This is a genomic window from Streptomyces sp. NBC_01546, from assembly GCF_045208355.1.
GTDB lineage: Bacteria > Actinomycetota > Actinomycetes > Streptomycetales > Streptomycetaceae > Streptomyces.
The window spans coordinates 4,866,781-4,982,123 of sequence record NZ_CP109379.1; the positions used below are offsets into that span (position 1 = coordinate 4,866,781).

The 115,343-nt window shown below is 71.5% G+C and carries 82 protein-coding genes, 2 tRNA genes, 1 pseudogene and 1 riboswitch (1 of these 86 running past the window's edge); of the genes and pseudogenes, 54 read left to right on the top strand and 31 right to left on the bottom strand.

The features are described from left to right. Positions 1 to 16: 16 nt before the first annotated feature. Positions 17 to 88, bottom strand: a tRNA-Gln gene (locus tag OHA89_RS22350). A gap of 159 nt (positions 89 to 247) precedes the next feature. Here OHA89_RS22350 and OHA89_RS22355 point away from each other — a divergent pair. Next, the gene (locus OHA89_RS22355; RefSeq protein WP_406366932.1) at positions 248 to 1,522 is read left to right on the top strand and encodes a sensor histidine kinase; all 1,275 of its coding nucleotides are present in this window, start codon (positions 248 to 250) and stop codon (positions 1,520 to 1,522) included. Between the two features lie 19 nt (positions 1,523 to 1,541). On the opposite strand, the gene OHA89_RS22360 is transcribed toward OHA89_RS22355, so the two are convergent. Together OHA89_RS22360 and OHA89_RS22365 are read right to left on the bottom strand one after the other, a co-directional pair. Next, positions 1,542 to 2,051 carry an SUKH-3 domain-containing protein gene (locus OHA89_RS22360; RefSeq protein ID WP_215144746.1) on the bottom strand — a complete coding sequence of 170 codons (510 nt, stop codon included), beginning with the start codon at positions 2,049 to 2,051 and terminating at the stop codon, positions 1,542 to 1,544. 2 nt (positions 2,052 to 2,053) lie between these two features. Then, entirely contained in the window at positions 2,054 to 2,650 is a 597-nt protein-coding gene (locus tag OHA89_RS22365) for a YwqJ-related putative deaminase (RefSeq protein ID WP_257555986.1), read from the bottom strand. Positions 2,651 to 2,880: 230 nt separating this feature from the next. Here OHA89_RS22365 and OHA89_RS22370 point away from each other — a divergent pair, with 230 nt between their 5' ends. From OHA89_RS22370 to OHA89_RS22380, 3 genes and pseudogenes are all read left to right on the top strand, one after another. After that, positions 2,881 to 3,891: an SMI1/KNR4 family protein gene (locus OHA89_RS22370; RefSeq protein ID WP_266609484.1), complete on the top strand. Its 1,011-nt coding sequence runs from the start codon at positions 2,881 to 2,883 to the stop codon at positions 3,889 to 3,891. Between the two features lie 7 nt (positions 3,892 to 3,898). Continuing rightward, a pseudogene (locus OHA89_RS22375) lies at positions 3,899 to 6,284 on the top strand (SUKH-4 family immunity protein). A 123-nt stretch (positions 6,285 to 6,407) separates the two neighbouring features. Beyond that, positions 6,408 to 7,280 carry a cellulose-binding protein gene (locus tag OHA89_RS22380; RefSeq protein ID WP_266609486.1) on the top strand — a complete coding sequence of 291 codons (873 nt, stop codon included), beginning with the start codon at positions 6,408 to 6,410 and terminating at the stop codon, positions 7,278 to 7,280. 18 nt (positions 7,281 to 7,298) lie between these two features. Here the strand turns inward: OHA89_RS22380 and OHA89_RS22385 are convergent, their stop codons facing one another. Beyond that, positions 7,299 to 8,159 carry an alpha/beta fold hydrolase gene (locus OHA89_RS22385; RefSeq protein WP_266609487.1) on the bottom strand — a complete coding sequence of 287 codons (861 nt, stop codon included), beginning with the start codon at positions 8,157 to 8,159 and terminating at the stop codon, positions 7,299 to 7,301. An 82-nt stretch (positions 8,160 to 8,241) separates the two neighbouring features. Here OHA89_RS22385 and OHA89_RS22390 point away from each other — a divergent pair, with 82 nt between their 5' ends. Further along, positions 8,242 to 8,814 (top strand): ABATE domain-containing protein, encoded by a 573-nt coding sequence (locus OHA89_RS22390; protein ID WP_266609488.1) that lies wholly within the window; start codon positions 8,242 to 8,244, stop codon positions 8,812 to 8,814. Here the strand turns inward: OHA89_RS22390 and OHA89_RS22395 are convergent. Both OHA89_RS22395 and OHA89_RS22400 read right to left on the bottom strand, forming a co-directional pair. After that, positions 8,811 to 9,632, bottom strand: a complete 822-nt coding sequence (locus OHA89_RS22395; RefSeq protein ID WP_406366935.1) for a hypothetical protein — start codon at positions 9,630 to 9,632, stop codon at positions 8,811 to 8,813. The two genes, OHA89_RS22390 and OHA89_RS22395, sit on opposite strands and share 4 nt — an antisense overlap. Before the next feature lie 73 nt (positions 9,633 to 9,705). Further along, positions 9,706 to 11,289 (bottom strand): MFS transporter, encoded by a 1,584-nt coding sequence (locus OHA89_RS22400; protein WP_406366937.1) that lies wholly within the window; start codon positions 11,287 to 11,289, stop codon positions 9,706 to 9,708. Positions 11,290 to 11,631: 342 nt separating this feature from the next. On the opposite strand from OHA89_RS22400, the gene OHA89_RS22405 reads away from it, so the two are divergent. Then, positions 11,632 to 12,408: an ABC transporter ATP-binding protein gene (locus OHA89_RS22405; protein ID WP_251063796.1), complete on the top strand. Its 777-nt coding sequence runs from the start codon at positions 11,632 to 11,634 to the stop codon at positions 12,406 to 12,408. Then, a complete protein-coding gene (locus tag OHA89_RS22410) occupies positions 12,405 to 14,987 on the top strand; it encodes an ABC transporter permease (RefSeq protein ID WP_406366939.1) in 2,583 nt (860 codons plus the stop codon). The genes OHA89_RS22405 and OHA89_RS22410 overlap by 4 nt, the downstream gene beginning before the upstream one ends. A 115-nt stretch (positions 14,988 to 15,102) precedes the next feature. On the opposite strand, the gene OHA89_RS22415 is transcribed toward OHA89_RS22410, so the two are convergent. Next, a complete protein-coding gene (locus OHA89_RS22415; protein ID WP_406368558.1) occupies positions 15,103 to 16,365 on the bottom strand; it encodes a DUF2079 domain-containing protein in 1,263 nt (420 codons plus the stop codon). Positions 16,366 to 16,759: 394 nt separating this feature from the next. Here OHA89_RS22415 and mfd point away from each other — a divergent pair, with 394 nt between their 5' ends. Beyond that, a complete protein-coding gene (gene mfd / locus OHA89_RS22420; protein ID WP_257559418.1) occupies positions 16,760 to 20,299 on the top strand; it encodes a transcription-repair coupling factor in 3,540 nt (1,179 codons plus the stop codon). A 60-nt stretch (positions 20,300 to 20,359) separates the two neighbouring features. On the opposite strand, the gene OHA89_RS22425 is transcribed toward mfd, so the two are convergent. Further along, positions 20,360 to 20,542: an antitoxin gene (locus tag OHA89_RS22425; RefSeq protein ID WP_406366941.1), complete on the bottom strand. Its 183-nt coding sequence runs from the start codon at positions 20,540 to 20,542 to the stop codon at positions 20,360 to 20,362. 173 nt (positions 20,543 to 20,715) lie between these two features. Here OHA89_RS22425 and OHA89_RS22430 point away from each other — a divergent pair, with 173 nt between their 5' ends. The 7 genes from OHA89_RS22430 (at position 20,716) to OHA89_RS22460 (ending at position 37,859) form a co-directional block, all read left to right on the top strand. Further along, a complete protein-coding gene (locus OHA89_RS22430; protein ID WP_266609492.1) occupies positions 20,716 to 21,306 on the top strand; it encodes a hypothetical protein in 591 nt (196 codons plus the stop codon). After that, entirely contained in the window at positions 21,303 to 22,811 is a 1,509-nt protein-coding gene (locus OHA89_RS22435) for a serine/threonine-protein kinase (protein WP_257556006.1), read from the top strand. Before OHA89_RS22430 ends, OHA89_RS22435 begins: the two co-directional genes overlap by 4 nt. Positions 22,812 to 22,926: 115 nt before the next feature. Further along, positions 22,927 to 23,286: a hypothetical protein gene (locus OHA89_RS22440; RefSeq protein WP_266609493.1), complete on the top strand. Its 360-nt coding sequence runs from the start codon at positions 22,927 to 22,929 to the stop codon at positions 23,284 to 23,286. Then, positions 23,283 to 23,888 (top strand): BMP family ABC transporter substrate-binding protein, encoded by a 606-nt coding sequence (locus tag OHA89_RS22445; protein ID WP_266609494.1) that lies wholly within the window; start codon positions 23,283 to 23,285, stop codon positions 23,886 to 23,888. The genes OHA89_RS22440 and OHA89_RS22445 overlap by 4 nt, the downstream gene beginning before the upstream one ends. A 234-nt stretch (positions 23,889 to 24,122) precedes the next feature. After that, positions 24,123 to 34,766 (top strand): LamG-like jellyroll fold domain-containing protein, encoded by a 10,644-nt coding sequence (locus OHA89_RS22450; protein ID WP_406366944.1) that lies wholly within the window; start codon positions 24,123 to 24,125, stop codon positions 34,764 to 34,766. A 9-nt stretch (positions 34,767 to 34,775) separates the two neighbouring features. Beyond that, positions 34,776 to 35,093 (top strand): hypothetical protein, encoded by a 318-nt coding sequence (locus OHA89_RS22455; RefSeq protein ID WP_266609496.1) that lies wholly within the window; start codon positions 34,776 to 34,778, stop codon positions 35,091 to 35,093. 993 nt (positions 35,094 to 36,086) lie between these two features. Beyond that, entirely contained in the window at positions 36,087 to 37,859 is a 1,773-nt protein-coding gene (locus OHA89_RS22460) for an NlpC/P60 family protein (protein ID WP_406366945.1), read from the top strand. Here OHA89_RS22460 and OHA89_RS22465 read toward each other — a convergent pair. Beyond that, positions 37,800 to 40,217: a YfhO family protein gene (locus OHA89_RS22465; protein WP_266609498.1), complete on the bottom strand. Its 2,418-nt coding sequence runs from the start codon at positions 40,215 to 40,217 to the stop codon at positions 37,800 to 37,802. The genes OHA89_RS22460 and OHA89_RS22465 overlap by 60 nt on opposite strands. Before the next feature lie 175 nt (positions 40,218 to 40,392). Here OHA89_RS22465 and OHA89_RS22470 point away from each other — a divergent pair, with 175 nt between their 5' ends. Then, a complete protein-coding gene (locus OHA89_RS22470; RefSeq protein WP_215139456.1) occupies positions 40,393 to 41,016 on the top strand; it encodes a SurA N-terminal domain-containing protein in 624 nt (207 codons plus the stop codon). Positions 41,017 to 41,044: 28 nt separating this feature from the next. Next, complete coding sequence (locus tag OHA89_RS22475; RefSeq protein ID WP_406366946.1) at positions 41,045 to 42,043, top strand: nucleoside triphosphate pyrophosphohydrolase; 999 nt, start codon at positions 41,045 to 41,047, stop codon at positions 42,041 to 42,043. A gap of 20 nt (positions 42,044 to 42,063) precedes the next feature. On the opposite strand, the gene OHA89_RS22480 is transcribed toward OHA89_RS22475, so the two are convergent. Then, positions 42,064 to 43,248, bottom strand: a complete 1,185-nt coding sequence (locus OHA89_RS22480) for a globin domain-containing protein (protein ID WP_406366947.1) — start codon at positions 43,246 to 43,248, stop codon at positions 42,064 to 42,066. A gap of 148 nt (positions 43,249 to 43,396) precedes the next feature. Between OHA89_RS22480 and OHA89_RS22485 the strand changes: the two genes are divergently transcribed. The 9 genes from OHA89_RS22485 (at position 43,397) to OHA89_RS22525 (ending at position 53,936) form a co-directional block, all read left to right on the top strand. After that, entirely contained in the window at positions 43,397 to 44,683 is a 1,287-nt protein-coding gene (locus OHA89_RS22485; protein WP_266609499.1) for a cytochrome P450, read from the top strand. A 103-nt stretch (positions 44,684 to 44,786) separates the two neighbouring features. After that, the gene (locus OHA89_RS22490; RefSeq protein ID WP_266609500.1) at positions 44,787 to 45,821 is read left to right on the top strand and encodes a transglycosylase family protein; all 1,035 of its coding nucleotides are present in this window, start codon (positions 44,787 to 44,789) and stop codon (positions 45,819 to 45,821) included. Between the two features lie 279 nt (positions 45,822 to 46,100). Beyond that, a riboswitch (cyclic di-AMP (ydaO/yuaA leader) is annotated at positions 46,101 to 46,273 on the top strand. Positions 46,274 to 46,276: 3 nt separating this feature from the next. After that, positions 46,277 to 46,966: a transglycosylase family protein gene (locus tag OHA89_RS22495; protein WP_266609501.1), complete on the top strand. Its 690-nt coding sequence runs from the start codon at positions 46,277 to 46,279 to the stop codon at positions 46,964 to 46,966. 271 nt (positions 46,967 to 47,237) lie between these two features. After that, the gene (gene eno / locus OHA89_RS22500; RefSeq protein WP_073919099.1) at positions 47,238 to 48,524 is read left to right on the top strand and encodes a phosphopyruvate hydratase; all 1,287 of its coding nucleotides are present in this window, start codon (positions 47,238 to 47,240) and stop codon (positions 48,522 to 48,524) included. 90 nt (positions 48,525 to 48,614) lie between these two features. Further along, positions 48,615 to 49,106 carry a septum formation initiator family protein gene (locus tag OHA89_RS22505; RefSeq protein ID WP_266609502.1) on the top strand — a complete coding sequence of 164 codons (492 nt, stop codon included), beginning with the start codon at positions 48,615 to 48,617 and terminating at the stop codon, positions 49,104 to 49,106. A 49-nt stretch (positions 49,107 to 49,155) separates the two neighbouring features. Further along, positions 49,156 to 49,704, top strand: coding sequence for a DUF501 domain-containing protein (locus tag OHA89_RS22510; RefSeq protein WP_215139447.1), 549 nt, complete (start codon positions 49,156 to 49,158; stop codon positions 49,702 to 49,704). Beyond that, entirely contained in the window at positions 49,701 to 50,642 is a 942-nt protein-coding gene (locus OHA89_RS22515; RefSeq protein WP_266609503.1) for a Ppx/GppA phosphatase family protein, read from the top strand. The genes OHA89_RS22510 and OHA89_RS22515 overlap by 4 nt, the downstream gene beginning before the upstream one ends. 437 nt (positions 50,643 to 51,079) lie before the next feature. Continuing rightward, a complete protein-coding gene (locus OHA89_RS22520) occupies positions 51,080 to 52,465 on the top strand; it encodes an NAD(P)/FAD-dependent oxidoreductase (RefSeq protein ID WP_257556029.1) in 1,386 nt (461 codons plus the stop codon). A 136-nt stretch (positions 52,466 to 52,601) separates the two neighbouring features. Then, the gene (locus OHA89_RS22525; protein ID WP_266609504.1) at positions 52,602 to 53,936 is read left to right on the top strand and encodes a cyclopropane-fatty-acyl-phospholipid synthase family protein; all 1,335 of its coding nucleotides are present in this window, start codon (positions 52,602 to 52,604) and stop codon (positions 53,934 to 53,936) included. Positions 53,937 to 54,006: 70 nt separating this feature from the next. On the opposite strand, the gene OHA89_RS22530 is transcribed toward OHA89_RS22525, so the two are convergent. Both OHA89_RS22530 and OHA89_RS22535 read right to left on the bottom strand, forming a co-directional pair. Further along, positions 54,007 to 56,559, bottom strand: a complete 2,553-nt coding sequence (locus OHA89_RS22530) for an ABC transporter permease (protein WP_406366948.1) — start codon at positions 56,557 to 56,559, stop codon at positions 54,007 to 54,009. Positions 56,560 to 56,635: 76 nt separating this feature from the next. Continuing rightward, entirely contained in the window at positions 56,636 to 57,409 is a 774-nt protein-coding gene (locus OHA89_RS22535) for an ABC transporter ATP-binding protein (RefSeq protein ID WP_257556036.1), read from the bottom strand. 453 nt (positions 57,410 to 57,862) lie between these two features. Between OHA89_RS22535 and OHA89_RS22540 the strand changes: the two genes are divergently transcribed. Both OHA89_RS22540 and OHA89_RS22545 read left to right on the top strand, forming a co-directional pair. Then, positions 57,863 to 57,944, top strand: a tRNA-Leu gene (locus OHA89_RS22540). Positions 57,945 to 58,088: 144 nt separating this feature from the next. Beyond that, positions 58,089 to 58,946 (top strand): Bax inhibitor-1/YccA family protein, encoded by an 858-nt coding sequence (locus tag OHA89_RS22545; RefSeq protein ID WP_257556038.1) that lies wholly within the window; start codon positions 58,089 to 58,091, stop codon positions 58,944 to 58,946. A gap of 108 nt (positions 58,947 to 59,054) precedes the next feature. Here OHA89_RS22545 and OHA89_RS22550 read toward each other — a convergent pair whose 3' ends face one another. Beyond that, entirely contained in the window at positions 59,055 to 59,285 is a 231-nt protein-coding gene (locus OHA89_RS22550) for a DUF4287 domain-containing protein (RefSeq protein ID WP_215139438.1), read from the bottom strand. A gap of 101 nt (positions 59,286 to 59,386) precedes the next feature. Here OHA89_RS22550 and OHA89_RS22555 point away from each other — a divergent pair, with 101 nt between their 5' ends. Beyond that, positions 59,387 to 59,722 (top strand): hypothetical protein, encoded by a 336-nt coding sequence (locus tag OHA89_RS22555; protein WP_257556040.1) that lies wholly within the window; start codon positions 59,387 to 59,389, stop codon positions 59,720 to 59,722. Here the strand turns inward: OHA89_RS22555 and OHA89_RS22560 are convergent. From OHA89_RS22560 to OHA89_RS22570, 3 genes are all read right to left on the bottom strand, one after another. Further along, positions 59,706 to 60,536, bottom strand: a complete 831-nt coding sequence (locus OHA89_RS22560) for a hypothetical protein (protein ID WP_215139472.1) — start codon at positions 60,534 to 60,536, stop codon at positions 59,706 to 59,708. The two genes, OHA89_RS22555 and OHA89_RS22560, sit on opposite strands and share 17 nt — an antisense overlap. Positions 60,537 to 61,024: 488 nt before the next feature. Beyond that, positions 61,025 to 62,245, bottom strand: coding sequence for an acetyl-CoA C-acetyltransferase (locus OHA89_RS22565; RefSeq protein ID WP_215139436.1), 1,221 nt, complete (start codon positions 62,243 to 62,245; stop codon positions 61,025 to 61,027). Positions 62,246 to 62,419: 174 nt separating this feature from the next. Continuing rightward, positions 62,420 to 63,454: an SGNH/GDSL hydrolase family protein gene (locus tag OHA89_RS22570; protein WP_266609507.1), complete on the bottom strand. Its 1,035-nt coding sequence runs from the start codon at positions 63,452 to 63,454 to the stop codon at positions 62,420 to 62,422. Between the two features lie 135 nt (positions 63,455 to 63,589). Here OHA89_RS22570 and OHA89_RS22575 point away from each other — a divergent pair, with 135 nt between their 5' ends. Beyond that, a complete protein-coding gene (locus tag OHA89_RS22575) occupies positions 63,590 to 64,972 on the top strand; it encodes a cystathionine beta-synthase (protein ID WP_257559420.1) in 1,383 nt (460 codons plus the stop codon). Between the two features lie 279 nt (positions 64,973 to 65,251). Here OHA89_RS22575 and OHA89_RS22580 read toward each other — a convergent pair whose 3' ends face one another. Continuing rightward, the gene (locus OHA89_RS22580; protein WP_266609508.1) at positions 65,252 to 65,623 is read right to left on the bottom strand and encodes a hypothetical protein; all 372 of its coding nucleotides are present in this window, start codon (positions 65,621 to 65,623) and stop codon (positions 65,252 to 65,254) included. A gap of 142 nt (positions 65,624 to 65,765) precedes the next feature. Here OHA89_RS22580 and OHA89_RS22585 point away from each other — a divergent pair, with 142 nt between their 5' ends. Next, the gene (locus OHA89_RS22585; protein WP_266609509.1) at positions 65,766 to 66,608 is read left to right on the top strand and encodes a MurR/RpiR family transcriptional regulator; all 843 of its coding nucleotides are present in this window, start codon (positions 65,766 to 65,768) and stop codon (positions 66,606 to 66,608) included. A gap of 243 nt (positions 66,609 to 66,851) precedes the next feature. Here OHA89_RS22585 and OHA89_RS22590 read toward each other — a convergent pair whose 3' ends face one another. Further along, the gene (locus tag OHA89_RS22590) at positions 66,852 to 68,204 is read right to left on the bottom strand and encodes a diaminopimelate decarboxylase (RefSeq protein ID WP_266609510.1); all 1,353 of its coding nucleotides are present in this window, start codon (positions 68,202 to 68,204) and stop codon (positions 66,852 to 66,854) included. 104 nt (positions 68,205 to 68,308) lie between these two features. Between OHA89_RS22590 and hutU the strand changes: the two genes are divergently transcribed. The 8 genes from hutU (at position 68,309) to OHA89_RS22630 (ending at position 78,033) form a co-directional block, all read left to right on the top strand. Continuing rightward, positions 68,309 to 69,973: a urocanate hydratase gene (gene hutU / locus OHA89_RS22595; RefSeq protein ID WP_257556049.1), complete on the top strand. Its 1,665-nt coding sequence runs from the start codon at positions 68,309 to 68,311 to the stop codon at positions 69,971 to 69,973. Positions 69,974 to 69,984: 11 nt separating this feature from the next. Continuing rightward, complete coding sequence (locus tag OHA89_RS22600; protein ID WP_406368561.1) at positions 69,985 to 71,175, top strand: allantoate amidohydrolase; 1,191 nt, start codon at positions 69,985 to 69,987, stop codon at positions 71,173 to 71,175. After that, positions 71,166 to 72,503, top strand: coding sequence for a formimidoylglutamate deiminase (locus OHA89_RS22605; protein WP_406366949.1), 1,338 nt, complete (start codon positions 71,166 to 71,168; stop codon positions 72,501 to 72,503). The genes OHA89_RS22600 and OHA89_RS22605 overlap by 10 nt, the downstream gene beginning before the upstream one ends. 101 nt (positions 72,504 to 72,604) lie before the next feature. Then, complete coding sequence (gene hutI, locus OHA89_RS22610; protein WP_266609513.1) at positions 72,605 to 73,783, top strand: imidazolonepropionase; 1,179 nt, start codon at positions 72,605 to 72,607, stop codon at positions 73,781 to 73,783. Between the two features lie 113 nt (positions 73,784 to 73,896). Continuing rightward, the gene (locus OHA89_RS22615) at positions 73,897 to 74,574 is read left to right on the top strand and encodes an LPXTG cell wall anchor domain-containing protein (RefSeq protein WP_215139428.1); all 678 of its coding nucleotides are present in this window, start codon (positions 73,897 to 73,899) and stop codon (positions 74,572 to 74,574) included. A 17-nt stretch (positions 74,575 to 74,591) separates the two neighbouring features. Then, positions 74,592 to 75,629 (top strand): hypothetical protein, encoded by a 1,038-nt coding sequence (locus OHA89_RS22620; protein ID WP_406366950.1) that lies wholly within the window; start codon positions 74,592 to 74,594, stop codon positions 75,627 to 75,629. Further along, on the top strand, positions 75,626 to 76,729 hold the full coding sequence (locus OHA89_RS22625; protein WP_406366951.1) for a hypothetical protein: 1,104 nt from the start codon (positions 75,626 to 75,628) through the stop codon (positions 76,727 to 76,729). The genes OHA89_RS22620 and OHA89_RS22625 overlap by 4 nt, the downstream gene beginning before the upstream one ends. Continuing rightward, a complete protein-coding gene (locus OHA89_RS22630; RefSeq protein WP_266609516.1) occupies positions 76,726 to 78,033 on the top strand; it encodes a hypothetical protein in 1,308 nt (435 codons plus the stop codon). The genes OHA89_RS22625 and OHA89_RS22630 overlap by 4 nt, the downstream gene beginning before the upstream one ends. 68 nt (positions 78,034 to 78,101) lie before the next feature. On the opposite strand, the gene OHA89_RS22635 is transcribed toward OHA89_RS22630, so the two are convergent. Continuing rightward, on the bottom strand, positions 78,102 to 79,619 hold the full coding sequence (locus tag OHA89_RS22635) for a peptide MFS transporter (protein ID WP_266609517.1): 1,518 nt from the start codon (positions 79,617 to 79,619) through the stop codon (positions 78,102 to 78,104). Between the two features lie 494 nt (positions 79,620 to 80,113). Here OHA89_RS22635 and OHA89_RS22640 point away from each other — a divergent pair, with 494 nt between their 5' ends. Further along, positions 80,114 to 80,791 (top strand): response regulator transcription factor, encoded by a 678-nt coding sequence (locus OHA89_RS22640; RefSeq protein ID WP_215139424.1) that lies wholly within the window; start codon positions 80,114 to 80,116, stop codon positions 80,789 to 80,791. A gap of 14 nt (positions 80,792 to 80,805) precedes the next feature. Continuing rightward, positions 80,806 to 82,071, top strand: coding sequence for an ATP-binding protein (locus OHA89_RS22645; protein WP_406366952.1), 1,266 nt, complete (start codon positions 80,806 to 80,808; stop codon positions 82,069 to 82,071). 23 nt (positions 82,072 to 82,094) lie between these two features. Here OHA89_RS22645 and OHA89_RS22650 read toward each other — a convergent pair whose 3' ends face one another. Next, positions 82,095 to 82,631: a GtrA family protein gene (locus OHA89_RS22650; RefSeq protein ID WP_257556058.1), complete on the bottom strand. Its 537-nt coding sequence runs from the start codon at positions 82,629 to 82,631 to the stop codon at positions 82,095 to 82,097. A 209-nt stretch (positions 82,632 to 82,840) separates the two neighbouring features. Here OHA89_RS22650 and OHA89_RS22655 point away from each other — a divergent pair, with 209 nt between their 5' ends. The 4 genes from OHA89_RS22655 to OHA89_RS22670 all read left to right on the top strand — a co-directional run bounded on the left by OHA89_RS22655 (position 82,841) and on the right by OHA89_RS22670 (position 86,862). Continuing rightward, entirely contained in the window at positions 82,841 to 83,959 is a 1,119-nt protein-coding gene (locus OHA89_RS22655) for a 5-(carboxyamino)imidazole ribonucleotide synthase (RefSeq protein ID WP_257559422.1), read from the top strand. After that, positions 83,956 to 84,492 (top strand): 5-(carboxyamino)imidazole ribonucleotide mutase, encoded by a 537-nt coding sequence (purE, locus tag OHA89_RS22660; protein ID WP_266609519.1) that lies wholly within the window; start codon positions 83,956 to 83,958, stop codon positions 84,490 to 84,492. The genes OHA89_RS22655 and purE overlap by 4 nt, the downstream gene beginning before the upstream one ends. Further along, entirely contained in the window at positions 84,489 to 85,667 is a 1,179-nt protein-coding gene (locus OHA89_RS22665; RefSeq protein ID WP_215139418.1) for a dipeptidase, read from the top strand. The genes purE and OHA89_RS22665 overlap by 4 nt, the downstream gene beginning before the upstream one ends. 136 nt (positions 85,668 to 85,803) lie before the next feature. Next, positions 85,804 to 86,862, top strand: coding sequence for a dipeptidase (locus OHA89_RS22670; RefSeq protein ID WP_266609520.1), 1,059 nt, complete (start codon positions 85,804 to 85,806; stop codon positions 86,860 to 86,862). A gap of 46 nt (positions 86,863 to 86,908) precedes the next feature. On the opposite strand, the gene OHA89_RS22675 is transcribed toward OHA89_RS22670, so the two are convergent. After that, complete coding sequence (locus tag OHA89_RS22675) at positions 86,909 to 88,252, bottom strand: UDP-glucose/GDP-mannose dehydrogenase family protein (RefSeq protein WP_215139416.1); 1,344 nt, start codon at positions 88,250 to 88,252, stop codon at positions 86,909 to 86,911. A 197-nt stretch (positions 88,253 to 88,449) separates the two neighbouring features. Here OHA89_RS22675 and OHA89_RS22680 point away from each other — a divergent pair, with 197 nt between their 5' ends. Continuing rightward, a complete protein-coding gene (locus OHA89_RS22680) occupies positions 88,450 to 89,622 on the top strand; it encodes an acyl-CoA dehydrogenase family protein (protein ID WP_215139415.1) in 1,173 nt (390 codons plus the stop codon). 73 nt (positions 89,623 to 89,695) lie between these two features. Here the strand turns inward: OHA89_RS22680 and OHA89_RS22685 are convergent, their stop codons facing one another. Then, positions 89,696 to 91,747, bottom strand: coding sequence for a calcium-binding protein (locus tag OHA89_RS22685; protein WP_406366954.1), 2,052 nt, complete (start codon positions 91,745 to 91,747; stop codon positions 89,696 to 89,698). Between the two features lie 250 nt (positions 91,748 to 91,997). Here OHA89_RS22685 and OHA89_RS22690 point away from each other — a divergent pair, with 250 nt between their 5' ends. Then, positions 91,998 to 93,080, top strand: a complete 1,083-nt coding sequence (locus OHA89_RS22690) for a sugar phosphate nucleotidyltransferase (RefSeq protein ID WP_406366955.1) — start codon at positions 91,998 to 92,000, stop codon at positions 93,078 to 93,080. Between the two features lie 63 nt (positions 93,081 to 93,143). On the opposite strand, the gene OHA89_RS22695 is transcribed toward OHA89_RS22690, so the two are convergent. Then, entirely contained in the window at positions 93,144 to 94,445 is a 1,302-nt protein-coding gene (locus tag OHA89_RS22695; RefSeq protein WP_215139412.1) for an LCP family protein, read from the bottom strand. 106 nt (positions 94,446 to 94,551) lie between these two features. On the opposite strand from OHA89_RS22695, the gene OHA89_RS22700 reads away from it, so the two are divergent. After that, on the top strand, positions 94,552 to 95,088 hold the full coding sequence (locus OHA89_RS22700) for an acyl-CoA thioesterase (RefSeq protein ID WP_215139411.1): 537 nt from the start codon (positions 94,552 to 94,554) through the stop codon (positions 95,086 to 95,088). A 45-nt stretch (positions 95,089 to 95,133) separates the two neighbouring features. Here the strand turns inward: OHA89_RS22700 and OHA89_RS22705 are convergent, their stop codons facing one another. Continuing rightward, complete coding sequence (locus OHA89_RS22705; protein WP_406368563.1) at positions 95,134 to 96,513, bottom strand: LCP family protein; 1,380 nt, start codon at positions 96,511 to 96,513, stop codon at positions 95,134 to 95,136. Positions 96,514 to 96,794: 281 nt separating this feature from the next. Between OHA89_RS22705 and OHA89_RS22710 the strand changes: the two genes are divergently transcribed. Continuing rightward, complete coding sequence (locus OHA89_RS22710; protein WP_215139409.1) at positions 96,795 to 97,820, top strand: glycosyltransferase family 2 protein; 1,026 nt, start codon at positions 96,795 to 96,797, stop codon at positions 97,818 to 97,820. A gap of 82 nt (positions 97,821 to 97,902) precedes the next feature. Here OHA89_RS22710 and OHA89_RS22715 read toward each other — a convergent pair whose 3' ends face one another. From OHA89_RS22715 to OHA89_RS22730, 4 genes are all read right to left on the bottom strand, one after another. After that, positions 97,903 to 99,600, bottom strand: coding sequence for an LCP family protein (locus OHA89_RS22715; protein ID WP_257556064.1), 1,698 nt, complete (start codon positions 99,598 to 99,600; stop codon positions 97,903 to 97,905). Between the two features lie 60 nt (positions 99,601 to 99,660). Next, complete coding sequence (locus OHA89_RS22720; protein WP_266609524.1) at positions 99,661 to 101,379, bottom strand: LCP family protein; 1,719 nt, start codon at positions 101,377 to 101,379, stop codon at positions 99,661 to 99,663. Between the two features lie 222 nt (positions 101,380 to 101,601). Next, a complete protein-coding gene (locus OHA89_RS22725; protein WP_266609525.1) occupies positions 101,602 to 102,825 on the bottom strand; it encodes an LCP family protein in 1,224 nt (407 codons plus the stop codon). 186 nt (positions 102,826 to 103,011) lie between these two features. Then, positions 103,012 to 103,761: a TIGR03089 family protein gene (locus OHA89_RS22730; RefSeq protein ID WP_257556067.1), complete on the bottom strand. Its 750-nt coding sequence runs from the start codon at positions 103,759 to 103,761 to the stop codon at positions 103,012 to 103,014. Between the two features lie 140 nt (positions 103,762 to 103,901). On the opposite strand from OHA89_RS22730, the gene OHA89_RS22735 reads away from it, so the two are divergent. Both OHA89_RS22735 and OHA89_RS22740 read left to right on the top strand, forming a co-directional pair. Next, positions 103,902 to 105,293: a peptidoglycan recognition protein gene (locus OHA89_RS22735; RefSeq protein ID WP_257556068.1), complete on the top strand. Its 1,392-nt coding sequence runs from the start codon at positions 103,902 to 103,904 to the stop codon at positions 105,291 to 105,293. Positions 105,294 to 105,350: 57 nt separating this feature from the next. Continuing rightward, positions 105,351 to 106,349 (top strand): DNA-3-methyladenine glycosylase, encoded by a 999-nt coding sequence (locus tag OHA89_RS22740; RefSeq protein ID WP_266609526.1) that lies wholly within the window; start codon positions 105,351 to 105,353, stop codon positions 106,347 to 106,349. A 24-nt stretch (positions 106,350 to 106,373) separates the two neighbouring features. Here OHA89_RS22740 and OHA89_RS22745 read toward each other — a convergent pair whose 3' ends face one another. From OHA89_RS22745 to OHA89_RS22755, 3 genes are read right to left on the bottom strand one after another with little or no spacing between them, the layout of a single operon-like run. Continuing rightward, positions 106,374 to 107,687 carry a coenzyme F420-0:L-glutamate ligase gene (locus OHA89_RS22745; protein ID WP_266609527.1) on the bottom strand — a complete coding sequence of 438 codons (1,314 nt, stop codon included), beginning with the start codon at positions 107,685 to 107,687 and terminating at the stop codon, positions 106,374 to 106,376. Between the two features lie 5 nt (positions 107,688 to 107,692). Then, positions 107,693 to 108,652 carry a 2-phospho-L-lactate transferase gene (cofD, locus tag OHA89_RS22750; protein WP_266609528.1) on the bottom strand — a complete coding sequence of 320 codons (960 nt, stop codon included), beginning with the start codon at positions 108,650 to 108,652 and terminating at the stop codon, positions 107,693 to 107,695. 27 nt (positions 108,653 to 108,679) lie between these two features. After that, the gene (locus OHA89_RS22755) at positions 108,680 to 109,189 is read right to left on the bottom strand and encodes a cysteine dioxygenase family protein (protein ID WP_266609529.1); all 510 of its coding nucleotides are present in this window, start codon (positions 109,187 to 109,189) and stop codon (positions 108,680 to 108,682) included. A 629-nt stretch (positions 109,190 to 109,818) separates the two neighbouring features. Between OHA89_RS22755 and OHA89_RS22760 the strand changes: the two genes are divergently transcribed. From OHA89_RS22760 to OHA89_RS22770, 3 genes are all read left to right on the top strand, one after another. After that, positions 109,819 to 110,082, top strand: a complete 264-nt coding sequence (locus OHA89_RS22760) for a WhiB family transcriptional regulator (protein ID WP_003983763.1) — start codon at positions 109,819 to 109,821, stop codon at positions 110,080 to 110,082. A gap of 294 nt (positions 110,083 to 110,376) precedes the next feature. Continuing rightward, on the top strand, positions 110,377 to 113,955 hold the full coding sequence (locus OHA89_RS22765; protein ID WP_406366957.1) for a glycosyltransferase: 3,579 nt from the start codon (positions 110,377 to 110,379) through the stop codon (positions 113,953 to 113,955). Continuing rightward, positions 113,952 to 115,343: the 5' portion of a DUF5719 family protein gene (locus tag OHA89_RS22770; RefSeq protein ID WP_266609531.1), read on the top strand. It continues 99 nt past the right edge of the window; 1,392 of the gene's 1,491 nt are visible here — the first part of the coding sequence; its start codon is at positions 113,952 to 113,954; its stop codon lies beyond the right edge, outside the window. The genes OHA89_RS22765 and OHA89_RS22770 overlap by 4 nt, the downstream gene beginning before the upstream one ends.

Sequence of the window (115,343 nt, forward strand, 5' to 3'; positions counted from 1 at the left end):
CCGAATGTCTGCGAAGCTCCCCTGTCAGGACTCGAACCCGAACATAAGGCACCAAAAGCCTCAGTGCTGCCAATTACACCACAGGGGATAGCAAGTCAGGCTCAATCGGACATTTCGCGATGCCGATCAAGCTGGCCGTCCCTACTATGCCGTACCACCTGCCCTCACCGCGACGGTACTCGTCCCCGCCGTTTCGGCGTCGGGAATTCACGGGGCGGCCGAGAGGGCCGCCCGTACGCTGGACGGCATGACCAGTACGGGGGATGTGGAAGGCCGCGCTGGGCCGCCGTTGTGGTGGGGGCGCAGGCGGGACTTCGTGGGGGATGTGGTGCTCGGCGGGCTGTCCGCCGTCGAGTGTGCGTGGGAGGGCGTGGCCTTCGCGCGCGAGGCCGGGGTGCCCGTTGCGGCCGGGGTGCTGTTCGGGTTCCTGGTGGGGGCCGTGCTCCTGGTGCGGCGGCGCTGGCCGATCGCCGTGGTGCTGGTCGGGATCGCCGTGGCGCCCGCCGCGATGGGGTTCCTGCTCGGGGTGGTGGGCCTGTACACGCTGGCCTCCTCGGAGGTGCCCCGGCGGATCACCGGCACGCTGGCCTCGATGTCGCTGGTCGCGACCTTCGTCGTGATGTACCTGCGCACCCGGGGGGACGCGGACGAGCAGACGCTGGTGATCTCGCTGTCCGTCTTCGTGGCGGTGGCGCTGACCGTGCCGCCGGTGCTGTTCGGGCTGTACATCGGGGCCCGGCGACGGCTGATGGAGAGCCTCCAGGAACGGGCGGACTCGCTGGAGCGGGAGCTGTCGCTGCTGGCGGACCGGGCCGAGGAGCGGGCCGAGTGGGCCCGTAAGGAGGAGCGCACCCGGATCGCGCGGGAGATGCACGACGTCGTGGCGCACCGGGTGTCCCTGATGGTGGTGCACGCGGCCGCGCTGGAGGCGATCGCGGCCAAGGACCCGGCGCGGGCCGCGAAGAACGCCGCCCTGGTGGGGGACATGGGCCGGCAGGCGCTGACGGAGCTGCGGGAGATGCTCGGCGTGCTCAGGGCCGCCGAGAAGCCGGCGAGGCCCGCCGCGCTGGCCGCCGCACTGGTGGCTCCCGCGGCTACCGCTGGGTACCCCCACGTGGGGAGCTTCGACGACGGGCCCTCGCTCGAGGAGCTGGAGGCGCTGGTCGGGCAGTCGAGGGCGGCCGGGATGGCCGTGGAGATGCTGGTGCACGGCGAGGGGGCGGCGTACGCGGCGGAGGTGGAGCAGACCGCGTACCGGGTGGTGCAGGAGGCGCTCACCAACTGCCACAAGCACGCTCCCGGCGCGCGGGTGACGGTACGGCTCGCGCACCGGGACGGGGAGGTGGCCATGCAGGTGGAGAACGGGCCCTGCGACGGGAAGGCCGCCGAGCCCGGCCTGCCGAGCGGGGGCAACGGGCTGGTCGGGATGCGGGAGCGCGTGCTGGGGCTGGGCGGGGTGTTCGTGTCCGGGCCGACCGACGGGGGCGGCTTCAAGGTGTCGGCGGTGCTCCCCGCCGGTTAGCCGCCCGGCCGCCCGGCCCTCAGCCGGTGGTCAGGCGGGTCGGCTGGAGGCCGGTGAGGAGCAGGGTCAGGGCCTCGTCGATGCCCGCGCCGAGGTACCAGTCGCCCGTGTGGTCGATGCCGTACACGCGGCCTTCGCGGTCGAGGGCCAGGTGCGAGCCTCCGTCGGCCTCGACGCCGAGGGGGCAGAGCTGCGTGGACAGGGCGCGGCCCAGGTCGGCGAAGGTGCGGGCCAGGTGCAGGCCGGTCAGCGGGTCGAGCCGGACCGTGACGGGCGCTATCTGCCGGCCGGGGCCGGGCGCGCCGACCGTGAGGCCGCCGAATTCGGCCCAGGCCTCCACGGCGGCGGGGAACACGGTGTGCCGGTGCCCGGCGGGAGTGGTGTGGTCGCGGAGCGCGTCGGCCCAGAACTCGGCCTGCTTGATGTCCCAGCGGCCGGGCTCCCAGCCGGCGGTGCGCAGGGCGGAGTCCACGGCGACGGGGAAGCGGGTCGCCGAGGAGCGGTCGTAGGAGGCTGAGGCGGTGGTCATGGCTACTCGGAGGGGGTGAGGTCGACGGGGCGTACGCCGAAGTGGGCGAGGAGTGCGTCGCAGGACCGGCAGGGGGGTGCGTAGCTGCCGTGGAGGGGGTCGCCGTCCTCGCGGATGCGCCGGGCGGTGATCTTCGCGTGCTTGAGGGAGCGGCGGGCTTCGCTCGGGGAGAGGGGCTTGCGGGAGGCGCGCCGGGAGCGGGCGCCCTCCACGGCGGCCAGGTGACGGGAGAGCAGGATCGCCTCCGGACATCGGCCGGTGAAACGTTCGCGCTGGCCGCTGGTCAGCGTGTCGAGGAAGTCCTGTACGAGAGGGTGGAGCACGGGCGGCTGGTCGGCCTTGCCGGCGGTGCCGGTCAGGGTTTCGCCGCGTACGGAGAGGGCGGCGGCGACGGTGGGGAGGATGCCGTCGCGGCGGAAGCGCAGGACGGGCACGGCCGGGCGGCCGTCGGTGCTGCTCCAGCGCAGGCGGGGGTCGCCTGCCGGGCCGCCCGCTTCGGGAGCGGTTCCTGACGGTCCGGAGGTTTCCGGGCTTGCCGGGCCCGCCTGGCCTCCCGGGGTGGCATCGCCCGGATCTGTGCGTGTTGCCGTGTTCTGCATGGTCGTGCTTTCCCTCCCGTGGCGGCGGTGGTGGCCGCTGTCGGGCACGCCCCCGTGCCGCGGGGACAGCCTGTCAAATGTCACCTGTCATGCGGAAGCGGGGTCGAATATTCGTATCAATTCGGATGTTCCCGGCCACCGGCCGGGCGTGCGGGTCGTGCGCGGCTGAGCCTCTTGCCCCAGCGCATAGGCTGTGGTGAACCAGCCAGATCCAGCAGGGGGCTACCGCCATGACGACAGGTCGGCTCGGGCAGCAGGCCGCGCCACCCAACGCCGCTTATTCGGGGCAGGTCGTGCATTTCCCGGACCCGGTCCGGGCCGCTCGGCATCCCCACGGAGTGCGGATGGACGGCAACGGGCATCCGGACTTCTCCGCGTACGCGCGTGCGGCGGTGGAGATCGCAGAGCCGCCGGAGGGCTTCGGCGTGGACGAGCTGCGGCTGACGGACTGCGTCTCCGCGAACGCGGCGATGCAGGCGGCCGGGCACGAACTGTGGGACACGGTCGGCCCGGTGGCGACCCCGCACGGCTGGACCTGGCACCACGTCGCGGGTTCGCGGCGCATGGAGCTGGTCCCGGTCGAGGTGAAGGCGCTGCTGAGGCACCACGCGGGGCTGGCGACGGCGCCGGTGGACCACGGGAAGCGCGGGACGCGGCCGTTGCAGGAGGTGCGCCCGGCGCACCTGGGGCTGCCGAAGTCCGTGGTGTCGGTCTCCGAGGAACAGGTGCAGGGGGTCGAGGAGGACCTCGGCTACCGGCTGCCGGAGGCGTACCGCTCGTTCCTCAAGGCCGCTGGCGGCTGCGCGCCGGTCGGCGCGGGGCTGGACGTGGACCTCGGCCTGCTCGTGGACCAGCCGTTCTTCACGGTGCGTGAGGAGGCGGCGGTCAACGACCTCGTCTACGTCAACAAGTGTCTGCGGGATCACCTGACGAAGGACTACCTGTGCGTGGCCTTCGTACAGGGCGGACTGCTCGCCCTGAAGGTCAAGGGAGAGGGCATCGGTTCGATGTGGTTCTCCCCGTACGACGATGCGCGCGACCAGGACGGCTGGTCGGTGCAGGAGCGCGTGGAGCGGCTGTTGCTGCCGTGCGGCGGTGATTTCGACGCCTTTCTGGAGCGGTTGGCGGGCAACCCGCCGGAGCTGGAGACGGTGGCCGGTCTGATGGTGGACGGCGGATTCGCACGCTCGGTTCCCGTGGCGGGGACGGTTCCGCCACATGCCGGTTCGGTTGAGGGGTGATGGCGCGGTGGTGACATTTGCGCAGGCGCAGGAGCGCGCCGAGGAATGGATCAACGGCGACGTCCCCGCGTACCAGCACCGGGAGGTGCGGGTACGGGAGTTCGGGCTCGGGTTCGTGGTGTGGGCGGAGGACCGCGCGGCCGGTCCGGTCTCCGGTGGCGGCCGGCAGCGGCTGGTCATCGCGCGGGACAGCGGGGAGGTGACGCTGTGGCCGGGGCTGCCGGTGGGTGAGGTGATCCGCCGGTACGAGGAGGAGTACGGGGCCGCGGCTGCCTCGACGGCTTCGGAAGCTTCGGTTCCGCCGCCGCGGATCGACTCGGAGCAGACCTCGTTCATGCTGAGCCCGCCGGAGTGGCTGCAGGAGGCCGCGGACCGGGCGGGGATCCCGCCCGCCGCGGCTCCGGCTGCCCCGGCTCCGGCTCCTGCTCAGGTTGCGGCTCCCGCTCCGGTGGAGCCGGCCGACGCCGCGCCCGCTCCGGCTGCTGCTCCGGCCCCGGCGCCCGTGGACGCGGTGCCGCTGCGGCGCGGGGGCGAGATCCCGTACGAGCCGACCGCCAACGACGGGGTGCCGGCCGGGTCCACGCCGTGGGCCGGGACCGATGTGAACTCCGGTACGGACGACGCGTCCGTACCGCTGCCCGCGACCGTGTTCGCGCCGCCGCTGTCCGGGTCGGACCTGGAGGAGGCGCCGCCGTCCGCGGTGGCTCCGGAGGCGAAGACCACGCTGATGCCGGGCGGCAGCCAGCTGCCGCGGACCGCGGTCGTACCGGCGCTGGCTCCGGATGCGGGCTCCATCGCCGACGCGCCGACGAGCAAGGCCCAGGTCTCCCGGCCGGCCGGGCAGACGCCCGGTGCGGGCCAACCGCCGGGTCCGCCCGGGGCTCCCGGGTCGCTCGGGCGTGGGCTCGACCATGCCGCGACGATGCTGGCGGGTCCGGCCGTGACCGGTCAGCCGCCGGCGCCTCCCGGTCCGCCCGGTGCTCCGGGTGCCGGGGCGCCGCAGCCTCCCGGTCCGCCGGGTCCGCCCGGGGCTCCCGGGTCGCTCGGGCGTGGGCTGGACCATGCCGCGACGATGCTGGCGGGTCCGGCCGTGACGGGTCAGCCGCCGGCGCCTCCCGGTCCGCCCGGTGCTCCGGGTGCCGGGGCGCCGCAGCCTCCCGGTCCGCCGGGTCCGCCCGGTGCTCCAGGCGCTCCCGGTGGTGGGCTCGACCACGCCGCCACCATGCTGGCCGGTCCCGCCGTGACCGGTCAGCCCCGGCGCCGCCCGGTCCGCCGGGGCTCCCGGTGGCGGAGCGCACCACGCCGCGACGATGCTGGCCGGTCCGGCCGTGACGGGCCAGCCGCCCGCGCCCCCCGGCCCGCCGGGCGCACCGGTCGCTCCGGCGCCGCAGCCGCAGCCTCCGGCGCCCACCGGCGTGCCCACGGTCGGCCCCGGCTACCAGGCCGTGCTCCGCTACCGCGCTCACGACGGCTCCGAGCAGCAGCTCATCCGCCGTTCCGCGCCCGGTACCCCGCACCCCGAGTGGCAGATCCTGCACGAGCTGCGCGCCATGAACGTGCCGCCGCAGCAGGTGCTGGAGCTGCACACCGAGCTGGAGTCCTGTGAACTGCCCGGCGGTTACTGCGCCCGGATGATCCGGGAGACCTGGCCGCAGGTGCGGATCACCAGCGTGGCTCCGTACGGCAAGGACCACGCGGGCCGTCAGCAGGGCATGCGCCATCTGCTCACCCATCAGGGCGAGCTGCACCAGGTGGCGGACGGCCCGGCGCGCCCCGCGCCGGTACGGGCGCCCCTGCCGCAGGTCCCGCTGCAGCCCGCGATCCCGCTGGACGCGATCGCGCAGGAGCTGGCGGGGGCGTTCGGCCCGCAGGGCGTGTTCCGCTTCGACCAGCGGGCGGTGTCCCGCCAGGGCGTGCCGGAGATCGTGGCGCAGACGCTGATGTGGTCGGGCCTGCCCGTCGACTTCGGGCCGTTCTTCTGGGCGCAGGCGGTGCCGGGCCAGCCGGTGCCGACGCTGGCCGAGCTGGCCGCGCAGCGGCAGGTGCAGCCGGCGTCGGACGCGGGGTCGTACCTCGTCGTCGGCAGCGACTTCGGCAAGGCGCTGTGCGTGCAGTACGGCACCGCGAACATCGTGGCCGTGCCGGTGGAGGGCGGTCCGGGCGGTGCTCCGGTACCCCCGCAGTTCGTGAACTCGAGCCTGCCGCAGTTCGTACGGTCCCTCGCGATGCTGGGTCACATGTGGCGGCTGCGACAGCACCTGACGCCGGAACAGGCGGGGCGCTGGACCGTCGATTTCCAGGCGAATCTGGCCGGGCTCGACAGCGCGGCACTGGCCTCGCCGGAGAGCTGGTGGTCGGTGCTGCTGGAGCAGATGTGGGACGGACTGCTCTGATCGGATGATCGGTTGAATGGCCGGGCCGAGACCCTCGAACGGGGTCTCGGCCCGGCCATTCCGGCTTCTGGGGCCAAATGACGCATCCTTGACAGGAATCCCCGCGAGAGAGGCGCTTCCAGGATGAGTGCACCCATTGCGACTGTGCGCGGCCGCGGCTACCGCACGGACGAGGTCGACCGGTATCTCGCCCGGCTGTCCGGCAGCCGTGACGAGGCCTGGGAGCGGGTGGCACGGCTGACCGTCCTGGGGAAGCAGATGGAGGGGGAGGCGGCGCGGCTGCGCGAGGCCGTGTCCGCGCTGGCACCGCAGACCTACGAGGACCTGAGCGAGCGCGCCCGCCGGATCCTGCTGCTGGCGCAGGAGGAGGCGGACGTCCTGCGGGCCGACGCGCGGGTGGACGCGGCCGAGGCGATCGGCGCGGCCGAGGCGCACGCGGAGCGGGTGGCGGAGCTGGCGCGCCTGGACGCGGAGGCGGTGCGCGAACAGACCGACGTCCGGGCCCGGCAGGGGCTGTTGCGGGCGCAGCGGGAGGCGGACGACGCGCGGGCGGAGGCGCGGGACGACGCGCAGGGGTGGCGGTCGGAGGCGCAGGCGAGGCTGGCGGAGACGCGGCGGCGGTCGGAGGCGCTGCTGGCGGAGCGCGAGCAGGAGCAGCTGGAGCGGTGGGAGGCGGCCGAGCGGGAGCTGCAGGCGCGGGAGGCTGAACTGGAGGCGCGCCACGCGGAGCTGGAACGGTACGCCGAGGCCCGCCTGGCCGAGGCCCGCCGGGGCTTCGCGGAGGCGGAGGAGGCGGCGCGGCACGGCCAGGAGGACGCGGAGGCGCTGGCCGCCGAGCTGGTCGCGGAGGCGCGGGTGGCGGAGGAGCGGGCGGGGCGGGAGACGGAGCGGATCCTGCGGGAGCACGCGGAGGCGGAGGAGGAGATGCGGGCGCACATGAACCACGTCCGCTCGAGCCTGGCCGCCCTGACCGGTCGTGCGCCCGCCGAGGGCTGACCTGGCTCCGCCGGCGTTTTACGGGAGTTCGGCGAGGAACGTCGCGATCAGGGGGGCGATGGCCGGGAGGTGGGACTCCAGGGCGAAGTGGCCCGCGCCGTCGAAGACGTGGACGGCGGCCTCCGGGACGTCCTGGAGGTAGGCCTTCGCACCCGCCGGGGTGAAGAAGGGATCGCCGGCGCCCCAGACGACCAGGACCGGCGGCCGCGCCGTGCGCAGCCAGGCCTGCCAGGCCGGGTAGTGGCCGAAGTTCGAGGCGTAGTCGAAGGCGAGATCGGCCTGGGCGTCCGCACGCCCGGGCAGCCCGAGGTAGTGGACGTCGAGCGTCCAGCCGTCCGGGGAGATCAGGGAGGGGTCCGCGACCCCGGTCTCGTACTGGAAGCGGGTCCCCTCCACGGTGAACAGGCCCCGGATCCGGTCCTCGTCGCCCGGCACCTCGCGCCGCAGCCCGGCGAACTCGCGGGCCGCCTCCGAGAGGCCCTCCTCGTACGCGTTGCCGTTCTGGACGATCAGGCCGGTCACGCGGTCCGGCCGCCGGGTGGCGAGCCGCAGCCCGACCGGGGCGCCGAAGTCGAAGACGTACAGGGCGTAGCGGTCCAGGCGGAGGGCGTCGGTGAAGCCCTCCACGATGTCGGCGAGCCGGTCGAAGGTGTACGTGAACCCTTCCGGGGCCTCGGTGCGGCCGAAACCGGGGTAGTCGGGGGCGATCAGGCGGTACCGCGTGTCCCCGAGCGCGTCCATCAGACGGGCGAACTGGTGCGAGGCGGTGGGGAAGCCGTGGAGGAGCAGCAGGACGGGGCCGTCGGCGGGGCCGCTCTCGCGGTAGGCGACGCGTACACCGTCCACGTCGACGGTGCGGTGCTGAACGGACGTGATCATCACATGCCTCCTGGTGGCTTGGTGGCATTAGTTTCGCTCCAAGATCCCTAATGGGTCAAGTGTTTCAGGTAGCATTAGTCGCATGACTTTTCCGCTGACCGGCGAGCCCCTCGCCCTGGATCTCCTGAACACCGTGACCGCCGAGGGCGACCTCGTCGCCGCGCCGGCGGATCTCGCGCGGTGGCTGGCCGAGCAGGCCGGGCGGCTGACCCCGGTCGCGGAGCCGGGTGCGGCCGAGGTGGCCGCCGTACGGGCCGTGCGGGAGGCCGTGCGTGCGGCGCTCGCGGCCGTACGGGACGGGGAGCGGCCGCCGCGCGAGGCGCTGCGCGCGTTGAACGAGGCCCTGGCCGCGGCGCCCGCCCGCCTGGAGCTGGCCTGGAGCGCGGAGGCGGGGCTCACCGCCGCCCCGCAGCGCGCGGCGGCCCCGGCGCGGCGGCTCGCGGCCGAACTGGCCGAGGCGGTCGCGGAGTTCCTGACGGACCCCCGGGTCACCTCGGTCCGCGCCTGCGAGGCGGAGGACTGCGTCCTGATGTTCCTTCCGGCGCACCCGCGGCGCCGCTGGTGCGTGGCGGCGGTCTGCGGCAACCGGGCCCGGGTGGCCCGGTACTACGCCCGCCACAAGGCGGACACGGCCCAGGAGGCCCAGGAGGTCTAGGAAGCCTGGGAGGCCTCGTACCGGTACGGGTCGCTGCGCAGGCCGCGGGCCGTGACGACCACCGTGAACGGGGGAGTGACCGAGGCCGGGAGCGGGGCCGTCAGGGCGCCGGTCAGGGGATCGGGTTCCGCCGGGACGGGGGAGTCGTTCACGGTGAGGACGGGCGTGGTGAAGCCGCCCCCCTCCACCGTGAGCCGGCCGTCGGAGACGGTGACGTCCGTGATCACCGGGTTCGGGCGGACGGCCATCTTGTTCACCAGGTACGCCCCCGCCGGGGCGCCCGTCAGCGCCCAGATCTCGGAGGGCAGGTCGGGGAGCCCGGCGCCGACGTCCGAGAGGAAGAACAGGACGACGTAGAGCATCGTGACCGCGCTCAGCGCGACGTACTGGAGGTCGACCAGGTCCGTGCGCCCGCCGTCGTTCGCGATGAGCTCCCGCAGCGGCCGCCGTCCCGACGCCGCAGGCTTCGCGGCCGGTTTGGCCATGCTGCCGTTCTCGACGCGCATGCCGACCACCGTCTTCGCCGCGATCATGGCCACGTACGGGCCCCCGAGCAGCGGCAGGTACACGGTCGTCAGCGAGGACAGCGGGCCGTGCTCGCCCCGGAACCAGCCGACGCCCCCGCCCGCGGCGAGTCCGTAGCCGAGGGTGGTGAGCAGCAGCCAGACCAGGATCACGGTCCAGGCCAGGGCCAGTGCCGTGGAGGTGGAGAGCCTGCCGTCGCGGCCGGTGATGAAGGCCGGGTGGTGGTGGAGCCGCCGGGCGGGCGGCCCGGCCAGTGCGGCGAGTAACAGCAGTGCGAGAAATGCGGAAGCCATGCGTCGTCCCCCCGGAAACGGTTGTGGGTCCGACTTAACCCGTTGACCCGGAGCATGACAAGTCGCGGCCCGGTCAGGCCTGTTGCTCCTCCACGTGCTCCGGCAGCACCGGGAACCTGCGCGGCGCCATCAGCAGCAGCACCAGCAGGGAGGCCACGGCCGCGCCCGTCGCGCCGAGGAAGATGTGGTCCACGGCGGCGGCCACGGCCTCGCGCAGGTAGTCGGCGGCCGCCTGGGAGAGCAGGCCCGGCTGGTCCAGGGCCTTCGTCACGTCGTCCAGGGCGGTCGGCAGTCCGGACACGGGGGCGTCGATCAGGCGGGCGGCGATGGTGGCGTTGGCGACGGCGGCCAGCAGGGCCGCGCCGATGCTCTGGCCGACCTGGCGGGAGAACAGCACCGAGGCGGTCGCCGTTCCCCGCTCCGCCCAGCCGACGGTGGACTGGACCCCGACGATCAGCGGGAGCTGGAAGAGGCCGAGGGCGCCGCCCAGCAGCAGCATGATCAGCGCGGGCTGCCAGGGCCGGGCGGGATACGGGAGCAGGGTGAAGGAGTACAGGATCACCGCGGCCAGGCCCATGCCGACGGCCGCGGTCCTCCTGAATCCGATCCGCCGGTAGACGTGCTGGCTGAGGGCGGCGGTGATGGGCCAGCTCAGGGTCATCACGGACATGACCAGCCCGGCGCCGACGGGCCCGAGGCCGAGCACGGACTGGGCGTACGTCGGCATGAACACCATCGGGGCGACCATCAGCAGGCCGAGCGCCCCCATGGCGAGGTTGACGGCGGCGATGGTGCGCCGGCGCCACACCCAGCCCGGCAGGATCGGTTCCTCGGCCCGGCGTTCCACCCGGACCACCACCGCGGCCAGCACCGCGCTCGCGCCGAGCAGTCCCAGCGAGGGCGCGGACAGCCAGGGCCAGGCGACCCCGCCCTGGACGAGCGCGAAGAGCAGCAGCCCGCCGCAGGCGAAGATCGACAGTGCCCCCGCCCAGTCGACCGGGCCGCGGCGCGCGGGGGACCGTACGGGCTCCTTCAGGTGACGGCTGATCATCCACAGGGCGAGGGCGCCCAGCGGCAGGTTGATCAGGAAGATCCAGCGCCAGTGGGCGTACGAGGCGAGCAGCCCGCCGAGCGCCGGGCCGGCCACGGCCGAGGTGGCCCACACGGTGGACATCCGGGCCTGGATCCTCGGGCGGTCCTTGAGCGGATACAGATCGGCGGCCAGGGTCTGGACCGTGCCCTGGAGGGCGCCGCCGCCCAGGCCCTGGACGATCCGGAAGGCGATCAGGGCGGCCATGTTCCAGGCGAGCGCGCACAGCAGCGAGCCGACGACGAACAGGCCGATGCCGAAGAGCAGCACGGGCTTGCGGCCGAAGGTGTCGGACAGCTTCCCGTAGACGGGCAGGGTGACCGTGACGGCGAGCAGATAGCCGGAGAAGAGCCAGGAGAAAACGGCGAACCCGCCGATGTCGCCCACGATCTGGGGGACGGCGGTGGAGACGATGGTGCCCTCGAGGGCGGCGAGCGCCATGCCCAGCATCAGCGAGGCCACCACGGCGGCGGGTGGCCGGCCCGGTTTCGGCGCGGGCCCCGTGCCCGACGCGGTGCCCGCGGGTATGCCGTCCGGACTTCCTTCCGTGCTCTCCGCTGTCCCCACCGAGATTCCTTCCCCCTGCACGTACTCGCGGGGAACACCTTCTCACCGCTGCCGCATGCGCCGGTATCCCCCATGTCAGGTCCGCCGAAGGGTGGAGAACCCCTAGGGGAGGCTCCGCACAACGGCCCAGGGGTCATTCGTCCCGGCGGAGGAGGAGGAAGGTTCCGGCGGGTCCTTAACTGGTTCACATGGGGCCGCAAGCCCCGGGGGTGGGGTTAACCCCCGGGTGGATACGGCGATGGGCACCAGCGCGCCGGAGCCCGGTCCGCAACAGACTTCGAACGCGGCGACGAACGCACACCGCCCGGCAGACCGAGAAGGAGAAAGACCGTGACAACGGCTATGACCGAAACCAGGCACGGGGGTACTGGAGGGCATGCAGCCGTCGCGGCCCGGGCGCGGAAGGTCGTCAAGGCCTACGGCTCCGGTGAGACGCGGGTCGTCGCCCTGGATGACGTGGACGTGGACATCCACCGCGGCCAGTTCACCGCGATCATGGGCCCCTCGGGCTCCGGCAAGTCCACGCTGATGCACTGCCTCGCCGGTCTCGACACCGTGACCAGCGGGCAGATCCACCTCGACGACACCGAGATCACCGGGCTGAAGGACAAGAAGCTCACGCAGCTGCGCCGCGACCGGATCGGCTTCATCTTCCAGGCCTTCAACCTGCTGCCCACGCTCAACGCCCTGGAGAACATCACGCTCCCCATGGACATCGCGGGCCGCAAGCCCGACGCCGAGTGGCTGAACCGGGTCGTGGAGACCGTCGGCCTCGCCGGCCGCCTCAAGCACCGCCCCACCGAGCTCTCCGGCGGTCAGCAGCAGCGCGTGGCGGTCGCCCGCGCCCTCGCCGCCCGCCCGCAGATCATCTTCGGCGACGAGCCCACCGGAAACCTGGACTCCCGGGCCGGCGCCGAGGTCCTGGGCTTTCTGCGCCGCTCCGTGGACGAACTCGGCCAGACCATCGTCATGGTCACCCACGACCCGGTCGCCGCCTCCTACGCGGACCGCGTCATCTTCCTCGCCGACGGCCGGATCGTCGACGAGATGTACGGGCCCACCGCCGAGCAGGTCCTGGACCGGATGAAGGACTTCGACGCGCGCGGGCGGACGTCATGAGCAACACCGTCCTGAAGACCTCCCGGCGCAACTTCGTCGCGCACAAGGGACGGATGGCGCTCTCCGCCGTCGCGGTCATGCTCTCCGTCGCCTTCGTCTGCGGGACCCTGGTGTTCACCGACACCATGAACACCACCTTCGACAAGCTGTTCGCCGTCACCAGTTCCGACGTGACCGTCAGCCCGAAGGCCGCGAAGGGCGGGGAGGAGACCCCGGACCGCGGGAAGCCCGAGATGCTCGACGGCTCGGCCGTAGAGCAGGTCAAGAAGGCCGAGGGCGTGGCGGGCGCCGAGGGCGCGGTCATGTCGATGTCCGTCACGGTCGTCAACTCCAAGAACGAGAACATGGGCTCGACCACCGGTGCCCCGACCATCGCGGGCAACTGGAACGACAACGAGCTCAAGTCCATGAAGATCACCTCGGGTCAGGCCCCGCGCGGCCCCACCGAGGTGATGGTCGACGCCGACACCGCGGACAAGCACCACCTGGGGCTCGGTGACGAACTGCGCACCATCGCCGTCACCGGCGACTTCCGCGCGAAGATCAGCGGTATCGCCACCTTCACCGTCACCAACCCGGGTGCGGCGATCGTCTACTTCGACACCCCCACCGCGCAGCGGCAGCTGCTCGGCGCCCCCGGTGCCTTCACGCACATCAACGTCACCGCCAAGGACGGGGTGAGCGACGAGCAGCTCAAGCGGAACGTCGCCACCGCCGTCGGCGCGGACACCTACAAGCTCCAGACCTCCAAGGAAGCCGCGGACGCCAACCGCAAGGACGTCGGCTCCTTCCTCGACGTCATGAAGTACGTGATGCTCGGCTTCGCCGGGATCGCCTTCCTCGTCGGCATCTTCCTGATCTTCAACACGTTCTCCATGCTGGTCGCCCAGCGCACCCGTGAGATCGGCCTGATGCGCGCCATCGGCGCCGACAGCGGACAGGTGCTCAAGTCCGTCGTCGTCGAGGCCTTCCTCCTCGGAGTCGTCGGCTCGGTCCTGGGCGTCGGCGCGGGCGTCGGCCTGGCCGTCGGACTCATGGAGCTCATGGGCCAGATGGGCATGCACCTGTCCACCGACGACCTCACCGTCGCCTGGACCACCCCGGTCGTCGGCGTCTTCCTCGGCGTCGTCGTCACCGTCATCGCCGCCTACGTCCCGGCCCGCCGGGCCGGCAAGGTCTCCCCGATGGCAGCCCTGCGCGAGTCGGGCACCCCCGGCGACAAGAAGGCCGGCGTCGTCCGCGCCGTCCTCGGCCTGGTCCTCACCGGCATCGGCGGCGCGGGCCTCTTCCTCGCCGCCGCCGCCGACGAGGCCGGACCCGGATCGCTCTGGCTGGGCCTGGGCGTGGTCTTCACCCTCATCGGCTTCATCGTGATCGGCCCGCTGCTCGCCGCGGGCGTGGTGCGGGTGCTCTCCGGGGTGGTGCTGCGGCCCTTCGGCTCCGTGGGCCGGCTCGCCGAGCGCAACGCGCTGCGCAACCCGCGGCGCACCGGCGCCACCGCCGCCGCGCTGATGATCGGCCTGGCGCTGGTCGCCTGCCTGTCCGTGGTCGGCTCCTCGATGGTGGCCTCCGCCACCGACGAGCTCGACCAGTCGGTCGGAGCGGACTACATGATCGCCTCGCAGACCCAGCAGCCGGTCATGCCGCAGGCCGAGCAGGCGCTGAAGTCCGTCCGGGACCTCGACCACGTCACCACCTACCGCACGGTGGAGGCGAAGCTCACCGCCCCCGACGGCTCCACCGAGACGGACGAACTCGGCGCCACCGACCCGACGTACGCCAAGGACATCCGACGCAAGATGATCGCCGGCGAGCACGCGGCGGCGTACGGCAAGGACTCCATGTCGGTCGGCTCGGAGTACGCCACCAAGCACGGCATCAAGATGGGAGACGAGCTGGCGGTCGCCTTCACCGGCGGCAACACCGTCAAGCTCAAGGTCGCGGCGATCACCAGCGACGAGGGCAACCTCGACAAGGGCATGAAGTACATCAGCACCGCGGTCGCCGAGGCGAACGTCCCGGCCGACCGGATGCCGCGCCCCTTCATGCTGCTGGCCGGTGCGAAGGACGGGCAGTCCGACACCGCGTACACGGCGGTCAAGGCGGCGCTGGCGGAGTATCCGCAGTACCAGGTGCTCAACCGGGCCGACTACAAGCAGTCCCTGAAGGACCAGGTCGGCCAGCTCCTGAACATGGTCTACGGGCTGCTCGCCCTCGCCATCATCGTCGCGGTCCTGGGCGTCGTGAACACCCTGGCGCTGTCGGTGGTCGAGCGGACCCGCGAGATCGGCCTGATGCGCGCCATCGGCCTCTCCCGCCGCCAGCTGCGCCGCATGATCCGCCTGGAGTCGGTGGTCATCGCCCTGTTCGGCGCCCTGCTCGGCCTCGGGCTGGGCATGGGCTGGGGAGCCACCGCGCAGCAGCTCCTCGCCCTCCAGGGCCTGAAGGTGCTGGAGATCCCGTGGCCGACGATCCTCGGGGTGTTCGCCGCCTCGGCCTTCGTGGGCCTGTTCGCCGCGCTGGTCCCGGCCTTCCGGGCGGGGCGGATGAACGTCCTGAACGCGATCGCGAGCGAGTAGGAAGGCCCGCGTCCGTACGGGGGTACGCCGGTCCGGGACCTTGGGGGGTTCCGGACCGGCGTGTTTTTCGTGTCCGGGTCCGGGTCCGCGGCCTGGGCCTGGGCGGTCGGGGCCGTCAGACGCGCTGCATCAGGACGACGCCCTCCGCCTCGCCCACCAGGGTGAACCGCGCGCCGGGATGCAGCTGGTGCGCGTAGGCGGTCGGGTCCTCGCCGACCCACTTGGAGGTGTTGTCGAGGGTGATCCAGTCCGGGACCACGCCCTTGCTGCCGCCGATCCAGAGCACCCGGCAGCGGGAGGTCAGCCGGGTCAGCGGCCCGGTGTCGGCCTCCACCGTCGCCCCGTCGGGGATCCGGTCGAGGAGCTCCTCGACGGCGGTGACGCGGGCCGGCTTCTCGTACGTACGGGCCTGCGAGAGCTTCTCGGTCGGCAGGCTGGTCGCGCTGAGGGCGAGGCCCGCGGCGAGGACGGCGGTGGGCAGCTGGAGGGCGTACGAGCGCAGCCAGGGCCGCTCGCTGCGCCGGACGGTGTCGATGGCGTCGACGAGGGCGAGGAAGACGACCGGCATGAGCACCGCGCTGTAGTGCCAGTCGGTGGACCAGTAGTGGTCGTCCCCGGACAGGAACCGCCAGCCGAGGGTGGGGGCGGCGACCAGCAGCAGCGGCGAGCGCAGGGCGAGCAGCCCGGAGGTGGGGATCAGCACCCAGGCCAGGGTGGTGAGCTTGATGTCGATGCCGGCGAAGGGGCCCGCGCCGTCGATCTTGTCCCAGTAGCCGTAGCCCGCGGTGGCGAAGGCCGGTATGAACACGGTGAACACGAGGACGGCGAAGACCGCGGCCCCGGCGGCGACGCCGAGGGCGGTCCAGCCGGCCCGCCGGTCGGTGGGCATGGCCCGCCAGGCGACGGCCACGGCCAGCGCGGCGAGCGTGAAGCCCAGGTCCTCCTTGACGAAGATCAGGGGCAGCCCCCACAGCAGGGCGGCCCGCCAGCGCCGGTCGAGCAGCGCCTCCAGGGCGAAGGCGAGCAGGGGCACGGCGAAGGCGATCTCGTGGAAGTCGAACTCCACGGCCCGCTGGATCCCCCAGGACAGCCCGTACGCGATCCCGACGGCGAGCCCGCGGGGCCGGCCGAGGAGCCGTCCGGCCGCCCGGGTGACGGGCACCGCGGAGAGCGCGAACAGCGCGGCCTGTGCGACCAGCAGGGTGAGGGGGCCGGGGAAGAGCCGGTAGACGGGGGCGATGAGCGCGATGATCGGGGAGAAGTGGTCCCCGAGGATGTTGGCCCCGGGCCCCTTCAGATCGGCGACGGGTGCCTGGAGGTGCGCGTAGGCGCGGATGGCCTGCTCGAAGATCCCCAGGTCCCAGGAGGCCCACTCCATCCGCCGGAACCGCCCGACGGACAGCACAAGGTAGACGAGGAACAGCCCGCCGGCCACCGCCCACGGCCCGGCCCACCGGCCCCGAATCGGCGTGCCCCGCACCTGTTCGGCCGCGGCCTCGGGGCGGGCTATCGCATCGCTCGTCACGGCCTCGTGCTCCCTCGGCGAGCTCAGACGGTCAGTACGTCGACATCGTAGAGGGGGATGTGCTCGTCCCGGGTGACGAGCGTGAGCGCTCGGCTCGGCGGGCGCCGGCTCCGTCACCCCCGTGGGTGACCCGAATCCCCCGCGCGTGGCGGCGGAGGCCGTCGTAGGGTGGAACCCCCGGCCCGTGCGACGTGTCGGGTCCTTCGCGTTGCCCGTTCACGACCTTCACCGGATGGAAAGTCTCTACATGAGCCTGCACGGACTGCTCGACGCCGTCACCCGGGACCCCGCCCTCGCCGAGGCGGTCACCGCGGCCGGGGACGGCAACCGGATGCATGTGGACCTGGTCGGCCCCGCCGCCGCGCGGCCCTTCGCGATCGCCGCGCTGGCCCGGCAGACCGAGCGGACCATCCTCGCGGTCACCGCCACCGGGCGCGAGGCCGAGGACCTGGCCGCCGCACTGCGGTCGCTGCTGCCCTCGCCCGACGAGGTGGTGGACTACCCGTCCTGGGAGACGCTCCCGCACGAACGGCTCAGCCCGCGCAGCGACACCGTCGGCCGCCGGATCGCCGTGCTGCGCCGCCTCGCGCACCCGAGCAAGGACGACCCGGCCGCCGGGCCCGTCTCGGTGGTCGTCGCGCCGATCCGCTCCGTGCTCCAGCCGCAGGTCAAGGGGCTCGGGGACCTGGTGCCCGTGGCCCTGCGGCAGGGCCAGAGCGTCGACCTCGGCGAGGTGACCCAGGCGCTGGCGGCCGCCGCGTACCAGCGCGTGGAGCTCGTCGAGAAGCGCGGCGAGTTCGCCGTGCGCGGCGGCATCCTCGACGTGTTCCCGCCCACCGAGGAACACCCCCTGCGCATCGAGTTCTGGGGCGACGAGGTCGAGGAGATCCGTTACTTCAAGGTCGCCGACCAGCGGTCGCTGGAGGTCGCCGAGCACGGACTGTGGGCCCCGCCCTGCCGCGAGCTGCTGCTGACCGACCAGGTACGGGAGCGGGCCGCGGCCCTCGCCGAGGCCCACCCCGAGCTCGGCGAGCTGCTGCACAAGATCGCCGAGGGGATCGCCGTCGAGGGCATGGAGTCCCTGGCCCCGGTCCTGGTCGACGACATGGAACTGCTGATCGACGTCCTGCCCGCCGGGGCGATGGCCGTCGTCTGCGACCCCGAGCGGGTCCGGACCCGGGCCGCCGATCTGGTCGCGACCAGCCAGGAGTTCCTGATGGCCTCCTGGGCGGCCACCGCGGGCGGCGGCGACGCCCCCATCGACGTCGGCGCCGCCTCCCTGCGCGGCATCGCCGACGTACGCGACCACGCCCGCGAGCTCGGCATGATGTGGTGGTCCGTCTCCCCCTTCGCCGCCGACGAGGCGGACCTGGCCGGCGGGGACACCTTGAAGCTCGGCATGCACGCCCCCGAGGCCTACCGCGGCGACACCGCCCGCGCGCTCGCCGACACCAAGGGCTGGATCGCCGACGGCTGGCACACCGTCTACCTCACCGAGGGCCACGGTCCGGCCGCCCGCACCGTCGAGGTGCTCGGCGGCGAGGGCATCCCGGCCCGGCTGGAAGCGGACCTGCGCGCCCTCGAGCCGAGCCTCGTGCACGTCGCGTGCGGCACGATCGACAACGGGTTCGTCGACCCGGCACTGAAGATCGCGGTACTGACCGAGACGGACCTCACCGGGCAGCGCACCGCCAGCAAGGACCTCGGCCGGATGCCGACCCGGCGGCGCAAGACGATCGACCCGCTGACCCTGGAGACCGGCGACTACATCGTCCACGAACAGCACGGCGTCGGCCGCTACATCGAGATGGTGCAGCGCACCGTCCAGGGCGCGACCCGCGAGTACCTCCTCGTCGAGTACGCCCCCGCCAAGCGAGGCCAGCCCGGCGACCGCCTCTACATCCCCACCGACCAGCTGGAGCAGGTCACCAAGTACGTCGGCGGCGAGGCCCCGACCCTGCACCGGCTCGGCGGCGCCGACTGGACCAAGACCAAGGCGCGCGCGAAGAAGGCGGTCAAGGAGATCGCCGCCGACCTCATCAAGCTCTACAGCGCCCGCATGGCCGCCCCCGGCCACACCTTCGGCCCCGACACCCCCTGGCAGCGCGAACTGGAGGACGCCTTCCCGTACGCGGAGACGCCCGACCAGCTCACCACCATCGCCGAGGTCAAGGAGGACATGGAGAAGTCGGTCCCGATGGACCGGCTGGTTTGCGGCGACGTCGGCTACGGCAAGACCGAGATCGCGGTCCGCGCGGCCTTCAAGGCGGTGCAGGACGGCAAGCAGGTCGCCGTCCTCGTCCCCACGACCCTCCTCGTGCAGCAGCACTTCGGCACCTTCTCCGAGCGGTACGCACAGTTCCCGGTCGTCACGAAGGCGCTGTCCCGCTTCCAGAGCGACAGCGAGGCCAAGGCAACCCTGGAAGGACTGCGCGAGGGCTCGGTCGACGTGGTCATCGGCACCCACCGGCTCTTCTCGCAGGAGACCAAGTTCAAGGACCTGGGCCTGGTCATCGTCGACGAGGAACAGCGGTTCGGCGTCGAGCACAAGGAGCAGCTGAAGAAGCTGCGCGCCAACGTGGACGTCCTGACCATGTCCGCGACCCCGATCCCGCGCACCCTGGAGATGGCGGTGACCGGCATCCGCGAGATGTCGACCATCACCACCCCGCCGGAGGAGCGGCACCCGGTGCTCACCTTCGTCGGCCCGTACGAGGAGAAGCAGATCGGCGCGGCCATCCGCCGTGAACTGCTGCGCGAGGGCCAGTGCTTCTACATCCACAACCGGGTCGAGTCCATCGACCGGGCCGCCGCCAAGCTCCGTGAGATCGTGCCCGAGGCGCGGATCGCGACCGCGCACGGCCAGATGTCGGAGCAGGCCCTGGAGCAGGTCGTGGTGGACTTCTGGGAGAAGAAGTTCGACGTGCTCGTCTCGACGACGATCGTCGAGTCCGGCATCGACATCTCCAACGCCAACACCCTGATCGTGGAGCGCGGCGACAACTTCGGCCTCTCACAGCTGCACCAGCTGCGCGGCCGCGTCGGCCGCAGCCGCGAGCGCGGGTACGCCTACTTCCTCTACCCGCCGGAGAAGCCGCTCACGGAGACCGCGCACGAGCGCCTGGCCACCATCGCCCAGCACACCGAGATGGGCGCCGGCATGTACGTGGCCATGAAGGACCTGGAGATCCGCGGCGCGGGCAACCTGCTCGGAGGCGAGCAGTCCGGCCACATCGCGGGCGTCGGCTTCGACCTCTACATCCGCATGGTCGGAGAGGCCGTCGCCGACTACCGGGCCGCGGTCGAAGGCGGGGTGGAGGAGGAGCCGCCGCTCGAGGTCAAGATCGAGCTGCCGGTGGACGCGCACGTCCCGCACGACTACGCGCCCGGCGAGCGGCTGCGCCTCCAGGCGTACCGGTCCATCGCGTCGGCCAACTCCGAGGCGGACGTCAAGGCCGTACGGGAGGAACTCACCGACCGCTACGGCAAGCTGCCCGAGCCGGTGGAGAACCTGCTGCTGGTGGCGGGGCTGCGGATGCTCGCGCGGGCCTGCGGGGTCGGTGACATCACCCTCCAGGGCCCCAACATCCGCTTCGGCCCGGTGGAGTTGCGCGAGTCGCAGGAGCTGCGCCTCAAGCGTCTCTACCCGGGCGCGGTGCTCAAGCCGGCCACCTCGCAGGTGCTGATCCCGCGGCCGAAGACCGCCAAGGTCGGCGGGAAGCCGCTGGTCGGGCGGGAGTTGCTGGCCTGGACCGGGGAGTTCCTGACCACGATCCTCGGGTCGTAAGCGTCTTCATAGGGCCAGGCGCGCGGCCGGTGACCTGCGGGTCTCCGGCCGCGCCGCGGGCTACCTGTTCGGGTCGTCGTCGATGCCCAGCTGCTTCTCGACCTGCTGCTGGCCCTGGTCGACCTGCCCGGTGTACTTGCCGCCGGTGCGCTGGTTGATCTGCTGCTCGGCGGCGTCGGACCCCTGCTTCGCCTGCTTGCTGTGGCCGTGCAGCAGTTCCTTGGCCTTGTCCAAGATCCGCATGCGAGGGCTCCCTTCCGTATTCCTTTTGCGACGCTACGCGCGTTTTTGGGGATCCGCCCGCCGGAGGTCTGCGGCGACCCTGCAACGGTTGCGCGCATCCCCTCACTGGCGGCCGGAAACGCTGTATACGCTCAGACCCGACACTTCGTCGACACGGTCCGTCAGGAGCAGCGATGCACGGCCCCGGCCTCCCGCCGCAGCAAGGCCCCCAGCCCAGTTCCGGGGGCGTGGTGGCGCTGCGCGTGCTGTTCACGCTGCTGTCCGTTCTGAGTTGCGGGTTCCTCGCGTGGGCCACGATGCTGCGGCTCGCGATCGTCACCCGCAAGCCCCGGGACTGGAAGCTGCTGGTCGCGACCGGCGTGGCCGAAATGGTGTGGCTGGCGCTGACCGCCGTCGACCCGACGCCGGACAACAGCGGATGGCAGGGCACCTCGGGGGCCATCGGCACGATCGGTACGGGTGTCGCGGTCGGCGTGTACTTCCTCGTCACCGACATCCGGCACGGGGAGGCGGCCCGACCGGCGCCGCCCGCGCACTGGTACCCGGCGCCGCCCGCCCCGTATGCGCCGCCGCCCCAGGACCGGCAGACCCGGCCCTCCTTCGGGTACCCGAACGCTCCGCAGGTCCCGCAGCAGGCCCCCGCACCCGCGCCCCCGGCGCCCCCGCGCATCGGGCAGGTCCGCGCCGAACTCGACGAGCTGAGCGAGCTGTTGCGCAAGCAGCCGCCGCCGACGCCGCCCCACCACGAGGGCACCGGCCGGTGACGGACCGCCTCATCGGAGACCGGTACCAGCTCGCCACGATCCTGGGTCAGGGCGGCATGGGCCAGGTCTGGACGGCGTACGACAAGCGCCTGGACCGCCGCGTCGCCGTCAAACTGCTGCGCCCCGACAAGGTGGCCGGCCCCGGTTCGGTGGCCGAGGAGTTGCGCCTCCGCTTCGTGCGCGAATGCCGGGTCACGGCGCAGGTGGACCACCCCGGGCTGGTCACCGTGCACGACGCGGGCAACGACGGGGACGAGTTGTACCTCGTCATGCAGTACGTCGAGGGCTCCGACCTCGCCGACCACCTCGCCGCGCACGACCCGTACCCGTGGCCGTGGGCGGTCTCGGTGATCGCCCAACTGTGCGCGGTGCTCTCCGCCGTTCACGCGGTGCCGATCGTGCACCGCGACCTCAAGCCGCGCAATGTGATGGTCCGGCCCGACGGGACCGTGCTCGTCCTGGACCTCGGTGTCGCCTCGGTGATGGAGACCGACACCACCCGCCTCACCAGCACCGGTTCGCCGATCGGCAGCCCCGCGTACATGGCGCCCGAGCAAGCCATGGGCGGGGCCGTCGGCCCGCACACCGACCTCTACGCGCTCGGCGTGGTGCTCTACGAGCTGCTGTCCGGCAACGTCCCCTTCGCCGGATCCACCGCGCTCGGGGTGCTCCACCGCCACCTGTATGAACCGCCGGTCCCCGTTCGTCAGTTGCGTCCCGACGTTCCCCGGCAGCTGGAAGCCGTACTCCTGCACCTCCTGGCCAAGGACCCGCAGGACCGGCCCGCCTCCGCGCAGGAGGTGTACGCGGCCCTCGTGCCGCTGCTGCCGCACGCCGGCTCGGGAGCCCCCACCGGCCCGCTCGACCCGACCCGCCCTTTCCTGCGCCCGCAGGCCCCCTGGCCCGACCGCGCCGCCGCGATCCCGCCGATGCCGGCCACTCCGCCCGCACCGGCGCGGCCGGACGTCCCGGCGGCCGTGGAGGAGGCGAAGAAGCTCCTGGACCAGGGCATGCTCACCCGAGCCGTGGACATCCTCGGCGGCATCCTCCCGGCGGCGGCCGAGCAGCACGGCGAACACTCGACGGTGGTCCACTCGCTGCGCAAGCAGTACGCGGCCACGCTGATGGACGACGGCCAGTACCGCCGCGCCATGCCTGAACTGCGGCGATTGTCCGACAAGTTCCCCGCCGGGGACCCGCGGTCCCTGCGCTTCCGATACGACGCGGCCCAGTGCCTGGAACAGCTCGGCGAACCCGCCGCAGCCCTCGCCGAATACCGCTCGCTGCTGCCCCTCTTCGAGAACCATTACGCGAACCCGGACCCGGGCCTCCCCCTGGAGGTCCGTCGCCGCATGGCGCACCTGCTGCTCTCCCTCGGTGACCGCCCGGCGGCCCACGACACCCTGGCCCGCCTCCTTTTCGACGCGGAACGCCTGCACGGTCCCGGCCATCCGTTCCCGGTGGAGGTCCGGCGCACCCTCCATTGGCTGGGCCAGGTGCGCTGACGCCGTCGGCAGTGGCGATCAAGCCCCCGGAATGGTTGCGTCCGCCGTGCGGTGTACCGTACGGCGTCCTGTCTGCATCCGTATTCGTCAACGCGTTCCCGAGAGGTAGCCGATCGTGAAGGACACCGTCGCCATAGAGAGTGCGGCCCAGCCGGTGGGAGGGACCGTTCGGGGAGGGGCCGTTCCCGGACTGCTTCCCCGGGTCCTGCTGGCGGCCGTGCCGGTGCTGAGTCTTGGAGTGCTGGGCGCGGTGCCTTCGCTGGTCATCGCGTGGCGCCGGGGTGCGCGCGCCGACTGGCTGGCCGCTCTCGTCTTCACCTCCGTGACGGTCGGCTGGTGGTTCCAGATCGCGCTCGCGCCGGAGGAGACCCACGGGTTGCAGTTCGGTCTCGATGCCCTGCTGCTTTTCCTCTCCACGGTCGGGGCCGCACTGCACTGCCTGTTCGTCAAGCAGCCGGTGGGGGAGTCCAGATGAAGACCCGGCGGACATGGCGGAATCAGGCCAATCACCCCGAATCCGGCAATGGGGCGCTTCTCGGTCGGGTGCTGGCCGGGGTGGCTCGTGCGCTGCGCGGCCGTGCGGGATGGGCGGCGGGCGCCTCCGCCGTGCTGGTGCTCGGCCTGGTGGGCGTCTGGCTGTTCGTCGGGAGTGGGCAAGACGGGCCGCCCGACCCGAGGGCGCGCCAGTACAAGGAGTTCGACGCCTGCCTGCTGACGGACGAGAAGGGCATCGTCGCCGGTGCGGCCGCCGCTCCGGTGTGGGAAGGGATGCAGAAGGCCTCGCTGGAGACCCGGGCCCGGGTTACGTACGTCCCGGTCATCGGGGAGCCGTCGGCCGCGAACGCCCGTCCGTTCTTCAACAGCCTGATGCAGCGCAAGTGCGACGTGGTGCTGGCGGTCGGAGCCCCCCAGGTGGAGGTCACGGAAGAGGGGGCGAGGCAGCACAAACAGGCACGCTTCGTCGTGGTCGACGGTTCGGCATCTGCCGGGAATGTCACCGTTGCGAAGTCCGGTGACAGGCTTGAGGAGACCGTGGCGGAAGCGATCAGGCAGGCCGTCAAAGCCTCGGGTGCGTAACGGTCAAGCATCGGTTCCGCGCGTCGGGTAAAGATCACGTAAAACAGCTGATCCTGACTAGCAGTTATGTTCGTCAGTCGGGCAGTCTCGCGAGGCTTTTGTTGGCATCGTGTAAGTAAAGGCTGACCCATGCGTGTTCGTTGGGTCCGTCGCCCTCGCCTCTTCCCCCCGGGTCGTACCGGCAGGCGAAGAGCGAGGGCCACGGCTCTCTCTGTCCTGATTTCCTTCTCCTGCATGCTCACGACCGAGACGGCGGCGGCCAACGGCGCCACGCTGCCGGCGCTGAGCATGCCCGAACTGTCCTTCACCGGCCTGATGGGCTGGGTCAACAAGTCCCCGCTGGACACCCCCGACCAGCAGGGCGGAACCGCCCGCGGCAAGGGCCACCAGGCCTCGGCCGACGCCACCAGCGCCAAGGGCGGCAACGGTCGCAAGCCCGGCAAGGGCAAGGGCGAACTCGAGCCGTACGAGCGGTACACCGATCCGTCCAAAACGGTCACGACCGGAGCAGCCCAGGGCAACGCCCAGAGCTTCGACGCCCGGACCAGCAAGCGGGACGCCAAGAAGTCCACGGCGACGTCGGACCACTACGTCAACGCCGACGGTTCCACCACCGTCCGTCACTTCCCCGGCCGAACCAATTTCAAGGCCGGCGACGGCACCTGGAAGCAGATCGACACCGGGCTGGTCGCGGACACGGACGGCAGGCTCCAGGAGCGGTCCAACTCGCTCGACGTCGAGTTCGCCCCGAACGCCGCCGACCAGCAGCTCGCCTCCGTCGACTTCGGCTCCGGCCGCTCCCTCGCGTACGCGCTGAGCGGTGCCGCGCAGACCCAGCCCACCGTGGCGGCCAACGGCACCGTGACCTACACGGGCGCGCTGCCCGACACCGATGTGCAGCTGGTGCCGCTCGCCGAGGGCTTCAAGGAGAACCTCGTCCTGCGCTCCGCGAAGGCGACGAACTCCTGGACCTTCCTCCTGGACAGCAAGGGACTGACGCCGCGGATCGCGGCCGACGGCGACGTGGAGTTCACCGACGCCGACGGCAAGGTGACCGCCACCATCCCGCACGCGTTCATGGAGGACTCCAAGATCGATCCGCGCTCCGGCGACGCCGCGCAGTCCCGGGCCGTCGGCTACGAGCTGACCAGCGTGGACGGCAAGCCGGCGCTGCGGATGACCGCGGACCGCACCTGGCTGGACGCCCCCGAGCGGGTCTACCCGGTGACCGTCGATCCGACCGTCACCGCCAGCAACTCCACGTACACCCAGAACACGATCGGGGGTGACCACTCCACCGAGAACCAGATCAAGGTCGGTTCGTACGACTCCGGCACCAACAAGACGAACTCCTTCCTGCAGTTCTCCTCGCTGGGCACCACGCTCCAGGGGCAGCGGGTCACCGCCGCCACCCTGAACGTGTACGCGCTCTGGTCCTCGACCTGCACCCCGGAGTCGTTCTCGGTCCACCACGTCACGCAGTCCTGGACCCCCTCCGGCGTCACCAGCTACCCGGGTCCGAGCTTCGGCACGGCCATCGGTTCGGCCACGCCCGCGCCGGGCGCGTCCTGCACCAACACCGCCGGCAGCACCGGCGTCGGCGTGAAGATGCCGGTGGCGCTCCAGACCGCCTGGTTCGACCAGGTGGCCCTCGGCGGCGCCAACTACGGCCTCGCCCTGAGCGCGCCGACCAACGACGCGCTGCACTGGAAGAAGTTCCACTCCGACAACTCGGCGACCTCCGCCTGGCGTCCCGCCCTGGACCTGACCTACACGGCCAACACCAAGCCGCAGGTCGACGCCCAGTACCCGCCGGAGAACTTCCAGTCGAACTCGCTGCAGCCCGAGCTGCTCGTCTACGCGAGCGACGCCGACAACTGGCCCGGGGCGCTGTCGTACTCCTTCGAGGTGTACGACGCCGACAGCGGGAGCCAGACCCCCGTCGCCACCTCCGGCCTCACGGCCGAGCGCGCCTGGAAGGTTCCCGCGGGCAAGCTCAGCTGGAGCAAGAACTACGCCTGGTACGTGAGCGTCACCGACGGCTACGACTCGGTGCTGTACTCGGCGAGCCGTTTCTCCACCACGGTGCCGCAGCCACCCGTCACCTCGGGTCTGGCCCAGAACACCAACGGCCATGAGTTCGACCCGTCCGACGGCAACTACACCACCGAGGACACCGACGCCGACGTACCCGTCGTCGGCCCGTCGCTGGAGATCGACCGCTCGTACAACAGCATCGACCCGCGGATCGACAGCGCCTTCGGCGCCGGATGGTCCACGGTCGCCGACATGAAGGCGGCCGAGACCAAGGACGGCGCCGGTACCGTCACCAGCGTCGTGATCACCTACCCGGGTGGCGAGCAGGTCGGCTTCGGCCGCAACAGCGACGGGACCTTCGTGCCCCCGCTGGGCCGCTACGCCCGGCTGGAGACGGTGAGCGGCGGATACAAGCTGACCGACAAGGACTTCACGGCATACTCCTTCACGCAGGCGACCGGGAAGACCGGCGTCTACGGGATATCCGGCATCGTGGACTTCGCGGGCCGGGCCGAGACGTTCACCTACAACGCGTCCAAGCAGCTGACGAAGATCACCAACACCACGTCCAGCCGTTCGCTGGGACTGACCTGGGCCACCCCGGCCGGTGCCACCGTCCCGCACGTGGCGACCGTGTTCACCGACCCGTCCACGGCCGGAGACTCGAACACGGCCCAGACCTGGCAGTACAACTACACGGGCGACCAGCTCGCCAAGGTGTGCCCGCCCGCCGACTGGTCCAAGTGCCAGGTCTACACGTACGCCACCGGCAACCACCACCGCACGACGGTGATGGACGCCGACCCGTACGCGTACTGGCGGCTCGGCGAGGCCTCGGGTGCGACGGTCACCAAGGACGCCGTCGACACCAACCAGGGCCAGTACAACGGTCTCTACCGCAACGTGGCCCTGGGCGGCACCAGTCTGCTGGCCGGCTCCACCCAGAAGACGGCCACCTTCAACGGCACCACGTCGTACGTCGAGATGCCGAACGCCCCGGGCGCCACGCCGTCGTACACGACGATCTCGCTGTGGTTCAAGACCACGCAGGCGGGCGGTGTCCTCTTCTACTACGGTGACAAGCCGCTGAGCGTCGCCGACCCGGTCGGCACGACCCAGTTCAACACCCCGGCGCTGTACGTCGGCACCGACGGCAAGCTGCGCGGCTGCCTGGCCACCGGTGTCTGCACCACCACGATCACCTCCGCCGCCTCCGTCAACGACGGCCAGTGGCACCAGGCGACCCTCACCGGTGCGGGCAACACCCAGACCCTCTACCTGGACGGTGCCTCGCAGGGCAGCAAGACCGGTCAGATCAAGGACTGGAACACCCCGTACATCACGCTCGGCGCGGGCGTGAACACCCGTAACTGGCCCGCGATGAACGCGGGCGACCAGCTCGGCCACTTCTCCGGCCAGCTGGCCGAGGCCGCGGTCTACACCGAGCCGCTCACCGCGGACGTCATCGGCGCGCAGTACCAGGCCGCCAAGCGGTCCGCCGGTCTGCTGGAGAAGATCACCACGCCGACCGGCAAGACCCAGGCGTCGGTCTCCTACGGCACCACCGACGATCTGGTCCTGCAGGCCACCGACGGCAACGGCGGCACCTGGAAGCTCAACCCGGCCACCGTCACCGGCTCCTCGCAGGTCTACCGCTCGTCCGTGATGGGCTCCGCCCCCTCCGGCTACTGGCGCCTGGACGACACGCAGGGCGCGGCGCAGGCGGCCAACGAGCTGCACACCGGCTTCGGCACGTACAACACCGTCACGCAGGGTGTGGCGGGACCGTTCGGCACCGGTGACGCCACGGCCGCGCAGTTCAACGGCACCAGCTCCTTCGTGGAGGTCCCGTACGGGCCCCTGCACACGAAGGCGGACCGCTCGGTCGAGCTGTGGTTCAAGACCACCAAGCCCGGCGTGCTCATGAGCGACCAGTCCCGGGCACCGAACGACCCGGCGGGCGTGGGCGGCTCCTGGAGCGACCTGCTCTACGTCGGAGCGGACGGCAAGCTGCGCGGCCACTGGTGGAGCAGCACCTGCAACGGCAACGCGAACGTCGCCTCCACGGCGTCCGTCACCGACGACGCCTGGCACCACGCGGTCCTCTCGGCCGCAGGCACCACGCAGACGCTCTACCTCGACGGCGCCAAGCAGGGCACCTGCACCGGCGCGCCGGACGACCAGACGACGTCACGGACGTTCGTCGGCGCCGGCTTCAGCAACTGGTACAGCTCGCCGGGTGGCGTCAGCTTCTTCACCGGCTCCATCGCCGAGGTCGCTGTCCACTCCAAGGGCCTGAGCGAGACCGAGGTCGGACAGCACTGGTCCGCCTACAAGGCGTCCTCCGGTGTCGCACCGGTGCGTACGGTCACGCTCACCGACCCCAGCAACAAGACGCTGACCTACGTGTACGACGCGGAGCTGGGCAACCGCCTGCTCGCAGCGATCGACACCGAGGGCAAGCGGACGACGTACGGCTACGACACGGGGGGCTTCCTGCACACCGTGACCGACGCCAACGGCAACCGCAGCGTCACCGGCCATGACATCCGCGGCAACGCGGTCTCCCAGACCAGCTGCCAGGACACGGCCGCCAACAAGTGCTCGACCGCGTACTACACCTACTATCCGGACGCGACCACGGCGTTCCCGCCGATGGACCTGCGCAACGACCTCCTGCTCACCGAGCGCGACGGCCGTTCCTCGGGCCCGACGGACAACACCTACCTGACCAGCCACACCTATGACACGGGCGGCAAGCTCACCGCGGTGACGACGCCACCGGTGCCCGGTTTCCCGAACGGCCGCACCGCCACCACCACCTACACCACGGCCACCACCCCGGCGGCCGAGGGCGGCACTGCCGTGACTCCGGCCGGCCTGGTGAACCAGGTGACGACGGCAGGAGGCAAGAAGACCTCGTACAGCTACTTCGCCAACGGTGACCTCGCGGAGATCACCGACGCCAACGGCGCCAAGGCGAAGGTCACGTACGACAACCTCGGCCGGCAGCTGACCCGGACCGAGATATCCGACGCGAACCCGGCCGGTCTGGTCACGTCCCAGACGTACGACAAGAACGACCAGGTCGTCACCGAGACGGGCCCCGCGGTCACCAACCGCGTCACCGGCGCGGTGCACCAGGCCAGGACGACCACCGGGTTCGACGCGGACGGCAACATCCTGTCCCAGACGGTCTCCGACGTGACCGGCGGCGACGCGGCGCGTACGACGACCATGACGTACGACCCGTACAACCGGCTGGCCGGCAGGACGGACCCGGGCGGCGACACCACGTCGTTCGAGTACGACGGCTACGGCAACAAGGTGAAGGAGACGGACCCCGCGGGCAACGTCAACACCTACGCCTTCGACGGTGAGAACCGCCCGCTCACCACCAGCCTGCTGAACCACACAGGCGACCCGAACAACCCGTCGGCACCGGCCACCCTGGTCCAGGAGTCGCGGGCGTACGACCCTGCCGGCCGCCTCGCGTCGATCACCGACTCGATGGGCTGGATGACGGCGTACACCTATACCGACGACGGCCTGTCGGCCACCGTGGTCCGCAAGGACCCGCAGTCCGGCAAGTCCTTCACGCAGCAGGCCAACACCTACGACGCGGCCGGGAACCTGATTCAGCAGGTGACCAACGACGGCCGGACCACGACCACCTTCGCGGTGGACGCGGCCGACCGCACGACGTCGTCGGTACTCGACCCGGCCGGGCTCGCCCGGACGACGAAGGTCTCCTACGACCCGGACGACAACGTCGTGTCGGAGACGGAGACGGACCCGGCAACGGGTGACGTCAGCATGAAGGACACCCGGCACGACCAGCTCGGCAACGTCACGGGGACCACGGTCCACGACGGGACGACGGCTCCGGTGGCCCGGTACAAGCTGGACGAGACGACGGGCTTCTCCGTCGGTGACTCCTCGGGCGGCAACAACACCGGTACCCACGGCACCGGTGTGCACTGGAACACCGACAGGGGCGGCAGCGCGGTCTTCGACGGCGACGCCAACTCCTACGCGCAGATGTCCGGGCCGGCCGTCAATTCGAGCGGCAGCTTCACCGTCTCCGCCTGGGCCAAGCTGGACGACCTCACCACCGGTCGGACCGTGCTGTCCCAGGACGGCAAGAACATGTACGGCTACGTGCTGTACTACGCGGCCGGCACTGGCTGGGCCTTCGCCCTGCCCAAGGCCGACGCGACGCCGCTGGCGTACGACCGGGCGGTGTCCGCACCGTCCGCGGCGGTCGCCGGAGCCTGGACCCACCTCGTCGGCGTGTACGACGCCCAGGACGCGAAGCTGCGCCTGTACGTCAACGGCACGCTCGCCCAGGAAGTGGCGCACAGCTCCCCGTGGGAGGCGAGCGGTCCCCTGCAGATCGGCCGTCACAAGTACGCGTCGACTTACGACTACCCGTTCAAGGGCGGTATCGACGACGTTCAGGTCTACGGCGAGGCACTGACCGCGACGCAGGTCTCCGCGGTCAAGGGCGGCACGCTCCCGGCCGCGGGCAGCTCCGTCCGTTCCACATCCTGGAGGCTGGACCAGCGCGGTCTGCCGCTGTCGGTGACCGATGCCAATGGCAGCACCACCGACTACGGCTACGACGAGGCGGGCCAGCAGACCACGGTCACCGAGCCGGCCGTCGACGCGGAGCAGAACGGCGGGACCCCGGTCTCCGTCCGGCCCGTGTCGATGACCGGCTACAACACCTTCGGTGAGTCGACCGAGTCCTCCGACCCGCTCGGCAACGTCGTGGTCACCGCGTACGACGCCGAGGGCCAGGAGTCCTCGACGACGTCGCCGAACTACACCGCACCGGGGGCCCCGACCCCGATCACGGCCACGAGCTGGAACGAGTACAACAAGCTCGGCCAGGTCACGGCGGAGGTCAACCCGCTGGGCGCCCGTACCACCTACACGTACACGCAGCTCGGCGACCTGGCCTCGGTCACGGACCCGGGCGGCGGTACGACGAAGTACGTCTACGACACCAACGGCGACCAGCTCTCGGCCACCCGGCCGAACGGCGCCCGTGAGGAGACCACCTGGGACTACATGGAACGTCCGGTCACCAGCACGGACATCGTGCGCCAGCCGACGCAGCGCGCGTTCACGGCGATCAACGAGTACGACGCTCCGGGCGGCAATCTGTCCCGGACCGTGAGCCCGACCGGTGTCGCGCAGTCCTACAAGTACAACAACGTGGGCGAGGTCACCGAGGTCACGGACGCCGCCGGCGGCAAGTCCTCGTTCACCTACGACATGGACGGCCAGGTCCTCACCTCGACGGATCCGGACGGCACCAGCACCAAGAACACGTACGACGGGTTCGGCCAGCTGACCGCCACGAGCGACCTGGACGCGACCGGAACGGTACTGCGCACCAGCAGCTCGGCGTACGACCGTGCGGGTCGTCCGGTGTCGATCACCGACTACCGCGGTCACACCAGCACGTTCACGAACGATGCGAGCGGCCTGATCACCAAGGTGGTCCAGCCGGTCTCCGCGACCGAGTCGATCACCACGACCTTCGGCTACGACGCGGCGGGCAACCGGACGCGTTTCACCGACGGGCGGGGCAATCCGTTCCTGACGACGTACAACACGTGGGGCATGCCGGAATCGGTCATCGAGCCGTCGACCCCGGCCCACCCGAACGCGGCGGACCGCACCTTCACCACGGTGTACGACGGCGCGGGACGGCCCAAGGAGCAGCGCTCCCCGGGTGGTGTGGTCCTCACCAATGAGTTCGACGTCAAGGGCCGGCTGACCACACAGTCCGGTACGGGTGCGGAAGCCGCCACGGTCTCCCACACCTACGACTACGACGCCGACGACCGGGTCACGGCCGTCGCGGGCTCCGGCGAGGACAAGAACACCTTCGCCTACGACGACCGCGGTCTGCTTCTGTCCACGTCCGGGCCCTCGGGTGCCTCGTCCTTCGCCTGGAACGGCGACGGGGCGATGACCTCCAGGACGGACGCGTCCGGCACGTCGGCCTTCGGGTACGACACCGCGGGCCGGCTGAAGACGGTCAACGACGCTGTCACCGGCAGCACGCTGACCTACGGCTACAACATCAACAGCAACGTCACGTCGGTCGACTACGGCGCCGGCAAGGCGAAGCGCTCGTACACGTACGACGCCCTGCAGCGGGTCACGAACGACAAGCTGACCTCGCCCTCGGGCGCGCAGCTGTCGTCCATCACCTACGGCTGGGACGAGAACGGCAACGAGACGTCGAAGACGACGGCCGGTCTCGCGGGTTCGTCCACGAACACGTACGCGTACGACTGGGCGAACCGTCTGTCGTCCTGGAACAACGGGACCACGACGGAGGCCTACGGCTACGACGCGTCGGGCAACCGGACGCGCGTCGGCGGCGACACGTACACGTACGACGCCCGCAACCGGCTCACGTCGGACGGGCACAGTTCGTACGCGTACACGGCGCGCGGCACCATGAATTCGGTCACGGCCGAGGGCGGCCAGACGACCTCGATCAAGGCCGACGCCTTCAACCGTGTGATCAACGAGGGCAACCGTACGTACGCGTACGACGGCCTCGACCGTGTGCTGAGTGCGAGCGACCCGAACTCGGGTCCGCTGTTCTCGTTCCAGTACAGCGGTGCCGGCAACGACGTGGCCTCGGACGGCATGACGTCGTACAGCCGTGACGCGGACGGCTCGCTGCTCGGCGTGAAGACCGGCGTGTCGGCAGTGCTGGCACTGACGGATCTGCACGACGACGTGGTGGGGCAGTTCACCGCCGCGGGCGAGGCACTGACCGGTTCGACGGCGTACTCGCCGTTCGGAAAGGTCGTGGCGTCTCAGGGCATGGTCGGCCAGCTGGGCTACCAGTCGGGCTGGACCGACCCGGAGACGGACAAGGTCAACATGGCCGCGCGCTGGTACTCGCCGCAGACGGGCCAGTTCAACAGCCGTGACACGGTCGCCCAGAGCCCGCTGCCGGCCTCGGTGAACGCGAACCGTTACGCGTACGCGAACGGCAACCCGATGACGGGTGTCGACCCGACGGGCCACTGGTTCGAGTGGGCGAAGAAGGCCGTCAAGAAGGTCGCGGCGAAGGTCACCCAGACCGTCTCGACGGCCTGGCACGCGACCGTCGCGACGGTGCAGAAGGCCGCCACGGTGGTCAAGCAGGCCGCGAAGCAGGTCAAGCAGGCCGTCAAGAGGGTCGTGTACAGGACGTACCGGGCGGTCAAGAAGACCGTGCGATATGTCCATGACAGCGTCAAGAAGGTCAAGAGATACGTCAAACGCACCTATAAGCGGGTCAAACACTACGCCCACAAGGTCGTCAAGCACGTAAAGAAGCAGGTCCGGAAGGTCGCCAAGGCCGTCAAGCACGTGGCGAAGAAGGTGGTGAAGGCAGCCAAGAAGGTCGGCACAGCCGTCAAGAAGGCGGCCAAGGCCACGGCCAACTTCGTCAAGCAGCACGCCTCGACCATCGCTTCGGTGGCGGTCGGTGTCGCGGTCTTCGCGGGCTGCACCGCGATCACGGCAGGCGTCGGCGCGATCGGCTGCGCGGCCCTGGCGGGCGCGGCGGCCAACGGCGTCGGCTACATGATGAGCGACGGCCCGAAGACGCTGGGCGGGTTCGCCATGGCGGTCGGCGTGGGCGCTCTGACCGGTGCCCTCGGCGGCGCGGCCGGCGGTCTCGCTTCCGGCGCGGTGGGCCGTCTGCTCGCCGGTGTCGGCGGCAAGGCGCTCCAGGGCGCTGCGATGGGCGCCGCGGGCGGCGCCGCGGAAGGCGCGGTCGGCTACGGAATCTCCTGCGTCAACAGCAAGGAGGGCTGCAGCGTCGGCGGCGCGGCCACGGCCACGGCCCTGGGCGCGGCGACCGGTGGTGTCTTCGGTGCGGCGGCCGGCAGGTTCGGCCCGAAGTCGAAGCAGCAGCGGAGCTCTGACGGCCCGTCCAGCTGCGCTGTTCCTGGCACTCCGCACAGCTTCACCGGCATGACGGGTGTCCTGCTGGCCAACGGCACGTCCAAGCCGATCTCAGAGGTGAAGGTAGGGGACTACGTCCTGACGGCCGAGCCCGGCAAGAAGGAGAAGGAGAAGCACCGGGTCAAGGAAGTGATCGTCACCAAGACCGACCGTGACTACGTCGATGTCGTCGTTGCCACGAAGGACGGTCCGAAGACGATCCAGACCACCAAGCACCACCAGTTCTACGAGACCACTCAGAACGCCTGGACCCAGGCCGGCGACCTCAAGGCGGGCCAGAAGCTCCAGAACGGCGATGGTGCACCGACGGCCATCGTCGAGGTCAAGTCGTACACGGCCGAGCACATCACCTACGACCTGAGCGTCGAAGACCTGCACACCTACCATGTGCTGGCAGGCGCCACACCGGTCCTCGTTCACAACTGTGGTGGATCAATTGGTACCCACGCCGATTCCTGCCGTTGCGCTAACGGCGCACGCGTGAGGTCGGCTGTCCAGGAGCATGAAGTAGGTCGTTTTGGAGATCTTGATGGTAGGGCTCGGGTGGGAGACGATCTCACACCCAATCACATTCCGCAGGCTGCCTCGGGTCGCATTCCAAATTATCGAGATTTCGCGGCGCACATGATGACAGACGCCGACCATAGAATGACCCGTACGTATGGTCCTGCGGGAAGAAAGACTAAGCGTCTCGATGCTGGACTTAGTTTTCGAGAGGTTCTCGCAGCTGACTTCTGGAATCTTCGGGCTATCGGCCAGGCGAACCATGGAGACCCTGGATACTTCAATGGCGCAATATCAGGCATGATGCAGTACTATAGAACCAACCATCCAAATCTGCTGCAGTGAGGGGCTTTGGTGATCAGCGATCAGGTTCGGGAATTCTTGCGGCTGGGTCATCCGCTCCCCTCGGAGGAAGATGACTCCGAGGAGGGTGACGAGGCATTTGAGGAGATGACTCAGGCGCTACATGCGATCGAGAAGCCTGTCACTAACGAAGAGGCCATGCTCCTCATCGAGTGTTTTGGTGATGACGAATGCTTCGGATTGGCTTGGACGCTGCTGCATCTAGTGGAATCTGCTCCATCGCCACCGGTTACCTCCCAGCCGCCGGATGGTTCGAACGTTTGGATCTCTAGGCTATGGATGCGCTATCAGAATTCAATGAGTGACTAGCTCGCAGATCTGCGAGTGCACTCGAATGGACTGAGTCGCATCGCGTCAAATTTAAAAAGGTAAAGTCTCTGCTCTCGTCAGAGGACGATTATTGAAGCCCCGCCGGGTTCCTCTTCCGGCGGGGCTTCTAGCGGTTGACGGCAGTAGTTGATGGCAACGTCAGTGGACAGGTGTTGCGCAGGGCGCCGGGATATCGCCGTCATCGGCTTCCGTGCGTGGTGAGGATACGCCGCGTCCCTGGCCGGGGTTGTGGCGAGTTCTGGGAAATAGTGAAATCTCCTCCTAAATTCCGCGGAAGAGACGGCGACGCCGAAGCTGCAGAAGTCATTCTCTCCCGTGGTCATCGAAACGGCCCTCCGTGGGTTGCACGGTTTCGCCCTGTGGCGCGCGGCTTTCGACGAGCTGGCGATCTGAGCCAACCGGAATTTCACCTTCAATGGAACGCCCCGTTAGCTGCGGCGGAGCGTTTCGCCCCGGGAGAGGGGGGCGCCCGAACGTCCTCGGCCGGTTGTGGGAGGACGCCCCTCGCTGTGCGCAGCTGCCAGTCGGATTCCCACGGAGAGTGACGCTGGAGCAGACAGCCCTGCGGCTCAGGCGGCGCGGGCCAGCACCGGCTTGGGGGCGAGTTCGCAACAGAGGGTTTTGCCGCTGCGGCCGAAGAGGTTGTCGCCGAGTGGGTAGCGTGGATCACCGGGTTGGTGTCGCACACGCTGTTCCGGAGCCAGCCGCCTTCCATGTGGCGGAGTCGAAGTGTCGCCCGGCCGTCGAGTACGGCCCGCAGGGTCTTGCGCGCCACCCGCGGTGCGCGGGGGTCGTGCGCCTCGGCGGCGACGGCCGGGGAAGACAGCCAAGGCCGCAGCTCGTGAAGATCGCTATCTGCAGCTTGATACGGTCATTTGCGGATATTCAGGCTTACTAGCCTCATGGTTCGCGATATAGCACACTGATGGGGGCGAAGTCCGCTGCGACATGCACCCATCGGATGATGGCTGCATGTCACATACTTCCCGTCGCAATGTCCTTGCCGTTTTCGCCTCTGCGGCCGCCACGGTCCCACTCGGCGCCATGACCGCCTCGGCCTCGCCCAGATCCTCGGCGCCCGCCGTCGCCACCCGCGCGGCGTCCGTGCTGGCCGCCGCCGCGGTCCCCGCGTCTCTCACGTCGCCGCGGTCCTCCGTCACCATCGGCACGCTGGACCCCGCCTACTTCATGCAGGTCTCCCTCGGCTCCCTCACCACGAGCGTGGTGCCGGGTACGCCGGAGCGACTGACGGTCAGCTCCGGCACCAAGCAGGTGGCGGTCCTGACCAAGGGTGCGCGCACCGTTGTTCTGACCGGTCCCGAGCGCACCTTCACCGAGAACAAGAAGTCCTTCGTGGACGACTTCCAGCGCACCCTCCCGGACCTGGCGCTGCCGGTCGCGGACCGGAAGTACTGGGGGACTTCCCCGGGCGGCGGCAGCTGGTCCACGCTGGGGCCCGCCGACACCGACTACTCGGTGGTGCCGGGCAGCGCGACCCTCGCGCTCACCACCGACTACGCGAGCCGCCACGCCACCCTCCGGGACGACGAGATCAGCGACGTCGACGTCCGCGCAGTGGCGAAGTTCGACAAGGTGCCCACCGGCCAGGCCTGCTCGTACGCGCTGTCCTTCGGCTACCAGGACACCCACAACAACTACCGGGCCAGGCTGTCCTTCCTGACCTCGGGCACGGTCGAGCTGCGCGTGGAGAAGGAGGTCGCCGACACGGTCACCCAGCTGACCACGTCCACCACTCTCGCCACCGGGGTTCCGGCCGGCACCAACTGGACGATCCGCGTGCTCCGCGAGGGCGCCCGGATCCGGGTCAAGGCCTGGCGTACGGACACCACCGAGCCGTCGGCCTGGGCCGTGGACGTGTCGGACTCCACCTTCGCCAAGGGGCGGGTCGGCCTGCGCGCACTGGCCAACCAGGGCTGCACCAACCTGCCGGTCAAGCTGGTGGTGAGCCGCTTCCAGGTGGACGCCGCGACCTGGCAGCAGCCGCCGGCCGTCACCCACGACACCTGGGTACGGGTCCTGCCCGAGCCGTTCGACGGGACCTGGACCTCGGCCCTGGAACAGACCATCCGCGGCTGGGCCGGATCCCCGGCCCCCGACGTCCTGGCCCACGCGGCCACGTTCCTCGCGGGGGCGCCGGCCGTGACGACCGTGGCGGCCCCGGCCGCGGGCAAGCAGGTCATGGGCGAGGCCGGATACGGCTATCTGGACCCGCAGGGCTACCGCTACGAGGGCGCGGACTTCCACGAGTACATGAACCTCGGCTGGACCTTCCCCGACGGCACCTACACCGGCCCGTCCAGCAAGCAGGTCGGCAACCTCGACTGCTCCGGCTACACGCGCATGGTCTACGGCTACCACATGGGGATCCCCGTCGCCGCCGGCGAGGACACCTCCAAGACCCGCATCCCGCGCAAGTCCCGCGACATGGTGGACTACGCCCCCGGCACCCGGATCGACCAGACGGACGGGACGAACCCGCCCGCCGCACAGCAGCTCCAGCCCGGCGACCTGGTCCTGTTCAACGCAGACTCGGGCGACGACACGGTGACCGTCACCGTCGACCACGTCGGCATCTACCTCGGCCTGGACGCCGCCGGCAAGCGCCGCTTCCTCTCCAGCCGCAAGACCGGCAACGGACCGACCATGTCCGACCTGGGCGGCGCCTCACTCCTCGACGGCACCGGCACCTACGCGAAGAAGCTGCACACCGTGCACCGCATCTGATGTCCGACGGGTTCGCAAGCGCCGGATCCGGATTCGGATAGGGACAGCCAGAAGCACCAGGAGGGCCGCTCCCGCGACCGCCAGGCCCGGCAGCAGGCCCGGCGGCCGGAAGGTGCAGGTCACCGTGCGGGTGCGGCCGTCCAGGGGGAGTGCCACCAGGCCCAGGTGGGCCGAGGCGGGGCGGTCGTTGCAGGTCCAGCCGGCGATGGCGGGCACCGAGACGACCGCCGTGCCGGTGCTGCCCGGCGGAAGCACCGCGCGGAGCTCCGAGGAGCCGACCGCGACCGAGGTGGCGGCCGTGGCCCGCAGCCGGGCAACGGCCGTGTCCAGGCGGCCGCGGTCCAGACAGGACAGCGTCCACCGGGCGGGCGCGGCCTGGTCGAAGACCAGCGGGGAGGAGTCGCCCCGGGAGACGCCCATCGGCTGGACGGCCGCCCGGTTGCGCGGGGCGTTGCCGTTCAGCCGGAAGGCCGGGCCGTCGGCCAGGCGGGCCGTCGCGTTGTACTCCGGCGCCCACAGGTAGGCCTCCGTGCCCGCGCGGCAGACTCCCGGCGCGAGCGGGTCCTCGTACACCCGTGCGCCCAGCAGCAGTTCCTGGTTGGCGAAGGGCGAATCGCCGTACGAGACGGGCGCGCCCGGCGGGCGGGTCGTCACCAGCGGGGGGACCTCGGCGCGGCGGACCGTGCCGTCCGGCTGGAGGCGCGCGCCGACCGCGAAGACCGCGTCCGTCACCGGGCTGTCGATGCTCTGGACGTTGCGCCCGCGCGAGGTCCAGCCGGCCCCGAGGGCGACCATCGTGCGCGTGAACACGTCCGGGGTGTGGCTGCTGTAGTACGAGCCGCCCTCCCCGCCCAGCAGCAGCGGGTCGTTGCCCGTCAGGGCCGGCCGGCTCGGGTCGGTGCGGTAGGCCGGCCAGCCCTCGGCGCCCGCCACCGCCCCGGCGCGCGCGGTGTGCGCACGCCCCCAGGACGGGTAGTCGTCGAGGCCGCCCAGCTTGCCCTTGTGGCCGTACGCGGTCGTGGCGGCCGCCTGCCCGACGAGGACGGCCGCCAGCAGCGCGGCCGCCGGGAACGCCAGACGGCGGTGGCGCAGCGCCCACCAGGCCGCGGCCGCCAGCGCCAGCCCGCCGCAGAAGAGCACGTACCCCCAGGTCGTCACCAGCGTGCTCCCGCTCGCCCACAGGGCCGCGGCCGCCAGCAGGCCCGCCCCCGCCGCCAGCGCGCGCGGCCCCGGAAGCCCCGCCGACAGCCCCGCCCAGGCGGCGATCACGGCGATCCCGGCCAGTACGAAGGTCTGCCGGTACGGGCTTCCGTTCGGGGTCGCGAACAGATGCCAGGCCAGGTGGGTCGGAGCCCACTGGAGGGAGAGCACCACGGCCGCCGTCAGCCCCGCCCACGCCAGCCGGGTGCGCACGGGCACCGCCCGGTGGAAGGGCAGCGCGGCCACCAGCAGCAGCGTCCCGGTGCCCACGAAGACGGCGGGGGAGGAGAAGGAGTACGTCGCCGGAAACAGCCGCGCGAAGAGGTCCGCCCAGGACACCGGCCGGAACTCCTTGACCCAGCCCGGGTACGCCTGCCCGGAGCTGAGGAAGAGGGGCGCCAGGACCGGAGCCGCGAGCGCGATCCCCAGCACGGTCGTCCCGGCCGCCCGGCCGATCACGGCCAGCCCGGCCCGCGCGCCCTCCCGGGCCAGCACCACCCGTACCAGCAGCACCAGCGCCGCGCCGAGGGTCGCCATGTAGGCGGTGTAGAAGTTCGCCGTCCAGCAGACGGCCACGATCAGCGCGGCGGCCGCGAGCCGGCGCCCGCGCAGCGCCCATTCACCGGTCAGGCACAGCAGGGGGAAGGCGATCAGCCCGTCCAGCCACATCGGGTTGTAGGAGGCCTCGATCACCGACCAGCCGCACAGCGCGTACGAGGCCCCGAGCAGCCCCGCCGCCCACCAGGCCCCCCGGCGCTGCGTGCGCAGCAGCCAGGTCATGGCCGCCGCGGCGGCCGCCGTCTTGAGCACCGTGACCACGTACACCGCGAGGTCTATGTCCGCGCGCGGGAACAGCCCGACCAGCACCGCGAAGGGGCTGGCCAGATAGGTGCCCAGGTCCGGCAGGAAGCTCGTGCCGTATCCGGACTGCCAGTTGAACAGCAGCCCGCCCTCCGCACGGCCGTGCAGGAGGTCCCACAGGTGCGCGTGGAAGGGGACGAACTGGTTGCCGAGGTCGTTGATGCTGCGGTGGCGCGGGCCGTACGGGAAGACGCGGGCGACGGCGTCCCCGGCACACACGGCCACCACCGTGAGCAGGGCGGCGAACGCGGAGCCGGCCAGGCTCAGGCGTCGCGGCGAGCGGTGCGGTGTCGACATGGTGCGCCGACCTTGGCACCACCGGGGGACGGCAGGATGGCCACGGAGTGAACGCACACCTCAACACCACGGGAATCGTTGGTCGAACCGGTGGCTCGGACCACCCTGACTGCATAACATCGATCACCGCAAGGCTTGTGCACCGACGCACAATCTCCCGGCCCTGGAGGCTCCTTTGCACCGTCGCACTGCGCTCTCCGTCTCCACCGCCCTGCTCCTGGCGGCCCCCCTGCTGTCCGCCTGCTCGGGGCAGGCGCGCCCCGGCACCGCAGCCGTCGTCGGCGGTGAACGGATCACCACCTCCGCCCTCCAGGCCGAGGTGAACGATGTGCGCGCCGCCCAGAACCGCACCGGGCAGGCCGCGGCCGAGCTCATCGCGAGCACCCCCAACCTGGAGCGCCAGAAGCTCGACTCGATGCTCCAGAGCCACATCATCGACAAGATGGCCAAGACCGCCGGGATCTCCGTATCCGCCAAGGAGATCGAGGACGAGCGCCAGGCGTACGTCGAGGAGAACAAGGGGGCCGAGCAGTTCGAGGCACTGCTGCTGCAGAAGGGCGCCATGGCTCCCGGCCAGGTCGACCGCTTCCTCCGGGACCGGGTGCTGCTGACCAAGCTGACCGCCAAGTACGGCAACGGGAAGCTGGAGGAGCCCGCCAGGACCGCCGCGAAGGCCCTGCACATCGAGGTCAATCCGCGCTACGGCTCCTTCGACGTCCAGCAGATCAAGCTCGGCGTCGGGGAGACCCCCTGGATCGTCCAGCGGACCCGGCCCGAGCAGGCACCCGCCGGAGCCTGACCGACCCGACCGGAGGTAGGTTCGGAGGGTGACCGACCACGACCCCTCCGAATCCACCACGGCCGAGCCCACCGGCCGCATCGTCCTGCTGACCACCAGCCACCGGGTCGCCCCCGGCGTGCTGTCCTGGCCCGCCTGGCAGACCCTGCACGCCGCGGACCGGGTGCTCTGCGCCGACCCGGGCCACCCGCAGCTCCCGTACCTGCGGGAGGCGGGCGTCGAGGTCGTTCACGAGAGTCCGGACGCGCAGGCGCTGGTCGAGGCCTGCGCCGGGGGCGGCACGGCCGTGGTGCTCCTGAGCGGCGAGGGCGATCAGCGGCTCACCGACGGGCTGGCCCGCCTCGCCGGCTCGGGCCGGGTCGCGATGCCCGACCTGGAACTGCTGCCCGGCTCGTACGACCTGCCGGGCGCCCGCCTGCTCGACCTGGTCCAGGTGATGGACCGGGTCCGGCGCGAGTGCCCGTGGACCTCCCGGCAGACCCACCGGGGCCTGGCCAAGTACGCGATCGAGGAAGCGTACGAACTGGTCGAGGCCATCGAGGACGGGAACCGGGAAGAGCTGCGCGAGGAGCTCGGGGACGTCCTGCTCCAGGTGGTGTTCCACGCCCGGATCGCGGAGGACTTCGAAGAGCCGGACGAGGCGTTCTCCATCGACGACGTGGCCGGGACCCTCGTGGAGAAGCTGATCCACCGGCACCCGCACGTCTTCGGCGAGGAGAAGGCCGAGACCCCGGAGGACGTCAGCGCGCACTGGCAGCGCACGAAGGCGGCCGAGAAGCGCCGGGAGTCCGTCACGGAGGGGATTCCGCTGGGCCAGCCGGGGCTCGCGCTCGCGGCCAAGCTCGCCGGGCGGGTCCGTTCGGGCGGTCTGGCCGTGGAGCTGCCCCGCGGCGAGGGCATCGGGTACGAGCTGCTGGAGCTGGCGGCGCGCGCCGAGGCGGCGGGGATCGACCCCGAGACCGCACTGCGCGCGGCGGCCCGCGCCTACCGGGACGCGATCCGGGCCGCCGAGGGCGTCGGCGAGTAGCCCCCGGCAACTAGCCGTATCTAGAAGTCCCTCGGCGAGCGGCCGGAGGGGTTGTGCCAGTGCGGTGACGGGCGGTTCAGGAACCACTCCCCGAAGCCGAGCGGACGGCCGTTCACGCCGTGGTCCTCGGCGGCGGCGGGTATGGAGTCGTAGAAGATCCGGCCGGGGCGGGCGCCCAGCTCCTCCAGGAGGAACGCGGTCCGCTCGATGAAATGCGGCGGTCCGCTGAGGTAGACGTCCTGGTCGGGCCACAGGCCCCGGTTGCTGAGCGCGGTGGCCAGCCGGTCGGTGGCCTGGTTGCGGTGCTGCCCGGGCGCGGGCGTGATGTAGGTGACACCGAGCCAGCCGCAGGCGGCGGCGTACTCGTCGATGAGCGGGCGGTCGTAGAGGTACGAGGCGTCCCGCGCGACCACGAAGAGCCGTACGTCCTGATCGGGAGGGTGCTCGGCGAGGTCCTCCAGCATGGCCCGGACCGGCGCCCAGCCGGTCCCGGCGGCGATCAGGCTGGCCGGGCGGTCCGCGCGGCGGAAGGTCAGCTGCCCGCCCGCGGCGCCGAGCCGCAGCGTGTCGCCCGGCTGTACGTCGCGCACGAGGGCGGTGCTGAGCCGCCCCCGCTCGATCCGGCTGACGTGCAGGTCCAGGGTGCCGTCGGGGCGGGGGGCGTTGCCGATGGAGTACGTGCGCCAGGTCGTCGGGACCCGCTCGCTGCTCACGCTCGTGTACTGGCCGGGCAGATAGGGGAAGGGGGCGTGCGGCTTCAGGGTCAGAACGCCGATGTCCTCCCCGTACTGGAGGTGGCGCACGACCTCCGCGTCCCACCACGGCGGGTCGTCACTCGCGGCGGCGCCGGCCGTCATCGCGTCGGCGATCACCTGGTACGCCTCGGCCCAGGCCTTCTCCACCTGCGGGGTCCAGGCCTCGCCGGAGGTCTCGGCGAGGGCGGCGAGCAGGCTGGCGCCCACGGCCGCGTAGTGCTCGGGCCCGGCCCGGAACTTGCGGTGGTCGCGGCCCAGGTCGCGGAGATAGGGGACGAGGCTCTCGTTCTCCAGATGGGCGATCACATGGGTGAGCGCGGCGAAGAGCCGGTCCCGCTGCCGTTCCATGTCCTCGAAGGAGGCCGGGAAGAGCTCACGGACTCCGGGGTTGTGCCAAAAGAGGTGGGAGTAGAAGAACTTGACCGCGTGCTCGGCCCGTCTCTCCACCACCGCGAAGCTGCTTTTCAAGATCCTCACATCCACAGAACCGAAGGTAGGAGTGCCGGGCGAGGTGAGGTCAAGCGTCGGCGGATCTGCGGACAGCCGCGACGAAGCACCCATATGGGATCGGGGCCGCGAGCCGGGATACGGTCATCGGGTGCACGAGCAGACCCCCGCAACCCCCGCCGACACCCCTTCGGCCTCCCCTTCCCGACAGGGGCCGACCCTGTTCGACTGGGAGTTCGCGACCGATCCCTATCCGGCCTACGCCTGGCTGCGCGAGCACTCCCCGGTGCACCGCACCAAGCTCCCCAGCGGGGTCGAGGCCTGGCTGGTCACCCGGTACGCCGACGCCCGCCAGGCCCTTGCCGACCAGCGGCTCAGCAAGAATCCGGCGCACCACGCGGAGCCCGCGCACGCCAAGGGCAAGACCGGGATCCCGGGGGAGCGCAAGGCGGAGCTGATGACGCACCTGCTCAACATCGACCCGCCGGACCACACCCGGCTGCGGCGGCTGGTGTCGAAGGCGTTCACCCCGCGCAGGGTCGCCGAGTTCACCCCGCGCGTGCAGGAGCTCACCGACCACCTCATCGACCGGTTCGCTGAGAAGGGGGAGGCGGACCTCATCCACGAGTTCGCCTTCCCGCTCCCCATCTACGCCATCTGCGAGATGCTCGGGGTACCGCGCGAGGACCAGGACGACTTCCGGGACTGGGCCGGGATGATGATCCGCCACGGCGGCGGTCCGCGCGGCGGGGTCGCCCGGTCGGTGAAGCAGATGCGCACCTATCTCGGTGAACTCATCCACCGCAAAAGGGATGATCTGGGCAATGACCTCATCTCTGACCTGATCCGGGCGAGCGACCACGGTGACCACCTGACGGAGGCCGAGGCCACCGCCATGGCTTTCATCCTGCTTTTCGCCGGTTTCGAAACCACCGTGAACCTCATCGGCAACGGGGTCCACTCCCTCTTCATGAACCCCGGCGAGCGCGAGCGACTCCAGTCCTCCCTCGCGGCCGGCGAGCGCGGCCTGCTGGAGACCGGCGTCGAGGAACTGCTGCGCTACGACGGCCCCGTGGAGCTGGCCACCTGGCGGTTCGCCACCGAGCCGCTGACCCTCGGCGGGCAGTCGGTCGCGGCCGGGGACCCGGTCCTGGTCGTCCTCGCCGCCGCCGACCGCGACCCCGCGCGGTTCGCCGAGCCGGACACCCTCGACCTCTCCCGCACCGACAACCAGCACCTCGGATACGGGCACGGCATCCACTACTGCCTGGGTGCTCCGCTCGCACGACTTGAAGGACAGACGGCGCTTGCGACTTTGCTCACGCGTCTGCCAGATCTGGAACTCGCCGTTCCGCCCGAGGAGCTGCGCTGGCGCGGCGGACTGATCATGCGTGGCCTGCGCACCCTTCCCGTGCGCTTTACTCCCCGAAACATCTGAAGGGCAACTGACCCGAAGTCAGTTGTCGACCGGAGTTGTGACAATCGTTCGAAGGCCGCTAGGTTCTGCCGTTACCCAGCCGTTATGCGAAAGGTGCAGCCTCATGCGTTCCGGGAACGGCCGTCACAGACGTCCCCGTCAGGTGCCCGCGATAGTCGTCACCGCCGGAGTCACTGGCTCCGCGCTGGCCCTGCCGCTTCTTGCCGCCACCAGTGCCTCCGCGGCCGACACCGCCACGTGGGACAAGGTCGCCGAATGCGAGAGCGGCGGCAGCTGGAGTGCCAACTTCGGCAGCGGCCAGTACGGCGGCCTGCAGTTCACGCAGGAGGAGTGGAAGAACTCCGGCGGTCTCGACTTCGCCAAGCGGGCCGACCTGGCGAGCCGTTCCCAGCAGATCGCCGTGGCCGAGCGCGTGCTGGCCTCCCAGGGCCCGCAGGCGTGGCCGCTGTGCGCGGCTTCGGCCGGGCTGGACGGCCAGAGCCCCGCCGCCGAGGTCGACCCCGGCCTGCCCGGCGGCTCCGGGACCGCCACCGCGCCGTCCCGCCCGGACGACAAGGTGCCCACCACCGGTCGCGGCAAGCCGTCCACGGACTTCGGCGCTCCGACCGATCCCGCGCCGAGCCCGTCCGGCAGCCCCTCGTTCGAGCTCCCCGACAGCCCGCTCTCGCCGTCCCTCGGACTGCCCGTCATGCCCTCGCCGGACGACCCCACCACGGCCCCGGCCCCGGTGGACCCGACCGCGCCGACCGGCCCCACGGACCCGGGCGCGCCCACCACGCCGCCGACCACCCCGGGCCAGCCCCCGGTGACCCCGGAGGCCCCCGTGACCCCGGCCGACCCGACGGCACCGGCCACTCCGGGCGCCCCGGGCGCCTCGGCCGACCCGACCGCACCTCCCGTGACGACCCCCGAGGGCGGCGGCAAGCACCGCGGCGCGCCGGCCGCCGAGACACCGGCCGGATCTGATGCCGCGTCGGCGCCCGTCTACACCGTCAAGGCGGGCGACAGCCTGACGGGCATCGCGGACGCCAAGGGACTCAAGGGCGGCTGGAACGCGCTCTACGAGGCCAATGAGCAGGTCATCGGCGGGGACGCCAATCTGATCAAGCCCGGTCAGAACCTGGATCTAAGCCTGTAATAGGGGCACTTCGGGCGGGCAGAAAGAGTTGATTGTCCGTTTTCTGTAAGTGAGACATGTGTCTCTTCCGGTCAACTGGCGTGTCCCGCCCGGGGGCTTCCGCAAACCCCGCCCTCACCTGCGCAAACACCCGTGCGAAGGACGCAAGTAGGGGTCGTTTCTCCCCGATGGTGCTCGTTGAACATCGGGGAGGGACCTGTCTACCTTCTGAATCGCTCGCCACCGCGGGCTCCTTCGACCGCATCGCCGAATCCTGCCGGCGGACGGAGGAAACAGTCGTCGCGTCAAGCGCCGAAGGCAGGAGCGGGGGAACCAAGGTAGGTGCCGGGAGCGGCCGTTGAGAGACGGTCACGCCACCGGCTAGGGGTTAAGACGTGCGCTAGGTCGCACGGCCGGGCAACTCACTCGCCCGAACCCGACAGCTCACCTCGTAGGCGTCGGTGAGGAGAAACTCCATGCTGCTTTCCGGCAAGGGCAAGCACCGCCGCGGTTCCAAGGCCGTCCGCATCGTCACGCTCGCCGGTGTCGCCGGTGTGGCCGTCGCCGCCCCCCTGATGGCCGCCGGTACCGCCAGCGCCGCCACCGCGTCCGAGTGGGACAAGGTCGCGCAGTGTGAGTCCGGTGGCAACTGGTCCATCAACACGGGCAACGGCTACTACGGCGGCCTGCAGTTCTCGTCCTCCACGTGGGCCGCGTACGGCGGCAAGTCGTACGCCGCGCAGGCCAACCAGGCCTCGAAGAGCCAGCAGATAGCCATCGCGGAGAAGGTCCTCAAGGGCCAGGGCAAGGGCGCCTGGCCGTCCTGCGGCGTGGGCCTGTCGAACTCCTCCTACGCCGGCGGGGGCTCGACCGAGACCCCGAAGCAGGAGAAGAAGACCGAGCCCAAGAAGACTCAGCCGAAGAAGACCGAGCCGAAGAAGGAGACCAAGCGCTCCGAGGCCCCGACCACCCGTTCCGAGCGCTCCGAGGCCCCGGCCCCGAAGACCGGCAACGGCTCGTACGAGGTCAAGTCCGGCGACACCCTGGGCCTCATCGCCGAGGCCAACGGCGTTCAGGGCGGCTGGGAGAAGCTCTTCGAGCTGAACAAGGACATCGTCTCGGACGCCGACCTGATCTTCCCGGGTCAGAAGCTGAAGCTCAGCTGAACACTGCGGCAATAGCCGCGGCGTCTTCGAGCAACACGCACCATCCCGCCGCCCGGCGCGTCTCCCCCACGCGCCGGGCGGCGGCGTTTGTGCGGGCAGAACCCCGATGATCAAGAGTCCTATGTCCCGGAAGAGGGGTATTCGGACCCTTTTTCGTCCCAGGACCCGGGCGGTCGGCCGGTCGAGTGCCCGGAGCCGGTTAGGCTCTAGGCGGCAAGGCCATCCCACGGCCTGACGCCACCGCACATCCAGCGTCACATCCCAGAAGGAGATGCTCGTGCCGTCCATCGACGTCGTCGTAGCCCGGGAAATCCTGGACTCCCGAGGCAACCCCACGGTCGAGGTCGAGGTGGGCCTCGACGATGGCAGCACCGGCCGTGCTGCAGTTCCGTCCGGCGCCTCCACCGGTGCATTCGAGGCCATCGAGCTCCGTGACGGTGACCCCAACCGTTACTTCGGCAAGGGTGTCGAGAAGGCCGTCCTCGCCGTCATCGAGCAGATCGGCCCGGAGCTCGTCGGCTACGACGCCACCGAGCAGCGACTGATCGACCAGGCCATGTTCGACCTGGACGCCACCGACAACAAGGGCTCGCTCGGCGCCAACGCCATCCTCGGCGTGTCCCTCGCCGTCGCGCACGCCGCGTCCGAGGCCTCGGACCTTCCGCTCTTCCGCTACCTCGGCGGCCCGAACGCGCACCTGCTGCCCGTTCCGATGATGAACATCCTCAACGGTGGGTCGCACGCCGACTCCAACGTGGACATCCAGGAGTTCATGATCGCCCCGATCGGCGCGGAGTCCTTCTCCGAGGCGCTGCGCTGGGGTGCCGAGGTCTACCACACCCTCAAGAAGGTCCTGCACACCAAGGGCCTCTCCACCGGTCTCGGTGACGAGGGCGGCTTCGCCCCGAACCTGGAGTCCAACCGCGCCGCGCTCGACCTCATCGTCGAGGCCATCAAGCAGGCCGGCTACACCCCGGGCAAGGACATCGCGCTCGCGCTCGACGTCGCCGCGTCCGAGTTCTACAAGGACGGCAAGTACGAGTTCGAGGGCCAGTCCCGCTCGGCCGCCGAGATGACCGAGTACTACGAGGAGCTCGTCTCCGCGTACCCGATGGTCTCCATCGAGGACCCGCTGTACGAGGACGACTGGGCCGGCTGGAAGACCCTCACCGACAAGCTGGGCTCCAAGGTCCAGATCGTCGGCGACGACCTCTTCGTCACCAACCCGGAGCGTCTGGCCCGCGGCATCGAGGAGGGCTCCGCGAACGCCCTGCTCGTGAAGGTGAACCAGATCGGTTCGCTGACCGAGACCCTCGACGCCGTCGAGATGGCCCAGCGCAACGGCTTCAAGTGCATGATGTCGCACCGCTCCGGTGAGACCGAGGACGTCACCATCGCCGACCTCGCCGTCGCCGTGAACTGCGGTCAGATCAAGACCGGCGCCCCGGCCCGCTCGGACCGCGTCGCCAAGTACAACCAGCTGCTGCGCATCGAGGAGATCCTCGACGACGCCGCGGTGTACGCGGGCCGCAGCGCCTTCCCGCGCTTCAAGGGCTAATCACGCCCCGGCTTCCGTACGTCCCCGCACTCGGTCCCGTACCGTGTGCGGGGACGTATTGCGTAGTGCGCACACAGGGGAGGCGGGACCATGGCCGGGAACCGGGATCGGTTCTCCACCTTCTCCACCGCGACCAGACTCAAGCAGCTCGGCGAGCGGACCGCCGCCCATGTCTACCGCTCGCAGTCGCGCCGCCAGGTCCGCCGCAGCCGGCTCACCGGCCGGGCCGCGCTCCTGGTGCTCGTCCTCTGTACGCTGGTCGTCGCCCTCGCGTATCCGATGCGCCAGTACGTCTCCCAGCGCTCGGAGATCGCGGAGCAGCAGCGGGCCGCCGCCGCCGCGCGGGACCGCCTGGAGCGGCTCCGTGACGAGAAGGCCCGCTGGCAGGACAACGCCTACGCGGAGCAGCAGGCGCGCAGGCACCTGCACTTCCTGCGCCCGGGGGAGGTCGGCTACATCATGACCGACCCCGGGGCCCAGGCGGCGGCCGAGCGGCACCGGACCGGCCAGGCCGGGTCCGACCGCCCCTGGTACTCCAACGTCTGGGACGGCGTCGACAAGGCCGACCGCCCCGGCGACTGAATCCGTACCGCAGTACCCATCCACGAGAACGAAGAGACTTCCTCCAGGCATGCAGACGCCCCCGCCCCAGACCGACCGGACCGAGCCGACCGACGCGGACATCGAGGCGTTCGAGCAGCAGCTCGGCCGCCCGCCGCGCGGGCTGCGCGCCATCGCCCACCGCTGCCCCTGCGGCCAGCCGGACGTGGTGGAGACCGCCCCGCGGCTCCCCGACGGCACCCCCTTCCCGACGACGTACTACCTGACGTGCCCGCGCGCGGCCTCCGCGATCGGCACACTCGAGGCCAACGGCGTGATGAAGGAGATGCAGGCCCGGCTCGCCGAGGACCCCGAGCTCGCCGCGGCCTACCAGGCCGCCCACGAGGACTACATCCGGCGCCGCGACGCCATCGAGGTGCTCCAGGGCTTCCCCAGCGCCGGCGGGATGCCGGACCGGGTCAAGTGCCTGCACGTGCTGGTCGGCCACTCGCTGGCCGCGGGCCCGGGCGTGAACCCGTTCGGCGACGAGGCCCTCGCCATGCTGCCGGAGTGGTGGGCCAAGGGCGCCTGCGTCACCCCGTGCGCGGAGAAGGCGGAGAAGAAGGAAGAGTCGCGGTGACGCGGGTCGCCGGCATCGACTGCGGTACGAACTCCATCCGCCTGCTCGTCGCCGACTGCGATCCGAGCACCGGCGAGCTGGTCGAGCTGGACCGGCGGATGACCATCGTCCGGCTGGGCCAGGGCGTGGACAAGACCGGGCGGCTCGCTCCGGAGGCGCTGGAGCGCACCTTCGCGGCCTGCCGCGAGTACGCGGCGGTGATCAAGGAGCTGGGCGCGGAGAAGGTCCGCTTCGTGGCCACCTCGGCCTCGCGCGACGCCGAGAACCGGGACGATTTCGTCCGGGGGGTCCTGGACATCCTGGGCGTCGAGCCCGAGGTGATCTCCGGGGACCAGGAGGCGGAGTTCTCCTTCTCCGGCGCCACCAAGGAGCTCGTGGCACACGAACACCTGGAGCGGCCGTTCCTGGTGGTGGACATCGGCGGCGGCTCGACGGAGTTCGTGGTCGGCGAGGAGCACGTGCGGGCGGCCCGTTCCGTGGACGTGGGCTGCGTCCGGATGACCGAGCGCCACCTGGTCGTGGACGGGGTCGTCACCGACCCGCCGACCGAGGCGCAGGTGGCCGCCATCCGGGCCGACATCGAGGCGGCGCTGGACCTGGCCGCCGAGACGGTCCCGCTGGCCGAGGCCCGCACGCTGGTGGGCCTGGCCGGCTCGGTGACCACGGTCGCCGCGATCGCGCTCGGGCTGCCCGAGTACCGCTCGGAGGTCATCCACCACTCCCGGATCTCCTACGAGCAGGTCCGCGAGATCACCGGCCGCATGCTGACGTCGACCCACGCCGAGCGCGCGGCCGTCCCCGTGATGCACCCGGGCCGGGTGGACGTGATCGGAGCCGGCGCCCTGGTCCTCCTGGCGATCATGGAGCGCATCGGCGCCTCGGAGGTCATCGTCTCGGAGCACGACATCCTCGACGGGATCGCCTGGTCCGCTGCCTGAACGGCGGGCGGACGAGGGGCTGTAGAGGCCTCGGGAGGGCCCTGAAGGGGTCCCCTGAGGGGCCTCGCAGGGGTCCTGGGTGCCGTGATCCACACGAAGTTCGTGAAGTTCTTCACAAGGAAAAGAGGCCTGCTGGGCCAACGGAAGGGCCTTTCGGGCCCTTCCCGAGGCCCTCGGGCCCTTTTTCGTGGCCGTTCGTGCGATCGGCGGACGCGACGGGTTCCGTATCGGAGGTATGGACGAGCCCCTCTGGTCCAGTCCGTTTGAGAGGCTGGAGGCCAGTTCAGGACGGGTGAACAACGACTCCCGTTACACCGTGGTTCCCGTTGTGCGCCATGACCTCGGTCACGTGGGCGGCGGAGTGTAGCAGAGGCCCTCCGACACCTTGTGAAGGGGCTCACGAGCGACACCCCTTTGGGTGCTGGATACTCGTTCTCATGAGCACCACGGAGCGTCCCAGGATCCTCGTTGTAGGAGGTGGGTACGTAGGCCTGTACGCGGCCAAGCGGATCATGAAGAAGATGCGCTATGGCGAGGCGACCGTCACGGTCGTCGACCCGCGGTCGTACATGACCTACCAGCCCTTCCTCCCCGAAGTGGCCGCAGGCAGCATCTCGCCTCGGCACGTCGTCGTCCCGCTGCGACGCGTGCTGCCCAAGGCAGAGGTTCTCACCGGCCGGGTCACCAGCATCGACCAGGACCGCAAGGTCGCCGTCGTCACGCCGCTGGTCGGCGAGGCGTACGAGCTGCCCTTCGACTACCTGGTGATCGCGCTCGGCGCCGTCTCCCGCACCTTCCCGATCCCCGGCCTCGCCGAACAGGGCATCGGTATGAAGGGCGTCGAAGAGGGCATCGGCCTGCGCAACCACGTCCTCGAGCAGCTCGACAAGGCCGAGTCCACGACGGACGAGGACGTCCGCCGCAAGGCCCTCACCTTCGTCTTCGTGGGCGGCGGCTTCGCCGGCGCGGAGACCATCGGCGAGGTCGAGGACATGGCCCGCGACGCCGCGAAGTACTACGCCACGATCAAGCGCGAGGACATGCGCTTCATCCTGGTCGACGCGGCCGACAAGATCCTTCCCGAGGTCGGGCCCAAGCTCGGCACCTGGGGCAAGGAGCACCTCGAGTCCCGCGGCATCGAGATCTACCTCAACACCTCCATGGACTCCTGCGTGGACGGCCACGTGGTGCTGAAGAACGGCCTCGAGGTCGACTCCAACACCATCGTGTGGACCGCGGGCGTCAAGCCCAACCCGGCGCTGGTCCGCTACGGCCTGCCGCTGGGCCCGCGCGGCCACGTCGACGCCGAGCCCACCCTCCAGGTCAAGGGCACGGACTACATCTGGACCGCCGGCGACAACGCCCAGGTTCCCGACATGGCCGCCCGCAAGGCCGGCGTCGAGAACGCCTGGTGCCCGCCGAACGCCCAGCACGCGCTGCGCCAGGCCAAGGTCCTCGGCGACAACGTCATCTCGGGCATGCGGGGCTTCCCGCAGACCGAGTACTCGCACTCCAACAAGGGTGCGGTGGCGGGCCTCGGCCTCCACAAGGGCGTCGCGATGATCGTCATGGGCAAGATGAAGATCAAGCTCAAGGGTCGGCTCGCCTGGTACATGCACCGTGGCTACCACGGCATGGCCATGCCGACCTGGAACCGCAAGATCCGCGTCTTCGCCGACTGGACCCTCGGCATGTTCCTCAAGCGCGAGGTCGTCTCGCTGGGTGCGCTGGAGACCCCGCGCGAGGAGTTCTACGAGGCCGCCAAGCCGGCCCCGGCTCCGGCCGCCTCCTCGGCACCCGCCCAGAAGGCCAAGGCCTCCTGACCCGGGCCTGACCGGAACACCCCCAGCACGTCCCCGAAGGGGCCGCCCGCCATCCGTGGTGCGGGCGGCCCCTTCGGCATGTCCCGGACCGGGAATGGGTAGGCCGTTTCGTCGGAGCTTTCTGGAGGTGCCTACGATGACCGACGCCGCGCCGCGGCTGGCCGCACTCGCCGAGACCTTGCTGGGCGCCCCCCTGCCCGTCCGCATACGGGCCTGGGACGGCAGCGAGGCCGGTCCGCCCACCGGCCCCACCCTGGTGCTCACCCACCGGCGCGCCCTTCGCCGCATGCTGTGGAAGCCGGGCGAGATGGGCCTGGCGCGCGCCTGGGTCGCCGGGGACCTGATCGTCGAGGGCGACCTCTTCGAACTGCTGGACCGGGTGGCCGGGCTGCTCTGGGAGCGGGACGCCGCCGCCCCGCCCGCCGGGCCGCCCAAGCACGCCCGCGTCGCCCAGGCCGGCAGCACCCTGGCGCTGCTGCGCGACCCGGCCGCGCGGGCCGCCGTACGGGACCTCGCCGCGCTGGCCCGGCCGTGGCCCGCGCCCGCCCCGCCGCCCGAGGAGGCCGCCCGCCGCAGCGGGCCCGTCCACACCAAGGGCCGCGACCGCGCGGCCATCAGCCACCACTACGACGTCGGCAACGAGTTCTACGGTCATGTGCTCGGCCCGTCCATGGTGTACTCCTGCGCCTACTGGAACCCCGGGGCCACCCTGGAGGAGGCCCAGCGCGACAAGCTCGACCTGGTCTGCCGCAAGCTCGCCCTCACGTCCGGCGCCCGGCTCCTCGACGTCGGCTGCGGCTGGGGCTCCATGGCCCTGCACGCCGCCCGGGAGTACGGGGTCCAGGCCGTCGGCATCACGCTCTCGCGCGAGCAGGCCGCGTACGCCCGCAAGCGGGTCGCCGAGGAGGGCCTGGCCGACCGGATCGAGATCCGCGTCCAGGACTACCGGGACGTCAAGGACGGCCCGTACGACGCCATTTCCTCCATCGGCATGGCCGAGCACGTCGGCGGCGACCGCTACCGCGAGTACGCCCGCACCCTGCACGCCCTGCTGCGCCCCGGCGGCCGCCTGCTGAACCACCAGATCGCCCGGCCCCCGGAGCCCGACGAAGCGGCCTACCGGGTCGACGAGTTCATCGACGCCTACGTCTTCCCCGACGGGGAGCTCTCACCGCTCGGCAGCACCGTCGGCGAACTGGAGCGGGCCGGCTTCGAGGTCCGGGACGTGGAGGCGCTGCGCGAGCACTACGCGCTGACCCTGCGGGCCTGGGTGGCGCGCCTGCAGGCCCACTGGGACGAGGCCGTACGCCTCACCTCGCCCGGCAGGGCCCGGGTGTGGCTGCTGTACATGGCGGCCTCCGCGCTCGGCTTCGAGCACGGCCGGCTCGGGGTCAACCAGGTCCTCGCGGTACGGCCGGGGGCGGGCGGCGACTCCGGGCTGCCGCTGCGGCTGCGCACCTGGGGCGCGTGAAACGGACGACGGGAAGGGCCCCGGGGCATGCGCCCCGGGGCCCTTCCGTACGTCCTGAACCGCCGGTCCGCTACTCCGTCTTGATGGCGGTGAGCATGTTCAGCCGGGCGGCGCTGCGGGCCGGCCACATGGCGGCCAGGACACCGACCACGGCGGCCAGCAGGAGGAAGACGCCGATCCGGTCGTACGGGAGGACCAGCTCGTAGTTCGGCATGGACTTCGCCAGCGTGCTGCCGACGGCCCAGGCGAGGAAGATGCCGATGGCGACGCCCAGGACCGCGCCGAACAGCGAGATCACCACGGCCTCGAGGCGGATCATGTTCTTGACCCGGCTCCGGTCGAGGCCGATCGCCCGCAGCATGCCGATCTCCTGGGTCCGCTCGAAGACGGACATCGCCAGGGTGTTGACCACGCCGAGCACCGAGATGATCAGCGCCATGCCGAGCAGGCCGTACATGATGTTCAGCATCGTGTTGATCATGCCGCCCATCTCGTTGCGCATGTCCTGCTGGGTGGCGACGGTGATCGCCGGGTTCTTGCCGAGGGCGTCGACGACCTTCTGCTGGCCGGCCTTGGAGGCCCCGCCGTCGACGTTGACGTACACCTCGGGGATGTACTGGTCCTCGCTGTGCTCGCTGAGGATCTTGTTGTCGAGGACGTACGGGGAGAGCAGGCCCTCCATGTCCTTGTAGACGGCGCCGACCTTCAGGGAGCCCTTCTGGCCGTCGTCGAACATGACCTGGAGGGTGGAGCCGACGGCGAGGTTCTGCTTCTTCGCCGCCTTCTCGGCGACCGCGACCTCGCCCTTGCCGAGGCTGTCCAGCGAACCGCTGGTGACCTCCATGTTCAGCATCTGGCCGATGGTGGAGGGGGTGACGCCGGAAGCCGAGCGGAAGTCCTCGCCGACCTTGAAGTAGCCCGCCGCCTGCGGGGAGACCGCCTTGATCCCGGGGGTCTTCGCCAGGGTCTCGGCGACCGACTTGTCCAGGCTGCCCATGTCGTCCGACATGGAGACCTTGTAGTCGGCCCGGAGCTTCTCGGTGCTCATGCGGTCGACGACCTTGCCGACGGTGATGCCGAGCACCGACAGGGTGGTGACCAGGGTCAGGCCGATCGCCAGGGAGGCGGCGGTGACGGCGGTGCGGCGCGGGTTGCGTACGGCGTTCTGCGCGGCCAGCTTGCCGGGGACCCCGAACACCTTCTGCAGCAGGGGGCGGACGGCCCCGATGACCGGCCGGGAGAGCAGCGGCAGCAGCACGATCATGCCGATGAGCATGAAGAACGCGCCCGCGCCGATGAGCATGCGGCCTTCGTCCCCGCCCTGGGAGACGCCGAGCAGGACCAGGCCGACGGCGAGGAGCCCGAGGACGGAGCCGATGACGTTGCGCAGGACCAGGGACTTCGAGCTGGCCGGCAGGTGGGCGCTGCCCATGGCGGCGACCGGGGCGATCCGGCCGGTGCGCCACGCGGGCAGGACCGCGGCGACCGTGGTGACCAGGACGCCGACGACCAGGGCCGCGACGATGGTGCCCGGCGCGATCACGAGGCCGCCGCCCGGCAGCTTGGCGCCGAAGGAGCCGATCAGGGAGCGGATGCCGATCGCCAGGCCGATGCCGCCGAGCAGGCCGACGACGGCGGACAGGATGCCGACGACCAGGGCCTCGGCGAGGACCGAGCGCATGACCTGGCCGCGGTTGGCGCCGACGGCGCGGAGCAGGGCCAGCTCCTTGGTGCGCTGGGTGACCAGCATGGTGAAGGTGTTGTAGATGAGGAAGATGCCGACGAAGAGCGAGATGCCGGCGAAGACGAGCAGCATGGTGCTCATCTGGCTGAGGCCCTTCTCGATGTCCTTCGCCTGTTCGGCGGCGAGCGCCGCGCCGGTCTGCGCCTTGGTGTTCTTGCTGTCGAGCAGCGGCTTGATCTCGGCGAGCAGCTGGTCGGCGGAGGCACCGGACTTGGCGGCCACCGACAGCTCGCTGAAGTAGCCGGGCTTGAGGTAGAGCTCCTGGGCGACCTTGGTGTCGAAGAGCACCAGGCTGCCGCCGGCCTGGACCGCGCCGTCCTCCGTGGTGAAGACGCCGGCGAGGGCGTACTCCTTGACCGGGCCGTTGGTGGCGACGCGGACCTTGTCGCCGACCTGGTACTTGCCCTTGTCCGCGGTCGCCTTGTCGAGCGCGACCTCGTCGGCCTTGACCGGGCCGGCGCCCTGGGCGAAGGCGTAGCGCGGGTCCTTGCCGTCCTTGACGGGCGTGTAGTTGGAGCCCTTGTTGGACCAGCCGGCGCCGATCAGCTTGCCGTTCTCGTCGCCCACGCCGGCGAAGCCGGAGACGCGGCCGGAGACGGAGTCGACGCCGTTCAGGGCCTTGACCTTGTCGAGGGTCGCCTGGCTGAGGCCCGGCTCACCCTCCTTCTCGCCGTTGTCGCCGCGGGTCTGGCCGTAGGCGGTGACGGAGACGGCCACGCCGTCGTAGCTCTTGGCGGACTGGCTGGAGAGGGACTTCTTGAGGGTGTCGGTGAAGACGAGGGTGCCGGACACGAAGGCGACGCCGAGGGTGACGGCGAGCACCGTCATCAGCAGCCTGGCCTTGTGCGCGAGCACGTTGCGCAGGGCGGTACGGAACATGGGGTCTCAGTCCTGGGGCTGGAAGTCTGGAGGAGGGCTGGGGGGTGACCGGACACCCCCTGAGGGTGACCCCGGGTCAGCTGGTGCGGCCCTTGGCGTCGAACGCCTTCATGCGGTCCAGCACGCTGTCGGCGGTGGGGCTGATCATCTCGTCGACGATCGAGCCGTCGGCGAGGAAGATGACGCGGTCCGCGTAGGAGGCGGCGACCGGGTCGTGCGTGACCATCACGACGGTCTGGCCGAGCTCGCGGACGGAGTTGCGCAGGAAGCCGAGGACCTCGGCGCCGGAGCGGGAGTCGAGGTTTCCGGTGGGCTCGTCGCCGAAGATGATCTCGGGGCGGGAGGCCAGGGCGCGGGCGACGGCCACGCGCTGCTGCTGGCCACCGGAGAGCTGGGTGGGGCGGTGGGAGAGGCGGTCGGAGAGGCCGACCATGCTGATCACCGCGTCCAGCCACTGCTTGTCGGGCTTGCGGCCGGCGATGTCCATGGGGAGCGTGATGTTCTCCAGGGCCGTCAGGGTCGGCAGCAGGTTGAAGGCCTGGAAGATGAAGCCGATCTTGTCCCGGCGCAGCTGGGTGAGCTGCTTGTCCTTGAGGGAGCCAAGCTCGGTCTCGCCGATGCGCACCGATCCGGCGGAGAAGGTGTCCAGGCCGGCGACGCAGTGCATCAGCGTGGACTTGCCGGAGCCCGAGGGGCCCATGATCGCGGTGAACTGGCCCTGCGCGAAGTCCACGGAGACGTTGTTGAGGGCGACCACCTGGGTCTCGCCCTGGCCGTACACCTTGGAGAGGCCGGTGGCGCGGGCGGCCACGGCCTGGGTGGTGTGCGGGGCGTAGTTCGTGGTGGTCACGGAAGCGACTCCTGTCGGGGCGGGGGCTGCGGACCGGCGTCGGTCTGCTCATCTGCGGGACGCTTCCATCGTCGCCGTGCCCACCCCCGCTCCGGATCAGCCGCGGTGCCCGTTCCCAGGGCCACTCGAGTCTGACCGCGGGCGCGTCCGCCTCCTCCTCTGGTATGACAGGGCCCTGACGACCGGGCGGAGCCGCGGGGGTGGCGGGGAGGGTGGCGCGCGGGGTGGCGCGGGCCCGGCGCCGAACCTGGACAGGCCATCGAAATCCCGTCATTCCCAGGTCGGGCGTGATCGTCGCCGAGAAGCAGCCGACCGTGTGTTCTCGCGTCTGACGACCCCTCAAGCGCCAATAAAATCAGACAACATCGGATAGACGGCCCGTTGGTGACAAGACCGTTCCGGATAGGCTCGGCGCAGCGTTCAAGGCTTTTTCCACGGGGGCCGCCACGCCCTGCCCGGATGGTGGAATGCAGACACGGCGAGCTTAAACCTCGCTGGCCTTCGGGCCGTGCCGGTTCAAGTCCGGCTCCGGGCACTCCGTAGGCGCGAGGGTCGGACGGTTTATCCCCTGCGCTTCGCCCTGCCTTCTCCTAAGATCCTCCTTCAGCAGTAGGGTGCTTTCTTTGCGAGCGCATTACTCTTGTTGCAAGGCCGCGCTCGGTGGCCACGGAGGAGTGAGATGAGGAGCAGTAACCCGGTCTTCTCGCGACGGGGGTTCAGCCGCGACAACGGTGGCTACGCGGGGTTCGACGCGCGCCAGCACCAGCAGGCCGGGACCGCGACCAACCCGTACGCGACCAACCCGTATGCGACCGACCCGGCCACGGGCATGCCGCAGGCACCGGTGCGCGCCAACGCGATGACCATGGACGACGTCGTGAGCCGCACGGGCATGACGCTCGGTGTGCTCATCCTGACGGCGACCCTGTCCTGGATCCTGCTGCCGGTCGACCCGGCCAACCTGGGCAAGTCGTACGGCATCGCCATCGGCGCGGCCCTCGTGGCGTTCGTCCTGGCCATGGTCCAGTCCTTCAAGCGCAAGCCGGTCCCTGCCCTGATCCTGGGATACGCGGCGCTGGAGGGTGTCTTCCTCGGCGTCATCAGCGCGGCGACCAGCACCTACCTCAGCGCGGGTGTCGTCATCCAGGCCGTGATGGGCACGATGTGCGTCTTCGCCGCCGTGCTCCTCGCCTACAAGATGGGCTGGATCCGGGTCAACCGGCGCTTCACCGGCTTCGTGATGGCCGCCGCCATGGGCTTCATCCTGCTCATGGTCGCGAACTCGCTGTTCGCGCTCTTCGGCGGCGGTGACGGCCTCGGCTTCCGCAGCGGCGGCCTCGGCCTGCTGTTCGGCGCCATCGGCGTCATCCTCGGCGCGTGCTTCCTCGCCCTCGACTTCAAGCAGGTCGAGGACGCCCTGACGTACGGAGCCCCGCGCGAGGAGGCCTGGCTGGCCGCCTTCGGCCTGACGCTGACCCTGGTGTGGATCTACCTGGAGATGCTCCGCATCTTCCAGATCCTCTCGGGCAACGACTAGCAGGACCCGCACGCCGTACGGCCTGCGCACAGCTTGGGGAAGGCCCCGCGAGCAATCCGCTCGCGGGGCCTTCCCGCATCTAGGGGGTACGGGAGTCGGGGGGAGGGCTCAGCCGAACCGGCGGGCGGCTCTGCGCAGGTCGTACTCGTGGATGATCGCTTTGGCCTGGCCGTAGGACAGTTCGTGCGCGCCGCGCAGCCAGCTGACCTTCTCCTCGAACCGGACGAGGGAGGGGCCTTCGTCGACGGTACGGAGCCAGTCGGAGAGCTCACGACCGGTGCACTGGGGGATTCTGTCGATCATGTTGCGGTGTGTCTGCTCGGAGAACTCTACGGACATGGGCGCCTCCGGAGGTATCGCCGTGCTGTTCTCTTCACGCCACCGTGCCGGAGAGTTCGCCCGTTGGCAATGGTGCCGGGACGGCGCGTAAGGTCGGCCGGGTGCTTGATACTTCGCCCCTGACCGCCGTCGTGGAACGTTTCGCCGACCGGCTGCGGGCCGCGCCGCAGAGCCGCCTCCAGCAAGGAGCCGCCGCCGCGGCGCTGGAGCTGGCCCGGGATCTCGCCGCGCGGGCGCGGAACCTGGAGGACCTCCCGCCGCACGAGATGCCGGACGCGGGGATCTTCGTCGTCGGGGACCAGGTGGCGGTGGCCGGGCAGGACCTCGCCCAGGCGCTGCGCGCCGCAGGCGAGGGGGGCAGCGCGAAGGCCCCGTCCGAGATGCTGGACGAGGCCGTGCGACGGGTGGAGCAGGCGGAAGTCAGAGCGATGCGATGACGCGGTCCGCGAGGATGTAGACGTTGCTGTCCGGGTCCTCGGCGTCACCGCAGGAGAAGGTGAGCGCGTAGGCGCCGGAGATGCCCGAGCCGCCCAGCAGCACCGGCGCGGTGCCCGAACGCAGGGCCTCGGCGAGCCGCTCCGCGGTCTCCCGGTGTCCCGGGGTCATGCAGAGCGTGGTGCCGTCCGTGAAGACGTACACGTCCAGGGTGCCCAGGGGGCCCGGCCGGACGTCCGCGAGGGCCGTACGGGCCTCCGCGAGCTCCTCGAGGCGGCTGACGGTGCGCTCGTGGTCCGCGCCGGGGTGCGACTGGACCGGCACGAAGTCGGGGTGCGAGGGGTGGCGCCGGCGGGCTGCGGCCAGCTCGGCCGAGTCCTCGGGGTACTCCTCGAGGGATTCCTCGCCCAGCGCCGGCTCCAGACCCACCAGGTCGGCCTGGCGGGGCAGGAAGACGGGGCTGTCCTCGCCGAGGCCGGGCAGGCCGCCCAGCAGCGCTCCGGGGGTCTCCCCGGCGAAGCGGGGGGACGCGTCGGCGGCGTCGCGGGCCTCCTGAGCGGCCCAGAAGGCACGCGCCTCGGCCAGCTCGCGCTCGCGCTCCTCGGCGAGGGCTTCGGCCACGGCGGCTCGTATCTCGGCGGCGGGGGACTCCACGGCGCTGCGGGCGTGCGGCACGGTCGCACCGCGCGACTGGACCGGCAGGGCCAGCTCACCGCGCAGGGCCGTGACCTGCTTACGCAGACCGTGGACGGCGTGCAGCGCAGCAGCGCCCACGGCCGTGGCAGCGGCCGTGGTCAGCAGCAGGGCAAGAGACATGGCGCTCACTGACTAACTCCTGATTGATTCGATCCCCCGACTTCCTACATCAGCTTGACCCGACCTGGGAATGGCATGCAGTGCATTACGTCATGAATTGGACAGGTCTTTCGTCCCAAAAGGCCTGTCCGCATATCGTCTGACCTGCAGAAATGCCGATCCCCCAGGAGATAGGTCACATCCTGGGGGAGATTCGGTCACAGGTCGGCCGCGACGGGGTTAGATTCGGCGTCAGTACGCCAGAAGGGATCAAGGCGGATCCCTTGCGGCGTCTGGGGGCCGAACTAGCTCAGGCGCTCGATCTCTTGATCGCGCTGAGCCTCGCCACCGCTGCGGGCAGGTGCCGCCCCTCGTCCCTCGGGGCAGCCCCTACCCTCCGCTACGGCTCAGCTCAGCCGCTCGATCTCTTGATCGCGCTGAGCCTCGCCACCGCTGCGGGCAGGTGCCGCCCCTCGTCCCTCGGGGCAGCCCCTACCCTCCGCTACGGCTCAGCTCAGCCGCTCGATGACCATGGCCATGCCCTGGCCGCCGCCCACGCACATGGTTTCGAGGCCGAACTGCTTGTCGTGGAACTGCAGGCTGTTGATCAGAGTGCCGGTGATGCGGGCACCGGTCATCCCGAACGGGTGACCGACGGCGATGGCCCCGCCGTTGACGTTCAGCTTGTCCAGCGGGATCTCCAGGTCCCGGTAGGACGGGATGACCTGCGCCGCGAAGGCCTCGTTGATCTCGAACAGGTCGATGTCGCCGACCGTCAGGCCGGCCCGCTTCAGGGCCTGCTTCGACGCCTCGACCGGGCCCAGGCCCATGATCTCGGGGGAGAGGCCGGTGACGCCGGTGGAGACGATCCGGGCCAGCGGGGTCAGGCCCAGCTCGCGCGCCTTGGTGTCGCTCATGATGACCAGCGCCGCGGCGCCGTCGTTGAGCGGGCAGCAGTTGGCGGCCGTGACCAGGCCGTCGGGGCGGAAGACGGGCTTGAGGCCCGAGACGCCCTCCAGGGTCACGCCGGCGCGCGGGCCGTCGTCGGTGGAGACGACCGTGCCGTCCGGGGTGGTGACCGGGGTGATCTCCCGCTCCCAGAAGCCGTTCTTGATCGCGGCCTCGGCCAGGTTCTGCGAGCGGACGCCGAACTCGTCCATGTCCTGGCGGGTCACGCCCTTGAGGCGGGCCAGGTTCTCGGCGGTCTGGCCCATCGCGATGTAGGCGTCCGGGATCAGGCCGTCCTCGCGCGGGTCGTGCCAGGCCGCGCCCTCGCTCTGCGCGACGGAGGCGGTACGGGCCTCCGCGTCGCCGAAGAGCGGGTTGTGGGTGTCCGGCAGGCCGTCGGAGGAGCCCTTCACGGACCGGGAGACCATCTCGACGCCCGCGGAGATGAAGACGTCGCCCTCGCCCGCCTTGATGGCGTGCAGGGCCATCCGCGAGGTCTGGAGCGAGGAGGAGCAGTAGCGGGTGATGGTGGCGCCCGGCAGGTAGTCCATGCCCATCTGCACCGCGACGATGCGGGCGAGGTTGTGGCCCTGCTCGCCGCCGGGGAGACCACAGCCGAGCATCAGGTCGTCTATCTGGCGCGGGTCCAGCTCGGGGACCTTGGCGAGCGCGGCCTGGATGATCGTGGCGGTCAGGTCGTCCGGTCGGACGTCCTTGAGGGACCCCTTGAAGGCGCGCCCGATGGGCGAGCGGGCGGTGGAAACGATGACGGCTTCGGGCATCGGGGCTCCAAGGGTGTGTTGCGGCTCTAACCGGGACCGCAAGCGAAGTTACCGCCCCGTACGGTCGAGGTCACCGGCCTTGCGGTGTGATGCCGGTCGCTCCGGGGCGGCGGCGGGGTCGTGGCGGCCGGACCGGCCGGCCGCCACACCCCTTCCAGTGTGCGGCCGCGCCCGTCACGCCGTGCCCGACACCCGGCTGTCCGGGGTCTGGGTGCCCGGCAGCTCCTCGCCCGGGACCCGGCGCCGCCGCCGGTGCTTGAGCAGGGCCCAGGGGCCGCGGGCCGCCGTGACCTCCGTACCCGCCAGGCCGGCCGCGGCCGAGGCGGCCTTGGCCACCGGCAGCATGTCCTCGTCGCGGGACACGTCCAGGCGGTCGGACTCCGGCCACAGCCCGAGCGCCGCGCACAGGGTCGGCAGCACGGCCATGGCGGCGGTCGCGTACCCCTCCGCCGACGGGTGGTAGGAGTCCGGGCCGAACATCTCGCGAGGGTTCGCGGCGAACTCGGGGCCCAGCAGATCTCCCATGGAGACCGTACGGGCGCCCAGCGCGACCACTCCTATCGTCTGGGCGGCGGCCAGCTGGCGCGAGACCCGGCGGGCCATCCAGCGCAGCGGCTGGTACACCGGCTCGATCGTGCCCAGGTCCGGGCAGGTGCCGACGACGACCTCGGCGCCCGCGAGCCGCAGCCGCCGCACGGCCGAGGTCAGGCAGCGCACCGACTGGGTCGGCGGCATCCGCCGCGTCACGTCGTTCGCACCGATCATGATCACGCACACGTCCGGGAGCGCCGTCCCGGCGTCGGCGGCCCCGTCGATCAGCAGGCTCACCTGCCGGTCCAGGTCGTCCGACATGGCCCCCGACACGGCGACGTTGCGCAGCTCGACCGGGCGCTCGGCCACCGCCGCCAGCCCGGAGGCCAGCAGGGCCGCCGGGGTCTGGCGGGCCCGCCGTACGCCGAGCCCCGCGGCGGTGGAGTCGCCGAGCATGCCCAGGCGCAGCGGCCCCGGGCTCTGTTCCGGCCCGCCGAACTCGCTCCCGTACAGCCCGTCCGCGCGCGGCGGTTCGCCCAGCCCGGTGCCCACCGTCCGCTTGGCGAACTGCACCTCCGCGAGCACCAGTCCCACCGCGGCGGCCCCGACCAGCCCGAGCCCGCCCCCGCCGTACGCTGCCCCCGCCGCGATCCGGCGGGCCGTTCTCGCCCTGGACACCCTTCAGGCCACCTCGCTCTCGTGCCGGGTCCTTGTTGACCTTCCTGCCCCGTACGGCCGGTCGGCCAATCCCTTTCGGCATACTCTGGCCCGACCTCCCGGAGAACCCGTGGAGTCCCCTCCTTGGAGAACATGGTGCAATTCCACGACTCGATGATCAGCCTCGTCGGCAACACCCCGCTGGTGAAGCTCAACCGTGTGACCGAAGGCCTCCAGGCCACCGTCCTTGCGAAGGTCGAGTACTTCAATCCCGGTGGGTCCGTGAAGGACCGGATCGCCGTACGGATGATCGAGGCCGCCGAGCAGAGCGGAGCCCTCAAGCCCGGTGGCACCATCGTTGAGCCGACCAGCGGCAACACGGGTGTAGGACTCGCCATCGTGGCCCAGCAGAAGGGCTACAAGTGCATCTTCGTCTGCCCTGACAAGGTGTCCATGGACAAGATCAACGTGATGCGCGCGTACGGCGCCGAGGTCGTGGTCTGCCCGACCGCCGTCGACCCCGAGCACCCGGACTCGTACTACAACGTGTCCGACCGCCTCGCGCGCGAGCCCGGCGCCTGGAAGCCCGACCAGTACAGCAACCCGAACAACCCCCGTTCGCACTACGAGACCACCGGTCCCGAGCTGTGGGAGCAGACGGACGGGAAGATCACCCACTTCGTCGCGGGCGTCGGTACGGGCGGCACGATCTCGGGTACGGGCAACTACCTCAAGGAGGTGTCCGGCGGCAAGGTCAAGGTCATCGGCGCCGACCCCGAGGGCTCGGTCTACTCCGGCGGCTCGGGCCGCCCGTACCTGGTCGAGGGCGTCGGCGAGGACTTCTGGCCGACCGCCTACGACCCGAACGTGACGGACGAGATCATCGCGGTGTCCGACAAGGACTCCTTCCAGATGACCCGCCGCCTCGCCAAGGAGGAGGGCCTGCTCGTCGGCGGCTCCTGCGGCATGGCGGTCGTCGCCGCGCTGAAGGCGGCCGAGGGGCTCGGCCCGGACGACGTGGTCGTCGTCCTGCTGCCGGACAGCGGCCGCGGCTACCTCAGCAAGATCTTCAGCGACGAGTGGATGGCGGGACACGGCTTCCTCGAGGAGGCCGGGCCCGCCGCGCGCATCGGCGACGTGCTGAACGACAAGGAGGGCGGCATCCCCTCCCTCGTCCACATGCACCCCGAGGAGACGGTCGGCGAGGCCATCGAGGTCCTGCGCGAGTACGGCGTCTCGCAGATGCCGATCGTCAAGCCGGGCGCCGGCCACCCGGACGTGATGGCCGCCGAGGTCATCGGCTCCGTGGTCGAGAAGGAGCTCCTCGCCGCGCTGTTCGCGCAGCGGGCGTCCCTGAACGACCCGCTGGAGAAGCACATGAGCGCCCCGCTGCCGCAGGTCGGCTCCGGCGAGCCGGTGTCCGAACTGATGGCGGTGCTCGGCGAGGCGGACGCGGCGATCGTGCTGGTGGAGGGCAAGCCGACCGGCGTCGTCAGCCGCCAGGACCTGCTGGCGTTCCTCGCCAAGGGCGCGAAGTAGCCGTTACGGGGCCGTGCACGGGCGTCGCGCAAACGGTACGGGCCGGACACGTGACGGCAGCACCGGCTTAACACGGCTCCGGCACAGTGGTGTTGTCGGCAGGGGCACAAACGCTCCGGCCGGCACCACCGAACGGCGTTGCGTACCTCCGGAGCGGCTCCCGGATCGCGTGGACGCCACCGGACGCGGACGGCCCTGACCCGGCCCGTGTCCATCGCGGGGACCGCCGTCGTCCCGCCCCCGGGCAACCGGGGTGCGGCGGTCCCCGCGCAATCTTCTCTAGGGCGTGTCGGCGGATCCCCGCCGCAGGCGCTTGCTCGCGTGAATGAAGTTCACGCCGAGGACGCCGCCCCAGGCGACCAGCAGCCCGCTCAGATGCGCCTGCGCGGCCGCGATGGCCGACAGCGGGATCGCCAGCACCAGGGTGATGATGGCGAAGCCGAAGCGTTCGCCGAAGTTCCCGTCCACCGGCTCGGGCCGGCCCCCGCGGGCGTGGAGGAGCCGTTCCTCCGCCAGCCGCCGCCGGACCTGCGTGTCGACCTTCTCGACGAACGAGTCCACCAGCGCGGTCTCGTACTCCGGACCCAGCTCCCGCCGGGCGTCCAGCGTGGCGTCGAGTTCCTTCTTCAGCTCTCGGGCGTGGGCGTCCATCCCCCCACCGTAGGAAGCGCCCGCAGGCCCCCGCACTGGGGCTAGCCCCCGTATCCGCATGACGGGCGCGGCTTGCCGAGCTGCATAACCACATGCAGAGTGCTCGGTGACTGAATATCTCACCGGGACGGAGGGGACGGGAATGAGCGACAGCCCGGCCGCGCGGCTGCAGAAGCTGTTCGAGGGGCACCGGCTGACGCCGACCCAGCGGCGGATCGCGCACTGCATGGTGCGCGGAGCGGCGGAGGTGCCCTTCCTGTCGAGCGTGGAGCTCGCCGAGCTGGCCGGGGTGAGCCAGCCGTCGGTGACCCGGTTCGCGGTGGCGCTGGGCTTCGACGGGTATCCCGCCCTGCGCCGGCACCTGCGCGAGGTGGCCCCCGCCGAGCGGGCGGACACCGTGCACGAGGACGCGTACAACGAGTACCAGCAGGCGGTCCAGGGCGAGATCGACAACCTGCGGCAGCTCGCGGCGATGCTCGCCGACCCCTCGCCGGTCCAGGAGGCGGGGCGGCTGCTGGCCACCTCGACCCCGCTGCCGGTGCTGGGGCTGCGGGCCGCGTCCTCGCAGGCGCGCGGGTTCGCGTACTTCGCCGCCAAGGTGCACCCGGACGTCCGTCTCCTCGACGAGGGCGGCTCGATGATGGAGGACCGCATCGACGCCGCCGCCGGCGCGGGGGCCTCGGCGCTGCTCTGCTTCGCGCTGCCCCGCCATCCCCGGGAGGTCGTGGACGCGCTGGAGCGCTCCCGGCGGGCCGGGCTGACCGTGGTGACGGTCGCGGACTCGGCCTTCGCCCCGGTGGCCCGCCACTCGGACCTGCTGATCCCGGCGCCGGTCGGGACCGGGCTGGCCTTCGACACGGCGTGTGCGCCGATGCTGCTGGGGCGGGTGCTGCTGGAGGCGATGGCGGACGCGCTCCCGGACGCGCAGGCCCGCCTGGAAGCCTTCGACGCCAGGGCCGCCGCCCGCGGGCTGTTCGTGGAGTGACGCCCTGCGGCGCCGTTGCGGGGGCTCCGCCCCCGGACCCCCGCGCCTCAAATGCCGGCGGGGCTGGATCTTGGCTGAGCTGGGCTCGAAGGTGCCGCCCGGCGGGCTGGATAGCCGCGCAGCGGCAATTTCAGCCTCGCCGGCGTTTGAGGCGCGGGCGCGGAGCGCCGTACGGGGTCTGGGGCGGAGCCCCGGGAAACGGTGAAAGGGCGGGGCGGGGAGAGGCTCCGCGCAGCGGCGGGCCTACAGCAGCGCGTCCCGGAGCGCGCCGCCCGCCTCGGCCACGATCTCGGCCAGGCCCTGCGCCGGCCTGGCAAGGCTGAAGCGGACCTCGCCCTCCGGGGTCACCGTGAAGCCGTGGATCGGCGGGCGGGGGAGGCTGTTGTAGCCGTAGTGGGCGGTGAAGAAGTACGCGCCCGTGTCCGGTACGCCGATCAGGTCGCCGGGGGCGAGCAGCGGCAGCTCCCGGGCCGTCGCGAGCAGGTCCCCCGCGAAGCAGGCCGGGCCCGCGATGTCCTGGGCCACCGGGTCGCCGCCCTTCGGGGTGCCCTTCGCGTCGTACGGCAGGATCCGCAGTGGCCACGCCGCCGGGGCGTACACCGTGCGGGTCGCCAGCTGGACCCCCGCGTGGGTGAGGGCGATCGGGCGGGACCCGGTGGTCTTGGTGTACTCGACGCGGGCGACGACCAGCCCGTGCTTGCCGAGCAGGGACCGGCCGAACTCCGTGACCAGGCCGTACGAGCCGTCGAAGAGGCCGGGTACCGCCCCGCGCAGGGCGGCCACGTACTGCGCGTACGTCGGGGTCTGCTCGTCCGAGGCGAAGTTCACCGGCAGGCCGCCGCCGATGTCGAGGGTGTCGACCTGGCGGCGCCCGGCCGCCGCGTTGATCTCCTCGGCCAGCGCGTGCAGTTCCCGTACGCCCTCGGCGATCAGCGGCAGCGGGACGCCCTGCGAGCCCGAGTGGATGTGCAGCCGGGTCAGCCACGGGCGGTCCAGATACGCCCGTACCAGCCATGCGCGGGCGCCCGGGTCGCGCAGCGCGATCCCGAACTTCGAGGTCGCGGTGGCCGTGGACAGGGCGTCGATGGTGCCCGCCCCCGTCTGCGGGTTGATCCGTACGCCGACCGGGGACCGGGTGGGCGTCGCGGCGACGAGCGCGTCGAGCCGCTCCAGCTCCTGCCGGTTGTCGGCGTTGACGGCGATGCCCAGGGCCAGGGCCTCGCGCAGTTCGGCCGCCGTCTTGGCGGGGGAGTCCAGAACGGTCCGCTCCGCCTCCACCCCGGCCGCCCGGGCCAGCGCCAGCTCGCCGGGACCGGCCACCTCGCAGCCGAGCCCGGCGCCGGCCAGCAGCCGCAGCACCGGGACGAGCGGGGCGGCCTTGACCGCGAAGGCGTGCAGGACGGGGGTGCCGGGCGCCAGCGCGGCCGCGAAGGCGGCGGTCAGGGCGGCGGCCGAGGCCCGGATCCCGGCCGTGTCCAGCAGGCAGACCAGGGGCTCCGCGCTCTCGGCGTCGCCGACGAGACCCTGCTCGACGGCGGCCCGTACGGCCAGATCGCGGCGCGCGGCGGCGCCTCGCGTGTCCATGTCGGCAGCCATGCCCGCCATCCCATCATCCGACGGAGCGGCCCGCAGCTGTTGACTGAATCTATTCAGGACGTCAGGATGTGAATAGATTGACCAACATCGGAGGAGGCACCGCCATGTCAGGACCCCGCCCCGTACGTGCCGCGCGAGGCACCGAGCTCAGCACCCTGGGATGGCAGCAGGAGGCCGCGCTGCGGATGCTCCAGAACAACCTCGACCCCGAGGTCGCCGAGCACCCCGACAAGCTGGTCGTCTACGGCGGCACCGGCAAGGCCGCCCGCGACTGGCGCTCGTACGACGCGATGGTCCGCACGCTGCAGACCCTCAAGCAGGACGAGACGATGCTCGTCCAGTCCGGCCGCCCGGTCGGCGTGATGCAGACCCACGAGTGGGCGCCGCGCGTGCTGCTCGCCAACTCCAACCTGGTCGGCGACTGGGCCAACTGGGAGGAGTTCCGCCGCCTGGAGAACCTGGGCCTGACCATGTACGGGCAGATGACCGCCGGTTCGTGGATCTACATCGGCACCCAGGGCATCCTCCAGGGCACCTACGAGACCTTCGCGGCCGTCGCGGCCAAGAAGTTCAACGGGACCCTCGCCGGCACCATCACCCTCACCGCCGGCCTCGGCGGCATGGGCGGTGCCCAGCCGCTCGCCGTGACGATGAACGACGGCGTCGCGATCTGCATCGACGTCGACCCGCGCGCCATCGAGCGCCGCATCGAGCACCGCTACCTGGACGTGAAGGCCGACAGCCTCCAGCACGCCCTCCAGCTGGCCGTCGAGGCCCGCGACGCCCGCAAGCCGCTCTCCATCGGCCTGCTCGGCAACGCCGCCGACCTGCTCCCGCAGATGCTGGCCGAGGGCGCGCCGATCGACATCGTCACGGACCAGACCTCCGCGCACGACCCGCTCGCCTACCTGCCGACCGGCGTCGACTTCGACGACATGGCCTCCTACGCGGCCAAGGACCCGGCCGGCTTCACCGTCCGGGCCCGCGAGTCCATGGCCAAGCACGTCGAGGCCATGGTCGGCTTCATGGACGCGGGTGCCGAGGTCTTCGACTACGGCAACTCCATCCGCGGCGAGGCCCAGCTGGCCGGCTACGACCGCGCCTTCGCCTTCCCCGGCTTCGTCCCCGCCTACATCCGGCCGCTGTTCTGCGAGGGCAAGGGCCCCTTCCGCTGGGCCGCCCTGTCCGGCGAGGCCTCCGACATCCACAAGACCGACAAGGCGCTGCTGGAGCTCTTCCCGGAGAACGAGTCCCTGCACCGCTGGATCAAGATGGCCGGCGAGCGGGTCCACTTCCAGGGCCTGCCCGCGCGCATCTGCTGGCTCGGCTACGGCGAGCGCGACAAGGCCGGCGAGCGCTTCAACGACATGGTCGCGAGCGGCGAACTCGCCGCCCCGCTGGTCATCGGCCGCGACCACCTCGACTGCGGCTCGGTGGCCTCCCCGTACCGCGAGACCGAGGCCATGCTCGACGGCTCCGACGCCATCGCCGACTGGCCGCTGCTCAACGCCATGGTCAACGTCGCCTCCGGCGCCTCCTGGGTCTCCATCCACCACGGCGGCGGCGTCGGCATGGGCCGCTCCATCCACGCGGGCCAGGTCACCGTCGCCGACGGCACCCCCCTCGCGGGCGAGAAGATCCGCCGCGTCCTCACCAACGACCCGGGGATGGGCGTCATCCGCCACGTCGACGCCGGCTACGACATCGCCGAGTCGGTCGCCGACGAGCGCGGCGTCCGCATCCCGATGCGCGAGGGCGACGACGCGTGACCTTCCACGAGATGTGGGCCGATCTCGCACCCATCGGCAGGAACGCCGACACCGGCGGGTACCGCCGGTACGCCTGGAGCGGGGCCGACGCCGACTGCCGGACCTGGTTCCAGGAGCAGGCCGAGTCGCGCGGGCTGACGTACGAGACCGACCGCAACGGCAACCAGTGGGCCTGGCTCGGCGACCCCCTCGCGGGGGACGCCGTGGTCGCCGGCTCGCACCTGGACTCCGTCCCCGACGGCGGAGCCTTCGACGGCCCCCTCGGGGTGGTGTCCTCCTTCGCGGCCCTGGACGAACTCCGCAGGAGGGGCGCGGAGTTCGCCAGGCCACTTGCCATCACCAACTTCGGTGACGAGGAAGGGGCCCGCTTCGGGCTCGCCTGCGTCGGCTCCCGGCTCGCCGCCGGACAGCTGACCAAGGAGAAGGCGTACGAGCTCCGCGACGCCGACGGCATCGGCCTGCCCCAGGCCATGGAGGCCGCCGGATACGACCCCGAGATCATCGGGGCGGACCCCGAACGCCTGGGCCGGATCGGCGCCTTCGTCGAACTGCACGTGGAGCAGGGCCGGGCCCTGGACCTGAGCGGGGACCGCGTCGGCATCGCCTCCGCGATCTGGCCGCACGGCCGGTGGCGGTTCGACTTCCACGGCGAGGCCAACCACGCGGGCACCACCCGCCTGGTGGACCGCCGCGACCCGATGCTCACGTACGCGGCGACCGTGCTGGCCGCCCGTACCGAGGCGGCCCTCGCCGGGGCCGTCGCCACCTTCGGGAAGATCTCGGTCGAGCCCAACGGGGTCAACGCCATCCCCTCGCTCGTGCGCGGCTGGCTCGACTCGCGCGCCGCCGACCAGGCCACCCTCGACACGGTCGTCACCGCCATCGAGAAGGCCGCCCGCGAGCGCGCCGACCAGGACGGCATCGATCTCGGGATCGTCCGGGAGTCCTTCACCCCGGTCGTCGAGTTCGAGCACGCCCTGCGCGACGAGATGAACCGGATCCTGGGCGGGGCCGTCCCCGTCCTCGGTACCGGGGCGGGACACGACGCCGGAATCCTCTCCGCGGCCGTCCCGACCGCGATGCTGTTCGTACGGAACCCCACCGGCGTCTCCCACTCCCCGAAGGAGTTCGCCGCCGAGGACGACTGCGTCGCCGGAGTCCTCGCCCTCGCCGACGTACTGGAAGGTCTCGCGTGCCGGTGAAGACGTTTTGGCTGGAGCACGCCTGGCTCGGCACCCTTGTCGAGCCGGGCGTCGCCCTGGACGTACACGACGGCCGGATCGCCGCGCTGCGCACCGGCGTCGGCGCCCCGCCGCCCGGCGCGGAGATCCTGCGCGGCCTGACCCTCCCGGGCCTGGCCAACGCGCACAGCCACGCCTTCCACCGCGCCCTGCGGTCCACCGTCCAGGTCGGCTCGGGCACCTTCTGGACCTGGCGCGACATCATGTACAAGGTCGCCCAGAACCTCACCCCCGACACCTACTTCGCGCTCGCCCGGGCCGTGTACGCCGAGATGGCGCTGGCGGGCATCACGAACGTCGGCGAGTTCCACTACGTCCACCACGCCCCGGGCGGAGCCCCGTACGCCGACCCGAACGCGATGGGCGAGGCCCTGATCGAGGCCGCCGCCGCGGCCGGAATCCGGATCACCCTCCTCGACACCGCCTACCTCTCGGCGGGCTTCGGACAGGCGCCCAACCCGCACCAGCTGCGCTTCTCCGACGGCACCGCCGAGGCGTGGGCGGAGCGGGCGAGCGCGCTGAAGCCCCGCGAACACGCCCTGATCGGCGCCGCCGTCCACTCGGTGCGCGCCGTCCCGGCCGACCAGCTGGCCACCGTCGCCGCCTGGGCCCAGGAGCGCCGAGCGCCCCTGCACGTCCACCTCTCGGAGCAGACCGCCGAGAACGACGCCTGCCAGGCCGCGCACGGCCGGACCCCGACGCAGCTCCTCGCCGACCACGGCGTGCTCGGCCCGCGCACCACCGGCGTCCACAACACGCACCTGACCGATGCGGACATCGCCCTCCTCGGCGGCACCACCACCGGCACGTGCATGTGCCCCACCACGGAACGCGACCTCGCCGACGGCATCGGCCCGGCGACCCGCCTCCAGCACGCGGGCAGCCCGCTCTCCCTGGGCAGCGACAGCCATGCGGTCATCGACCTGCTCGAAGAGGCCCGTGCGATGGAGCTCAACGAGCGGCTGCGCAGCCGCACCCGGGGCCACTGGACGGCGAACGCCCTGCTCACGGCCGCCACCGCCGACGGCCACGCGGCCCTCGGCCGTCCCGAGGCGGGCCGCCTGGAGCCGGGCGCGCTCGCGGACTTCACCACGATCGCGCTGGACTCCGTCCGGACGGCGGGCGCGCTGCCGCGGCTCGGCGCGGAGACGGCGGTGTTCGCCGCCACGGCCGCCGATGTCCGCCACACGGTGGTGGGCGGCCGCCACGTGGTCCGCGACGGCGCCCACACCCAGGTCGAGGACGTCGCGTCCGCCCTCGCCTCCGCCATCGCAGCCCTCCGCGGCTGACCGATACGGCGCTCCGCGGCAATCCCGCCCAGCCCAAACCAGCCCCGCCGGCGTTTGAGGCGCGGGGTCTGGGGCGGAGCCCCAGGAAACCGAGAGGAACCATGACCACCACCGTCATCACCAACATCGGCAGCCTCGTCACCAACGACCCCGCCCTCGGCGACGGCAGCCCCCTCGGCCTGATCCGGGACGCCGCCGTCGTCATCGACGGCGACAAGGTGGGCTGGGTCGGCTCCGCCGCCGACGCCCCGGCCGCCGACACCGCGTTCGACGCGACCGGCCGGGCCGTCATCCCCGGCTTCGTCGACTCCCACTCGCACCTGGTCTTCGCCGGCGACCGCACCGCCGAGTTCAACGCCCGGATGTCCGGCCGCAGCTACTCCGCCGGAGGCATCCGCACCACCGTCGCCGCCACCCGCGCCGCCACCGACGCCGAGCTCGAGGCCAACCTGGTGCGCCACCTCGACGAGGCCCGCCGCCAGGGCACCACCACCTTCGAGACCAAGTCCGGATACGGGCTCACCACCGCCGACGAGGCCCGCGCCCTGCGCATCGCCGCCGCGCACACCGAGGAGGTCACCTACCTCGGCGCGCACATCGTGTCCCCCGACTACGCCGAGGACCCGGCCGGCTACGTCGACCTCGTCACCGGCGAGATGCTGGCCGCCTGCGCCCCGTACGCCCGCTGGGTGGACGTCTTCTGCGAGAAGGGCGCCTTCGACGGGGACCAGGCCCGCGCCATCCTCACCGCGGGCGCCGCGGCCGGGCTGATCCCGCGCGTCCACGCCAACCAGCTCTCGTACGGTCCCGGCGTGCAGCTCGCCGTCGAGCTGGAGGCCGCCTCCGCCGACCACTGCACCCACCTCACCGACGCAGACGTCGACGCCCTGGCCCAGGCGGCCGCCACCACGGTCGCCACCCTGCTGCCCGGCGCCGAGTTCTCCACCCGCGCCCAGTGGCCCGACGCACGCCGCCTGATCGACGCCGGCGCCACCGTCGCCCTGTCCACGGACTGCAACCCCGGCTCCTCCTACACCAGTTCCATGCCGTTCTGCATCGCCCTCGCCGTCCGCGACATGCGGATGACCCCCGACGAGGCCCTCTGGTCGGCCACCGCCGGCGGCGCGCGCGCCCTGCGCCGTACCGACATCGGCGCCGTCACCCCCGGAGCCCGCGCCGATCTGGCCCTCCTCGACGCGCCCAGCCACGTCCACCTCGCCTACCGCCCGGGTGTCCCGCTCGTTTCCGGCGTGTGGCAGCGGGGTGTCCGCGTGCACTGACGAACAGTCAATTCCAGCCTGCCCTTTGTCTTCCCTCCGCAAGGCCCCGGGCGTACCTTGAGCCACCAATCTGATGTGTCGTCAGTAACTTGTGGCCCGAGGGGAAGACGAAGGTGTCCAACCGGAAACGCTCCACCGCGCTCGCGCTGGCCTCCGCGCTGGCCGGATCGGCGGTCCTGCTGGCCGCCCCCGCGGCCCACGCCGCCGTCGTCGACGTGGCCTACGACTGCAAGACCCCGATCGGGGACAAGTCGGCGGTATCGCCCATCGAGATCAAGGCCGTCAAGGAAGGCGACGGCTACAAGCTGACGATGTCCTTCCAGAAGGGCGTCTCGTCCAGCCCGATCGAACTCGGCAAGGGCGCGATGAGCCCCAGCGCCGTCGTCCTCGTCGGCGGCGCCGAGAAGGCCTCCGTACCGGTCTCCGGCCCGCCCAACCCGGAGGCCGTGCCCGCCAACACCCCCATCAAGATCACCGACCTGTCGGGCACCTACACGCCCAAGAAGAGCGGCAAGGTCACCTTCACCGCCGGAGTGCTCACCATCAAGGCGATGGGCACCACGACCACCTGCACCCCCGGCAACAGCCCGGGACCCTCCCTGGAGCTGGACGTCACCGCCCCCGGCGGCGGCGCCGCGCAGTCCGGCGGCGGGGACGGGCAGGACACCCTCCCGCAGACCGGCCCCACCGACTCCGCCCTCGCCCTCGGCACCCTCGGCGGCACCGTGCTGCTCTCCGGCGCGGCCGGCGTGCTCTGGCTGACCCGGCGCGGCCAGCGGGCCCGGTCCTGAACGGAGCACCCCCGGCCATGCCCGTGCTCCACACCCTCCAGCGGCTCGGGGTGCTGCTCCTCGCGGCCACCGCGCTGTACACGGCCGCCGCGAGCCCCGCGGCGGCCGAAGAGCCCGGCTGGACCGCCGAGCCAGCCGCCGGAACGGCCGCCACCGACCGGCCCGGCGGCGTCCGCCCGTATTACACGCGCCCGTACTACTACATGGCGGGCACCCCCGGCACCGTCCTGGAGGACCGCCTCGCCCTGGCCAACACCACCGACCAGGAGCGCACGATCACCCTGCGCGGGGCCGACGCCTACAACACCGCCGACGGCGCCTTCGCGGTCCGCCCGGCCAAGCCCGCGGCCGGAGGCCGCTCAGAAGGGCCCGGCACCGGCGCCGGATCCTGGATCAGCTTCGGCGCCGGAGCCACCGTGAAGATCCCGCCCCGCACCCGTGCGGTGGTCCCCTTCTCGCTCACCGTTCCGCCCTCCTCCCCGCCCGGCGACCACCCCGCCGCCGTGGTCGCCACCGAAGGCGGCCACGAGGTCGGCGTACGGGTCCACCTGCGGGTCAGCGGCCCCACCCTGGCCGCCCTCACGGTCGAGGACGTCACCGTACGGGGCAAGGGCTCGGCCGCGGTCGTCGCCTACACCCTGGTCAACCGCGGCAACGTGGCCCTCGCCCCCGAGCTGGGGCTCCGGGCCGAGGGCCTCTTCGGCGAGGTGCCGGGGCGCACCGGCCGCGCCCTGCCCGTCGAACTGCTCCCCGGCCAGCGGGTGGAGCTGACCGAACCCTGGCCCGGAGCCCCGGTCCTGGACCGGGTGCGCGTCACCCTCACCGTCACCGCCCCCGGCGGCGCCCGCGCGGTGGGCGACGGATCGCGCTGGCTCGTGCCCTGGAACCTCATCGGCTGGACGGGGGCGGGCCTGCTCGCCCTCGGCGGGACCACCGCGGCCGCGCTGTACCTCGTACGCGCCCGCCGTCCCCGCCGGAACGCGCCGGCCGGCGCACCGCCCGCGACCGGACCTGCCCCTGCACCGGAACACGAACTGACGGGAGCCTCCAGGTGAGAAGACTCGGAGCCCTGCTCGCAGCCGGGCTGGCGGTGTGCGCGCTGGCCCTGTTCCCGGCGCCCCCGGCCGCGGCCGACGAGGGCAAGCCCGCCGTGGCGCTCTCGCTCCAGGAGGCCGCCAAGGGCACCGAGATCACCGTCACCGGCACCGGCTGGCGGGCCAAGACCCTGGTGATGCTGCTGGTCTGCGGGCAGAACATGATCGGCGGTACCAACAGCTGCGCCAACGCCGACGGCGCCGCCGTATCCGTCGCCGACGACGGGCACTTCGCCGCGCAGCTGCCCGTGGTGGCACCGCCCAAGCCCTGCCCCTGCGTCGTCAACGTCACCTCCGTCAACGGCGACCAGTCCACCGTCGCCGCCGCGTTGAAGATCACCGACCACCCGGTGGCCGAGCTGCCCGCCGAATCCGGCACGGCCCGCCTCGCGATGCTCACCGGCGTCCGGCTGGAGGGCGACGACGGGGTGCTGACCTGGTTCGGCGCCCCGCCCAGCCGCAAGTTCAAGGTCACCGTCGGCAATCTCGGCTCGGCCCCCGTCAAGGACCCGGTCTTCCAACTCGGCACCGCCCACGGGGTGTTCGCCCCGCTGTGGGAGGAGGTCCGCTGGAAGGGCAGCATCGCGCCGGGCGGCAAGGCGGAGATCGCCCTGGACGTGGCCCTCACCGCGGGCGCCCACGGCGACTACACGATCTCCCTCAAATACGGCGAGACCGTCGTGGCCACCCAGCCCTGGGGCGTGGACCGGCCGTACGGGGTCCTGCTGTTCTGGGGCCTGCTCCTGCTGGTCATCCCGGCCGCGGTCTTCCGCGTCGGCATGGCCGTCGTCGACAAGGTCCGGCCGCGCACCGCGCCCCCCGGCCGCCACCGGGGAGCCCGCATCCCCGAGGCGGCGGCCGCGGTGACGGCCCGCCTGCCCAGGATTCCCGCCGTACGGGGACCCGCGCGCGCGGCCACCCCGCCGCCGGCCACTTCCTCGGCGACCCACGAGACCCCCACGGCGGCACTGCCGTGGTTCACCCCGGACAGCGCGCCGGAGACAGCACCACAGACGTCCGCACCGTCTGAGAACCGTTCGACGACGAAGGGACATTCGTGAAGACCCAACGGAGGGTGAGCGCGGCCGTGGTCGCGCTGCTGCTCGGCGGCGCGGGTATCGCCATTTCGGCTTCTCCTGCCCTGGCCGCCGAGGCCACATTCAAGGTCAAGTGCGTTCCGCCGGCCGGCGGAGGCGACCCGGTGGAGGGCGAGACCACCGCCAAGATCACGGCCCCGGCGACCGCCAAGGTCGGTGACGAGGTCGACGTGGTCTGGGAGACCGTGAAGCCCGCCTCGAACAACACGGACCTGATGGACATCCCGCAGGACTCCGTCCAGCCCACCGGCTGGATCGCGGTGGGCGGCGGGATGGGCGAGCTGAAGGTCGTCGGGGAGAAGAAGAACCCGCCGATCCCGAAGAAGGCCCCCATGGTCATGTCACCCATGAAGGGCAAGCTGAAGCTCACCAAGGCCGGCAAGATCACCCTGACCCCCGGCAAGTACGACGTCGCCGTCACGTTCTCCTTCGGCACCTTCGTCACCAAGTGCGCGCCGACCGGCGAGGTGAAGGGCGGGGCGACCATCGATGTCTCGGCCGGCTCCAGCGGCGGCACGACGAGCGGCGGCACCACGAGCGGCGGCACGACCACGGGCGGGGCGACCACCGGCGGCTCCACCACCGGCGGCGGTTCCACCACCACCTCGGGCGGCTCCACCACCGGTGGAGGCGGCGGCCAGACCGACTTCCCGGGCAAGGCCGTCGAGGTCGCCTTCGACTGCGGCCCGGTCGTCCCCGGGGGCATCAAGACCCCGGTCACGATCAACGCGAAGAAGAACGGCGGCAGCTACGACCTGACCGTCAAGACCGCCAAGGGCGCGATGGCCGCGCCCATGGCCCTGCCGGCAGGGGCCCTCAAGCCCTCGATGAACGTCAAACTCGGCGGCGCGGACAGCGGAACGGTCAAGGTCTCCGGCCCGGCCAACGCGGAGCCGATCCCTGACAAGGCCCCTGTCAGCCTCAACGACATGACCGGCACCTACAAGCCGGGCAAGACCGGCAAGGTGACGCTGAGCCCGGACCAGCTGACCATCGACGTCACGATGGCCCCAGGCTCCACGCCGATCAACGTGCCCTGCAAGGCGACCAGCAGCGGCGTCTCGCTGGAGCTGGACACCGCCGCCCAGCCGGGCGGCTCCGGCTCGGCGACCACCACCGGCACCAGCACCTCCGGCGGCCTCGCCGAGACCGGCGCCGAGGACGAGGGCGGCATCAAGGCCCTGGCCCTGGTCGCCGGCACGGTGATCCTGCTCGGTGCCGGCGTCTTCACCTTCACCCCGTGGCGCCGCCTGCGCGGCACCCGCTAGCCCGGAAACGCGAGCGGCCCGGCACACCTTTCGGTGTGCCGGGCCGCTCACGTGCCGGAGGGGGTGCGTCAGTGCACGCCGCCCATGAGGGTCTGGACCTTCTTGCGGTACGCGTAGACCGCGAAACCGGCCAGGACCGCGGCGAGCGCCTGGAAGGCGATCACCGAGGTGCCGTTGAGGTCCACCCCGCCGATGGACAGGAGGCTGGTGATGCAGTCACCGGCGGTGACCGCGAGGAACCAGACACCCATCATCTGGGAGGCGTACTTCTGCGGGGCCATCTTCGTGGTGACGGAGAGGCCGACCGGGGAGACGCACAGCTCGCCGATGGTCTGGATCATGTAGATCGAGACCAGCCACATCGGGGAGACCTTGACGTCGCCGGTCGCCATGCCCATCGGCACGACGAAGACGAAGAACGAGGCACCGATCAGGACCAGGCCCATCGCGAACTTCACGATGGTGTTCGGCTCCTGGTTCTTGCGGGCCAGCCACAGCCACAGCCAGGCGAAGACCGGGGCCAGGGCCATCACGAACAGCGGGTTCAGCGACTGGTACCAGGTGGCCGAGAAGTCGAAGCCGAAGACGGTGCCGGCGGTCTTGTCGTCCGCGAACAGGGACAGCGTGGAGCCACCCTGGTCGTAGATCATCCAGAAGACGGCAGCGGCGATGAAGAACCAGATGTACGCGGTCATCTTCGACTGCTCGGAGCCCGACAGGTCCTTGTCGCGCTTGATGCGCGCCAGCACGGCGATCGGGATGATCAGGCCCGCCAGCGTCAGCGGGACCAGGGCCCAGTTGAGCGTGTAGGCACCGAGGGCCACCACGGCGCCGTAGAAGAGGGCGATGCCCAGGACGGCGAAGACGACCTTGGTGAGGACGGCCTTGCGCTCCTCCGCGGACAGCGGGTTCGGGACCACGCTGCTCTTCGGGCTCAGGTGCTTGGTGCCGAGCAGGAACTGGGTGAGACCCAGGCCCATGCCGACGGCGGCGAGGGCGAAGCCCATGTGCCAGTTGTGCTCCTTGCCGACCGTGCCGACGACGAGCGGGGCGACGAAGGCGCCGAGGTTGATGCCGACGTAGAAGAGGGTGAAGCCACCGTCGCGGCGCGGGTCCTCCGGGCCGTCGTACAGGTGGCCGACCATCGTGGAGATGTTGGCCTTGAGCAGACCGGAACCGGCCGCCACCAGGATCAGACCGACGAAGAACATCGCCTGGCCCGGAAGGGCCAGCGACAGGTGGCCAGCCATGATCACGAAACCGGCGATCGCGACCGTCTTGCGGGCGCCCCAGACACGGTCTCCGAACCATCCGCCCGGCATGGCCATCAGGTAGACCATCGAGACGTACACGGAGTAGATCGCCGTGGTGGTGGCCGCGGTCATCGCGAGGCCGCCGCCCTGGCTGCCCGTGGCGGCGTCGGCACCGCCCGAGACCAGGTAGTACACGAGAAGTGCGCGCATGCCGTAGTAGGAGAAGCGCTCCCACATCTCGGTCATGAACAGCGTGGCCAGGCCACGGGGGTGGCCGAAGAAGGTCTTCTCGGTGGACGGATCCGCCGCGTCCCTCGTCAGGCTGGAAGCCATGGTCGATCCTTGCTTGCTCGGGACGCGTGGCTTCGTGAGCCCATCAGCGCCCGGTGGGGGGTGGCCGGCACCGGCAGCGGAAGTCCCACCCCACGCCCGGGGGTCTCGCCCCCGTGGGGTCGGGGGCGAAGGGATGTCCGTAACCGGGATCCACGCCCGGCCGCGCATCATCGCGCGACGGGCCCGGCCCACAGGTCATTCACTGTCATCAAGCCCGGACAGGTCAGTCCGTCAAGACTGCCCGTTTCGGTCAGGACAGAAATAGAGACCTTCGGCGCGCTTTTCGGCACAAAGGTCCCTGAGGTAGTGCATCAGGCGTCTCGACACCATACGACAGGACAGGGCGGCATAAGGAAGGACTTGAGATATGGATCACAAGGTGGCGCGGGAACCGTTCGACCATATTCGAAGGCGGTTAGTAGTTCATAAGCCCAGATAGGCAGGGGTGTTCCCGCGGCCCCCTAGATCCAGCCGCGCGGACTACCATCACCCACATGACGCGTGTACTGCTCGCCGAGGACGACGCATCCATCTCGGAACCCCTGGCCCGCGCTCTGCGCCGGGAAGGGTACGAGGTCGAGGTCCGGGAGGACGGCCCCACGGCCCTGGACGCCGGACTGCAGGGCGGCGTCGACCTCGTCGTCCTGGACCTCGGCCTGCCGGGCATGGACGGCCTGGAAGTGGCCCGCCGGCTGCGTGCCGAGGGCCACGGCTTCCCGATCCTGGTCCTCACCGCCCGCGCGGACGAGGTCGACACGGTCGTCGGCCTCGACGCCGGCGCCGACGACTACGTGACCAAGCCCTTCCGCCTCGCCGAACTGCTGGCCCGGGTCCGGGCCCTGCTCCGGCGCGGCGCGAACGAGACGGCCCAGCCCCCCGCCACCCACGGCGTGCGCATCGACGTCGAATCGCACCGGGCCTGGATGGGGGAGGAGGAGCTCCAGCTCACGGCCAAGGAGTTCGACCTGCTGCGCGTCCTGGTCCGCGACGCCGGCCGGGTCGTCACCCGCGACCAGCTCATGCGCGAGGTCTGGGACACCACCTGGTGGTCCTCCACCAAGACCCTCGACATGCACATCTCCTGGCTGCGCAAGAAGCTGGGCGACGACGCCGCCAACCCCCGCTACATCGCCACCGTCCGGGGCGTCGGCTTCCGCTTCGAGAAGAGCTGAGCACCTTCTAAGCCATGCGCCGCCGTCTGATCAACTCCACGCTCGCCGTCGTACTCGTCGTGATCGCCGTCTTCGGCGTCTCCCTGGTGATCGTGGAGACCCGGACCATCACCAGCAGCGCCCAGGACCGCATCGAGTACGAGGCGCAGCGACTGGTGGGCATCGTCGAGGCGAACGTCCTGGAGAGGAAGCAGGTCGACCCGACGGCCCTCGCCGACCAGCTGGACGTCGGCCACCACGCCACGATCACCATCCCCGGGCAGCCCCCGGTGGAGGTCGGCGACCGGATCGACGAAGACGTCATCCGCGGCACCGCGCGCGGCGAGCAGGACGAGATCGTGGTCGTCGAGGAAGCCCACTCCACCGTCACCAAGGAGGTCGGGCGGACCCTCGTGGTGGTCGGCGCCGTGGCGCTGCTGGCCGTCGTGGCGGCCGTACTGCTCGCCGTACGGCAGGCGAACCGGCTGGCCTCCCCGCTCACCGACCTCGCCGAGACCGCCGAGCGCCTCGGATCGGGAGACCCGCGGCCCCGGCACAAGCGGTACGGGGTCCCCGAGCTTGACCGGGTCGCGGACGTACTGGACTCCAGCGCCGAACGGATCGGGCGGATGCTGACCGCCGAGCGGCGCCTGGCCGCGGACGCCTCCCACCAGCTGCGCACCCCGCTCACCGCGCTGTCGATGCGGCTGGAGGAGATCACGGTCACCGACGACCTGGAGACCGTGCGCGAAGAGGCGACCATCGCCCTCACCCAGGTGGAGCGGCTCACGGACGTGGTCCAGCGCCTCCTGACGAACTCGCGGGACCCGCGGACCGGCTCGGCGGTCCCCTTCGACCTCGACGAGGTCGTCAAACAGCAGGTGGAGGAGTGGCGCCCCGCCTACCGCAGCGCCGGCCGCGCCATCGTGCGCTCCGGCAAGCAGGGCGTGCGGGCCGTCGGCACCCCGGGCGCGGTCGCCCAGGTCCTGGCGACCCTGGTGGAGAACGCACTGATGCACGGCGGCGGCACCGTCGCCCTGCGCACCCGGGTGATCGGGAACCAGGCGGTGCTGGAGGTCACGGACGAAGGGCCGGGAGTCCCGCCGGACCTCGGCAACCGGATCTTCGAGCGGGCCATCAGCGGCCGCAACTCCACCGGCATCGGCCTGGCCGTGGCCCGGGACCTCGCCGAGGCGGACGGCGGGCGCCTCGAGCTGCTCCAGGCGCAGCCGCCGGTCTTCGCGCTGTTCCTGAGCCGGACGGCCCCGGAGCGCAGCGAACCGGAGAAGACGGTCCGCTAGGTCCGCCAGGTCTGCCGGGCCCGCTAGCTCGCCGCGGGTTCCGGTTCCGGCTCGGGCATCGGCTTGCGCTCCGGCTTGGGCAGCGGCGCCGGCTCGGGTATCGGCTCGGCCTCCGCGGTCGGGGGCAGGGCCTTGAAGACCCAGGTCCGGTACGACCAGAAGCGGAAGACGGTCGCGGTGCCGATGCCGATGAACTTGAACACATTGGTGGCGACCGGTCCGCCCCAGCCGAAGCCGTACGTGGCCGTGTACAGCACGCCGTTCTCGATCACGAGGCCGATCGCGCTGAAGGCGGCGAACAGGGCCAGCTCGCGGGTCCGGCCGCTCTGGGCGCGGTCCCGGTAGGCGAAGTAGCGGAAGCCGAGGTAGTTCGTGGCGATGGCGACCACGGTGGCTATCACGCTCGCGCGCACCACCTGGAGGTCGGTCGTGTTGCGGATCAGGTTGAAGACACCCAGGTTGACCAGCACACCCAGACCGCCGACCGCCCCGAACTTGGCGACCTCCCGAACGAGACCGCGTACGCGTTCGAGAACAGATCCGTTCCCCGGCGTGCTCATCTGAATGGTCAGTCCCTGTCGGTCACCGCCCCGCGCGGGGCGTCCGCTGTTCTCCGTCAACCCCCACATGTTAAGTGTCGCCCCTGTGGTCCGTCTGTGCCTTCGGACACCGTGCGACGCACGGCACACCACGCGTCCGCGCCAGGGTCACGTCCGGATGGCGGAATACCGCCGGATACCCTGGAGGAGTGACGTTCCCGGTAGTCGGCATGGTCGGCGGCGGACAGCTCGCCCGCATGACCCACGAGGCGGGCATCCCCCTCGGCATCAGATTCAAGATCCTCAGTGACACCCCACAGGACTCGGCGGCCCAGGTCGTGAGCGACGTCGTCATCGGCGACTATCGCGATCTGGAGACGTTGCGCGCCTTCGCGCGCGGCTGCGACGTGATCACCTTCGATCACGAGCACGTACCCACCGAGCACCTCAGGGCCCTGGAGGCGGACGGCATCCCCGTCCGCCCGGGGCCCGATGCGTTGGTGCACGCCCAGGACAAGGGGGTGATGCGCGCCAAGCTCGACGAGATCGGCGCGCCGAGCCCCCGCCACCGGATCGTGAGCGATCCGGCGGACGTGGCGGCCTTCGCGGACGAGGTGGGCGGCTTCCCGGTCATCCTCAAGACGGTGCGCGGCGGGTACGACGGCAAGGGCGTGTGGTTCGTCCGCACCCCGGAGGACGCGGAGGCCCCCTTCAGGGCGGGCGTCCCGGTCCTCGCGGAGGAGAAGGTCGAGTACGTCCGCGAGCTCGCGGCCAACATCGTCCGCTCCCCGCACGGCCAGGCGGTGGCCTACCCCGTCGTGGAGTCCGTCCAGGTGGACGGGGTCTGCGACACGGTGATCGCCCCCGCCCCGAACCTCTCCGAGGAGCTGGCGGGCGAGGCCCAGGGCCTGGCCCTGCGCATCGCCAAGGAGCTCGGCGTGACCGGCCACCTGGCCGTGGAGCTGTTCGAGACCGTCGACGGCCGCATCCTCGTCAACGAACTGGCCATGCGCCCGCACAACAGCGGCCACTGGACCCAGGACGGGGCCATCACCTCGCAGTTCGCCAACCACGTACGCGCGGTCCTGGACCTCCCGCTGGGCGACCCGCGCTCCCGCGCCAAGTGGACGGTCATGGCGAACGTGCTGGGCGGGGACTACCCCGACATGTACGCGGCGTACCTGCACTGCATGGCCCACGACCCCCAGCTGAAGATCCACATGTACGGCAAGGACGTGAAACACGGCCGCAAGGTCGGCCACGTCAACACCTACGGCGACGACCTGGACGATGTGCTGGAGCGCGCACGCCACGCTGCCGACTACCTCCGAGGAACGGTCACCGAATGAGCACCTCCGCCGCAGCCCCCGTCATCGGCATCGTCATGGGCTCCGACTCGGACTGGCCCGTCATGGAGGCCGCCGCCCAGGCCCTCGACGAGTTCGAGATCCCCTACGAGGTCGACGTCGTCTCCGCGCACCGGATGCCGCGCGAGATGATCGAGTACGGCGAGCAGGCCGCCGACCGCGGCCTCAAGGCGATCATCGCGGGCGCCGGCGGGGCCGCCCACCTGCCCGGCATGCTCGCCTCGGTCACCCCGCTGCCGGTCATCGGCGTCCCGGTCCCGCTGAAGTACCTCGACGGCATGGACTCGCTGCTGTCGATCGTGCAGATGCCCGCCGGAGTTCCCGTCGCCACCGTCTCGGTCGCCGGCGCGCGCAACGCCGGCCTGCTGGCCGTACGGATGCTGGCCGCGCACGACAAGGAGCTGCTGGGCCGCATGCGCGAGTTCCAGCAGGAGCTCAACGACCAGGCCACCGAGAAGGGCAGGCGGCTGCGTACGAAGATCGCGGGCGCGGGGTCCTTCGGATTCGGCAAGTGAGCGCGGCGCAGCGCCTGGACGAGGCGCACGAGCTGCTGGCCGAGCACCCCGTCGTGGACGGCCACAACGACCTGCCCTGGGCGCTGCGTCAGCAGGTGCGCTACGACCTGGCACAACGGGACATCGCGGACGACCAGTCCGCCCACCTGCACACCGACATCCCCCGGCTGCGCGCCGGCGGGGTCGGCGCGCAGTTCTGGTCCGTCTACGTCCGCTCCGACTACGCCGGCGACGAGGCGGTCAGCGCCACCCTGGAGCAGATCGACGTCGTCGCCCAGCTGATCGACCGTTACCCCGGCGACCTCGTACGGGCGCTGACGGCGGACGACATGGAGGCGGCCCGCGCCGGCGGCCGGATCGCCTCCCTGATGGGCGCCGAGGGCGGCCACTCCATCAACAACTCGCTCGCCACCCTGCGCGCCCTGCACCAGCTGGGCGTGCGGTACATGACGCTCACGCACAACGACACCATCGACTGGGCGGATTCGGCGACCGACGAGCCCCGGCACGGCGGCCTGACGGACTTCGGCCGCGAGGTCGTCCGCGAGATGAACCGCGTCGGCATGCTGGTGGACCTCTCGCACGTGGCCGCGACGACGATGCGCGACGCGCTCGCCGTCTCGGCCGCGCCGGTGGTCTTCTCGCACTCCTCGGCGCGCGCGGTCTGCGACCACCCGCGCAACATCCCCGACGACGTGCTGGCGCTGCTCCCGGCCAACGGCGGGGTGGCGATGGCCACCTTCGTCCCGAAGTTCATCCTCCCGGCAGCCGTCGAGTGGACGCAGGCCGCGGACGAGAACCTGCGGGCCCACGGCTTCCACCACCTGGACACCACGCCCGAGGCGATGGCCCTGCACCGGGCCTTCGAGGCGGAGCGCCCGCGCCCGGTGGCCACGGCCGCCACGGTCGCCGACCACCTGGACCACATGCGCGAGGTGGCCGGGATCGACCACATCGGCATCGGCGGGGACTACGACGGCACGGCCTTCACCCCGTCCGGGCTGGACGACGTGGCGGGCTACCCGAACCTGATCGCGGAGCTGCTCGCGCGCGGCTGGTCGAAGGCCGACCTGGCGAAGCTGACCTGGTCCAACGCGGTACGGGTACTGCGCGACGCGGAGGCGGTGGCGCGGGACCTGTCGGCATCCCGGGGCCCGTCGAACGCGGTGATCTAGCAGGCCGGGTGGGTGGGGCAACCGGGTGTGACCTGCGGATTACACCCGAATGCCACACCTGCCGGGCGACCCGGGCGTCCCGCGTGTCACGGTGGCACCATCTCTCCCTGCTGCCGCCGAGACCGGAGCGAACGCCATGGCCGACCTGCAGGATGAACCCCACTCCGTGGGCATCGGGGCGGAAGACCTTCCCGCCCCCACAGCATTGGCCGGCGCCCTCGAACGGGCTGCCGCGCTGCTGTCCGTGCATCCCGTCGCGGACGGGTGCAACACGCTCGTCTGGACCCTGCGCCAGAGCCCGTACCACGACATCGACACCCCCGACGCCGGTATCGACACCGACATTCCGCGGCTGCGCGCCGGGGGAGTGGGTGCCCAGTTCTGGTCGCTGCTCACCCCGCGCGAGGCCGCGGCCGTCGATCAGGTGGTGTCCGACACCCTGGAACAGATCGACGTGGCGCTGGCCCTGCTGCGCCGCTACCCCGACAGCCTGTGCCTCGCGCTGACCGCCGACGACATGGCGGACGCCCGCAACCGAGGCCGCATCGCCTGCTTCCTCGGGCCCGTGCCCGGCCGTACGCTCACCGATTCGCTGAGCGCGCTGCACGCGTTCCACGCGCTGGGCGTACGGATCTTCGCGCCCGCGGGAGCGCCCTGGGCCCAGCACGACCTGACGGCCTTCGGGCACGAGGTGGTCCAGGAGGCGAACCGGCTGGGCATCGTGCTGGACCTGACCGGGTGCCCGCCGACGGCGGCCCGCCAGCTCGCGGCCGCCTCGAAGGCCCCGGTGATCGTCTCCAACACGGCGGCCGCCGCCCTGAACCCGCATCCGGGGAACGTCACCGACGAGGTCCTGCTGGCGCTGCGGGAGGCGAACGGCCTGGCGATGGTCACCTTCGACGCCGACCGGACCGGGGACTCCCTGCACGCGGTGGCGGACCACATCGACCACGTACGGGCCGTCGCGGGCCCGGAGTGCGTCGGCCTCGGCGCCGCCTTCGGCACCGAGCCGGGCAGTCCCCGCCCATCGGGCCTGACCGACCCCTCGGGCTACCCCCGCCTGATCGCGGAACTCCTGGACCGCGGTTGGCCCGAAGCCGACCTGGCCCTGCTGACCTGGGGCAACGCCCAACGAGTCCTCCGCGACGCGGAATTCACCTCCCGCGCCGCCCAACACCGCCGCCCGCCTGCTTGAATCCCAGCAACGGCGCCGCACCCACCCGGCCCGGCAGGGCCACGGTTCAGGCCCGCGGGCGGCCCATGGCCCGGTAGGTCCAGCCAGCCGCACGCCAGACGGCCGGGTCAAGCGCATTGCGGCCGTCCAGCAAGAGGCGGTCCGTGACGACGCCCCCCAGCTCCGCCGGATCCAGGTCGCGGAACTCGCGCCACTCGGTGAGGTGGAGGACGACCTCCGCCCCCCGGGCCGCCTCCAGCGCGGAGTCCGCGTACCCCAGCGTCGGGAACACGCGCCGGGCGTTGTCCATGCCCTTGGGGTCGTAGACGGTGACCTGGCCGCCCTGGAGGTGGATCTGCCCGGCCACGTTCAGCGCCGGCGAGTCGCGGACATCGTCGGAGTCCGGCTTGAAGGTGGCTCCGAGCACCGCGACCCGCTTGCCGAGGAACGAGCCGCCGACGGCGTCGCGGGCCAGCTCCACCATGTGCCCGCGGCGCCGCATGTTGATCGAGTCGACCTCCCGCAGGAAGGTCAGCGCCTGGTCCGCGCCCAGCTCGCCAGCGCGGGCCATGAAGGCCCGGATGTCCTTCGGCAGGCAGCCGCCGCCGAAGCCGATCCCGGCCCGCAGGAACTTCGCGCCGATCCGGTCGTCGTAGCCGATGGCCTCCGCCAGCTTGACCACGTCACCGCCCGCGGCCTCGCACACCTCCGCCATCGCGTTGATGAAGGAGATCTTGGTGGCCAGGAAGGAGTTCGCGGCGGTCTTCACCAGCTCGGCGGTCGGGAAGTCGGTGACCACCAGCGGGGTCCCCTCCGACATCGGCGTCTCGTACACCTCCCGCAGCAGCTTCTCGCCGCGCTCGCCCTGTACGCCGATCACGATCCGGTCGGGGTGCAGGGTGTCCTGCACCGCGAAGCCCTCCCGCAGGAACTCCGGGTTCCAGGCCAGCTCCACCTCCGCGCCCGCCGGCGCCAGCTCCGCGAGCTTCGCGGCCAGCCGCTGCGCCGAGCCCACCGGCACGGTGGACTTGCCGACCACCAGCACCGGCCGCGTCAGGTGCGGGGCCAGCGAGGCCATCGCGGAGTCGACGTAGGACATGTCACACGCGTATTCGCCGTGCTTCTGCGGAGTGTTCACGCACACGAAGTGCACGTCGCCGAATTCCCCGACCTCCTCCCACGAGGTCGTGAACCGCAGCCGCCCCGTGGAGCCCGGCAGCCCGGCCACGTGCGAGGACAGCAGCTCCTCCAGCCCGGGCTCGTACATCGGCACCCGGCCCGACGCCAGCATCTCGATCTTCTCGGGCACCACGTCCAGCCCCAGCACCTCGAACCCCAGCTCCGCCATCGCCGCGGCGTGCGTCGCGCCGAGGTATCCGGTGCCGATCACAGTGATCCTGAGGGGGGCCATGGGTGCTCCAGGGGGGTGCGGGCCGTTTGCGGCCACTGAGCATAGTCGGGCCCGTCACGGGGGACGTTCTCCGGCAGGTGGCCCCTCTGTCACGCAACTCACGTAGGCCGTCCATACCGCCATCCGCACACCGGACACTAAGCTTGGGTTACTTAACGGTAGTTAGCATCACGCATCACCCTGGGGAGTGAGAGATCTTGGCGGGTTCTGCCGACTTCGACCTGTACCGCCCGGCCGAGGAGCACGACATGCTCCGCGAGTCGGTCCGCTCGCTCGCCGAGGCGAAGATCCTGCCGTTCGCCGCCGCGGTCGACGAGGAGTCCCGCTTCCCGCAGGAGGCCCTCGACGCCCTGGTCGCCAGCGACCTGCACGCCGTCCACGTGCCCGAGACCTACGGCGGCGCGGGCGCCGACGCCCTCGCCACCGTGATCGTGATCGAGGAGGTGGCCCGCGTCTGCGCCTCCTCCTCCCTCATCCCGGCCGTGAACAAGCTCGGCTCGCTCCCGGTGATCCTCTCCGGTTCCGAGGAGCTCAAGGCCAAGTACCTCGGCCCGCTGGCCAAGGGCGACGCGATGTTCTCGTACGCGCTCTCCGAGCCGGACGCGGGCTCCGACGCCGCCGGCATGAAGACCCGCGCCGTGCGCGACGGGGACTTCTGGGTGCTCAACGGCGTCAAGCGCTGGATCACCAACGCGGGCGTCTCCGAGTACTACACGGTGATGGCCGTCACCGACCCGGAGAAGCGCTCCAAGGGCATCTCCGCCTTCGTGGTCGAGAAGTCGGACGAGGGCGTCTCCTTCGGTGCGCCCGAGAAGAAGCTCGGCATCAAGGGCTCCCCGACGCGCGAGGTCTACCTCGACAACGTCCGCATCCCGGCGGACCGCATGATCGGCGCCGAGGGCACCGGATTCGCCACCGCGATGAAGACCCTCGACCACACCCGCATCACGATCGCCGCCCAGGCGCTCGGCATCGCACAGGGCGCCCTGGACTACGCCAAGGGCTACGTCCAGGAGCGCAAGCAGTTCGGCAAGCCGATCGGCGACTTCCAGGGCGTGCAGTTCATGCTCGCGGACATGGCCATGAAGATCGAGGCCGCCCGCCAGCTGACGTACGCGGCGGCCGCCAAGTCGGAGCGCGTTTCCGCCGGTGGCGACAAGGAAGACCTCACCTTCTTCGGCGCCGCGGCCAAGTGCTTCGCCTCCGACGTGGCCATGGAGGTCACCACCGACGCCGTCCAGCTCCTCGGCGGCTACGGCTACACCCGTGACTACCCGGTGGAGCGCATGATGCGCGATGCCAAGATCACCCAGATCTACGAAGGCACGAACCAGGTCCAGCGGATCGTCATGGCCCGCAACCTGCCGTAACCGGCCCGGCCCGCACCACTGATACGCGAACGACCCCCGGCATGCCGCCGGGGGTCGTTCGCGTGTCCGGGGGTCAGGGGCAGCTGACCCTGGTGTCGCCCGTGTCCGTGGTGCACGTGTCGGTGTTGTAGCCGCCGTTCGCGGTGTCGTTGGCGGGGACGCCGTCGACGGTGTTGAGGCGGTCGTTGCCGAAGTTGCCGATCAGGTTGTCGCTCCCGGGGCCGCCGAAGAGGGTGTCGTCTCCGTAGCCCCCGTCGACGCGGTCGTTGCCGGGTCCGGCGTGGACGGTGTCGTTGCCGAAGCTCGCGTTGACGGTGTCGTTGCCGCTGAGGGCGCAGATGACGTCGTTGGAGAACGTGCCGTTGATCGTGTCGTTGCCGCTGGTGCCGGTGATCGTGCAGCCGCGGGTGTTGTTGACGGTGGTGGCGGCGCTCGCCGTGTTGTCCGCGGGGACCGGGTCGCTCTGGGTGGCGCTCGCCGTCGCCGTGTCGGTGAGGGTGCCCACGCGTGAGGGCTCGGCGGTGATCGTCACCGTGGCCGTGGTGTTGGGGGCGAGGCTGCCGAGGGCGCAGGTGGCCTGGGACGGGGTGTTGGTGCAGCTGCCCTGGCTGGTGGTGGCGGAGAGGATCGTGCCGTTACCGGTGCCGGTGAGGGAGTCGGTCAGCTGGACCCCGGTCGCCGTCGCGGTCGACGCGGACTTGTTGGTCACCTTCACGGTGTAGGTCACCGCGTCACCCAGGGCGACCGTGGCGGGGGTGCCCGTCTTCGTCACCAGCAGGTCCGCGGTCGCCGGGGGCGGGGTGGTTCCCGAGACCTCGTAACGGATCACACCGCGCGCGGTGCCGTCCTCCGTGACGCCGGCCACGACGAGCTTTCCGTCGGGCTGGATGACGAGGGCCTGGCCCTGCTCCCAGTCGTCCTCGTAGAACGGGCCCACGTCGGTCGTCACCTTGCCGTCGCCGCTGAAGGTGCTGTCCAGGCTGCCGTCGGTGTTGTACCGGACCACCGCGAAGTCGTGGGGGTCCCCGGTTCCGGCCCCGCCTCCGGCGGCGACGATCTTGCCGTCGGACTGGAGTGCCACGTCATTGGCGACGCCGGAACCGGCCTCGAAGGTGGTGCCCACCCGGCCGTCACCGCCGAAGGTGGTGTCCGGGGTGCCGTTGGTGTTGAAGCGGGCCGTCGTGAAGCCCTCGGAGCTGTAGCCGGACACGACGATCTTGCTGTCCGGCTGCAGCACCACGCCGTTCGCGGCGTCGATCGCGGTTCCCCAGTCGAGGAGCAGCTGCCCGTCGCCGTCGAAGCCGGTGTCCGGGCTGCCGTCCGGGGTGTAGCGGGCCATGGCCACGTCGGTGCTGTAGGCGGGGGGCACGTACCCCGCCGTGCCCACGGCGACGATGGTTCCGTCGGACTGCAGCGCCAGGTCCTGGACCGATGCGCCGCCGACCGCGAATGGGCTCGTCACCCGGCCGTCCCCGCCGCCGAAGGTGTTGTCCAGGCTGCCGTCGGGCATCAGGCGCGCCAGCGCGAAGCCGCCCTGGGCCCCTCCGGCGGCGAGGATCCTGCCGTTGCCCAGCACCCGCACCGCGGCCCCCGAGGAGCCTTGGCCGAAGTCCGGGAACACCCGGCCGGCGTCGCCGAAGGTCGTGTCCAGGGTGCCGTTCGGGAGGTAGCGCAGCAGGGTGAACTGGCCCCAGGCGATGCCGTTCTGCTCGACGATGCTGGAGCCGGCCACGACGATCTTCCCGTCCGGCTGGAGCGTCAGCGCCTGGCCCGAGTCACCGGAGCTGATGGTCGTCGCCACCGCGCCGCCGTCGCCGAAGGTGGTGTCCGGGGATCCGTCCGCGTTGTAGCGGAGCAGCGAGAAGGCGCTGTCGCCGCCCTCGGCCGGTGTCAGGGTCCCGACGGTGAGGATCTTGCCGTCGGGCTGGAGCACCATGTCCGGGCTGTCCTCGTAGTAGGCGAGGTCGGTGATCACGATCCCGTCGCCCGCGCCGAACGTCGGGTCCAGGTCGCCCGACGCCCCCAGCGCCGCGCCCGGCCCGGCGACCACGAGCGCCACGGCCGCTGCGGTCGCCGTGCAGGTCAGGCCGAGTCTTCTGCGGAGACCGGTGATCGAGGTGAGCATGCGGACGACTCCTTCTGGGGGTGCCGGAGGATGGTCACGGTCCGTTCCCGGCCGGCGAGCGTCCGGGGACCCGCGCGAAGGATCGTAGGAGTCAAGATCGACGGGGCGGCCCGGTCATTTGGGGACACGCCGGGCACTACGGCTGTCCGGGTGTGCGCGGGTGTGCGTTACTCCACCTCAGGCCCTTGGGTGCCACTCGGATGGGCTAAATTTGGACCTTCGTACGCCGGAGTCGGTTGGGGAGAACGCAATGACGGAAGCGATCCTGCTGGTCGGCGGACAGGGGACGCGGCTGCGTCCCGTGACGGTGAACACGCCGAAGCCGATGGTTCCGACCGCAGGCGTCCCGTTCCTCGCCCACCAGATAGCCCGTGCCGCCACCGCCGGTGTCACGCACATCGTGATGGCCACCTGCTATCTCGCCGAGGTCTTCGAGCCCTACTTCGGCGACGGGTCCGAGTTCGGCGTCCACCTGGAGTACGTCGTCGAGGACGAGCCGCTCGGCACCGGCGGCGCCATCCGCAACGCCGCCCGGCTGCTCACCGGAGGCCCGGACTCCGCCGTCCTCGTCTTCAACGGGGACATCCTCACCGGCCTGGACATCGCCGGCCTCGTCGAATCCCACAAAGCGGCCGACGCCGACGTCTCCCTGCACCTGGTGCGGGTCGAGGACCCGCGCGCCTTCGGTCTGGTCCCCACCGACTCCGAGGGGCGGGTGCTGGCCTTCACCGAGAAGCCGCAGACCCCCGAGGAGATCATCACCGACCAGATCAACGCCGGCTGCTACGTCTTCCGCCGCAGCGTGATCGACTCGATCCCGGCGGGCCGCCCGGTCTCCGTCGAGCGCGAGACCTTCCCCGGCCTGCTGGCGTCCGGCGCCACGCTGCACGGCGTCACCGAGAACACCTACTGGATGGACCTGGGCAAGCCCGAGGCCATCGTCCAGGCCTCCGCCGACCTGGTCCGCGGCGTGGTCTCCTCCCCGGCCGTCCCCGGCCGCCGGGGCGAGTCCCTCGTACTGCCCGGCGCCCAGGTGGCGCCCGGGGCCAAGCTGTCGGGAGGCACGGTCGTGGGCGCCGGCGCCCGGATCGAGGCGGGCGCGGTCGTCCAGGGCTCCATCGTGCTGGAGGGCGCCGTCATCGGCGCCGACGCGCAGGTCAGCGCCGGGCTGATCGGCGCGCGCGCCTCGGTGGGCGCGCGAACCGTGCTCGACGGCGCCGTCATCGGCGACGACGCCGTCGTGGGGGCCGACAACGAGCTGCGCGCGGGCGCCCGGGTGTGGTGCGGGGCCCAGCTGCCCGACGCCGCCATCCGCTTCTCCCCGGACGCCTGACCCGCTTCTCCCCGGACGCGTGATCCGGGGAGACCTGATCCGGGGAGGCGGGCGCGGTCGCCGTCAGTTGCCGCGGACGGTGACCTTCTCGTCGTTCTGGATCTGCTTCACCAGCTGCTGCACCTTCGCCTTGTCCCAGACGAGGTTGCCGCCGCGCTGCCCGGAGATCGGCATGTTCATCGAGACGCCGTCACCGCCGTTGACGCCCTTCATCGCGAAGAACATCTGACCCATGTCGTACAGGCCCATGTCCTTGTCCACGATGAGGGTGTCCAGGCCCGCGCCCAGCAGCGGGTAGAGCTCGAACGGGTTGAGGACCGTGGACGGGGTCGCCGCCTGGCTGGCCAGCGCGGACAGGAACTTCTGCTGGTTCTTCGTCCGCTGCAGGTCCGACTCGGCGAAGGCGTACCGGGTCCGTACGAAGGCCAGCGACTGCTCGCCGTTCAGGGTCTGCTTGCCCGCCTTGAAGTCGGCGCCCGACTTCTCGTCCTTGAAGCCCTCCTCGATGTCCAGCTCCACCCCGCCCAGCGCGTCCACGATGTTCGCGAAGCCGGCGAAGCCGATTTCCGCGTAGTGGTCGATCCGCAGGCCGGTGTTGTGCTCCACCGTCCGCACCAGCAGCTCGGGGCCGTCCTCCGCGTACGCCGCGTTGAGCTTGACCCGGCGCCCCTGCGCGGGGAACTTCTTGCCCGACTGGGAGCCGACGAAGGACGGGATCTCCACGTCCGAGTCGCGCGGCAGCGAGATCATCGTGTTCCCGCTGGAGCACTTCGCCAGGATCATCATCGAGTCGGTCCGCTTGCCCTCGGCCGAGCCCGTGTGGAGCTTCTTCTTCTCCTCGTCGGACATGCCCTCGCGGCTGTCGGAGCCCACGATCAGGTACGTCGTGCAGTCGCCCTCCTTCGGGCGCTCGATGACCTTGGACAGGTCGACCTCGCGGCGCACCTTGGAGTCCGCCCAGAAGTAGGTGGAGACCGTGGTCACCACCAGCGCGGAGACCAGCACGATCGAACCGATCTTGATCCGCTTGCGCCAGTCCGGGGCCGGTCCGGGCGCCCGCCCGGGGCGGCCGGGCCCCGAGGGCGGCTGCGCGGGGCCGCCGGGACCGCCGGGGCCCGAGGGGTTCCCGTAGACCTGGCCGGTGTTGTAGCCGCTGTCGTAGCCGCCGTACGTGTCGTGGCCCTGCGCCTGCTGCGGGGGCACACCGGGTGCGGGCGGCGGCCCGGGCCGCCGGGCGGGCGGCGGTACCGCCGGGCGCGGGGGCTGCTGCCGCTGGACATGCCGCATCCGCTGCGCGCCCTCGGGCTGCGCTCCCGCGCTGCCGCGCCCGTACCCGTCGTCACGACCTTCAGGCCAGTCATTCATGCGCCCTAGGATGCCTGCCCGGGCGTGTCGTCCGACAGCCCGGGGGGACTTCCGTGCCGGTCCTGTTGCAGAGCTGATGCCTCCACAACGCATCTAAGGTGTCCGTATGACAGAGATACCGGGCGAGCTGCCCGGGAAGCCGACCGCGGCCTCCCGTACGACCCTCAGCCACATCATGACGGCCAACGACACCAACCTCCTCGGCACGGTGCACGGCGGCGTGATCATGAAGCTGGTGGACGACGCGGCCGGGGCCGTGGCCGGGCGGCACTCCGGTGGCCCCGCGGTCACCGCCTCCATGGACGAGATGGTCTTCCTCGCCCCCGTACGGGTCGGTGACCTCGTGCACGTGAAGGCCCAGTGCAACTGGACGGGCCGCTCCTCCATGGAGATCGGCGTACGGGTCCTCGCGGAGCGGTGGAACGAGTCCACTCCCGCCACCCAGGTCGGCAGCGCCTACCTGGTCTTCGCGGCCGTGGACGCCGACGGCAAGCCCCGCCGGGTCCCGCCCGTGCTGCCGGAGACCGAGCAGGACGAGCGGCGCTACCAGGAGGCCCAGATCCGCCGCACGCACCGGCTCGCCCGCCGCCAGGCGATCATGGCCCTGCGCGAGGAGCGGGCCGCCCAGGGCTTCGACGAATGACCCACGGCTGACCGGCACCCGTCCGGCAGCCGCCCCGGTGCCGGCTCACTGCCCGCAGGTCACCTCGTCGCCCGTGAGCACCCCGAAGGTGCCCTGGTACGGATCCTCCGCACGCACCGGCACCACCTTGCGGTAGTCCGAGCCCGCGATCACCACCACCGTCCGGCCCTGGCGCGCCACCGCCCGCAGCTCGCTGCCGGGCAGCGCGGCCGCCACCGACCGGGCGGAGCGGTCCCAGCGCGGGTCGTACGTGATCACCGTGCGCCTGACGTCGCGGCCGGCGCCGTTGCCCGGGGCCCGGGTGGTGTCGAAGCCGGTGGCGCGCAGGGCCGCGTCCACCCGGCCGCCCAGCCCGTCGATCCGGGTTCCGTTCTCCACCTGGACCCGGACCTGCTGCGGGGGCACGTCCACGGGCACCGCCGCGGCCCGGCCCGCGGTCTTCCCGGGCCGGGCCGGGGCGAGCGGCCGGTCCTGCCGGAGCGCCTCGAACAGCTTGGCGGCCTTCGGCTCGTCCCACTTCACGGTGGAGCCGATGCTCTTGACCGGGAACGAGGGGTCGCCGACCGGCACGGAGGCGAACTCCGAGGAGGAGGGGGTGAAGTCCCGCATCGCCTGCCCGAGCGCCAGCATCTGCTCCGAGCCGAAGCCCGTGTCGGCCCGGACCGAGCCGAGCAGCGTGGAGCTGACCTGCTTGAACTTCACCGGGTTGAGCAGCACCCCGCCGCTGGTCGCCTGCTTGATCAGGGCGGCGACGAACCGCTGCTGGCGCTGCATCCGGCCCAGGTCGGAGGCCCCGTCGATATGGCGCGAGCGCACGTACTGCAGGGCCTGTCCGCCGGTCAGGCGGTGGGTGCCGGGCAGCAGGTCGAGGCCGGTGTTCGGGTCGCGCATGGTCTTGGCGGTGCAGATGTCCACCCCGCCGATCGCGTCCACCGTCTTCATGAAGCTGGTGAAGTCGACCTCCAGGTAGTGGTCGATCTTCACCCGGGTCATGTTCTCGACGGTCCGCACGGTCAGGTTGGGCCCGCCCTCCGCGTAGGCGGCGTTCAGCTTCACGGGGTGCGCCTTGTGCGCCTTCCCGGTGACGAGGTCCTGGTGGGCGGGCACCTCCGCGTAGCTGTCGCGGGGCAGGCTGATGACGCTCGCCCGCTCCCGGTCCGCCGACAGGTGCACGAGCATGATGGTGTCGGTGCAGTGGCAGGGCGCCCCGCCCAGGCGGTACTCGCGCTTCTCCTCCGGACTGACCTTCTCCCGGCCGTCGGTGCCGACCAGCAGGAAGTTCAGGCCGTGCCCGGCCTGCGGGCGGTTCTTCATGTCCTTGAACGGGTCCACCCGCTCGATCCCGGTGTCCAGCCCGGTCATCACGGCATGTCCGACGGCCCCGCAGCCCAGCACCACCACCGACAGTCCGGTCGCGATCCGCACCCCCCACCGGGGTCTGTCGCCCCGGCGCCGGGCCGGACCGCCGCCCGCACCGCCGCGCCGTACGCGCTGCGGCTGGGGCGGCCTGGCGGGACGGGTGGGACGGTGCGGCTGGGGCACGGTGGACACCTCCGCGGGGACAGCAGGGGGACGATCGGCATGGATCTGATTTGTCAGAACAGTAGGCCCATACGATCAGCCTCTGTCCGTACCGCTCACTCGGCGCGCACCCGGTTCCCCCGTACGCGGTAACGTGACACCGATACCCGACCTTGAAGGACCACATGCCCGCCCAGCAGCCCGCAGTCTCGGTGATCATGCCGGTGCTCAACGAGGAGCACTACCTCCGCGACTCCGTCCGCCACATCCTGGAACAGGAGTACGCGGGCGAGATGGAGGTGGTGATCGCGCTGGGGCCGTCCACGGACCGCACCGACGAGATCGCCGCCGAGCTCGTCGCCGAGGATTCCCGAGTCCACACCGTTCCGAACCCCACGGGCCGGACCCCGGCGGCCCTCAATGCCGCCATCAAGGCCTCACGTCACCCGATCGTGGTACGCGTCGACGGCCACGGCATGCTCTCGCCGAACTACATCGCCACCGCGGTGCGCCTCCTGGAGGAGACCGGTGCGCAGAACGTCGGCGGGATCATGCACGCCGAAGGCCAGAACGCCTGGGAAGAGGCCGTCGCCGCCGCGATGACCTCGAAGATCGGTGTCGGCAACGCGCCGTTCCACACCGGTGGCCAGGCGGGACCTGCCGAGACCGTGTACCTCGGTGTCTTCCGCCGCGAGGCGCTGGAGCAGCAGGGCGGCTACAACGAGGAGTTCATCCGCGCCCAGGACTGGGAGCTGAACTTCCGCATCCGCGAGGCCGGCGGCCTGATCTGGTTCTCCCCGGAGCTGAAGGTCCAGTACCGCCCACGCCGTTCCGTGAAGGCCCTGGCCAAGCAGTACAAGGACTACGGCCGGTGGCGCCACGTGGTGGCCCGCTACCACGCGGGCTCCATCAACGTGCGCTACCTGGCCCCGCCGACCCTGGTCTGCGCGATCGCGGCGGGCGTGGTCGTGGGTGCGGCCGTCACCCCGCTCGGCTTCGCCGTCCCGGCCGGCTACCTCGCGGCGATCGCCGTGGGCTCCATCCCGGCGGGCAAGGGCCGCTCCCTCAAGGCCCGGGCGCAGATCCCCGTCGCCCTGGCCACGATGCACCTGTGCTGGGGCTACGGCTTCCTGACGAGCCCGCGCTCGCTCGCGAACAAGCTCATCGCGACCCGCCGCCCGGCCGTGCACCGGGACGCCTCGCAGGTCTGAGACGTACGAAGACGTACGAAGGGGCCCGGCAGGGCGGCTGTTCACATCACAGCCGCCGCGCCGGGCCCCTTGTGCGTACGCGCTACCAGGTGAAGCCCTCCTGGATCGGCATGCAGGCCTTGTCGTTGTCGCCGTTGAGCGCGTGGGCGGACGTCGGGGCCACCGTCGGGGCGGGCGGCGGCGGGGTCGGCGCGTTGCCGGTCCGCCAGTCCTTGCCGACGAACAGGACGATCCCGGAGACCTCGTCGGTCTTCTGCAACGCGGTGGCGGGCAGGCCGAGCGCGGTGGCGACGGCAGCGGCGTCGGCCGCCTGAGCGTCGGTGGCGAAGCGGACCACCGTGGCGTCCTCGGCCCCCGTCTGGGTGTCGGCGGTGGCCTTGGCGAAGCCCTTGCCGTTCAGCAGCGTGGCGACGTCGGTCGCGCGGAGCTTGACCTTGGCCTCGGCGCCGTCCTTGCCGCCGGTGGCGTTGCGGACGGAGACCGCGATCTTCGCGGGCGACGAGGCAGGTGCGGTGGTCGCGGCGGTGGTCGGCTGGGCCGGGGCGGAGGGCGTCGCGGGGGAGCCCGGCGAGGGGGAGGCGCCGGCCGCCGGGGTGCCGGAGCCCTTGCCGTCGAGCGCGATGTCCTCGCGGACCATCCGGAACAGGTCCTCGGCCTCGCCCGCCAGGGGCTCCACCCGTCCGTTCATGCCGGGCTTCGTGCTGTAGACCCACGGCATGGTGGTCATGGTGATCCGCCCCGGCGGGACCTTCTTGAGCTCCATGCTGAGGTCGTACAGCTTGTCGATCTTGTTCAGGCCGGGGTCCACGACCATGGCGTCGATGGCCGCCTGCGCAAGGCTGTTGAGCTTCACCGGGTTGGTGAGCTTGGCGTTCTTGCGGAACTCGCGGGCCATGGAGTTCATGTACTGGTGCTGGGCGTGGGTACGGGCGATGTCGGTGCCGTCCTCGAACCCGTAGCGGGTGCGCAGCCACTGCAGGGCCGTCTCGCCCTGGATCTTGGTCTCGCCCTTCTCCAGCTTCAGGCCGGAGCCCTCGCCGGTGCGGGTGCGGGAGTGGACGTTCTGCTCGACGCAGACCGGGACGCCGCCGATGGCGTCCGCCATCGAGACCACGCCCTTGAAGTCGATCATCATGAAGTGATCGATGGGGATCTTCGTCAGCTCGGTCCAGGCGGCGACCGTGCAGCCCGGTCCGCCGCGCTGGAGGGACTCGTTCGTCTGGACGAGGCCCTTGCTGGCCGGGTGCACCTTGCCGTTCGGCTCGGTGCACTTGGGCATCATCAGCATCGTGTCGCGCGGCATCGACACCACGGACATGTTGGTGCGGTCGGCGGACAGGTGCAGCAACATCTGCACGTCCGCCAGCGGCGGGCCGTCGAAGGTCTCCGTGGCCCCGCCGAGGGCCTGGTTCGCCGCGTCGTTGCGCGCGTCGGAGCCGATGAGCAGGATGTTCAGCGGGGTCTGCCCGAAGGAATTGGGCTTGGACCCGCCCAGTTTGGTCTCGCCGAGGTTCAGCGGGTCCGTCTTGATGCTGCCGTTCAGGTGGCGGTAGTAGAGGTAACCGCCCGCCGCCGTCCCGAGTATGAGCAGGGACAGCACGGACGACACCCAGCGCAGCACGCGCCGGCGGCCCTTCCTGGTGCGACGGCCGGCCGCCCGCCTGGCGGCCCGGCCGCCCCGCGGTGGGGGTACGGTGCCGGGTGCGTCCGCACCGCCGCCGGATATGCCGTCGGCGGCCTGGGCGGTCGCCCCCTCCTCCCGCACGTTGCTGTGCCTCACGCGTCCCCCCTCGAAATACCAATTGGTCGAAATCGTGCCGGTATCACCGGCCAATCCCCGTTACTTGGCGCAGATCGCCTTGTCCGCCTGTGCCTGCTGGACGTCCTTGGGCAGCTCCTGCGGAACCGGCGCCGCCAGCGGGGCGCCCGGCTGCTGGAAGTCGGGGCCCAGAGTCAGCTTCATCGGCGTCTTGGCCGAGGCGTCCGCCGTCCCCATCTTCATGGCGGTGGCCGGGAGTCCCAGCATCTCCGCCAGCGCCCTGGCCTGGTCAGCCTGGTTGGGCGCGTACTCCAGCTGAGTGGCACCGACCTTCGCGGGGGCGTTGCCGAGATTGCTGGCCTTGGGTACGCCCTTGGTGTCCTGAAGCCACTTCAGGGTGGTGGAGGCCGCGCCCTTGGGGCCGCCGCCGTTGTACACGTCCACCCGTACGTCCGCCGCGGGCGCCTTGTTGCCCTGGAGCAGCGCGTCCTGCTTGGCCTTCGTGTCCGCGTCGGCCGCTTCCTTCGCGGCCTGCTCCTTCTTCTCGACCTCCGTGAGCGAGACGTCCCCCCGGATCATCTGCAGCAGCGGATCGGCAAGCGCCTGGTCGACCACGACGGTGGCCTTGACCTTCTCGGCCGGGTTGTCGAGTACCGGCACGGTCGTGAAGGTGATGTTCTTGAGGTCGATGTCCTTCAACTCGCCCGCGAGATCGGTGAGTTTGTCGATGGACCCCAGACCCTGGTCCACGGTCAGCGACTTGGTGGCCGCCTCCGCGAGCGAGAAGAACTTCTTCGGGCTCGTCAGCGTTTCCTTCGACTTCATCTCGCGCATCATCGAACCCAGGAACTGCTGCTGGGTCTTGATCCGGTCCAGGTCGCTCTCGTTGCCGAAGGCGTGCCGGGTCCGTACGAAGGCCAGTGCCTCCTCGCCCGACAGCCGGTGCTCGCCCTTCGACAGCTTGAGCTTGGAGTCCTGGTCGTCGACGGCCTTGTCCAGGCAGACGGGCACCCCGCCGACCGCCGTGCTCAGGGTCTTCACGGCGTTGAAGTCGACCATCATGAAGTTGTCGACCTCTATGCCGGTGAGCTCCTTGACGGTGCGCATCGTGCAGCCCGCGTCACGGCCCTCCTGCCCCAGGCTGTTGTTGAAGCGGGTGCCCTTCGTGCCCTTGATCTCCTTCGTCGAGCCGTCCGGCTGCTTCGTCGGACAGTTCGGGATGTTGGTGATCAGGTCGCGCGGGATGGACAGCGCGGTGGCGTTGGAGCGGTCCTTGGCGACGTGGAACAGGATCGTGGTGTCGGCGTGGCCGACGCTGTCCTTGTCCCCGTAGCCCTCGTTGCCCGCACCGCTGCGTTTGTCGGTGCCGATGACCAGGATGTTGATGGCCTGGTCCTTCTTGAAGCCGCCGGTGCCCGCGCCCGCGATGTCGGTGACGCTGAGGTTGCCGTTCAGGTGGTCGTAGTAGAAGTACGCCGCCGCGGCGCCGCCGACCAGCAGGAACGCCAGCGTCCCGCTGGTGACGAGCAGTGCCTTCTTGCGGCGTCCGCCGCCACCGCCCTTGCGGGAGCGGCCACCGCGCCGGCCGCCGGGCGGACCGTCGCCGCGCCGCGGCTTGGGTACGCCCGGGGAGGGTGCGGTGGGTGCGGAGGGCGCTCTGCGCGGGGCGGCCACGGTGGGCCGCCGCTGATGCGCTGTGGAGTCACCCAGTCGCAGTTCGTAGTTGCCGGTGCGGGGATTGAGCACCCACTGGTCTGCGGGGTCGATCTCGTCGGCCCGCCCACGGCTTTGCGCATCCACGGTTGCTCGAATCCTCCGTCGGTGCCTCGCGACGCGCCTCCCCCAGGCGCACGGTCAACGATCCGGCTGCTGGTGCCCGGCCTCTGGTCTGGCGGGGCACCGGATCGCTCACCATATCCGTCAGGTTCGGCTGCAAACCATGCTGGTGACAAATTCCACTCCCCTTATAACGGGGCGAACGGGTCATCCCACTCGGTTCGGTCACCGGCTTTTGGGATTGCTTTACCGGCAGTCGGCCATCCCCGCCGTGGTACCGGTAAAGGTAGGGACGGGTACGGGGGTCCCGGTGGTTCCCCCGTCCGTACGGCCCGCCCCGTCCCGTGGTGCTCCGGACGGCGTGGCCTCGACCGGCTCGATCCCGTTCTCGCTCTCGGGCTTCGGCGGGGCGACCGTCACCGGCTGGTCCGCCCGCAGCTGCTGGAACAGCCGGGCGGCGTCCGGCTCCACCAGCTCGTCCCGGTTCGGGTCGGCCGAGTACGGCTTGCGGGGGACCGTCAGGAACTTGATCTGGTCGGTCGGTATATCCCGTACGCCCCGTACGAGTTCGTACAGGCCGCGCAGCGAGGCCAGCCCCGGGTCCGTGGTCACCGAGGAGGTCGCGGCGTCCAGCAGCGGATACAGCCGGGCCGGGTTCAGCAGCACCCCGTTGCTCTGCACCTTCTTGACGAGCGAGCCGAGGAACTGCTGCTGGCGCTCCATCCGTTCGGTGTCGCTGCCGTTGCCCAGGCTGTAGCGGGCGCGGACGAAGCCCAGCGCCTGCTCGCCCCGGAGGGTCTGGCGTCCGGCGGGCAGCCGCAGCTTGGCCTCGGAGTCGTCGATCGGCTGCTTGAGGCAGACCTCCACCCCGCCGATGGCGTCGACCATCTTCTTGAAGCCGCCGAAGTCGAGCACCATGTGGTGGTCGATCCGGATCCCCGTGAGCCTCTCGGCCGTACGGATCGTGCAGCCGGCCCCGCCCCACTGGAAGGCCCAGTTGAACTGCGCACGCTGTTCGCGGGTGCGACTCCCGTCCGCCATCAGGCACTCGGGGATCTCCGTCATCAGGTCCCGGGGTATCGACACCGCCGTCGCGCTCCGCCGGTCCGCGGGCACGTGCAGCAGGATCGTGGTGTCCGAGCGCTGGGTGCCCCGGTCCTGCCCGTAGCGGGCGTTGTCCCTGCCCGAGCGGGAGTCCGAGCCGATCAGCAGGATGTTCTGGGCGCCGTTCGCGAAGTGCGCCGGGCGGTCGCGCTCGTAGCGCCGCAGCTCGGAGGCCGCCGAGGTGTCCTCGGTGATGTTCCCGTCGAGCTTGTTGTAGAGCCACCAGCCGGTGGCCGACCCCGCCAGGACCACGAAGGCCGACCCGAGCCCGATCCAGCGCAGCAGTCGGCGCCGACGGCTGCGCGGAGGCTTCGAGCCGCCTCCGGCCGTCCCGGTCCCGCCCGGTATGCCTGCGCTGTCCGTCACTGGCGTCCGTCCCCTCGCCGCTGCGACCCGCTCCGACAACGGCCGTACGGGTGGGTACGGCCACTGCCGATCCTGCCTCCGGGCGGCCGGGGCAGCCCGGGGGCAGGGCCTGTCTAGGGCCATGTGGGTGACAAATCGGCCATTCTCGCCATTAACCAGTCTGGGTGACGGGGCTCCAGGCCGCGATCAGACCGTGTGGGTGACGCGCTCGCTCTCGATCCGCTGCGCTACCGCGTCCTGCGACAGCCGGTCCAGATTCCGGCACAGCACCACGGAGCCGCCCGACGCCAGAGCGGCGTACAGCCCGGCCGAGAGGCCGTCCCAGGTGTCGTAGCCGAGCCCGGTCAGCACCCGCGAGCCCGGGCCGAGGCCGAGCTTCGCCGCGTCCTCGCGGGCGCGCGCCGTGAGCTCCGCGTGCGAGAACTCCTCGCCGCCGACGATCAGCGCGGGACCATCCGCCTCCACCGGGACGAAGGGTGCGAACCGGTCCCCCTGCCCCGGCACCTCGACCGCGTAGTCCGCGAACCCGGCCGGCGGCTGCGGGAACCGTCCGCCCAGCGGCCGCAGCGCGAGCGCCACCCGCTCCCCATCGCACTCCAGGGCCCGGTCCAGCGAGTCCGGCCCGCTGACGACGAGATCGGCATCGCCCGGGTACCCGTCCACCGAGGCCACGACCCCGACCGAGTCGCACGCGAGCAGCCATACGGCGCTCTGCCAGTGAGCGGGGAGGAGCAGCGCGAGCCGGTCGCCGGGTTCGGCGCCCAGGTCGCCCTGGAGCAGATTGGCGGTCTTGGCCACCCAATTGGCGAAGGTGGCGACGGACAATTCCACGCGCTCGCCCGTGGCGTCGTCGTAGAAGGTGACGAGCGGGCGGCCCGGATCGGCGGCGAGCGCGGATCGCAGCAGGTCGGCAGGGGTGCGGTCAGTGGCGTTCACCCGGCACAGGGTACGCGGGCCCGTCCCCCGTACGGCGGCCCGCTGCTCCGCCGTACGGGGGAGGGGCAGGCCGGGGCAGGCCGGACGGGCCGTCAGTTCTCGGATGGCGCCCGCCCGTGCGGGTGCTCACCATCCTTTTCATGCGTGGATTCCTTGCTTCCTCGATCGGCGTCGCGACCGCCGCCGTACTGGCCCTGCCCGTCGCGTTCCCCACCGCGGCCCTCGCAGAGTCGTCCCCCGTGACCCCCGCCGGTTCCACCCAATCGCTGCCGCTCGTCCCCCTGGGACCCTCGGCAACCCGGACGCCCGGCGTGCCCGGGATGAGCGCCTCGCCGGGCGGCCTCCCCGAGACGCGGGGCCTGACCGCCCGCGAGGTCACGACGTTCTCGCTGGTCGGCGTGGTCTGGGACGACGCCGCCACCCAGCTGCACGGCACCGTCCAGGTCCGCACCCGCTCCGCGAAGACCGCGACCTGGTCCGGCTGGCAGGACGTCGAGACCCACAACAGCGAGCACGCGGCCGACCCCGACGCGGTGGAACGCGGCTCCGGCCGGATCCGCGGCGCCACCGCCCCGCTCTGGGTCGGCGAGTCCGACGGCGTGGAGGTCCGCGTCCAGGCGGAGCCCGGCACCCCGTCCACCCGCGCCCCCGCCCGGCTGCCCACGGGCATGCGGATCGAGCTCGTCGACCCGGGTGCGGAAACGCCCGCCACCGGCTCGGACGGCAAGAACAGCGGCCCCGAGGGCGACGACAAGGGCGAGGTGGTGGTGCCCGGCATGACGATGGAGATGGCGGAGTCCTCCGCCGCGAACATCCCGCACGCCGAACTGGGCGCCAACGAGATCACCGAACTGGACAAGGCCGACTCCACCGCCGACGCGATCTTCGCGAGCGACGGCGAGCTGACCGCGGCGGCCGCCCCGTTCATCGGCCCGCGCCCGCGGATCGTCACCCGCAAGGGATGGGGCGCGGACGAGTCCCTGCGCGAGTCGGGCTTCGTCTACACGAACACGGTCAAGGCGGCCTTCGTCCACCACAGCGCCTCCGGCAACAACTACGCCTGCAAGGACGCCCCGGCGGTCCTGCGCAGCCTGTACCGCTACCACGTGGTCAGCAGCGGCTGGCGGGACTTCGGCTACAACTTCGCCGTCGACAAGTGCGGCACGGTCTACGAGGGCCGGGCCGGCGGAGTCTCCAAGGCGGTGCTCGGCGCGCACACCATGGGCTTCAACACGAACAGCATGGGCGTCGCGGTCCTGGGCACCTACACGTCCACGACCCCGCCGGCGGCGGCGGTCGACGCGGTCGCCCGCCTCACGGCCTGGAAGCTCGGCCTCTTCAGCCGGGACCCGCGCGCGAAGACGACCCTGACCTCGGGCGGCGGCAACCGCTACCCCAAGGGCAAGAACGTCACGATGAACGTCATCTCGGGCCACCGCGACGGCTTCGCGACGGCCTGCCCGGGCGCGAAGCTCTACGGAAAACTCCCGTCGACGCGCACCACGTCGGCCAAACTCCAGGGCCGCCCGTAGCCGCCCGCAGCCGCAACGCGATGCCCCGGCAACGGTCCGCAGGGCTACGCTCGAGGCATGGCCGGCCGCTTCGATCCACTCACCCGCACCACCGTGCGCGGCGGCCGCACCGCCGTGCCCGGCGGGCAGGGGCACGCGGCCGGGGCCGGGGCCAAGGCCCGGCGCTGGGCCCCCGACGGCCCCGTCGACCTCGGGCTCACCCTCGGCCCGCTCAGACGCGGCCCCGCCGACCCCACCTTCCGCACGACCCCCGACGGCTCGCTCTGGCGCACCAGCCAGACCCCGCAGGGCCCCGCGACCCTCCGGGTCTCCCGCACCGGCACCGAGATCACCGCCGAGGCCTGGGGCCCCGGCGCCGACTGGTTCCTCGAACAGCTGCCCGCACTCCTCGGCGCCGGCGACGACCCCGCCGCCTTCGTCCCCCGCCACCGCCTCGTGCACGCCAGCCACCGCCGCCGCCCGGGCCTGCGCCTCACCCGCACGGGGCTGGTCCTGGAGTCCCTGATCCCGGTCATCCTGGAACAGAAGGTCACCAGCGACGAGGCGTACCGCGCCTGGCGCCGCCTCGTACGCCAGTACGGCGAGCCCGCGCCCGGCCCGCACGGCCTCGGCCTCTACGTCATGCCCGCCGCCCGCACCTGGGCCCTGATCCCGTCCTGGGACTGGCACAAGGCCGGGGTCGACGCCAAGCGCTCCGCCACCATCGTCCGGGCCGCCCGCGTGGCGAACCGCCTGGAGGAGGCCGCCGCCATGGAGCCCGCGCCGGCGGCCGCCCGGCTGGAGGCCGTCCCCGGCATCGGCCCCTGGACCTCCGCCGAAACCCTCCAGCGCAGCAACGGCGACCCCGACGCCGTGACCACCGGCGACCTCCACCTCCCCGGCATCATCGGCTACGCCCTCGCCGGGGACCGCGACGCCGACGACGCCGCCATGCTGGAGCTCCTGGCCCCGTACGCCGGGCAGCGCCACCGCGCCGCCCGCCTGATCCTCCTCGCGGGCCACACCCCGCCCCGCCGCGCACCGCGCATGCCGCGCAGCGACATCGGCCGGCTCTGACCGCCTGACGGCCGGACCGCCCGGCTACCGGACCTGGATGAAGTCCGCCGCGGACCGCGCGGGCCGCTCCCGGGGCGGCTCCGCCGCGTGCCCCACGGCCACCGTCCCCATCGGATCCCAGTCCTCGGGCAGCCCCAGCACCTCGCGCACCACGTCCCGGCAGAACATCGTCGAGGACACCCACGCCGAGCCCAGCCGCTCCCCGGCCAGCGCGACCAGGAAGTTCTGCACCCCCGCGCCCATCGCGACCACGAACATCTCCCGCTCCGCCGTGTCCCGCCGAGCGTGCCCGTAGTCGTGCGCGCCGTCCGTCACCAGACAGGGCACCACCAGGTACGGGGCGGCCCGCAGCACGTCCCCCCGCCGTACCCGCTTCGCGATGGACTCCTCGGACTTGCCGTCCGCCCGCAGGTCCGCGACCCAGGCGTCCCGCATCGCGTCCAGCAGCTCCAGCCGGGCCGCGGCCGACTCCAGCAGCACGAACCGCCACGGCGTCGTGTGGTGCGGAGCCGGGGCCGTCACGGCCGCCGCCACGGCCCGCCGCACCGCGCCGCCGTCCACCGGCTCGGCCGTGAAGGCCCGTACGGTACGGCGCTGCGTCACGGCTTCCCGTACCGCCTCCGAGGTGCCCAGCCGGAACATGTCGTCGGCCGGGGTGCGCACCAGGTCCCGCGCCGACGAGCCCTCGCCGAGGACGTGCGCCAGACCGCGTACGACGGCCACCGGAAGCCCGGCCGCCTTGCCCTTGACCAGGTCGCCCGCCGCCGCCAGCTCGTCGGCGGTCGCCACCACCGTCGCGCTCAGCGGATTGCCGTGCGCGTCCGTGCCCCCGCGCAGGTCGTCCAGGACCCGCACCCCGGACGAGCCGATCGCCACGTCGGTGAGCCCGGTGCGCCACGGCCGCCCGAAGGTGTCCGTCACGACCACGCCCACGTCCACGGAGAGGATGTCGCGCACCCCCGCGCGGATCGCGGCGGCCGAGGCGTCGGGGTCCTCGGGCAGCAGCAGGACCGTGCCGGGCACGGTGTTGGAGGCGTCCACCCCGGCGGCCGCCATCACCAGCCCCTGCCGGTTCTCGACGATCCGCAGGGAACCGCGGCGCGCGACCACCCGTACGGTCTCCGCGTCTATGGCCGCCTCGCGCGAGTCCGCCTCTACGATGCGGCCCTCAGCCTTGGAGACGATCTTCGAGGTGACCAGCAGGACGTCCCCGTCCCGCAGGTCGGGCGCGGCCACCGTGATCAGCTTTGCCAGGTCGTCACCCGGCCTGACCTCGGGGATCCCGTCGACGGCCCGCACCTCGTACGAAGGACTGTGCTCGCGAGGAGCGTGCGTCACGGCGGTCACCGGGAGGCCTCGGCCAGTTCCAGCGCGGCCCGGGCCATCTCGGCGGTGGCGGCGAGGTCGGTCATCATCAGCGGCACCGCGCGGCAGCTGATCCCCGCGGCCTCGACCTCGGCGACGGCGTCCGCGTCGGCGGTGTCCACCAGCCAGCCGTCGAGCAGCTCGGTCCCGTAGTGCAGGGCGACGGCGGCGGCCGTGGACTCGACGCCCACCGCGGCCAGCACCTTGTCGGCCATCCCGCGCACGGGCGCGCCCCCGACGATGGGGGAGAGGCCCACGACCGGCGCCTGGGCGGCGGCCACGGCGTCCCGGATGCCGGGCACGGCGAGGATCGTCCCGACCGAGACCACCGGGTTGGACGGCGGGAAGACGATCACGTCGGCGGCGGCGATGGCCTCCAGCACCCCGGGCGCGGGCTTGGCCTGCTCGGCCCCGACGGGGACGATCGCCTCCGCGTCCACCGCGGCGCGCAGCCGGACCCAGTACTCCTGGAAGTGGATGACCTTGCGCTCTCCGGTGCCCGCCTCGGTGATCGCGACGTGGGTCTCGACCCGGTCGTCGGACATGGGCAGCAGCCGTACGCCGGGCTGCCAGCGGTCGCAGAGGGCCTCGGTGACGGCGCTCAGCGGGTAGCCCGCGCCGAGCATCTGCGTACGGACGATGTGGGTGGCGAAGTCGCGGTCGCCGAGGCCGAACCAGGTCGGTCCGACCCCGTACGCGGCGAGCTCCTCCTTGACGGTGAAGGACTCGTCGGTGCGGCCCCAGCCCTGGTCCTCGTTGATGCCACCGCCGAGGGTGTACATCACCGTGTCCAGATCGGGGCACACCTTGAGCCCGAACAGGTGAATGTCGTCACCGGTGTTGCCGATGACCGTGATGTCCGCGTCGGGCACTGCCGACTTGAGTCCGCGGAGGAACCGGGCGCCGCCTATACCGCCGGCCAGAACAACAATGCGCATGCACCGAAGTCTGTCAGGCCGGCCGGGTCACGCGGGTACGGACTCCGGCGTGGCCGGGGAGCAGCTGTGGATCGGCATTTCGGTCAGGCCGGGGAAGTAGACGTGCAGGCTGACCGCGCCGTCGAGGGTGTCGTTGACGACCTCGTGGGCGTAGCCGGGGGCGAAGACCCGCTGGGAGCCGGCGCCGAGGGTGAGCCGCCCGCGCGGGTTGCGCTCGGTGAGCTCGCCTTCGAGGACGGTCAGGACGCCGGAGGAGGGGCCGTGGTCGTGCAGGCCGCTGCCCTGGCCGGGGACCCAGCTGAGCAGCCAGACCTCGTAACCGGGGCCGGTGCGCAGCCGGTGGTACCAGCGGGTGGTGGCGTCGTACCGGACGAGGTGCTCCCAGGAGGCGCGGTCCTCGGCGATGGAGCGGGCGAGCCCGACGAACTCGGCGACGGTGGCCGGGTGTTCGCGGGCGGGCTGGAGGAGGTGCTGGACGGCGAGGATGTCGCCGGCGATCTGGAGGTCGCTCTCGACAGTGATCGGGGTGCTGTTCATCGTGGGGAGTCCTCGACGGATGTCAGTGGTGCCGGCGGTTGCTGTGGGGCGGGCTGGAGCTCAAGGGAGCCGAAGCTCCGAAGGCATCAACAGCTGCAACAGCAACAGCGAACCTGGGCAGCGCACAGGAACCCACGAATGGGGGTCCGGGTGATGGCTGCGGTCACTGACATGCGAACAAGGAGAACGGGTCGGAGGTCGGACTGTCAACCCAATGTCCGGTTTGGGGCAAAAGTTTCACCTCATCCGGTTACTGTGCGCGGAGAAAGGTTTGTGCACTCCGCGCCAGGGGATGTGCCGCTGTGCCGAGCCCAAACCTGAACCTGCCATCTCGTGACCGGACTGTGATCTCCGCCGCTTCTTTGGCTGAATCGCAACCCCGCCACAGGGTGACGCGTGAATCCCAGGTGAAGGAGTGCATCACAAGATCGTCTGTGGCATGTGTCACGATTTTTGGCGATATGAACACTTTCTGCATAGGCTTGGTTCCGCAGAGTGAATAAGGGGCCCAATAGCAGATCTCGGCTTGACTGCGCCGGAGCCACGCACTTGTAATTTCACTCGTGTCGTTACGTAGCGATCAGTAATGGCATGACCACGGGGACGCACAGACAGAGCGAGGGGCGCACATGACCGAGCTGTTTCAGGAACTGCTGGTCGAGGAGGCGGACGAGGAGCTCGGATGGCAGGAGCGCGCTCTGTGCGCCCAGACCGACCCCGAGTCCTTCTTTCCCGAGAAGGGCGGCTCCACCCGCGAGGCCAAGAAGGTCTGCCTCGCCTGCGAAGTCCGCTCCGAATGCCTTGAGTACGCCCTTGCCAACGACGAGCGATTCGGCATCTGGGGCGGTCTGTCCGAGCGCGAGCGCCGCCGGCTGAAAAAGGCAGCGGTCTGATAGGCCCCGGGCGCTTCCCGCCGGGCGTCTGCCGCACATCGCACGACATATCGAACCGCACGGCCGACCGGGCAGAAAACACGGCGGACAACAGGGCAAACAACACCGCGAAGAGCACGGCAAAGAGCACGGCAAACGGTCCGCCTCCTGCACCTTCCCCGCAGGAGGCGGACCGCTGCTTTGCCAGCCGTTAGGGTGGGGCGCTGTCCAGCAGCCTCCGAGGGCACACCACCCCCGGACCCTCCCCCCGGACTCCTTCCGGAGGGACCCCCAGGCCGGAGGGCCAGTAGCGCGATGTCCCTGCACAGCCAGTCGGCGGCCTCCCACCAGGCCCCCGCCACACCCGAGTTCCCCCGGCACGTCGTCACCGCGGTCCTCGTCGCCCACGACGGCGACCGCTGGCTGCCCCGGACCCTCGCCGGCCTCCTCGGCCAGGAACGTCCCGCGCAGAACCACATGGCCGCCGACACCGGCAGCGCCGACGAGTCCGCGCGACTGCTCACCCAGGCCTTCGGCGACGACCGCGTCCTGCACCTCGCCCGCCGCACGGGATTCGGCACCGCCGTCGACGAAGCCGTCCGCACCGCCGGCACCCTGACCCCCGAGGACCTCCCGTACCTCAAGCGCCCCAGCGGCTGGGACCCCGTCAGCCGCACCTGGCGCGACGACGCGTACGACCTCCCCGAGCTCCCCCACGGCGAGCCCGTCCAGTGGCTCTGGCTCCTCCACGACGACAGCGCACCCGAACCCGACGCCCTCGCCGAACTGCTCCGCGTCGCCGACGAGAACCCCGACGCCGCCGTCATCGGCCCCAAGCTCCGCGGCTGGTACGACAAGAAGCAGCTCCTCGAAGCCGGCGTCACCATCGCCCGCAGCGGTCGCCGCTGGACCGGACTCGACCGCCGCGAACAGGACCAGGGCCAGCACGACCAGGTCCGCCCCGTCCTCTCCGTCTCCACCGCCGGCATGCTGGTCCGCCGCGACGTCTACGACGCCCTCGGCGGCTTCGACAAGCGGCTGCCCCTGATGCGCGACGACGTCGACCTCTGCTGGCGCGCCCAGAGCGCGGGCCACACCGTCCTCGTCGCCCCCGACGCCGTCATGCGCCACGCCGAGGCCGCCGCCCGCGAACGCCGCACCGTCGACTGCGCCGGCCGCACCACCGCCAGCCCGCACCGCGTCGACAAGGCCGGCGCCGTCTACACGATGCTCGCCAACAGCTCCGGCCGCGCCCTGCCGTACGTCCTGCTGCGCGTCCTGGTCGGCACCGTGCTGCGCACCCTCGCCTACCTCGTGGGCAAGGCCCCCGGCCAGGCCGTCGACGAGGTCACCGGCCTTCTCGCCACCCTGCTCCGCCCGGGCCGCGTCCTCGTCGCCCGCAGGGCCCGCCGCCGCCCCGCCGTCCCCGCGGCCGAGCTGCGCCCGCTCTTCCCGCCGCCCGGCGCCTCCCTGCGGGCCAACGCCGAACAGCTCGCCGGATACTTCGGCGACGCCCGCGACAGCGACTCCGTCCCCGCCGGCCGGCACGGCGGCGGCAGCATCCTCACCGCACCCGGCGAGGACGGCGACTACCCGGCGGCCGAGGAGCGCTTCGCGCGCCTCAAGCGGATCGCCCGCAACCCCGCCCCCGTCCTCTTCGGCCTCCTCCTGCTCGTCTCCCTCGCCGCCTGCCGCGCCCTGATCGGCGGCGGCTCCCTGATGGGCGGCGCGCTGCTCCCCGCCCCCGACAGCGGCCCCGGCCTCTGGCGCGCCTACACCGACGGCTGGCAGGCCGTCTCCACGGGCTCCACCGCCGACGCGCCGCCCTACCTGGCCGTCCTCGGCGCCTTCTCCACCCTCCTCTTCGGCTCCACCCACGCCGCCCTGACCCTGCTGCTCGTCGGCTCCGTCCCGCTCGCCGGACTCACCGCCTACTTCGCCTCCCGGCCGCTCGTCGAGTCCCGGCTGCTGCGAGCCTGGGCCGCCATCGCCTACGCGTTCCTGCCCGCCGTCACCGGGGCCCTCGCCGGAGGCCGCCTCGGCACCGCCGTCCTCGCCGTCCTGCTGCCGCTGATCGCCCGCTCGGCCGTCGCCGCCTTCGGCTTCGGCGACGGCGACCGCAGCAGCTGGCGCGCCGTGTGGACGTACACCCTGCTGCTGACCGCGGCCACCGCCTTCACCCCCGTCGTCTGGCCGCTCGCCGCCGTCCTCGGGGCCGCCGCGCTCGTCTTCCACCGGGCGCAGTGGAAGACGTACGGACCGAGGCTGCTCGCCAGCCTCGCCGTCCCGCTCCTCGTGCTCGCCCCCTGGTCGCTGGGCCTGCTCACGCACCCCGGCCGCTTCCTGCACGAGGCCGGACTGCCCTTCGGAACCGGCTCCGCCTCCGCCCTGGACCTGCTCGGCATCAGCCCCGGCGGCCCCGGCGCCGCCGGCGGCCTGCTGCTCCTCGGCATCGTCCTCGCCGCGCTCGGCGCCCTGCTCCGCGCCGAGCGGCAGTTCGCGGTCCGCACCGCCTGGGCCACCGCCCTCGCCGCGCTGCTCCTCGCCGTCCTGCTCAACCGCAGCGCGTGGGCCGGACCCGCCACCCTCGTCTACGGGCTCGCCCTGCTGACGGCCGCCGCGGTCGGCGCGGACGGCGCCAAGGAGCGGGTCGCCGCAAGCAGCTTCGGCTGGCGCCAGCCGCTGGCCGCGCTCATCGCGCTGGCCGCCGCGGCCGGACCGCTGCTCGCCGCGGCCGCCTGGCTCCTCGCCGGCGCCGACGGCCCGCTCCAGCGCCGCGACCCGGTGCAGGTGCCCGCCTTCGTCGCCGACGCGGGCGGGGACGACAACCAGACCCGCACCCTGATCCTCGACCTGGACCCGCCCGCCACCGTCTCCTACAGCCTCGTCCGCGGCTCCGGCGGCCGCCTCGGCGACGCGGAGGTAGCCGCCCGCACCGGCGGCGACCCGCGCCTCGACAAGGTCGTCTCCAACCTGGTCGCCGGCTCCGGCGCGGACCAGTCCAGCCAGCTCAGCGCCTACGCCATCCGCTTCGTCATGTTCCGCCCCGGCGGCCCCGAGGAGATCCGGCGCGTCCTCGACGCCACCCCCGGCCTCAGCCGCCGCCACCAGCAGGACGGCACGGCGCTGTGGGGCGTCGAACCCTGGCTGCCGCGCGCCGTCATCGTCTCCGGCAAGCAGGGCGAGGCCCCGATCCCGGTCGCCGCGGGCCCCGTCGAGGCCCACGGCAAGATCCCGGCCGGTGAGGCGGGCCGCGTGCTGCGCCTGGCCGACCGCGCCGACTCCGGCTGGCAGGCCACCCTCGACGGCAAGCCGCTCAAGCCGAAGACCCTCGACGGCTGGGCGCAAGGCTTCGAACTGCCCGCCTCCGCGGGCCGCCTCGACCTCGTCCACGAGGGCTCCCTCCTGCGGACCGGCTGGCACTGGGCCCAGGGGCTCCTCGCCCTGGTGCTGCTGGTGATGGCCCTGCCCGGCCGCCGCGAGCGGCTCGACGACGACCTCCCCGAGGAGGAGGCCGCCATCCCGGCCCAGCCCGGCCCGGGCGAGCCCGGCGAGGGCCGCCGCGCCCGCCGGCTGCGCGCGGAGGCCGAGCCCGTCGCCGCCCCCGCTCCGGTGGAGGCCGAGGTGGCCGCCGATCCGTACGCGGACATCCCGGCGCAGCCGGTGTACGGGGAGGAGACCTACGCCTACCAGGCCTACCCGGACCAGGGCGGCTACACCTACGAGCAGCAGCAGCAGCCGCCGCAGCCGTACGCGCAGCCCGCGGAGTACGAGCAGTACCCGTACCCGCAGCAGCAGGCACAGCAGCAGTACCCCTACCCGTACGAGCAGTACGACCCCAACGACGGCCACGCGCAGTACAACCCGCGTCCGGACGGGAGCCCCCAGCAGTGAAGCAGCGCGCACCCCTCACGCTGGCGGCCGTGACCGCGGCGCTGGCCGCCCTCACCGGCATCGCCGCCCTCACCGCCCCCGCCGCCGGGGGCACGGCTCCCGACGGCAAGGCCGCGGCCGCCGCCCGGATGCCGGTGGAGCGGTCCCTGCTGGTCTGCCCGGCGCCCAGCTCCTCGGACATCGCGGACACCACGTACACGGCGTTCACCCCCGGCGCGGCCGGATCCGCCGAGGGCAAGGGCTCGGCCCGGCTGCTCGGCGCCACCAAGGACGCCAAGCCGGTGCTGGAGCCCAAGGAGGTGGGCAAGCCCTTCGGGGCCACCGCCTCCGGCGCCGACGCGCCCGCGCTGACGGGCAGCGCCGACGGGGTCCTCGCCCCCGGCTGGACCGCGCAAATGACCACCAAGGTCTCCGTCGGCCGCGCCCGGGGCGTCCTCGGCGCCTCCTGCACCGCGCCCGGCACCGACTTCTGGTTCCCCGCCGTGAGCACCGCCAAGGGACGCGAGGACTACGTCCACCTCACCAACCCCGACGACGCAGCGGCCGTCGTCGACATCAAGCTGTTCGGCCCCGACGGGCTGGCCAAGCCCGACGCGGGCACCAGCGAGAACATCCGGATCGACCCCAAGTCCAGCAAGTCGGTCCTGCTCTCCTCCCTGGTCCCGGGCAGCCAGCTCGCGGACGCCACCGCCCACGTGACGACCCGGGCGGGCCGGGTCGGCGCCTCGGTCCAGGTCGCCGAGGAGGGCGTGGGCGCCGACTGGCTGCCTGCCGCCGCGGACCCGGCGGGCTCGCTGGTCCTGCCGGGCATCCCGGCCGACGCGGTCTCCGTCCGGCTGGTGGCCTTCGTACCCGGCGACGAGGACGCGGACCTGAAGGTCCGGCTGGCCGCTCCGGGCGGCGCCATCACCCCGGCGGGCAACGAACAGCTGCACGTCAAGGCCGGTATGACCGCGAGCGTCGACCTCAAGGACGTGACCCGCGGCGAGCCCGGCTCGCTGCTGCTGACCCCGGCGGACCCCAAGAAGGCCGCCCCGGTCGTCGCGGCGGTACGAGTGGTGCGCGGCAGCGGAGCCAAGCAGGAGCTGGGCTTCGTCCAGGCCACGGCGCCGGTGGGCACGCGGGCGACCGTCGCCGACAACCGGCCCGAGGAGAACGCGACCGTCCTGTCGCTGACGGCGGCGGGCGACAAGGACGCGAAGGTCAAGGTGACGGCCTCACCGGGTACCGGCGGCGGCGAGGCGGCCTCCCAGGAGGTGACCGTCAAGGCGGGCACCACACAGGTGGTGGCCGTGGCCCCGGCGGGCGGCAAGGGCTCCTACGCCCTCACCGTCGAGACCCTCTCGGGCGGCCCGGTGCACGCGGCCCGCACGCTGAACCTCCCGCAC

Coding starts and splice junctions, on each gene's coding strand:
- OHA89_RS22355 (WP_406366932.1), top strand. CDS start 248: ATGACCAGTACGGGGGATGTGGAAGGCCGCGCTGGGCCGCCGTTGTGG.
- OHA89_RS22360 (WP_215144746.1), bottom strand. CDS start 2,051: ATGACCACCGCCTCAGCCTCCTACGACCGCTCCTCGGCGACCCGCTTC.
- OHA89_RS22365 (WP_257555986.1), bottom strand. CDS start 2,650: ATGCAGAACACGGCAACACGCACAGATCCGGGCGATGCCACCCCGGGA.
- OHA89_RS22370 (WP_266609484.1), top strand. CDS start 2,881: ATGACGACAGGTCGGCTCGGGCAGCAGGCCGCGCCACCCAACGCCGCT.
- OHA89_RS22380 (WP_266609486.1), top strand. CDS start 6,408: ATGAGTGCACCCATTGCGACTGTGCGCGGCCGCGGCTACCGCACGGAC.
- OHA89_RS22385 (WP_266609487.1), bottom strand. CDS start 8,159: ATGATCACGTCCGTTCAGCACCGCACCGTCGACGTGGACGGTGTACGC.
- OHA89_RS22390 (WP_266609488.1), top strand. CDS start 8,242: ATGACTTTTCCGCTGACCGGCGAGCCCCTCGCCCTGGATCTCCTGAAC.
- OHA89_RS22395 (WP_406366935.1), bottom strand. CDS start 9,632: ATGGCTTCCGCATTTCTCGCACTGCTGTTACTCGCCGCACTGGCCGGG.
- OHA89_RS22405 (WP_251063796.1), top strand. CDS start 11,632: ATGACCGAAACCAGGCACGGGGGTACTGGAGGGCATGCAGCCGTCGCG.
- OHA89_RS22410 (WP_406366939.1), top strand. CDS start 12,405: ATGAGCAACACCGTCCTGAAGACCTCCCGGCGCAACTTCGTCGCGCAC.
- OHA89_RS22415 (WP_406368558.1), bottom strand. CDS start 16,365: ATGGAGTGGGCCTCCTGGGACCTGGGGATCTTCGAGCAGGCCATCCGC.
- mfd (WP_257559418.1), top strand. CDS start 16,760: ATGAGCCTGCACGGACTGCTCGACGCCGTCACCCGGGACCCCGCCCTC.
- OHA89_RS22425 (WP_406366941.1), bottom strand. CDS start 20,542: ATGCGGATCTTGGACAAGGCCAAGGAACTGCTGCACGGCCACAGCAAG.
- OHA89_RS22430 (WP_266609492.1), top strand. CDS start 20,716: ATGCACGGCCCCGGCCTCCCGCCGCAGCAAGGCCCCCAGCCCAGTTCC.
- OHA89_RS22445 (WP_266609494.1), top strand. CDS start 23,283: ATGAAGACCCGGCGGACATGGCGGAATCAGGCCAATCACCCCGAATCC.
- OHA89_RS22450 (WP_406366944.1), top strand. CDS start 24,123: ATGCTCACGACCGAGACGGCGGCGGCCAACGGCGCCACGCTGCCGGCG.
- OHA89_RS22460 (WP_406366945.1), top strand. CDS start 36,087: ATGTCACATACTTCCCGTCGCAATGTCCTTGCCGTTTTCGCCTCTGCG.
- OHA89_RS22465 (WP_266609498.1), bottom strand. CDS start 40,217: ATGTCGACACCGCACCGCTCGCCGCGACGCCTGAGCCTGGCCGGCTCC.
- OHA89_RS22490 (WP_266609500.1), top strand. CDS start 44,787: ATGCGTTCCGGGAACGGCCGTCACAGACGTCCCCGTCAGGTGCCCGCG.
- OHA89_RS22495 (WP_266609501.1), top strand. CDS start 46,277: ATGCTGCTTTCCGGCAAGGGCAAGCACCGCCGCGGTTCCAAGGCCGTC.
- eno (WP_073919099.1), top strand. CDS start 47,238: ATGCTCGTGCCGTCCATCGACGTCGTCGTAGCCCGGGAAATCCTGGAC.
- OHA89_RS22505 (WP_266609502.1), top strand. CDS start 48,615: ATGGCCGGGAACCGGGATCGGTTCTCCACCTTCTCCACCGCGACCAGA.
- OHA89_RS22510 (WP_215139447.1), top strand. CDS start 49,156: ATGCAGACGCCCCCGCCCCAGACCGACCGGACCGAGCCGACCGACGCG.
- OHA89_RS22520 (WP_257556029.1), top strand. CDS start 51,080: ATGAGCACCACGGAGCGTCCCAGGATCCTCGTTGTAGGAGGTGGGTAC.
- OHA89_RS22525 (WP_266609504.1), top strand. CDS start 52,602: ATGACCGACGCCGCGCCGCGGCTGGCCGCACTCGCCGAGACCTTGCTG.
- OHA89_RS22530 (WP_406366948.1), bottom strand. CDS start 56,559: ATGTTCCGTACCGCCCTGCGCAACGTGCTCGCGCACAAGGCCAGGCTG.
- OHA89_RS22545 (WP_257556038.1), top strand. CDS start 58,089: ATGAGGAGCAGTAACCCGGTCTTCTCGCGACGGGGGTTCAGCCGCGAC.
- OHA89_RS22550 (WP_215139438.1), bottom strand. CDS start 59,285: ATGTCCGTAGAGTTCTCCGAGCAGACACACCGCAACATGATCGACAGA.
- OHA89_RS22560 (WP_215139472.1), bottom strand. CDS start 60,536: ATGTCTCTTGCCCTGCTGCTGACCACGGCCGCTGCCACGGCCGTGGGC.
- OHA89_RS22565 (WP_215139436.1), bottom strand. CDS start 62,245: ATGCCCGAAGCCGTCATCGTTTCCACCGCCCGCTCGCCCATCGGGCGC.
- OHA89_RS22580 (WP_266609508.1), bottom strand. CDS start 65,623: ATGGACGCCCACGCCCGAGAGCTGAAGAAGGAACTCGACGCCACGCTG.
- OHA89_RS22585 (WP_266609509.1), top strand. CDS start 65,766: ATGAGCGACAGCCCGGCCGCGCGGCTGCAGAAGCTGTTCGAGGGGCAC.
- OHA89_RS22590 (WP_266609510.1), bottom strand. CDS start 68,204: ATGGCTGCCGACATGGACACGCGAGGCGCCGCCGCGCGCCGCGATCTG.
- hutU (WP_257556049.1), top strand. CDS start 68,309: ATGTCAGGACCCCGCCCCGTACGTGCCGCGCGAGGCACCGAGCTCAGC.
- OHA89_RS22600 (WP_406368561.1), top strand. CDS start 69,985: ATGTGGGCCGATCTCGCACCCATCGGCAGGAACGCCGACACCGGCGGG.
- hutI (WP_266609513.1), top strand. CDS start 72,605: ATGACCACCACCGTCATCACCAACATCGGCAGCCTCGTCACCAACGAC.
- OHA89_RS22620 (WP_406366950.1), top strand. CDS start 74,592: ATGCCCGTGCTCCACACCCTCCAGCGGCTCGGGGTGCTGCTCCTCGCG.
- OHA89_RS22635 (WP_266609517.1), bottom strand. CDS start 79,619: ATGGCTTCCAGCCTGACGAGGGACGCGGCGGATCCGTCCACCGAGAAG.
- OHA89_RS22640 (WP_215139424.1), top strand. CDS start 80,114: ATGACGCGTGTACTGCTCGCCGAGGACGACGCATCCATCTCGGAACCC.
- OHA89_RS22645 (WP_406366952.1), top strand. CDS start 80,806: ATGCGCCGCCGTCTGATCAACTCCACGCTCGCCGTCGTACTCGTCGTG.
- OHA89_RS22650 (WP_257556058.1), bottom strand. CDS start 82,631: ATGAGCACGCCGGGGAACGGATCTGTTCTCGAACGCGTACGCGGTCTC.
- OHA89_RS22655 (WP_257559422.1), top strand. CDS start 82,841: ATGGTCGGCGGCGGACAGCTCGCCCGCATGACCCACGAGGCGGGCATC.
- purE (WP_266609519.1), top strand. CDS start 83,956: ATGAGCACCTCCGCCGCAGCCCCCGTCATCGGCATCGTCATGGGCTCC.
- OHA89_RS22670 (WP_266609520.1), top strand. CDS start 85,804: ATGGCCGACCTGCAGGATGAACCCCACTCCGTGGGCATCGGGGCGGAA.
- OHA89_RS22675 (WP_215139416.1), bottom strand. CDS start 88,252: ATGGCCCCCCTCAGGATCACTGTGATCGGCACCGGATACCTCGGCGCG.
- OHA89_RS22685 (WP_406366954.1), bottom strand. CDS start 91,747: ATGCTCACCTCGATCACCGGTCTCCGCAGAAGACTCGGCCTGACCTGC.
- OHA89_RS22690 (WP_406366955.1), top strand. CDS start 91,998: ATGACGGAAGCGATCCTGCTGGTCGGCGGACAGGGGACGCGGCTGCGT.
- OHA89_RS22695 (WP_215139412.1), bottom strand. CDS start 94,445: ATGAATGACTGGCCTGAAGGTCGTGACGACGGGTACGGGCGCGGCAGC.
- OHA89_RS22700 (WP_215139411.1), top strand. CDS start 94,552: ATGACAGAGATACCGGGCGAGCTGCCCGGGAAGCCGACCGCGGCCTCC.
- OHA89_RS22710 (WP_215139409.1), top strand. CDS start 96,795: ATGCCCGCCCAGCAGCCCGCAGTCTCGGTGATCATGCCGGTGCTCAAC.
- OHA89_RS22735 (WP_257556068.1), top strand. CDS start 103,902: ATGCGTGGATTCCTTGCTTCCTCGATCGGCGTCGCGACCGCCGCCGTA.
- OHA89_RS22740 (WP_266609526.1), top strand. CDS start 105,351: ATGGCCGGCCGCTTCGATCCACTCACCCGCACCACCGTGCGCGGCGGC.
- cofD (WP_266609528.1), bottom strand. CDS start 108,652: ATGCGCATTGTTGTTCTGGCCGGCGGTATAGGCGGCGCCCGGTTCCTC.
- OHA89_RS22755 (WP_266609529.1), bottom strand. CDS start 109,189: ATGAACAGCACCCCGATCACTGTCGAGAGCGACCTCCAGATCGCCGGC.
- OHA89_RS22760 (WP_003983763.1), top strand. CDS start 109,819: ATGACCGAGCTGTTTCAGGAACTGCTGGTCGAGGAGGCGGACGAGGAG.
- OHA89_RS22765 (WP_406366957.1), top strand. CDS start 110,377: ATGTCCCTGCACAGCCAGTCGGCGGCCTCCCACCAGGCCCCCGCCACA.